Genomic DNA, 114,961 nt, shown 5'->3' with positions numbered 1-114,961 from the left:
GACGGCCACCTCGTGCGGACGACGCCTTCAAGCCCCGTCCGACCGCGTCATTTTGGGAAAGCGCATCTTCTCGCGAGACTGGCCTTGTTTCGGGTCCGACCATTTGCTACATGACCGCGCGCTGGCTTGACCGGCGCAGGATTTCGCGGTCGTGGCGGAACTGGTAGACGCGCAGCGTTGAGGTCGCTGTGGGGCAACCCGTGGAGGTTCGAGTCCTCTCGACCGCACCAATTTAAAAAGGTGGCTTCGGCCACCTTTTTTTATTGTCTGCAACACCGGCGTTTCTGGCGGGCTCCGCTGGACCCGGCCGAGCCGCAGCCCTAAAGACGTGCGATGCAGACAGATACGCTCCCCCGCGAAGACGAAGAGACGGCGCTTCCGCAAGTTCGCGACGAGGAAGGCTCGCTCAACGGCGCCTACCTGGCGGCGGTCTCGGAGGCGATCGAAACGAGCAACGCCGAGCGATTGCGTGTTCTGATCGGCGATCTCCACGAATCAGATCTCGGCGATGTTCTGCAGGCGCTTAGCCGCGAAGAACGCGAGGCGCTGATTGCCCTCATGGGCGGCGATTTCGACTGGACGGCCCTGACGGAGGTCGACGAAACCGTCCGCGACGAGATTCTCGAAACGATCCCAAACACGGCCATCGCCGAAGCTGTCCGCGAGCTCGATTCGGACGATGCGATCGGCATCCTTGAGGATCTCGCCGACGAGGATCGTGAGGAGATCCTTGCCGCGCTGCCGCTTGCCGAACGAATCAAGCTGGAGCGCTCTTTCGACTATCCGGAGGAATCGGCCGGGCGTCGCATGACGACCCGCTTCATCGCGGTTCCTCCCTTCTGGACCGTCGGGCAGACGATCGATTTTCTTCGCGAAGATGATCGGCTGCCTGATGATTTCACAGAAGTCTTCGTGGTCGACCCGCGGTTCTGTTTCCTCGGCACGGTGTCGCTCGATCGCCTGCTGCGTACGAAGCGGCCCGTGCGCATCGAAGAGATCATGGGCGAAGTCACCCATTCGGTCTCCGCGACCGACGACCAGGAAGAGGTCGCTCGTCTGTTCGAGCGCTACAACCTTCTCTCCGTCGGTGTCGTCGACGAAAGCGATCGGCTCGTCGGTGTGATCACCATTGACGATATCGTCGACGTCATCGAGGAAGAGGCCGACGAAGATATCAAGCGCCTCGCGGGTGTCGGCGACGAAGAACTGACGGACACCTTTGTCAGCGCCGTTCGCTCTCGCTTCATTTGGCTGCTGCTCAACCTCGGCACGGCGCTGCTGGCATCGGCGGTCATCGGCCTTTTCGATGGCACCATCTCTCAGATGGTGGCCCTTGCCGTGCTCATGCCGATTGTCGCCTCGATGGGCGGCAATGCCGGCACTCAGACCATGACGGTGGCCGTCCGGGCTCTGGCGACACGTGATATCGAAACCATCAATCCGATACGCTTCATCTCGAGGGAAGCCCTCGTCGGCCTCGCCAATGGCGTGCTCTTCGCGATCATCATAGGCGTCGTAGCGTCCTTATGGTTCTCCAGCACCCAGCTGGGCGGGATTATTGCCGTCGCCATGATCATCAACATGGTGGCCGCGGGGCTCGCCGGCATTCTCATTCCGCTCGCTTTGGAAAAGGCCGGCGCCGATCCGGCGATCGCATCGTCCGTCTTCGTCACCACCGTTACGGACGTGGTCGGTTTCTTCGCATTTTTGGGCCTTGCCGCTTGGTGGTTTGCCATCTCGTGACCGCGCCGATGCCACGCACAAAAAAGATTGCTCCGCGGCCGGGCTTCCAGGGTGCGTCATTAACGACCGATAAAGGCTAACCGTCCATGAAGGGCCGATCCTTGGGGACGGCTTACATGACGCGCGCATTTCCCGTTTCGTACCGCAGGCTGGCGCCTGCTTTTTTCGCAGCCCTCCTGCTGGCGGGCTGTGGCGGAGCTGCAATCAAATATCTGCCCGATTCAGATCCGCATCCGGGCGTGGCACGCGCCCATGCCATGCCTGTCCAAGGCATCGACATCTCCAAATATCAGGGAGATATCGACTGGAACCGGGTCCGCGCCGACGGCATTCGCTTCGCCTACATCAAGGTGTCGGAGGGCGGCGACCATGTCGACGAGAACTTCTACGACAATTGGGAAGCCGCAGCTCGTGCTGGCGTGCCGCGCGGCGCCTACCATTTCATGTATTGGTGCCGAACGGCCGCCGAACAGGCGTTGTGGTACCAGCTCGCCGTGCCGCAGGATAAAACCCAGCTTCCCCCCGTTCTCGACCTGGAATGGAATCATCAATCGCAGAGCTGTCCTCACAAAATCTCCAAGGAAGAGGCGCTCGCCAAGATCGATGTGATCCTGAAGGCGATGGAAGAGCACACCGGCAAGAAGCCGATCATTTACACCGACATCAACTTCCATAAGGACATCCTGGAAGGACGCTACAAGGATTACCCGTTCTGGCTGCGCAGCGTCGCGGCCGAACCGAAAGAGCGCTTCAAGAACCGCCCGTTCCTGTTCTGGCAGTTTACGGCGACCGGTCGCGTCGACGGAATCAAGGGCGCTGTTGACCGCAACGCCTTCAACGGCGACGAAAAGACCTGGAGACGCTGGTTGAAAAGTCAGACAGGGTTGTGATCCAATGTCGGTTGATATCCGCAGATTGAAAGGCTCCGACCGTTCCGCCTGGGAGCCTCTGTGGCAAGCCTATCTCGCCTTCTATGGTGTCGATCTCGCGCCGGAAGTGTGCGATGTGACGTGGCGTCGGCTGGTTCTGGAAAAGAGCGCGATGTTCGCGCTTGGCGCCTACGATGCCGACCGGCTTGTCGGTTTTGCCCATTGTCTCTTTCATCCGGCAACGTGGGCGATCGCCGATCGGCTCTATCTCGAAGACCTCTTCGTCGCATCGGACGCGCGCGGGCTCGGTGCCGGCCGGGCTTTGATGGACGCCGTTTTCGCCGAAGCGGAAGCACAGAATGCCGACAAGGTTTACTGGCAGACAGAGGCTTCGAACCGGCGCGCACGTGCGCTTTATGACCAAGTTGGAAAATTGACCGCCTATGTCAGATACGAACGTTGAGAAAGCCGCAGCCCCGAAGATCGAGGGTATCCTGGAAACAGCCGTCTATGTCGCGGACTTGGCGGCTGCCCATACCTTCTACGGCGAAACGCTCGGTTTGGAGCGTATGACCGGTACGTCGCGGATGATGACCTACGCGGTAGGTCCATCAGAAGTTCTCCTCGTCTTTCATCGTGGCGATACGCTGGAAGACACCAAGACGGCGGGCGGAATGATTCCCGGCCATCATTCTGAGGGCCCGGCACATTTCGCCTTCCGCATCGCCACCGACACCTACGGTAAGTGGAAGCGGCACCTGCAGGCGAACGACATCGCCATCCTCAGCGAAGTCAGCTGGCCGCGCGGCGGCCGCAGCCTCTATTTCCGAGATCCCGACGGCAACGTCGTCGAGCTTGCAACCCGCGGGCTCTGGCCGAACTTCTGAACCTGTCGGGCAGTCATGCCCGCTGCGTCGCTCAAAGCCAGCGGCCGACGCGCGCCTTGTAGGCGAGATATTCGGCACCGAATGCATCTTCGAGGTGCTTTTCCTCCGGCCGTGCGGCGAGGCGATCCATCAGCACCAACGCGACCGGCCCGAGCAACACGAGCCACCAATTGGCGAAGGCGAGACCGAGGCCGACAACAAGCATGACGTTGCCGACGTAAAATGGATTGCGCGAATATCGAAACGGCCCTGCGGTCACGAGAGCGGAGGCCGCCCGGTCGGGACGCAGGGTCGTCTGATGCGGCCTAAAGGTTCGGTAGCCCCAAAGGTCGATCCCGAGAGCGGCAAGAACGATCAAGCCTCCGAGGCCCCGCAGGGCGCCGTCTGCATCGGGCCAGGGCAGGGGCGCAATATAGGCGAGGAGCAACCCAACAAGCACTGAGCCGGCCACAATGATCGGCGGCCAGGGGATCGAGCTTGGCGCGGTTTGCTGGTTTGAGTCGTTTTCCACGGTGCCTCCCGTCGAAGCTGTTGTGGTCGCCACTTCCATCTGGTGCCTCAACACAGTCTCGCCGACAATTAGACTTGCGTTCCTGGCACTCCAGACACGCGAAAAATCGGCGCATTCTCTGGTGGGGCACAACACAGGGCGTCTCGAACCGCCCCACAGAAGAGGCCGAGCCTTTTCATTCCCCCCAGAGATTTCGAAGATCGCATCACGCCATGATTGACGGAGCGCTGCACGGCGACGCATCTTCCTGCATGCTTAAAATCTACGGCCGCCCCAATTCGATCAATGTCCAGAAAGTGGTTTTCTGCCTGGACGAGATCGGTCTCACCTACGATCTCGTTTTGGCGGGACGTCAGCATGGACATGTCGACACCCCTGAATTCCGCAAAATGAATCCCAACGGCCTCGTTCCCGTTCTGGTGGATGATGGTTTCGTCCTGTGGGAATCGAATGCGATCGTTCGCTATCTCTGTGCACAGCACAGCGCAGGCGCGTTATGGCCGGACGACCTCAGAGTTCGCGCCGATGCGGACCGTTGGATGGACTGGCAAACGACGACGTTCGGGCCGGCGATCGGTCCCGCATTCTACAATCTCATTCGTCAGCCGGACGACGCGCGTGACCATGCAGCCGTCTCGACCAGCCAAAAGAAGGGTGAAGCCTGCGCCGCGATTCTCAACGAATGGCTGAGCGACCGGCCTTTCGTCAGCGGGGAAACGTTCACCATGGGCGACATCGCCATAGGCGCGATCGTCTTGCGGTGGCTTAACCTGCCGCTCGAACGCGCGCCGGCACCGAACCTGGAGGCCTATTGCGCGCGGATCATGGAACGTCCCGCTGGACGGAAGGCGCTCGTTCTGCCCTTAAGCTGAACCAAGAGACGCGCTCGATGATGGAAAGTGTAGGCCGGCCTTGTTTCTAGATATTCGCGGCCTCCTCCGTCTGGAGCGATGGCGCTTCCGCCTGCAGAGTATCCTGACAAGCTTTTGGTTCATCCCGCTTGTCATCGGTGCTGCGGGATGTGTTGCGGCTTTGATTGCGCTCGAGCTCGACCAGTGGACCGCGCTGCAGGAATTGCTCGGGCACCACTTTTTCCGCGAGATCCAGCCGGATACGGCACGTTCGATTTTGAGCACGATCGCCGCAGCGACGATCTCGGCGACCTCGATCGTCTATTCGCTGTCTCTCCTGATCCGAAATCTGGCGGCGACGTCGCTAGGACCGCGCCTCGTTCAGGATTTGCGGCAGGATCGGCTGACGCGGCTGACGCTGGGGATGCAGCTCGCCGTTTTCACATACAGTCTGACGATCCTCTACTACGTTGGCACCTTCATCGAGACCCGCACCATCTCGATCGGCGTCGCCATCCTGCTCGTCATCGTGGCGCTTTCGTTTCTCGTCGTCTTCGTCAATCACATCACCGATCAGGTTAGCGTCGATCATATTGTGGCGCGCGTCGCCGGCAATCTGCAGGACGCTCTCCAGTCCCACCTGAAGGATGCGAAATCGACCGAAGCCCTCGCCCTGCCGGCGCCGAAGCCGGCCAATGGCGCCATCATTTTCGCAGACGCAGAGGGGTATGTTTCCTCCGTCAGCTACGAGGCCATCGTCGACGCCGCCGACGACAGCATCCGCGTGATCGAAATGCTGGTGCAGCCGGGCGATTTCGTCATCAAACGCAAGCCTCTGGCACGCATCGATTGCGAGGAGATGCCGGACGGGTTTGCGGGCCTTGTGCGTGACGCGGTCATTCTCGGTTCGTCGCGCACCTACTTCCAGGATCTGCCCGCCCGTTTCAGGCTTCTGGTCGAGATCGGGTTGCGGGCGCTGTCGCCCGGCGTCAACGACGTCTTTACCGCGGTCGCCTGCGCCAACCATCTCGCGGCCTCGCTTGCGTTGCTCGACGGGCGCGATCTGACCCCCGCAATCCAATGGAATGAAAAGCGCGACGTGATGCTGGTTCCGCAGCCCATGCATTTTGAGGTGGTCGTGGCCTCCGTCATCAACCCCCTCCGTCAGGCGGGGAAGGAAGTCTTCGTGATGAACGAAGCGCTTTTGCGCACCTTGGGCGATCTCGCGGCGGCTTCCATCAAACCCGAATTGCGCGAAATCTATGAACACCATGCGCACCTCGTCGCCGAGAGTGCCCTTATGACCGATCTGCAGGACGAAGAACGCTCCATCATTCATGGGCTGCTTCGGCGCGTCGAGGAGCGGGGCGCCGAAGGCAAGAAGATTGAACGTGAATTGAAGAACCGGCGTGCCGCGCGGCAGAGCTGACCACCGGCGCCCCTTGCTGGCTTGAAGCCCGACCTGGACGCGCCAGGTTGAGCTTCGAGAGACAAAGGAGCACGACATGACACTCACCGTCACGGCGAACGGCGCCGAGATTCCGGCGCTCGGTTTTGGAACCTGGCGACTGCGGGACGATGTCTGCCGCCACATGGTGGAGGTGGCGCTCGACGCCGGCTATCGTCACATCGACACTGCCGAAGCCTACGACAATGAGGAAGCTGTCGGCGACGTCCTCGCGAACCATGTCACCCCACGTGACGACATCTTCGTAACCACCAAAGTTTGGCACGAGAACCTACGCGACGGCGATTTCCAGAAATCTGTCGAGGGAAGCCTGAAGCGTCTTCAGATCGACCAGGCCGATCTCGTGCTGATCCATTGGCCGAGCCCGTCGATCCCGTTCGACGAACAGATCCAAAGCCTGTGCAAGGCCAAGAAGCAGGGCCTGACCAAACATATCGGCGTGTCGAATTTCCCGGCCGCCCTTATCGAAGCCGCGATGCGTCACGCAGATGAGCCCCTCGTCGCAAACCAGGTCGAATACCATCCCTACCTCAATCAGAGCATCGTCCATGCGGCCTGCCGCAAACACGGCCTCGCTCTGACGTCCTATGCGCCGATCGCTCGCGGGAGCGTCCTGGATGAAGAGGTCGTTCGGGAAATTGCCGAGGAAAAGGGGCGGACATCCGCCCAGGTCGTTCTGCGCTGGCATATCCAGCAGGAGGGGGTGGTCGCAATACCGCGCTCCTCGAAGGCAGAAAGAGTAAATGAAAACAACGATATCTATGACTTTGCTCTAACCCCTGATGAAATGGGACGAATCTCGGCGCTGGCTCGCCCGGATGGCCGCACCATCGATCCGGATTGGGCACCGGAATGGGACGAAGCGGCATGAGGCTCCGCATGACGGGACGCTCCGTCTACGCCTTCCCGTGATATGAGCCATCATCTTCGGCCAGCCCGGAGATGATTCCCCGAGCGGGCAGGACACGATGTTCTTTATCATCTCAAAGGTCGCGGGCTTCTTTCTCGCTCCCTCGAACGCGCTCGTCATTCTGACGATCTTCGGCGTCGTGCTTCAGATGCTGTGGTCGTTTCGCATCGGTGCCGTCATCGCGGCGGTCGGGCTCGTCGGCATTCTGGCCTGTGGACTTGGCCCCGTGGCCAACTGGTTGATCCTTCCTCTGGAGAACCGCTTCGAGCAGCCCGCATCGGACAACGCCGCGCCCGACGGCATCATTGTCTTGGGCGGTGCCCTCTCTGATCGGGTGAGTGGCGAGCGCGACGCCGGGCTTGAGCTGACCGAAGCGGGGGACCGCATTCTCGCACTCTTGCGCCTTGCGCGGGCTTATCCGCAGGCCCGCATCGTCTTCACAGGCGGCAGCAGCGCGCTGACCGGCGGGGCCAAGAAGACGGAGGGTGAACTGGTCGGAGAAGCGATCGAGCGTTTCGGGCTCTCGCCGGAGCGCGTGACGATCGAATCCAACTCGCGCAATACGGCGGAAAACGCCAGCTTCTCGAAGCAAATTGCCAAACCGCGAGCGGATGAAACCTGGTGGCTGGTGACGTCGGCTTTTCATATGCCGCGTGCTGTCGGCGTGTTTCGAGCCGCAGGCTTCCCGGTCACGGCCTATCCGGTGGATTTCCGGGCAGCGCCGGATGACTGGCTGCGCCCCTTTGCCACCGTGAGTGACGGACTTCGGCGGACCGATATTGCGTTCCGCGAATGGGTCGGACTGCTTGCCTATTACTGGACGGGACGCATCGACACGCTTTTTCCCGCACCATAACGGTGGACGTTCCACTCGTTCTAGCGGATCGTCTGTGAGCCCGGCTGCGTTAAGAATCTCGTTGAACGCTGAAGGTCTCGCCCTTGGACGAACTGCTGGACGGAAATGTCGCCGCTTTGCTCGGCGATGCGGAGACGGGCCTCCTGGCTTTCGTCGAAATGCTCATGCGTCCTTGGATGCTGATCCAGGTCGCCATCATCGTCGCCGCAATCCTTCTGAGTTTTGTCGTCGGGCGCTTTGCTGAAGCGCGCCTCGAACCACGGGTGAGGGCGATCCGAGGTCAGCCTCGGCTTCTGAGATTTCTCGCACTCCTCCTGCGACGCACCAGTTGGATCGTTCTTGCCCTCGTTTTGCTGGCGGTCCTGACCGTCATGCGAACGGTGACCTGGCCGAGCCGCACCTACCTCTTGCTGATCGCGACGTCGCTCGTGGCCGCCTGGGTTTTGATCTCGGTCATCTCGAAGCTCATCCGCAATCGAGCGGTGGCCCGCATTGTGGCCATCCTGGCCTGGGCTTTCGTAGCCCTGCGCATCACCGGCCTCCTTGATGAGGCGACCGAATTGCTCGATGCCGCTGCCCTTCAGATCGGATCCTTCCGACTATCGCTGCTCTTCCTGATCCAGGCTGTGCTGCTTCTGAGCGGGCTCTTATGGCTCGCCGTCACCTTCGGCAATTTCGTAGAGCAGCGGCTCGAACGCGCGAGCGATCTGACGCCCACGATCCGCGTGCTTCTTGGAAAAGTCGTCAAATTCGCACTCATCATCGCGGCGGCGGCAACAGCGCTCTCGGCCGTCGGTGTGGACCTGACCGCGCTCACGGTCTTCTCCGGCGCGGTCGGTGTCGGCATAGGCTTCGGCCTCCAGAAAGTCGTGTCGAACTTCATCAGCGGCATGATCATCCTTCTCGACAAGTCGATCAAACCGGGGGACACGATTTCGCTCGGCGAGACGTTTGGCTGGATCCGGGAGCTGCGCGCCCGTTTCGTTTCCGTCGTCACCCGTGACGGCAAGGAATTCCTGATTCCGAACGAGGATTTCATCACCCAGCAAGTGGTGAACTGGTCCTTCACCGACACGTTGATTCGCCTCGATGTGCATTTCGGGGTCGCATACACCTCCGATCCGCACCAGGTGAGCCGGCTTGCAATCGAAGCTGCGAAATCCGTCGAGCGTGTTCATCAGGCCCCTCCGCCGGTCTGCTGGCTGACGGGGTTCGGGGACTCCTCCATCGATTTCATTCTTCGCTTCTGGATTCGCGATCCCCAGAACGGTCTCACCAATGTGCGCGGCAAGGTGCTTCTCGCCTGCTGGGACGCGTTCAAGGAAGCGGGGGTCGCCATCCCGTTCCCGCATCGGCAAGTCATCTTGAGCGAGCCCGTCGAGGTGCGGGTTTCGCAGCCCCCGGGCGCAGAAGGCTCGCCGAAAGACAAAGCGCGCTCGACCCGGGCGAGGGGCGGCGCGCGGCCACATGCCGACCCCAAGATGCCACTCTAAACATGTTAAGTTTCAGGCGCTTATAGCAAGAAAGAAGCCCAGCGTCTTATGTATGGCTGCTATGTGGATGACGCAGTCGTTAACCTCTATTAAGACTTGCTTTCTCTCGCGCTCATCGCCACATTCCCGCCGCTGATCGGCCCAAGGCCATCAGCCTCTCGGTCACCCTCGAACGCCCCTGCAGCGTAGCCTGCGCAGGGGCGGACCGGTGGGGACGAAGGATGAAGTGGACCGCCCAACTTTTCTAGCCGCGAACGCTTTTTCATCAACGCAGGCCTCGCGTAAGCCGAGGATGCGCTGATATTCGGCGACGGCGGGCAAGGTGGATGCCGAGGGCGATTGAGGCGAAAAGGTGGCGAATTTGAGCCATCTTCAGCTTGAAGTCAGCTTTGGCAAATTGTAACGGTTTTCGGTGTCGGGAGGGTCCAAGGACTCCCTCCTCACCAGGGGACAAAGGGGAATTTGATGCCCGATTTGAACGAGCCGTCCTGCTGGCGGGCGGCGGCGATTACCTTCGTAGTCTGTGCAGGACTGCTTCTGGTGATCTCGCTGGTGGTCAGTGGCGGAGCGACTACGGTGGCGGTCAGCTGACCGCGTTCATCCTAGGAAATCGCGCAGTACGCGGGGCCGAAAGGTCCCGCGTTTTTTATTGCCCATAGCCGCGAGGTCGCTTCCACGTAGCGTTTGCATTCTGTCCTGAAGACTGCCTTGCTAAGCGGACTGAGAGACAGGAGAAACCCATGCCGCAGCAAATCGTCAAAGGCTACCGGCAGCTCGTCGACGAGGCCGAGGCGACAATAGAAACCATTGATGTCGATGAAGCTTTCCGGCGGCACAACGACGCCGATGCCGTCCTCGTGGATTTGCGCGATATCCGAGAGCTGCAGCGCGAGGGAAGGATCCCGGGCGCCATTCATTGCCCGCGAGGAATGCTCGAGTTTTGGATCGATCCGGCGAGCCCGTATCATAAGCCTGTCTTTGCCGAGGACCGGCCGTTCATCTTCTTCTGTGCCGCAGGGTGGCGCTCGGCGCTGGCGGCAGGCCGCGCCGTCGAGATGGGCTTGAAGCCCGTCGCGCATATCGAAGGCGGATTCGGGGGCTGGAAGAAAGCCGGATTGCCGGTTGATTCGCCAGCTGAAGACGCCCGCCCAAGCCCAAAGAAATGAACTGAAACGGCGTGAGGCCGCACCTCGCAACCTCCGCCGGCAAAGGATTCTGGCGTCTGCTGGAAACCGAGAGCCTCCTTCCGTGTTGGTAAGACATCAACCATCCCGGAGGAGAGAATTTGGTCGCCACTATCACTGGCATCGCCATCGCATTGCTGGGAGCTGTCCTCGCGGTCGGGGGCATCTGGCTCGCAGCCCTCGGTGGCTCCTGGTATTATATTATTGCCGCTCTCGGCTTTCTGGCCACCGGCATCCTTTTGTTCATGCATCGAGCGGCCGCGCTTTACGTTTACGCCGCCGTCGTCCTCGGCACCCTCGTTTGGGCGATCTGGGAAGCTGGCTTCGATTGGTGGCAACTGGCTCCGCGCGGCGACGTCGTCGTTCTCATCGGTATCTGGCTGCTTCTGCCTTTCGTAACGCGCTCATTGAAGCGCGATTTTTTTGATCCGCGGCCTGCGGCCTGGCGCGGGGCGGGTATCCCGCTTGGCGTCTCTCTCGTTGTTGCCGTCGGCGTGGCGATCTATGCCCTCGCAACCCCATCCGAGGATCTCCCGGGACAGCTTCCGGCCGCACGGATTGCCGATGCGGCGACCGGACCTTCGGGCGAAGCGGCAGAGGTGCCCGCGGCCGATTGGCCTGCCTACGGCCGCACCGAGTTCGGCCAGAAATACTCCCCACTCGACCAGATTCATGCCGGCAATGTCGACCATCTCAAGGTCGCCTGGCAGTATCATACCGGCGACACGAGGCGTCCGGGCGATCCGAAGGAAACCACCTACGAGGTCACGCCGCTCAAGATTGGCAACACGCTCTACCTGTGTACACCGCACAACCTCGCGATCGCTCTCGATGCTGCGACCGGCGAGGAAAAATGGCGCTTCGATCCCGAAGTCGGGACCCAGGCGAGCCGCCAGCATCAGACCTGCCGCGGGGTATCCTATTACCAATCGCTTGAAGGGTCCGACAGCGCCACCGCAACGGAATGCCCGACACGGATCTATCTGCCGACATCCGATGCGCGGCTGATCGCTCTCAATGCGGAAACGGGGGCTGTTTGTCGGAGTTTTGGCGAGAACGGCCATGTCAATCTCTGGGCGAACATGCCGAACCTCCAGGAGGGGTTCTATTACTCGACCTCCGCGCCTGTGATCGCGCGCAATCTCGTGGTCGTAGGAGGCTCGGTCAACGACAACGTGTCGACGACGGAACCTTCGGGCGTCATCCGCGCCTACGACATCGATACGGGCGACCTTCTTTGGAACTGGGATGCCGGCCGGCCGGACGAAACGACGCCGATCGCCGATGACGAGATCTACACGGCCAATTCGCCCAATTCCTGGACGACCATGAGTGCCGATCCGGAACTCGGTCTCCTTTACGTGCCACTCGGCAATGCCCCGCCCGACCAATGGGGCGGCAACCGCACACCCGAAACCGAGCGCTTCTCGTCCTCGATTGTCGCTCTCGACCTTGTCACTGGCGAGCTTCGCTGGGTCTTCCAGACCGTGCACCACGATCTGTGGGATATGGATGTGCCGTCGCAGCCAAGCCTGATCGACCTTGAGGTCGATGGGAACACGGTTCCGGCCGTCGTTCAGGCGACGAAGCAGGGGGACATCTATGTGCTGGACAGGCGGACGGGCGATCCGATTCTCCCGGTTACGGAAGAGCCCGCGCCTCAAGGTGCGGCCAAGGGTGATCACGCGGCCAAGACGCAACCCACATCGGCACTGTCGCTGAAGCCGCCTAGGCTCACCGAGCACGACATGTGGGGCGCGACCATGTTTGACCAGCTCGTCTGCCGTGTCGAATTCCACCAGTACCGCTGGGAAGGTCGCTTCACCCCGCCCTCAACGGAAGGCAGCCTCATCCATCCGGGCAATTTCGGTGTCTTCAATTGGGGCGGAGTTGCCGTCGATCCGGTCCGTCAGATCGTCTTCGGCACACCGTCCTACCTCGCGTTCGTCTCCAAGCTGATCCCTCGGGAGAATTCGGAGAAGAACTACGTTTCGAAGGGCAAACCCGGCCTCAACGAGAATTACGGGGCCCCGTTCGCGGTGAGCCTGAAGCCCTTCACCTCGCCGCTCGGGCTTCCCTGCCAGGCCCCGCCCTGGGGTTACGTCGCGGGCGCCGACCTCACCACGGGCAAGGTCGCCTACATGCACCGAAACGGGACGGTGCGCGATCGCTCGCCCATCCCGCTGCCGTTCAAGATGGGTGTGCCAGACCTCGGGGGCCCGATCCTGACGGCTGGCAATCTCGCCTTCATGAGCGGCTCGCTCGATTATTATGTTCGCGCCTTTGATGCGACGACAGGCAAGCAACTCTGGCGTGATCGGCTGCCCGCCGGCGGCCAGGCGACCCCGATGACCTATGCCGTTGACGGGAAACAATATCTCCTGGTCATTGCCGGCGGTCATGGATCCCTCGGCACGAAAACCGGCGACTCGATCATCGCCTACGCGTTGCCGTCGACCTGATCTCGTCCCCTGTTAGGGATCAGCTTGAGAAAAGGAGAGGGCGGTGCATGGCAGCTTCCGCCCCCTTCCTTCTTGATCGAAACGCTGCGGCCATTACCTTGCAGCCTCCGGAGCAATCCGGCAGGAACATGAAAAGAGGATCAGGCGAGGCGAGATGGCGGATAAATCTTACGACGTAGTCGTCATTGGTGCAGGACCCGGCGGCTACGTGACGGCTATCCGTTCCGCGCAGCTTGGCTTCAAGACCGCCATCATCGAAGCGCGCCACCTTGGAGGCATTTGCCTCAACTGGGGTTGCATCCCGACGAAGGCATTGCTGCGCTCCGCCGAGATCTTCCACTACATGCAGAAGGCCGGCGATTACGGCTTGTCGGCGGAAAAAATCAGCTTCGACATGGGCGCCGTCGTGAAGCGTTCACGCGGCGTCGCGAGCCAGCTCAATCAGGGCGTCGGCTTCCTCATGAAGAAGAACAAGATCGACGTGATCTGGGGCAGGGCGAAACTCGCAGGCAAGGGCAAGATCGACGTCTCGCCGAGCGACGAGCCCGCGCCAAAAGGAACGCTCGAGCCCGGCCAGTACTCGGCCAAGCACATCATCGTGGCGACAGGCGCCCGCCCGCGCGTTCTTCCCGGGCTCGAACCGGACCAGAAGCTCGTCTGGACCTATTTCGAGGCGATGGCACCCAAAAGCCTGCCGAAATCGCTTCTCGTCGTCGGCTCCGGCGCGATCGGCATCGAATTTGCCTCATTTTATCATACACTTGGCTGCGACGTGACCGTGGTAGAGGTGCTTCCTCAAATTCTGCCGGTGGAGGATGCGGAGATCTCCTCCCTTGCACGAAAGCGTCTCGAAAAGCAGGGCATCAAGATCCTGACCGAAGCGAAGGTCTCCAAGCTCGAAAAAGGCGCAGACGACGTCACGGCTACGATCGAGACCAAGGACGGCAAGAGCGAGAAGAAGACCTTCGCGCGCGTCATCTCGGCCGTCGGTGTGGTCGGCAATATCGACGGACTCGGCTTGGAAGAGCTCGGCGTGAAGACGGAGAGGGGGCTGATCGCTGCCGATCCCTATGGCCGGACGAATGTCGAGGGGGTTTATGCGATCGGTGACGTCGCCGGACCGCCGATGCTCGCGCACAAGGCCGAGCACGAAGGGGTCATCTGCATCGAGGCGATCAAGGGCATGCAGCCGCACCCGATGGACAAGCTCAAGATCCCGGGTTGCACCTATTGTCATCCGCAGATCGCCTCCGTCGGGCTGACTGAAGCCAAAGCCAAGGAGGCCGGACGCAAGATCCGCGTCGGGCGTTTCCCGTTCATCGGCAACGGCAAGGCGATCGCGCTCGGGGAGCCTGACGGGCTCGTCAAAACGATTTTTGACGCAGAGACAGGGGAGCTCTTGGGTGCTCATATGATCGGTGCCGAAGTGACGGAACTGATCCAGGGATTCGTTGTCGCGATGAACCTCGAAACGACGGAAGAAGAGTTGATGCACACGGTGTTCCCGCATCCGACCCTCTCGGAAATGATGCACGAGAGCGTTCTTGACGCGTATGACCGCGTTATCCACGTATGAACTCGTGCCCGACAGGGCTGAAAGCAATCTAGAGGAGACGGGGATGGAAGGTTTCGGTTGGATTATGACGATCATCATCGGCGGTCTCGCCGGTTGGATCGCCGAAAAAGTTATGAGCGCCGACCACGGCCTGATCACAAATATCGTCTTGGGCATTCTGGGTGCCATTATCCTGAATGCCATACTGGTGGGTTTGTTCGGTTCCACCCTCGGCGGCTTCATCGGTCAGCTCGTCGTGGCCGCGATTGGCGCCTGCCTTCTCATTTTTGGTTACCGCGCAGTTCGCGGCCGCAGATAGTCAAGAGTTTTGGTCACTCTCATCAACACAGTCGAACCTTCCGAAGATGGCGCGCCCGAGGCAACTGCCCGGCCGCGCCATCCCGAGAAGGCCCGTAGGCCGGATTCGCCGGTTCAGCGCAAACCCGCCTGGATTCGCGTCAAGGCGCCCGTTTCCAAAGGCTACCGCGATACGGCAGGCATCGTTCGGTCGAACAAGCTGGTCACGGTGTGCGAGGAGGCCGGCTGCCCCAATATCGGCGAGTGCTGGGAAAAGAAGCACGCCTCGTTCATGATCCTGGGCGAGACCTGCACTCGGGCCTGTGCGTTCTGCAATGTGCGCACGGGAATGCCCGGGCCGGTGGACCCGGCCGAGCCGGAAAATCTCGCTCACGCCGTCGCCCAGATGGGCCTGCAGCATGTGGTGGTGACCTCGGTCGACCGCGATGACCTCGAGGATGGCGGCGCGGCGCATTTCGCGGCAGTCATTCGTGCCATTCGCCAGGAGACGCCGGAGACGACCATCGAGGTGCTGACACCCGACTTCCTGCGCAAAAAGGGCGCTCTCGAGATCGTCGTCGAAGCACGTCCCGACGTCTTCAACCATAATCTGGAGACGGTGCCGTCGCTTTATCTCAAGGTTCGGCCGGGCGCCCGGTATTTCCATTCGATCCGGCTTTTGCAGCGCGTGAAGGAGCTCGATCCGGAGATGTTCACCAAGTCCGGAATCATGGTCGGGCTTGGGGAAACGCGCAATGAAGTGCTGCAGCTCATGGATGACCTCCGGACGGCAGAGGTCGACTTCCTGACGATGGGCCAGTACCTGCAGCCTTCGCGCAAGCATTATCCGGTGAAAGAGTTCGTCCCACCTGAGGGCTTCAAGAGTTACGAGGCCATCGCCTATGCCAAAGGCTTTCTCATGGTTTCGGCGAGCCCGCTGACGCGATCGTCCCACCACGCCGGAGATGATTTCGCCCGCCTCCGCAAGGCCCGCGCTGCACTCGCCAGCTGATCCCATGCATCATCACGAGACTTCCCGCACCGTCAGCCACTCCGCGGAGGAGATGTTCGATCTCGTCGCGGACGTGGAGAAATATCCCCAATTCGTGCCGTTCTGCGAAAGGCTGAACGTACGGGGAAGAAAGCAGATCGAGGGCCGCACGATCCTCGTCGCCGACATGACCGTCGGCTACAAGATGCTGCGCGAGACCTTTACCAGCAAGGTGACCTTGGATCGTGAGGCACTGTCCATCCGGGCCGATTACCTGGATGGTCCGTTCCGAACGATGGAGAACATCTGGACCTTCGAACGCCTGGGAGAAAACCAGGCGAAAATCCATTTCTGCATCGATTACGAATTCAAAAGCCGAACGCTCGCCACACTGATGGGCGCGATGTTCGACCGCGTGTTTCGAACCTTTGCTGCGTCCTTCGAACGCCGCGCAGATACGCTTTACGGAACTGAGGGCGCGCCCAGCCGCGCCTGAACGGACGCCCTTATTCCGCCTGCCGACCAGGCAGCGTTCGCGCCGTCTCGATCAGAAAGTTGAGCGCAACGATCGCACTTTCACGTCGGATGCCCTCGCGACCGAGGAGAGGATCGAACCGTCTCTCACGATGACCGGTCGCGCCATGGCGCTGCGCCACAGCAAAATGCACGAGGCCGACGGGCTTTGCCTCGGTTCCGCCGTCGGGACCGGCAACGCCTGTGACTGAGACCGCCAGATCGGCATGAGAATGGGCGAGGGCGCCTTCCGCCATCGCACGTGCCACGGCTTCACTGACTGCGCCCTCGACGTCGATAAGCGTCTTCGGCACGCTGAGAAGCTCTTCCTTGGCCTCGTTGGAATAGGTGACGAAGCCACGCTCGAACGCGGCGGATGAGCCGGGGATATCGGTGAGCGCGGCCGCGATGCCACCGCCGGTGCAGGATTCGGCGGTTGCCAGCCGAACGCCCTTGTCCTTGCAGAGAGCGAGAAGCTCGATCGCCTTGCTTTCGAGATCACGCATTGTCGTCTCCCGGCAGCGCAACGCTGACGGCGGCAAGAGCTGCGATCCCTTCGCGCCGACCGGTAAAGCCGAGCTTCTCGCTCGTCGTCGCCTTCACGTTGATACGGTGGCGGGCGATCCCGAGCATCTCAGACAGTCGTTCCGAGATGGCTTCGCGATGCGGCCCAACCTTGGGCGCTTCACAGATCAGAGTCACGTCGACATTGACGATCGCTCCGCCGCGAGCGGCCACGCGTTCGACCGCGTCCTTCAAAAAGATCTCTGAATCCGCACCCTTCCATTGCGGGTCGCTCGGCGGGAAGTGCTGTCCGATATCGCCTTCGCCGATCGCGCCATAGATGGCGTCGGTGAGAGCATGCAGCCCGACATCGGCATCCGAATGGCCCTCCAAGGCCATGTCGTGATCGATCTTCACGCCGCACAGGAAAACGTGGTCGCCTGGACAAAAGGCATGCACGTCGAAGCCCTGACCTGCGCGATATTCGCGTGCCGGAGCCAGATGGGCAGCAGCTCGCGCAAAATCTTCGGAAGTAGTCAGCTTGATGTTCCTTTCATCGCCTTCGACGGAGCGCACATGGAGGCCGGCGGCCTCTGCGACAGCCGCATCATCGGTTAGATCGTCGCGTTCCGCAGCAGCCCGATGCGCATCCAAGATGGCTTGGAATGGGAAAGTCTGCGGCGTCTGTACGGCCCGGCAGGTCGATCGGTCGATCGTTCCCACGACCGCGTCGTTCTCAACGTGTTTCAACGAGTCAGAGAGCGCCAGCGTCGGAACTGCCCCGTTCTCCTCATCCGTTGCCGCCGCCATCCGCGTGATCAGCTCGCGCGAGACGAAAGCGCGTGCCGCATCGTGGATCAGAACGATATCCGGGTGCTCGTCCGAAAGCGCTTCGAGCCCGAGACGCACGGAAATCTGTCGCGTGGCTCCGCCCGCGATCGGCTCTCCGATACCGGACAAACCCGCGACGGCCTCGTCGTAGAGGGCACGATCATCCGGGTGGATCACACAGCGGATGACGTCGATCTCATCTGCCTCCTGGAAAGCCAGCAAGGTGCGACGCAACACGGCCATGCCGCCGATTTGCGCATATTGCTTCGGCAGGCCGAGCCCGGATCTGTGACCCCGCCCGGCAGCTACGATCAGGGCTGCATATCTGGGTCGTGCGGACGAGCGTGGCGCAACATTGCCTTCTTCACCGTTCATGTGTACCGAAACCTCGCTCACGGACTTGCCGAAGCCGTAGACATGACTAGATTATCGGCAAACATAGTTTTTGCCGGATTTTTCATCATTGCCCGACGCAGATCTCCCCACCGATAGCTTGAAGGTTGCCGGGCTGTCGATTCCCAATCGCGCCCTGCTTGCGCCCATGTCCGGGGTGTCCGACCTCCCATTTCGGCGGCTCGCCGCGCGTTACGGCGCGGGGCTCGTCGTTTCCGAGATGGTCGCCTGCGACGCCGTGCAGCGGCAATCGGAAGAGGCGCGGCTGCGTGCGGAAGGCGAGGGCCTTTCCCTCCATGTCGTGCAGCTCGCTGCACGCGACGAAGAAGCCATGGCCGAGGGCGTGCGGATCGCCGAAGCGGCGGGAGCCGCAATCATCGACATCAATATGGGATGTCCGGCCAAGCGCGTGACAGGTGGCTTTGCCGGTTCCCATCTCATGCGCGATCTCGACATGGCTGAACGTCTGATCGCCTCAGCCGTGCGTGCCGCCAAAGTTCCGGTCACGCTGAAAACGCGCCTTGGCTGGGACCACGCGTCGCTCAATGCGGCAGAGCTGGCGCAGCGTGCGGAGAACCTGGGCGTGGCGATGGTGACCGTCCATGGACGCACACGCAGCCAATTCTACAAGGGCAAAGCCGATTGGAATGCCATCCGGCCCGTGGCTCGGGCGGTCCGAATTCCGGTCATCGCCAATGGCGACCTCTCGCGGCCCGAAGATGCGCCGGCGATGCTGCAGTGTTCGGGTGCGGCGGGGGTCATGATCGGCCGCGGCGCTTACGGGCGCCCGTGGGTCGTCGGCCAGGCGGGTGACGTCCTTAGAGGCAAAGCCCCCCGACCCGATCCGACAGGGAGAGAGCGTGCCGACCTCATTATGGAGCACTACGATATGATCCTGGCTCACTATGGGCCGCTTCCAGGCGTTCGCATCGCCCGAAAACACCTCGCCTGGTACCTCGATGATTTTGCGATGGATGCGCAGGCGCAGGCTGCCCGCGGCAGGCTTCTGCGCGAAACGGAGGCACGGCGCGTTCAGGCCGAGCTCGCGGCGCTTTTGCCCGATCTTCGGGCGGATGCCGCTTCCTTGCGCGAGGCCGCCTGATGAAGCCTCACGAAGAAGAGGGGGTGCCGGCGCTCGCGATCCTCAACGCCCTGCCGCATCCGATTTTCGTAGTCGATGCCGACAACACGATTTTGAACGCCAACCAGGCGGCCGAGAGTTTTTTCGGCGCAAGCTCCGCCGTCATGCATCGCGACGGGTTGGACCGCCTCGTGCCTTTCGGCAGCCCATTGTTTCCCTTGCTCGATCAGGTTCGTGCGCGAGGTGCTGCGATCGCAGAATACCGCGTCGACATGAGTTCGCCGCGCATCGGCTCCGACAAACTCGTCGATATCTACGCAACGCCGGTCTCCATGACGGATGCCTGCGTCTCGGTTCTCCTCCTTCCACGCTCCGTGACGGAGAAGATCGACCGGCAGCTGACATATCGCGGGGCCGCGCGGACAGTAACCGGCCTGGCGGCGATGCTAGCCCACGAGATCAAGAATCCGCTGTCCGGCATTCGCGGCGCTGCCCAGCTCCTGGAAGCGTCCGCAAGTCCCGAAGATCGCCCGCTGACCCGCCTGATCTGCGATGAGACGGACCGCATCGCCGGCCTGGTCGATCGTATGGAAACCTTCACTGACGCCCGCCCGATCGAGCGCGAGCCGGTCAACATTCACCGCGTTCTGGAGCGCGTTAAGACACTCGCCACCTCCGGCTTCGCGCGCGGCATCCGCATCACCGAAGAATACGATCCTTCGCTGCCACCGGTCCTGGCGAACCGCGATCAGCTCCTGCAGGTCTTCATCAATCTGGTGAAGAACGCGGCTGAAGCTCTTGCAGGACAAAAAGATTCAGAGATAACGTTTCGTACGGCCTACCGACCAGGGATTCGCTTGTCGGTTCCTGGGACGCAAAGCCGTGTCAGCCTCCCGCTGGAATTCACCGTCATGGACAACGGACCGGGCGTTCCCGACGACGTACTGCCTCATCTCTTTGACCCGTTCGTCACCTCGAAGGCGAATGGCACGGGTCTTGGATTGGCGCTCGTAGCCAAGATCATCGGAGATCACGGAGGCATCATCGAGTGCGAGTCCCAGCCACGCCGCACGCTTTTCCGCATTCTTATGCCGACGCTCGAACAGACGTCGGACGAGCTCGACCTGAAGGAGGATGGAACCTCGTGAGTCAGAGCACAATTCTCGTCGCCGACGACGACACGGCGATCCGAACAGTCTTGAACCAGGCGCTGTCGCGCGCCGGCTACAATGTCCGTCTGACATCCAACGCGGCGACGCTGTGGCGCTGGGTGGCCGAAGGCGAGGGCGATCTCGTCGTCACCGACATCGTCATGCCGGATGAAAACGCATTCGAGCTCTTGCCGCGCATCAAGCGCGTCAGGCCGGAGCTGCCGATCATCGTCATGAGCGCACAAAACACGTTCATGACGGCGATCAAGGCATCCGAACGCGGCGCTTACGACTATCTGCCGAAGCCCTTCGATCTGAAGGAGCTTATCGCGACGATCGGACGGGCGCTGTCGGAGCCCCGGTCGAAAGTGATGGCCGATCACGACCAGCAAGATGAAGCCATACCGCTCGTCGGTCGCTCGCCGGCGATGCAGGACATCTACCGCGTACTTGCCCGGTTGATGCAGACGGATCTGACCGTCACGATTTTCGGGGAATCCGGCACCGGCAAGGAGCTGGTGGCCCGTGCGCTCCACGATTACGGCAAGCGCCGGAAGGGGCCCTTCGTCGCGGTCAATATGGCCGCGATCCCGAGGGAACTCATCGAATCCGAGCTCTTCGGCCATGAACGCGGCGCTTTCACCGGCGCCCAACATCGCTCCGCCGGCCGCTTCGAGCAGGCGGAGGGCGGGACGCTCTTCCTCGATGAAATCGGCGACATGCCGATGGACGCGCAGACGCGTCTGCTGCGGGTTCTGCAGCAGGGCGAATACACGACCGTCGGTGGCCGCACGCCGATCCGCACCGACGTCAGAATCGTCGCGGCAACCAACAAGGATCTGAAGAACCTGATCCGCCAGGGCCTCTTCCGTGAGGATCTCTTCTTCCGCCTGAACGTCGTGCCGATCCGCCTGCCGCCGTTGCGGGAACGCACCGACGATATTCCCGATCTCGTTCGCCACTTCCTCGTCCAGGCCGAGCGCGAAGGCTTGCCGGTCAAGACGATGGAAAATGACGCGCTCGACGTGCTGAAGCGCCATCGCTGGCCGGGCAATGTGCGGGAACTCGAAAATCTGATCAGACGCCTGACCGCGCTCTATCCGCAGGAGACGATCACCGCGGACCTGATTCGTCACGAGCTCGATCCGATCGGAGATGTGGAGGAATCCGAGCGACCGGCAGAGGAGGAGAGCCTTTCGAATTCCGTCGCCCGGCACATGACCAATCTCTTCAACGAGTTCGGTGACGCTTTGCCGCCGCCGGGGCTCTACCACCGGGTGCTGCGCGAGATCGAGGTTCCGTTGATCGGCGCCGCTTTGGGCGCCACCAACGGCAATCAGATTCGCGCCGCCGAGCTCTTGGGGCTCAATCGCAACACGCTGCGCAAGAAAATCCGTGACCTTCAGATCCTGGTTGTGCGCGGTCCGAGATAAAACGGCCGCGCGCACTGTGCGGGCGCCGTTTTTGTGACATATTAGCCACGTTCTGTGCCCACGCATGAGCGATCAATCCGATCGACCGTAGGATCCATGTCCGTCGCCACTAGCCCTGATCTGCCACCCGAACGCATCCGTCCGGGCTTTGGCGAACGCAACCGCATCGCGCGCATGGTCGGCCTGCTCGCGGTCCTGCTGGCGCTTTCAAGCGCCATCGGCACGTTTCTGATCCTCACCGGACAGACCACCATCGAGCCGACGCCTGCGGTTGTGCGCACAGCCGGCCTCTTGAACGGCATCGTCGTTCTCTTTCTCATTGGGACGGTCGCGTTCGAGGCGACCGGGCTTTGGATCGCGCGCCGGCACGGACGCGCCGCAGCTCGGCTGCATGTGCGGATCGTGGCACTGTTCTCGATCATCGCGGCTCTGCCGGCGATCCTGACTGCCGGAATCGCGTCCATCACCCTCAACAAGGGTCTGGATCGCTGGTTCGCCGAGCGCACCGAAGCGATCATCGAGAACTCTCGGGAAGTCGCGCAGGCCTATGTGCAGGAGCACAGCCGCATTCTGGCGATCGATCTTCTGGCGATCGCAAGCGAATTCAACCGCGTCGCTCCGGATCTGGAGCTCAACAAAAAGGCGATTGCCGCTTACCTGTCCAATCAGGCGCAGCTGCGCGGCCTGTCTGCAATCGCGCTCATCCGGCGCGACAGATCCGTGATCGTCGAGGGCAAGACCTCGACCAACCTCAAAGTACCGCCACCCCCGCAGCAGGTGTTCGAAGATGCCGACGAAGGCCGCCCGGCCTTGATCGCGCCAGGCACAACCAATCTCGTCGGCGGGGTGCTGAAGATCACCAGCCTCGATGACGTCTATCTTTATCTGGCGCGCCCGCTCGACCCCAAGGTGACGCGACAAGTCCGCCTCACGGAGGAGAGCGCCGCCGAATACGGCCAATTGCAGGAGAACCGCTTCGGCGTGCAGATCGCCTTTGCCATCCTCTTTGTCGGCATGGCGCTGGTGGTGCTTTTGTCCGCCATCTGGATCGGTCTCGGATTCGCCAACGGCCTCGTCGCGCCGATCCGACACCTGATCGGCGCCGCCAGTAAGATCTCGGGCGGCAATCTCGACGTCAGCGTGCCCGTACAGGAGAAGGCCGGCGACCTCGGCATTCTGTCGGCAACCTTCAACCGAATGGCGGGGCAGCTGCGGTCACAGCGCAATGCGTTGCTTTCGGCCAACAGCCAGCTCGACGAGCGGCGCCGCTTTACCGAGGCCGTGCTGTCGGGCGTTTCGGCAGGTGTCATCGGCCTCAATGCTGACCGCATCGTCACACTCGCAAATCATCCGGCGCTCGAAGCCATCGGTGAAGAAGAGACCGGCATCGTCGGTCGTCACGTCAACGAGCTCCTGCCCGAATTGCAGAATGTTCTCGACGAGGTTGCCAACCGCGGTCGTGGTTCGGCACGCGATCAGATCATCATTGCGCGGGAAGGCGAGCCTCGTACGCTCAATGTGCAGGTGACGATCGAGCAGTCCGCCGACAGCTCACACGACGGGTTCGTCGTGACGCTCGACGACATCACCGATCTCGTCGCCGCGCAGCGTCGGTCTGCCTGGGCCGATGTGGCCCGCCGCATCGCCCACGAGATCAAAAACCCGCTCACGCCGATCCAGCTTTCGGCCGAACGCATCCGCCGCCGTTTCGGACCGCGCATCGAGGAAGAGAAAGACCGCGTCGTTTTCGACCAGTGCACGGAGACGATCATTCGCCAGGTCGGCGATATCCGCCGCATGGTGGACGAGTTTTCCGCCTTTGCGCGCATGCCAAAGCCTGTGATGGAGGCGCGAGATCTGCGCGAGCTCATCCGCGAAGCCGTCTTCCTGCAGGAGGTCGGCAATCCGAACATCAGCTTCGCACTCGACCTGCCGGAAACACCGGTCGAGGCGCCGGTCGATCATCGCCTGGTCACCCAGGCGCTCACCAATATCGTCAAGAATGCCACAGAGGCGATCGAGGCCGTTCCGGAAGATGAAAACGTGAGTGGCGAAATCCGTGTGCGTGTGCGCGACGATGTCGATCACGCGATCGTCGATGTGATCGATAACGGCAAGGGTCTTCCACAAGAGGGTCGCGAGAAGCTTCTCGAGCCCTACATGACAACCCGGCAGAAAGGCACCGGCCTCGGCCTTGCGATCGTGCGCAAGGTGATGGAGGAACACGGAGGCTCCATTGAACTTCTCGACGCACGAGCGGCCGGCGTAGATGCACGCGGCGCCTGCGTTCGAATGAACTTCCCCCATACCAACCATCCGGCCGCGACCGAGGCAGAGACGACGCCTGCGGAACGCGCCGAACAGGAGAGCAAGTGATGGCTACCGACATCCTTGTCGTCGACGATGAAGCCGATATCCGCGAACTCGTCGCCGGCATCCTTGAAGACGAAGGCCACGGAACACGCACCGCCGCCCATAGCGATGCAGCGCTGGAAGCAATCGCAGAACGCAGGCCCGGCCTCATCTTTCTCGACATCTGGCTGCAGGGAAGCCGGCTCGATGGACTGGCTCTTCTCGATGCCATTCACACCGAGCATCCGGCATTGCCGGTGGTGATCATTTCCGGTCACGGCAACATCGAGACTGCCGTCTCCGCCATCAAGCGCGGCGCCTACGACTATATCGAAAAGCCGTTCAAAGCCGACCGTCTCGTGCTCGTGGCACAGCGCGCCTTGGAAGCCTCACGGTTGAAAAAAGAGGTGGCGGAGCTCAAGCAGCGCTCGGGCGTCACCAACGATCTCGTCGGCTCCTCGTCCGTCATGCACCATCTGCGCCAGACGATCGAACGCGTCGCTCCCACGAACAGTCGCGTGATGATCTTTGGAGCCTCCGGCGCGGGCAAAGAACGCGTGGCGCGCGCCATTCACGCGGCCTCCCGCCGCGCCAACGGACCGTTCGTCGTGCTGAGCTCAGCGGCTATCACGCCGGAAAACATGGAGATCGCGCTCTTCGGCACGGAAGCCGTCGACGGCGAACATCGCCGCATCGGCGCACTGGAAGAGGCGCATGGCGGCATCCTCTATCTGGAGGAGGTCGCTGATATGCCGCGGGAGACGCAGAACAAGATCCTGCGGGTCCTCGTCGAGCAGACGTTCGAGCGGGTAGGGGGCAGCAAGAAGGTCAAGGTCGACGTTCGAATCCTCTCATCCACGGCCCGCGATCTCGAAGCGGAGATCAAGGAAGGGCGGTTTCGCGAAGACCTCTTTCATCGCCTGAGCGTCGTTCCGATCCGCGTTCCGTCATTGGCGGAACGGCGCGAAGACGTCCCGGAGCTCGTCGACTATTTCATGGCGCAGATCGCCCAGACAGCCGGCCTGCCGACGCGGCGCATTGCCGATGATGCGATGGCCGTGCTCCAGGCGCACGACTGGCCGGGAAACATCCGTCAGCTGCGCAACAATGTCGAACGATTGATGATCCTGACCCAGGGCGATGCGGAAGCGATGGTGACGGCCGCCATGCTGCCGCCGGAGATTGGCGAGATCCTGCCTGCGAGCCCCGCCGATGGGTCGGCCCACATCATGTCGCTGCCTTTGCGGGAAGCCCGTGAGGTGTTCGAGCGAGAATATCTGTCCGCGCAGATCAACCGTTTTGGCGGCAATATCTCGCGCACGGCCGAGTTTGTCGGCATGGAACGCTCGGCCCTGCATCGCAAGCTGAAGAGCCTCGGGGTATAGAGCCTCACGGCGGCGGGATTCTCGCAACAAAGGACATTTCATGCGCGTCATCATTTGCGGCGCTGGCCAGGTCGGATACGGCATCGCGGAGAAACTGGCGACGGAGAACAACGATGTCACGGTGATCGATCGTTCGCCGCATCTGGTGAATGCCATTCGTGACACGCTGGACGTACGCGGCTTCGTCGGCCACGGATCGCATCCGGACGTTCTGGCGCGCGCCGGCGCCGACGAAGCGGACATGCTGATCGCCGTCACCTTGTACGACGAGGTGAACATGGTCGCCTGTCAGGTGGCCCATTCGTTGTTCAATCTGCCGACCAAGATCGCCCGTATCCGCTCCCAGACCTATCTCGCCAAGCACTGGAGCAACCTGTTCTCACGCGATCATCTGCCGATCGACGTGATCATTTCACCTGAGGTCGAAGTAGGCGAGATGGTGCTCCGCCGCCTGGCGCAGCCGGGCGCCGTGGAAACGATCCCCTTCGCCGACGACAAGGTGACCGTCCTCGGCATCGTCTGCGACGAAAACTGCCCGGTCATCGACACGCCTCTTCGTCAGCTGACCGAGCTCTTTCCCGACCTCAATGCCATTGTCGTGGGGGTTTTCCGCAATGGGAACCTGTTCGTGCCGCGCTCGGCCGATCAGATGATGGCAGGTGACCTCGTCTACGTGATGACCGACACGGGACGGGTGAAGCGCACTCTCACGATTTTCGGCAAGCAGGAGACGCTCGGATCGCGCGTCGTGATCGGCGGCGGCGGCAATATCGGCCATTACGTTGCCCACCATCTGGAGAAGCGCAATCCGCGCGCCAAGATCAAAGTGATCGAAATGGACCGTGATCGTGCTGTCGAGATCGCCGAGGCGCTCGACCGCACCGTCGTGCTGCACGGTTCGGCGATGGACGACGTCATTTTGAAAGAGGCCGACATTGCGGAGGCCGACACGATGCTCGCCCTCACCAACGACGACAAGGTCAACATCCTCTCGTGCGTGATGGCAAAGAAGCTCGGCTGCCGGCGGGCGATGAGCCTTCTCAACGATTCCGCTTTTCCGCCCTTGGTACGCACGATCGGCATCGACGCTTTCGTCGACCCGCGCGCCGTCACGATCTCGCGCATTCTGCAACACGTCCGCCGCGGCCGTATCCGCAACGTCCACACCATCCAGAACGGCGCGGCCGAAGTGATCGAGGCGGAAGCTCTGGAGACATCGCCCCTTGTCGGCCGCCCTTTGCGCGAGCTCGATCTGCCGGGGGGAATTCGGATCGGTGCGATTTTGCATGGCGGCGAGGTCATCGTTCCGACGGGCGCAAGCCAGATCCGAAAGGGCGACCGCCTCGTCATCTTCGCCATTGCCAATCAGGTGCACCGCGTTGAGCAGATGGCGCGGGTGAGCCTCGAGTACTTCTGATTGCGCATAGCCGGCGCCTGCGCGTCGAAGGGCACATGCCTTGTCGTGCGGCCTTAATCTTGCTTAGTGCCGTTGCGTAAATCGCGCGCGCACGAATCCTGCGTTGTGGAGGAGTTTTCCGATGTCGAGAGTGGCCTATGTCAACGGCCGGTATGTTCCGCACGTCCATGCGATGGTCCATGTCGAGGACCGCGGATACCAGTTCGCGGACGGCGTCTATGAAGTCTGCGAGATCTGGCATGGCCGCCTCGTCGATATGAAAGGCCATCTCGATCGTCTGGAGCGCTCGTTGCGTGAGCTGTCGATCGCCATGCCCATGACACGCGCGGCCTTGACGGCGGTCATGCGCGAAACCGTGCGGCGCAACCGCGTGACCGAAGGCATGGTCTATCTCCAGATTACGCGCGGCGTGGCCCCGCGCGAACATATCTTCCCGCCGGCGAGCACGCGCCCGGCCGTCGTGATCACGGCCAAGGCGTTTGACCGTATCAAGGCCGACAAGCAGGCAGAGGAGGGGGTCGCCGTCATCACGACGCCGGATAATCGCTGGGAGCGCGTCGACATCAAGACCGTGGGACTCCTGCCGAATGCGATGGCAAAGCAGAAAGCCAAAGAGGCCGGCGCCAAAGAAGCCTGGTTCGTGGACGCGGACGGCTACGTCACCGAGGGCTCATCGACGACCGCCTGGATTGTCACGCAGGATGGTGCGCTCGTCACCCGTCCAAACGGCACGGGAATTTTGCCTGGCGTGACGCGGCAGACGGTGGAAGAAGTGGCCCGACGCGACGGGCTGAAGCTTGAAGAAAGAAAATTCACCCCAGAAGAAGCCAAGGGTGCCCGCGAAGCGTTCATGACGGCAGCGACGACCCTCGTCATGCCCATCGTGGCGATCGACGGGCAGAGCGTGGCCAATGGTCGCCCCGGCTCCATTGCGACGGCTCTCCGACAGCGTTTTCATGAGGTGGCGCAACTGGAAGCGCACTAGACGCTACCTATATCTGGGTAGGTCTTGTTGAGGGGTGACAGGCCAAAGCGAAACAGGCAATCTGTTTCGCGCGGCGCAACAACAATAAAGGTCGACGGAGACAATGGGCGACAAAAACCAAAACTTGCAAGATACATTTCTGAACCACGTCCGTAAGGCAAAAACTCCGCTCACAGTTTTTCTCATCAACGGCGTCAAGCTGCAGGGAATTGTCACGTGGTTCGACAATTTTTGCTTGCTTCTAAGGCGTGATGGGCATTCGCAGCTTGTCTATAAGCATGCGATTTCCACGGTCATGCCCAATCAACCCGTGCAGCTGTTCGAACCTGAAGACGACAACGGATAGGCTGATTGCAACCCAAAGACCGCCACACGCTCGACCTGGAAACCGGACCAGAAGATGCGCCCGACATGTCTCGGGCGCTCGTACTTTTGCCGGAGATGCGCGGGCGTGAAGACGAGGCGACCCAGCAAAGGCCACCGGAAGCGCGACGTGCGGAAGCGATCGGCCTTGCCGAAGCGATCAAGCTCGACGTTGCCGAGGCCCTTGCCGTCCCTCTGAGAAAGCCGACGCCGGCCACATTGTTCGGCCCAGGGAAGGTCGAGGAATTGTCCGTTCTCGTGCGGACGCTGGGGACGGGTCTCGTCATCATCGACCATCCGATCACGCCCATCCAGCAGCGCAATCTGGAGCGGGCGTGGAACGTCAAGATCCTCGACAGAACCGGCCTCATTCTCGAAATTTTCGGTGAGCGCGCCCACACCAAGGAAGGCACGCTGCAGGTGGAATTGGCCCACCTCAATTACCAGAAGAGCCGGCTCGTTCGCTCCTGGACGCATCTTGAGCGTCAGCGCGGCGGTTTCGGCTTCCTCGGGGGGCCTGGCGAGACGCAGATCGAGGCCGACCGGCGCCAGATCCAGGACCGGATTCGGCGTATCGAGAAACAGCTGGAGAGCGTCCGCAATACGCGCAGCGTTCATCGTGCCAAACGCCAGCGCGTGCCTTATCCGGTCGCAGCTCTGGTCGGCTACACCAACGCCGGCAAGTCGACGCTTTTCAATCATCTGACGGGAGCTGAGGTCCACGCCGAGGATCAGCTTTTCGCCACGCTCGATCCGACGATGCGGCGAGTCGGCCTGCCACATGGAGAGACGCTGATCATCTCCGACACGGTCGGCTTTATCTCGCATCTTCCGACCTCGCTCGTGGAGGCGTTTCGCGCAACGCTCGAAGAAGTTCTCGATGCCGACCTCATCGTTCATGTCAGGGACATCGCATCGCCGGACGCTCAGGCCGAAGCGGAAGACGTCAACGAGGTGCTGTCTGAGCTCGGGATCGAAGCGGGCTCCGACCCGCGTCTCGTGGAAGTGTGGAACAAGATCGATCTTCTCGGCGCAGATGTCGCCGATGCGCTCAGGCGCAAGGCGGCCGGAGCGACGGACAAGGTCGTTGTCTCAGCGCTGACGGGCGAGGGGTTGTCCGATCTCCTCCACATGCTGGAAGAGCGCCTGTTCAAGGAGCGCGCCGTCGTTGAGGTGGTGTTCCAGGCCGCCCGGTCGGGCGAAGCCGCCTGGCTCTATGACAACGGCGAAGTCCTCTCACGGTCCGACGATCCCAAGACGGGCGAAACGCGTCTCGTTGTCCGTCTGCCGAGCGGACGTCTTCGCAAGCTGCAGGAACGTGCGCGAGGCGACGGCGTGACGCTGAACGTGCCGAAGGAAGCGCAGACCGCTTAAGGCAGGCGGCTTAGTCCGATCCCGGCGATCTTTCGTGTGATTTCGCTGCCTGCCACAGCCCCTCCATGTCATCGAGCGAGGCATCTTTCATGGAACGGCCGTCCTTCGACAGGCCTTGCTCGACGGCTTCGAAACGGCTGCGGAATTTTTCGTTCGTGCGCCGCAAAGCGGCATCGGGATCGATCCCGCTCTTGCGAGCGACGTTAACCATAGCGAACAAGGCGTCGCCGATCTCGCCGGTCAGTCTCTCCCGATCGTCAGCCGCGATTTCCGCCTCGACCTCTGCGATCTCTTCCTTGAGCTTGTCGAGAGCCCCGGAGATGTCAGGCCAGTCAAAGCCCACTTTGGCGGCTTTCTCCTGCATCTTGAGCGCCTGGAGAAGACCCGGAAAACTGCGCGGTACGTCTGCCAAGAGCCCGGGATCGGCGGGAAGCCCCTGACGCAGCCGCTTTTCGCGGCGCCGGGCTTTTTCCTCAGCCTTGATCTCATCCCAGCGGACTTTCACCGCGGCCGGATCGGCGGCCGTGCCATCGCCGAAGATATGCGGGTGGCGTCGGACCATCTTGTCCACGATCGCATCGGCGACGTCGTCGAAGGCAAAAGCACCGGCTTCCTCGGCCATGCGGGCGTGGAAAACGACCTGCAGGAGGAGATCGCCGAGCTCCTCGCGCAAATCTTCAAGATCGGCACGCTCGATCGCATCAGCCACTTCATAGGCTTCTTCGATCGTGTAGGGCGCGATGGAGGAAAAATCCTGTTTCACATCCCAGGGACAGCCGCGTTCCGGATCACGCAGGTCGGCCATAACGGAAATGAGACGATCGATGGGGCGCTGTTCTGACATGAGAACGCCTTAGCGCTCGCCACGCCGTGCGCCAAGGGGAAGAGCGGAATGACCGCAGCTCAAAGCTATAACGCGATTCGCATAAGATGCATTATGGAACCTAATTGGCGGTGTGATTGCCTGGGTTTCTGCCTTTCGCGCGAAAGCAAGCTCTCCGAGCCACACCGCATCCCTGCAGGCGCTCCCAAATGGCTGGAGAAATATTCCTGGCTCTTGGCGTCAGCCAAGATAGATCCGGCTCGCCGGATAGCGGATGCGTGGCGGCACTTTCGTTGCGAGAAAGAAGCCCAGTGTCAGCGGGCCGACCCGGCCGATGAACATGACGAGGATGATCACGCACCGCCCGAGCGTATCGAGCTCGCCGGTGGCGCCACGTGACAACCCGACGGTTCCGAAGGCCGACGTCACTTCGAATGCGAGATCAAGGAAGTCGCCGTCATGCGACAGCGAAATCGTGAAGATCGCGCCCATCACCACCATGACGCTCACGATGCTGAGCGCCAGCACCTTCATGACCTCCTCGCGTCCGAGGCTACGGCCAAAGGCGTGCAGATTCGGGCGCTGCCGAAAAAACGCGACCGTGGCGAGCAGAAGCACGACGAAGGTCGTGACCTTGATACCGCCCGCTGTCGACGTGCTGCCGCCGCCGATGAACATCAAGGACATGAACATGAGCGCCGTCGCGTCGTGGATGCCGGACATGTCGATCGTGTTGAATCCCGCCGTGCGCGTCGTCAGCCCCTGGAACCAGCTTGCAGTCAGTTTCTCGGCGATCGAATGATACTGACCAAGCGTCGCAGGATTGTTCCATTCGAGCGCTGCAAAGCCCACAACTGACCACACGATCAGCGCGAGGGTCACCAAAAGCATCAGTTTCGTATGCAGTGTGTAGCGTCGCCATTGGCGCTTCTGCATGATGTCGGATGTGACGATGAAGCCGATCCCGCCGATGACGAAGAGCGCCGGTATGACGAGGTTGATGATCGGATCGAAAACGTAACCGCTCAGGTTGTCGGCAAAGAGTGAGAAACCGGCATTGTTGAACGCGGAGATGGCGTGAAAGACCGCCTGCCATAACCCTTCCCACGGTCCGAAATCCGGCACGAAGACGAAGGCCAGGAGAACGATGCCGGCGACCTCGCAGACGACCACGACGCGTAGGATTTGGCGCACGAGGCGCAAAAGATCGGCAAACGATGTTTGGTTGAGCTCTTCGCGCAGGAAGACGCGCTGTGAAACACCGACGGGCAGCCCGAGCATGGTCAGAACGAGGACGGCAAAGGTCATGAGACCAAGCCCCCCGAGCTGGATCAGGACGAGCACGACGAGCTGACCGAAAAACGTGAAATGGCTGCCGGTGTCGACGACCGAAAGACCCGTCACCGTCACTGCGGAGGTCGCAGTGAAGAGTGCCTCAGACCAGGTTGCAGGCACGCCCCTCGCCGCCCATGGCAGCTTCAGAGCGAGCGCGCCGAGGATAACGAGCCCCGCATAGAGAAGGGAAAGGACCGCTGGCGGCGGAAGATCGATCGTACGACGCCAGAAGCGTGGCGAAAGCGGAAAGGCCATCACGCTGATCGAAGGCTGTCGCCGAGTGACCTGAGGTTTTCTCGCCGTCCGAGGAGCAGCAGCTTGTCATCGGTCTCAAGGACCGTGTCGGCCCCGTGGCAGGAAATGTAATCGCTGTCGCGCATCAAACCAAGGCACCGGACCTCGAACTTTTCGTCGAGTTTCAGCTCGCCGATGGACGTCTGGTCGAGCTCCTCCGGCACACGCAGATCAATGATGTGGAAGCCGTTGCCGAGGCTCACATAATCGCGCACCAGCGGATTGTAGAGCATCTGTGCGATGTGCTGACCGACCTCGCGTTCGGCCTGAATGACCCGGTCGACGCCAAGTTTCGCCAGGATGCGATGGTGCGTCCGGCTCGTCGCCTTGACCCACACGGTCGGCACGCCGAGCAATTTTACATTCATCGTGCACAGGACGTTCGCCTCGAGGTCCTCTCCAATCGCCACGACAGCGACGTCACAGGCTCCCACGCCGGCCTCGCGCAGAGCGTCCTCGTCGCTGCCGTCGGCGATGATCGCTTCGGCAATATCGTCTGCAAGACGCGCGACGTTGCGCTCATCGATATCGATACCGAGAACGTGGTTGCCGAAGCGGGCGAGTTCTGATGCGACGGTGCTGCCGAATGTGCCGAGGCCGATGACGGCAAAACTCCTGTCTTTACGCCTGCTCATAACAGCCTTCTATGTGTGTTGTTTGCCGAAACTTATCCCAGCGGCGAGTTCAATCCAGCTTTTGCCGGTTGCCGCCAAGGTCCACCCGCCCGCACAAAAGCACGGCGCGAGTTTCAGCTCGCAGAGGGCGACGAGAGTTCGACCCAGGGCAATTCTACGACCAATCCGTCAAAGGCAGGCTCGACGCCTTCGGGCAGCCTTTCGCGCAAGGCGTTGTAGTCGAGGTCGACATGCATGTGTGTAAGCAGCGCGCGTCGTGGTCGTAGCGCCTCAATGCAATGAAGTGCCTCCTCGACGGAGAAATGCGACGGATGCGGCTTATAACGCAACGCATCCACGATCCACAGCTCGGCACCATCGATGGCGGCCATGGCTTCAGGCGTCAGCCGATTCACATCGGGTGAGTACGCGAAATTCCCGATGCGATAGCCGAGCGAGGGAATCGAACCGTGCTGCTGACGGAAAGGCAGCGCATGGATCGGTCCGCCCGCACCGTCGATCGTGACAGGCGTTCCGGGCTCGATCAGATGCGCATTGACGATCGGCGGATAGTCGCTGCCCTCAGGTGTCTTCAGGCAATAGCCGAAGCCTTCTTCCAGACGGTCCATCGTCGGCCGATCGGCGTAAATGTCGACGCGCGCCTTCGTCATCATCACGAAGCCGCGCAGATCGTCGATACCGTGGATGTGGTCGGCGTGCGGATGCGTGTAGAGCACGCCGTCAATCCGCTTGAGATCAGCCGAGAGCGCCTGCTCGCGGAGATCCGGCGACGTGTCGATTAAGACCTGCGTCTTCTCTCCCGACGCGGTGATGCGCTCGACCAGAACCGAACAGCGGCGCCTGCGGTTCTTGGGCTCGCTCGGATCGCACGCACCCCAATCGCCACCGATGCGCGGAACGCCGGGCGACGAGCCACAGCCCAGAATGGTGATGCGCAGAACGTCCGTCACTGTCAGGGCCGCGGCACTTTGCCGAAAAGACGGAAGAAGTTGTCGCTCGTGAGCTCACCGATTTCCTCAACCGAGACCCCACGACATTCCGCCAGCACCGAAGCCGTGTGGGCGACGAAGGACGGTTCGTTGCGTTTGCCACGATAAGGCATCGGCGCGAGATACGGGGAATCGGTTTCGACAAGCAGGCGGTCAGCCGGCAAATCGCGTGCGATTTCACGTATTTCCGTCGACTTCTTGAAAGTCAGGATACCCGAGAAAGAAACATAAAGGCCGAGCTCGATGCCGGTTTCGGCGAGAGCCCGTCCGGAGGAAAAGCAATGGAGGAGGGCCGGGAAAGCCCCCTTCTCCATCTCGTCCTTCAAAATCGCCGCCATATCGTCGTCGGCATCCCGCGAATGGATGATGAGCGGCAGACCGGTTTCACGTGCCGCACCGATGTGTCGGCGAAGGCCAGCGGCCTGACCCTCGCGCGAGGCGTTGTCATAGAAATAGTCGAGCCCGGCTTCGCCGATGCCGACGACTTTCGGGTGTTCCGCCAGGGCGACGAGATCCTCGGTCGTCACGTCCGGCTCTTCGTCGGCGTTGTGCGGATGCGTGCCGACCGAGCAATAGATGTCATCGTAGGTTTCGGCGATCCCGCGGATCTTGTCGAACTCAGAGACCCGCGTCGAGATCGTCACCATACGGACGATGCCGGCCGCCCGCGCCCGTTCCACGACCGCGTCGCGTTCGGGCTCGAAATCGGGAAAATCCAAATGGCAGTGACTGTCGACAAGCATCAGGCAGCCCCCGCCGGAGCCTCGCTCTCGACATAGCGCGGGAAAACCCCCGAGGGCGGAGGCAGCGCCGTTCCCGGGACGAGACGCCCCGATTTGCCGAGGAATTCAAATGTGCGGTTTTCTTCCGCCACGCCCAGAAGGTCGAGCAGCTTGCCGGCCGAACCCGGCATGACCGGCTGGATCAGAATTCCGACCTGACGGACCACTTCCGCGGTCACGTAGAGAACGGTTGCCATGCGCGCAGGATCGCTCTTGCGCAGCGCCCACGGCTCCTGGCCGGCAAAATAGCGGTTTGCATCGCCGACCACCTGCCAGATGGCGGTGAGCGCCTGATGGATCGCCTGCTCGTTCATGGCCTCGCGGCAGCGCTCCAGGAGCGCATCGGCCGCCTGCAGCATCTCATTGTCGGCCTCTGAGAACGCACCAGGCTCAGGCACGCTGGCGCCGCAATGCTTGCCGACCATCGAAAGCGAGCGCTGGGCGAGATTGCCGAGATCATTGGCGAGATCGGCGTTGATGCGGCCCGCGATCGCGTCATGGCTGTAGGAGCCGTCCTGACCGAAGGAGACTTCGCGCAGGAAGAAATAGCGGACGGCATCGAGGCCATAATGCTCCACGATGGCAAAGGGATCGACGACGTTGCCGACCGACTTCGACATCTTCTCTCCCTTATTGAACAGAAAGCCGTGCGCAAAGACGCGCTTGGGAAGCGGCACGCCGGCCGACATCAGGAAGGCCGGCCAATAGACGGCGTGAAAACGCACGATATCCTTGCCGATCAGATGGATGTTGGCCGGCCAGTAGCGCCAGCGCGGAGCCTCTTCGTCCGGGAAACCGGCGGCGGTGATGTAATTCGTCAGGGCGTCGACCCAGACATACATCACATGGCGCGGATCGCCCGGCACCTTCACGCCCCAATCGAAGGTCGTGCGGGAGATGGAAAGATCCTTCAAGCCCGACTTCACGAAGCTGACGACTTCGTTGCGCCGCTCCTGCGGGCCAATGAAGTCCGGATGCGCCTCGTAATGAGCGAGAAGCTTCTCCTGATAGGCAGAGAGACGGAAGAAGTAGCTTTCCTCTTCCACCCATTCGACGGGCGAGCCGAGCGGCTCGCGCCGAACCCCGTCCTCACCGACGGTGGTTTCCTTTTCGTCGAAGAAGGCTTCCTGACGGACGGAGTACCAGCCCGAATATTTGTCGAGATAGATGTCTCCCGCCGCCTTCATCCGCTCCCAGATCGCCTCGCAGGAGCGGTGATGCCGCTCCTCGGTGGTGCGGATGAAATCGTCGTGCGACGTGTTGAGAACTTCCATCATGTCCCGAAAACGCTGCGAATTGCGGTCGGCGAGTTCGGCGGGAGTAATTCCCTCCTTCGCGGCCGTCTGCTGCATCTTCAGCCCGTGCTCGTCGGTGCCGGTCAGGAAGAACACATCCTTGCCGTCGAGGCGCTGAAAGCGCGCCAGCGTGTCGGTCGCGAGCGCCGTATAGGCGTGGCCGATATGCGGCACACCGTTCGGGTAGAAGATAGGCGTGGTGATGTAAAAGGTCGGCTTACCGGTCATGGGTGGTGCCCGCGGTCACATGAAAATAGGGCGGTGGGGATGGCGCACGGCTTCGGCGACCGCCTCGAAGACGTTGAGCACGAACTGCCTGCGGTCGAGATTGAAGGTTTCCACCTCCGCCGAGCGTCGGTGGATCTTTTCCCATAGCTCCGCCCACCTGGCAAGCGGGAGCTCAGGCGGCGAAACGCCCTTTTCGGGCTCCGGCAAGTGCCGGATGCGGCGGTCGAGATAGCCACCGACGAGATCGAAGAATTCCGCCCATGCTGCGCCGCGGGCCGCAGCTGCCTGATTGGCAACAGCGGTCAGGACCGCATGATCGTCACTCGCGAACGCACGGTTGATGGCCCGGTAGAGGCTCAAACCGTCCCCGCGGGCAAGTTCGATTGCCCGGCGCGCACTTCCTGAAGCGAGCGACAAGATCGTGCGAAGGTCTTTTTCCGGCGGTTGCGGCACCTTCAGCGCCTCAAACACCTGGGCGATCGCCTCGGGACTGAGAAGACCGAAGTGGAAGCTGCGGCAACGGGAGCGAATCGTCGGCAAAAGCTGGCCCGGCCGCGCCGTCACCAGCACGAAAATCGTCCGCACAGGCGGCTCTTCAAGGGCCTTGAGGAGAGCATTCGCGGCGCTCCGGTTCATCTCTTCGGCGCCGTCCACGATGACGATGCGCCACAGCCCCTCGCCCGCTGTGGTCCCAACGAACGGCACGATCCGCCTGATCGTTTCGACCGAAATGACGGTGCGAAATGTCTTGCGCTTCTCGTCCCAGGGGCGCTGCAGATGGAGGACGTTGGGATGCGCCCCCTCCCCGACCCGCCTCTGGATCGGATGGTCTGGAGCAATCCCGAGCGAGACGGCCTTCTGGACGCTGTTCGCGGAAGGATCGGGCTCGGCCAAGAGAAACTTCGCAAGTCGGAACGCGAGCGTCGCCTTGCCGACGCCGACGGGCCCCGAAAGAAGCAGCCCGTGTGGCAGGCGATTGCCCCGATAGGCCGTTAGAATCTGTTGCTCAGCGTGCTCCTGTCCGAAGAGATGCGGATTCTCCTGCGGCAGTGGCACGCCTTCAAGTGCTCTGAGGCTCGGCACCTCCTCGGCCGGCTTGCGCGCCATTCAGCTGGCCCCGCCGGCACGAGGCAGACGCGCAACCACGGCAGCCTCGATCTGAGCTGAGATCTCATCCATGCTCAGGCCGGCATCGATGACGACACAACGATGAGGTTCGGCTTCTGCGATCTTGAGAAAGGCCTGTCGTCTCGCTTCGTGAAGCTCGAGTTCATCACCCTCGAACCGGTCGGCCGCACTTCGACCGGCGGCACGCGCCAGCCCCATCGAAGGGTCGATATCGAGAATAAGCGTCAGGTCGGGATGAGTGTCGCACAGAGCCGTCTCTTCCAGCCGCAGGATCGTTTCCGGTGCCACACCAGCGACGCCCTGATAGGCGCGGGTGGAGTCTGCAAACCGGTCGCAGATGACGACTTGCCCTTCCTGAAGCGCCGGCCGAATGAGATGCAGGACATGCTCGCGGCGTGCGACGGCGAAAAACAGCGCCTCCGCTTCGCTGCCGAAAGGCCGGATAAGGCCGGAAAGCAGCATCTCACGGATTGCCTCGCCATGCGTCGTCCCTCCCGGTTCCCGGGTCAGAACGACGTCCCGCCCCTTGCGCCGCAGGAAAGCGTTGAGGCGGCGTGCCTGGGTGGACTTGCCTGAGCCTTCACCGCCTTCCAGCGTGATGAAGAAGCCCGGCTGCGGATTTAGAGCCATCCGAGAAGAAGCTCGCCGAGAGCATCGAAGGCCCGCTGATGCAGCGTGCCGCGGCCGACCGCCTCCGCCGTATAAAGCGGTGTCTCCTGAATCAGCCGATCACCCTGCCAGACCTTCAGGCTGCCGACGCGCATATCCGCCTGAACAGGCGCTTCGAGCGGGCCTTGATAGACGACGCGAGCCTTCAGAGGCTCATCCGAAGCACGTGCGACCAGAATCCGCACAGGGCCTTTGGCCTTGAGCTCGACATGGCCCTTGTCTCCGCCGAAGACGCTCGCTTCGGCAACCGTCTCCCCGGCTTGAAACGCCGTCACCTGGCGGAACGAGCGGAAGCCCCATTCGAGGAGCTTGCGTGCCTCGTTCGCGCGCTCGCGCGAGGTCTTCAATCCGTTGACGACGACGATAAGACGCTGGGTATTGGCGACTGCGGAACCCACGAGGCCATAGCCCGATTCCTGCGTGTGCCCGGTCTTGAGACCGTCGGCCCCGATGCCTTCGCGCAGAAGCGGGTTGCGGTTGCGCTGGGTGATGTTGTTCCAGGTGAATTCCGGCTCGGCGAAGATTTTATAGAGTTCGGGGTATTCGGAGATGATCTGGCGGGCGAGAATCGCCAGATCGCGTGCCGTCACCCGCATGTCCGGGTCCGGCAGTCCGGTCGCATCACGGAACGTCGAGTTCTTCATGCCGATCTCGAGCGCCCGCTTGTTCAGAAGGTCCGAGAAAGCGATTTCAGAGCCGGCGATGCCTTCTGCAACCGCCATCGCCGCGTCATTGCCCGATTGGATGATGATGCCGCGCAGAAGATCTTCGAGCCGCACCCGCGAACCGAGCTTGGCGAACATCGTCGACCCGCCAGAGGATGCACCGCCTTTGCGCCAAGCATGCTCGGAGATGACGAATTCGTCGTCGAGCGAGAGACGCCCTTCCTTGATCTCGTGAAAGATGTACTCGACCGTCATCAGCTTCGCCATGGAAGCCGGCGCCATCGGCTCATCCGCGTTCTTATCGAGGAGAACCGTGCCGCTGTCGTAATCCATCAAGATGGCGAACGGGGCCTTCGTATCGAATGTCTGCGCCGCCCCGAGCTGCGGCGTCAGCACCAGCAGGCTGCCCAGGAATAAGGCGAGCAGACGGATGCGGCGAACCTGAAAGGTGATGCTCTTCATACTCGCTTACGTCGTTTTAGCCCCTCCACGCCATAAAGCGCGCTTAAAGCGGGGAATCAACGGGTCGCAAGTCCGGAAGCGTCGGCTGTCCTGGTAAAACGCGTTGTCTCGGCGTCTGAGAGAACCTGGTCGAAAGCCGAAAAGGCATCATCCACACGCTGATCAGCCGCTTCTGTCGGCCAGAACGAATTGCGCATCTCGGCCTCGGCCGGACGCGCCTGCGGCAGCACGAAACTCGCCTCCTGAGGCAAAGACGTATCGGCTTCCGCCATCTTGGTTGCCGCCGTGAGAGCCGAATAGGGATCGAACGGCGTGCCGGCGGCGACGTCCTTCATATCCACCGCGACGCCCACATCCGCGGCCTCGTCTTCGGCCGGGTTCGTCGTTGGCGCTTCGGCCGCATAAGCCACCATGATATTCGCGGCCGCGTCGGCCGGGTCGGGCCCTGACGGAACGTCCGGCCCCACATAAGAAGCCAGCAGGAACTTCGAATCGTCCTCTTTCAGAGGCGCCGCATCGACATATTCCACTTTCACGTTCGCGGTGCCGATATGCTTGAAGCCGAGCATTTCGGCGGCGTGTTTGGAGACGTCGATCACGCGGTCGGACGAGAACGGTCCGCGATCATTGACACGTACGAGCAGCGACCGATCGTTATCGAGATTGGTGACGCGCACATAGCTCGGCAGCGGCAAGGTCGGATGCGCCGCGGAGAGCCCGTTCATGTCGAAGACTTCACCATTGGCTGTCATCCGGCCATTGAAGGCATCACCGTACCAGGATGCCTTGCCGACGCGCTCGTACTCTTCGTCATGCTTCGGCTTATAGAGGCGCCCAGCGACTTCGTAGACTTTTCCGAGATGACGTCGGGCATTGGCCCGCAGCGAATTGTCGGTTGATTCGCCATCGGCCTCGCTGCCTTGAACCTGCGCCGTCTTGGTGGTGCCGTCGGCGAGACCTGCCCCGTCCGGGGTCGAGGACACACATCCTGCAAGGACGGCGCAGGATGCTGCAAAGGCAAAATGGATGACGAAATGCGGCCGGCGGGTTTTTGCCTGCACCCTGTTCTTCCCCGATATTCCGAAGCCCGGCGAAACTCACCGGCACGTTCGAACGCCTCGTTCCTCCGCCTGCGGCCTTATACGCGGCCGTCTCGGCGAAGCACTTAACCCCTTACCTCGGGGACGTCCTGGCGAGCAATTGTGACGAAGCTGGGGCAATTCTTCGGCCCCTGATTTGCGTCGCGCGACACCTTGCCGGATGTTCTTGCGAAAACTCCCCAAAATCTGCTGATCCGGTGCGTCTCACGGCAATTGTGCATTTCGGCCGATTTCCCGCGATTGTGGCTTCGGCGCCACACGGTTTCGCCATCTTTGCCGCAGCCTTTGACCCCCTTTCGGGGGCTGGTCTTTTTCGTAAGGTTCTGCCATGTCTCCCACGATGGATGGGTGGCCGAGCGGTTGAAGGCACCGGTCTTGAAAACCGGCGTGCGCGAGAGCGTACCGTGGGTTCGAATCCCACCCCATCCGCCAGAAACTCTCAGGCGAAGGCGATCCGATCTCTTTCTCTCGAAAGACTTGGCTCATGCCACGGCGCTTTCGTTGAAGTCCTTGATCACCTCGAACAGCCGGTCGGTGCGTTTGATGTCGAAGACCGCCTCCGGCCCGCTCGGCGCGACGTCGGTGAAAGGGCTCTCGTAAAGAAGCTCCGGCGCCATCACGCCCTGTCGCGTGAGGTGCTCGACCACCATATCGATGAATTCGATCTGCTCCGCGCTCGCGCTGCCGTCCGCGATGAAATCGGAGAAGGCGGCGTTCACCGCCTCACGGTCGAGCCCGACAAGCGAGCGCACGAAGAGACCAAACCCTTCGCTCGTCTCCTTCGCCCTTGCGATCGCCCCCGCATCCCCGATCCCGGCGTCGACAAGCATCGCCTCCAGCTCGGCGAGGTCGGTCGCCGTCAGCGGTTTGCCGTGGCGCAGTTTGTGGAGCGCGATATGGTCCTCATGTGCCTGCAGAAAGGCACGCGCCTTCCGCTTGAAGCGCGCGAAATCGACCTCGCCCACCTGCGGCAGGTCGATCTCGACATCGGCCCCGATCTCGTCGGCGAAGTTGGAATAGACGACCGACTTCTTGCGCCGCTCGATATGCTCCACGAGGTTGCGCAGCCTGAAACGCACGAATTCCAGGAGCGAAACGTTCACCCCCTCCCACCATGCATCGGTCTGGAGAGACTCGATCAGCTCCGCCTGTGCGGCGATGCCGGGGATCGCCGTCTGATCCTCCAGCGCCGAGGCAATTTCCAGAAGCTTCTTCTTCAGCTTGTCGAAGCGCTTTGAGCCCTTGAGGAGCGCCAGCTCCAGCTGGAACATGAGGAGGTCGAAGCGTTTCGCGCCCTCCGTGCCATGGTCCTTCGAAGACGGCAGCGGCGCCAGCTCGTCGACGAGTTCTGCTCGCGCACCTTCGTTGAGGTCGAGCCAGGCTTCCTTCTTCTGATATTTCTCCACGAGCCGCCGCTTCTGCCGCACGGTGAAGCTGTCGAGGTTCATCCCCGCCACCGTTTCCTGCAGATGGCCGAGCGCATCGGCGCGGATCTCCGCTTCGCTCGGCGGCGCATCGGCGGGCCCTTCGAAGGGCGCCTGCTCGCCCTCGCCCATGCCGTCCGCCGGCAGCTTTTCATCGAGCCCCCGCACGAGATCGAGCCGCGCCGCAAACAGCCGCTCCGACAGCGACTTGCCGAGGCTCGGCTCGGTGATCTCCGGATTGGCGCCAAAGAATTCCAGGTTGCCGCAATAATCGAAGACCCGGAAAAACTCCTTGTCCTCGCCCGGCCCGAAGAGGTCGGGGCAGAGCCGCGTCCCCCGCCCCATCATCTGCCAGAATTTCGTCTTCGAGCGCACCAGCTTGAAGAAGACGAGGTTGACCACCTCCGGCACGTCGATGCCGGTGTCGAGCATGTCGACGGAAATGGCGATATGCGGCTCATTCTCGTTGATGGAGAAGGCGTCGATCAGGCTCTGCGCATAATCGACCTTGTAGGTGATGACGCGCGCGAAATGCCCGGCGAGCTCCGGATAGGCGATGTTGAAGCGTTTCTCGATGAACTCAGCATGGTCCTGGTTCTTGGCGAAGATGATCGTCTTGCCGAGCCGGTCGCCACCCACCACCTTGACGCCCTTCTCCATGAAATGGGCGATCACCCGGTCGACCGTATCCTCGTTGAAGAGCCTTTTGTTGATTTCCGCCGCCTCCACGCTGTCGGGGACCTCCTCCTCACCCCATTCCAGCATGTCCCACTGGTCCTTCTCCTCATCCGAAAGCTCGTCGTAGCGAAGGCCCGAGCGGATGATCTTCAGCGGCACGGAGACGGCCTGCGGCGGCACGAGATGCCCGTCCGCCACCGCCTCGTCGAGCGAATAGGCGTCGGTCGGCACGCCGTCTTCCAGGTCGAAGAGCGAATAGGTGTTGCGGTCGATCTCGTCCTTCGGCGTCGCCGTGAGGCCGACCAGAAAACTGTCGAAATAGTCGAAGATCGCACGGTAGCGCTGATAGACGGAGCGGTGCGCCTCGTCGATGACGACGAGGTCGAAATGCCCGGGCCCGAAGGCGCGCGTGCCCTCCGCCTTGCCGTCGATGAGGTTCATCATCGTCGGATAGGTGGAGAGGAAGACGCGCCCCTCCGCCGTCCTCTCGGTGACGAGATTGACGGGGGCTGAATCCGGCAGATGCTTCTTGAAGGCGTTCGTCGCCTGCCGCACCAGGCTCACCCGGTCGGCAAGGAAGAGAACGCGCTTCACCCAGCCGGCGCGCATCATCAGATCGACGAGCGCGATCACCGTGCGCGTCTTGCCGGCGCCCGTCGCCATGACGAGGAGCGCCTTGCGCTCGTTCGCCTCCTCGAAGTTCTTCGTGATCGCCCGGATCGCGCGCTGCTGATAGGGCCGCTCCACGATTTTCCGGTCGATGCGCTCGCCCGAGAGCGTCTTGCGGCTGGTGCGCCGCTGGATCAGAAGCTCAAGCTCGCCCTTTTTGTAGAAGCCGCCGATCTCGCGCGGCGGATAGCGCGTATCGTCCCAGATCCAGTGCTCGTAGCCGTTGGAGAGGAAGATGACGGGCCGCTGCCCGAAGCGCTTTTCCAGGCAATCGGCATAGAGCTTCGCCTGCTGGCGCCCCTTTTCCGGACTGTGCCTCGTGCGCTTCGCCTCCACCAGGCCGAGCGGCCGGCCGTCGCCGCCCCACAGCACGTAATCGACATAGCCGAGGCCCTTCTCGTTCGGCATGCCCGTGACTTCGAACTCAATGTCCTCAGGCTTGTCGAGCCCCCAGCCCGCTTCCTTCAGAAGGAGATCGATGAAGCGGTCGCGCGTTTCCGCCTCGCCGTAATCGTGGCCGTCCGCCACTTTCTCGTTGGCGTCGCGTGTGGCGGCGACTTCCGCGCGGACCCGTTTCAGCTCTTCGTCGAGGTTCTCCTTGTCCTTGAAGAGCGCGGCGAGCTCCCCGTCCTTCGCCTCGAGCGCCTCCTGCTGCGCCTTGATATGCGCAAACGCCTTGGCCATCGCCGCCTCGCGGCGGGTGAGAAGCGTGGGATCGAAGGCGAGACCGTCCGGCGGACGGGCACCGCGAGCATAGGTGCGGGCGAACCAGAAGGCGACGTGGAAGAGCTCCTGGACCGCCCCGAAGGCCTCGGCCTCGGAGATCGGCTTTTCCTCATGGACGGCGCGGTTGCGCAGCCGGTTGATGTAGCGCGCCTTGGCGAAGACGGCCTCGCCCGCGAGCCGCTTGAAGCTCGGCTCATGGAGCAGCGCGGCGATGTTGTCCTGATAGGGGAGCCTCAACCCCGGATCGTTCAGGAACGCCCATTTGACCGCGACCTCGACCGCCTTGCCGGCGAAGAAGGCGGCCGCGGTGGGCGAGGATTTCGCCTGCCGCTCGGCCTCCGCTGCCGGCTCGTGGACGGTGGGGAATTCGGCAGCGAGGAAGGCGAAGTTGGACATGGCTTCCGCTGGTTCGCCTAGTTTCCTGCGTAGCATCGTTCAGCATCTAGGCCGTTGGCAACATACGGAGTGAAGGCCGCCAACATTAGAGACAGACTTACAAAATCTTTGATCGAAATCGGTCGGAGGGCACTATGGGGAGTTCCTGGGTGCGCTAATCCAGGATACCCGCAACGGAAACCATAGAGCTTTTTCCCAACTTCCCGTATCGTTTCGTGGGGCAAATCAAGCTGATTGCACATTGTCCCAAGTGTATTAGCGGTCACACCAGGGCATCTCGCTGCAAGCGCCTCAAGGAGATTGAACTGCCTAAGCAAACAATTTTTCATACGCGCCGGCGTGCGACTTTGTCGTAAATCAGCCAACGCCTCCTCAAACTCGTCAAACAGCTCACACAAATGCGGATCCTGCCCAACAATAACTCTTGTTTCGGACATTAGCTGCGAGAAAACACCACTCAGATTCACGCTCAACATAAATGGATCTCGAAGCTCATACCGAATATTGTATTTTGACAGGAATGAGCTAACCAGGGCACGATATCTTTGTTTTAATCGTTCATCTTCAAATATCTCCAAAGCCAGCCACGAGTCTTCGAGAATTTTTACAGCCATTCCTTCCTTGCCGGCCGATAAAAGAAAACCTCTAAAATAGCTTCGCGACGTTTCTCCAGACAAAGCCGTTTCGTAGCGATCTCGGGCCTTTTGGTATTCCTGAACAAGCTTCTCGTGAGACGCAATTGCGATTGCTACCGCCTCATCAACCAGCTCGCCGGACGCGTTAAACGCTTCCGCGGGTGGAGGCGGCAACGGTTCGGGCCTCTTGGGCTCTGGAACTAAGGCCCGCACCAGCTCCACAAAAAGATCTTCTGGGGCAGCCTCTGATTTCTTGAGCGGCGCCCACACTTCCCCCCAGACTCGGCTCCAAACAGCTATGAGGTTTCCGGCCATCAGAGGGCTCCAGAGAACGCGCGCGCTTGAAGAGAGCGGAACAAAGCAGCGAGAGATCGCTCCGACGACGCCGCGGAGGATCGATGCGCGTGAACCTTTGCAGCAAGGGCGGCAAACTGCTTCTGCAAGTCAACTGGAGGCAAGGGCACTGAAATTTCGCGTAGTTTTCTTTTTGAGATGTTGGGCATTGAGCCAGCCGCACCGCCTGCCAAGGCGGACATTTCAGCCCGCACGGAAGGAATGCTCAAAGCAGACTGAAGGTAGACGGCATTCACAACATCTTCCTTTGGGACGAGTCGAAAAATCAGATCAGAAATATAGAGACCCTGAGGTTTCTCCCACACAAAGGCACTTGCCCCGACGAGCTCCTTCGTATTCTTCCGGCAGAGCAGCACCTCCTCGCGGCCAACTTGATCCTGCGGCCTTGCAGATAGATCACCGGGAAGCGCCTTGTTTTCCTCTGGGCGGAAACTCCCGGATGTCACTGAGCTCAACTTTAGAATGCCGGCTTCGGGAGCCCGCGCTGGCCGACCCAAGCATTTCGGGCTCCAACCACTGTCAATCCTTTCGATTACTTCGCCAAGCGCCACCTGGCTGCCTGCCAACCGTTCTCCGAACATCTCCAGAAAAATCGACTGCGTCAGCCCGTCGAGCAGTTCGAGCGCTTGGCGGCGCTTGCGGCGCAGCGCGTCCGCCTTGTCCAGGATCGCCGCGATCCGCCGCTGCTCATCGAGCGGCGGGAGGGGGATTTCCGAAGCCTTGACTATGCGATCGGTGACCGCGGGATAGCTCGCGCCAGTCGCCTGTCGCACCATACAGTCGACGAAACGGGGTGAGCGAACCCAATGAAATAGATAGTTCGCGTCAATCTTCGTCCGCGCGGGCCGCAAGACGCAGAAACCCGTGGATGCCGTCGATCCATCATGCTTGTCCGGAACCAAAGCGACTGCGTTGAGGTTGGGCCGAACGGTCGAAACCAAGATGTCACCGGCCGCGATCAACTGACGAGCTCGGCTCGGGGCAGACGCTCCAAGGTGATTGACCGCTCCAGTGATCTCCTTCGCTTCCTGGTCCACCGACGACAGATCGATGTAGGCAAATCTGTCGTCCGGAACGCGCGAGGGGTTCCACTTTCGAACTAGCTCAACAACTTCACCGATAGGCACCTCGTCGACGAATCGCGCATTCAAAGCATCGCCTCCAGCTCATCGAGCCCCTCAGCAATCTCCTTCTCCAGCGCCTTCAACTCCGCGATGATCTCCTTCGGCGGCCGGTGTTCTGCCTCCTCGTGCACAACCTCCTTGTAGCGGTTGATGGAAAGGTCGTAATCGGCCGCCGCAATCTCGTCCTTGGGCACGCAAAAACTCTGCTCGGTGCGCGCGCGTTCGCGCTCTGCTCCGGCGCGCTCACACCAGCGTGCGGCGATATCCGGCAGGTTGTTCTTCTCGTGCTCGTCTTCGCTCAGATGCGCGTCGTGGCCGAGCTGGTCTTCCGGCAGAAGCGGGTTGCGCTTGTCGTCGAGCGACAGCCCGTCCTGACGGCAATCGTAGAACCAGACGTCTTCGGTGTCGCCGGAATTCGTCTTGGTGAAGAAGAGAACCGCGGTCGAAACGCCGGCATAGGGGCGGAAGACGCCCGAGGGCAGCTTGACGATGCCGTCGAGCCGGTGATCCTCCACCAGCATCTTTCGGATCGCCTTGTGCGCCTTGGAGGAGCCGAAGAGGACGCCGTCCGGCACGATGACGGCGGCGCGCCCGCCGGGCTTCAGGAGGCGCAGGAAGAGCGCCAGGAACAGAAGCTCCGTCTTCTTCGTCTTGACGATGCGCTGCAGGTCCTTGGCGGTCGATTCATAGTCGAGCGAACCGGCGAAGGGCGGATTGGCGAGAACCAGCGTATAGCCTTCCGCGTCGCTGCCATGCTCCTCGGCGAGCGAGTCCCGGTAGCGGATGTCGGGATCCTCGACGCCGTGCAGGATCATGTTCATGGAGCCGATCCGGAGCATCGTGCCGTCGAAATCGAAGCCGTGGAACATCGTCTCGTGGAAATGCCGGCGAAGCTTGTCGTCGTGAAAGAGCTCGCCGTGGTTGTCGCGCAGATATTCGCCGGCCGCGACGAGATAGCCGCAGGTGCCGGCCGCCGGATCGCAGATGATGTCCTTCGGCGTCGGCGCCACCATCTCCACCATCAGCGCGATGATGTGGCGCGGCGTGCGGAACTGGCCGTTCTGGCCGGCCGTCGCGATCTTCGACAGCATGTATTCGTAGAGGTCGCCCTTGGTGTCGCGATCCTCCAGAGGCAATGTGTCGACCATATCGACGACGCGGTGCAGGAGCGCCGGCGTCGGGATGGTGAAGCGCGCGCCCTTCATGTGTTCGGCGTGGGCGCCCTCCCCGTTGCCCATCTCGCGGATGAAGGGGAAGACGTGCTCGGAGACGATCTTGAACATCGTCGCCGGATCCCGGTTCTTGAGGCGCGACCAGCGCATCTCCTCATAGGCGAGCCCGCGCTCGTCCCCGCCCTCCGGGAAGATGACGCGCTCCGGCGGCTTTCCGGTCCGCAAGGCGCGGCGCTCCGAAAGCAGCTGCGCCTCGTCGAGACCGCGCATGAAGAGGAGATAGGTGATCTGCTCGATCACCTCGAGCGGGTTGGAGATGCCGCCCGACCAGAAGCTGTCCCAGATGCGATCGATCTTGTTCTTCAGTTCACCGGTAACCACGGCTCGTCCTTGGCGTTTTGAATCATCTTTGGGATGGAGTGGCACTCGGACGGGAGGCGCCGCAAGCGGCAATCGAAAGTGCGTCAGCCGGCATCATCCGCTCCCGGCTCCGGGACGGCAAAGCGCATACGTTCAGCGACCGACGGATCGAACGAAGCACGAATGCCGGCTTTGATCCGCTCGGCATGACGCTGCGCCTCCTGCATGCTCGCGACGATCACTTCGCGATTGCCCCAATAGGCATCCCACTCGTCTTCGCCGGCGAGCGCCCGCAAATCGAGAGGGCGGACATCGCCCCATTCTTCGAACCGGGCGAGACGGCGGATGCGCTCTTCAAGGCCCGGCACCCCTCTGGTCTTCGGCGAATTCTTCGCTCCGCTTTCGATCCAGGCGCGCCATTCCTGGCCGCTTTTCGACTGGTTGCAGGGACCGCAGGCGGGAACGAGATTTCGGATCTCCGTGATGTAGCCGGAGGGCTTCTTGCCGCATACGAGCGGCCTCAGATGATCCCAGTCGGTAGCCGGGTCTCCGCAATACGCGCAGCGGATATCGTCGCCATTGATCCCGAGAACGGCGAGTGCTTCGTCCATCTCCTCCGGCGTCGGCACGACGCTTGGAATCACCGCCTGGACGAAGCTGTTTGTGACCGTGGAGGTGCGGCTGGTAATGGTCAGCGGCCTTCGAAACTTCATCGCGGTTCACATCGGCCAGTAGATCCGCTTCAACGGCAGGAGCTGGCGCGTCTCGCTGTCGAGCGCGTCGTAATTCTCGATCACCGCCTCCACGAGGTCGTCGATGCCCATCAGATGGATCGGGATATTGGCACGGTCGGCCTCATAGCGGGCGTCCTTGGTAAAGCCGCCGGTGCTGACATAGAGCCCCTTGTCGCCGGGATGCCGACCTCCGAGGAAGGAGCGGATTTCCTGCGAGCCCATGGCCGCGGTGCGGTGCTTCACCTCCACAACGATGCGCGGCGCCTCGAAGCCGAAGCCGTCGGGCGAGGCGACGATGTCCTTGCCGCGGTCCGGACCATCTGGGGAGATGCGCGTCTTGTATCCCATCGCGCGCAGCAGGCCGGCAGCGAGCTGCTGCATGCCGCGCCAATCGAGCGCACTGATCTTGTCCTTGATGAACTCCGTCGCTCGGGCCTGCACATCTTCGATGAGAGCGGACACTTCGACTTCGCTTTCGTCCGAGGCGGTTGAAACCGCACCGGAGGCGGATGCCTCCTCGACAGCGGGCCTCTGTGTCGCGAGCGCCCGTTCCAGGTCCTTGGCAGCGTGGTCGGGAATGAGAAAAAGCGTCGAGATCGCACCGAGGCTGTTCTTGCTCGCGATGGTCAGGAGATCGCGGCTCACCTCGCCGTCCCAGGTCACAGGTCTGAGATTGGGATCCTCTTTGTCGATGAGCGGATCAAAGCGATAAGGCCCACTCGCCGTCCCGACCAGATAGACACGCCGGCTCGGATTGTAGGTGACGATGCGGTCGCCGTCAGCGATCTCGCTGCGGAAACGGTGCAGCTGGCTCGCTGCCATGCGGTGCGCCTGAAGCGGCTGGTCCGGCCATTCCTGCGCAACGAGCTCTATGATTGCCTCGCGCGAGGTCAGCTCGTCGAGCGGGCCGATCTCGCCCCAGCCGACCGCCACCGCCGATTTTTCCTTGAAGTCGTCATAGAGCCGGCGGCCCGTCTCGGCCCGCACCATCCACATCCGCTTCATCTCGTCCCCCTTAACGAGCGGAAGGTGCAATCCCGACGAAGACTTGTCCAGCGCGACCCATTCTCCGCCTCTGCATGACCAGGACGACAGCGTCGGCTCCGCTCCCACAGGTATTCCGAGGGTGATTGCGCGCGACCTGAAGAGCTTCACGATGTTGCTACAAAGTTGAGGCTTACAATCATTGTAGCAGGATGATTTATTGTTTATTGGCAATGAAGTATGAGGTCGACCAGATCCTCCCACCCCATCCGCCATCAACTCAAGAATATCTGGCAACAAGCCGTGCGGCCGCTCCCTTCGCGGCTGGCGTTCGTTTCGCACCGGGCTTCGCCCCGACCGCAGGCTGTCCTCAGCAGATCTATGCCGCCGGCAGGCTGTGCTCGCTCTCCGCGACAGGATCCTTGCCAACAGGTCTGGTCACCTGCGGCTTCTCTCCCGGCCGGGCCCATTTCGGGCGCAGATGCTTGGGGCGCCAGATACCGAGAATGACGTTCGCGACCGACAGCGCCATGACCACGATGAGGGCGCCCCATTCATGCCCGATCGCCTGTTGCAGCACATCGGCCGCGGGTTCGCCATTTGCGACCCGGCGCGAGACCGCAGCCACATAATCCGCCTTGCCCCCCACGACGGTCAGCACGCCTTTGAACATGAGGATGCCCATGGCGAGCTTGAGCAAGGCCCAGCCTTTATCCTGGTAAGGCCGATGGACCGCCATTGAGAGGAGGCCGGAAACGATGGCAACGCCCATCGAGGGGATGAGGACGTAATCGGCGATGGCTGCAATCGCCTGACGCATGTCGGCGTAATTGGCCGGCGTTTCCTGGGGCGCGAAGATGAGCAGGATCATGTAACAGGCGATCCCGCCGATCAGGCCGCAAGAGGCCAATGTGTGCAGGACTTTGAGGAATTTGCGCATGCGCGAATTCTATATGGCTCGCGCCGGCAATGGCAACCACAGGTCATCGCCCGGGGGCCAGGGGCATTAAGGGACAGGCAGTGACACGAATACCATCCAACGAAAAAGGCCGGCTGCAGAACCTGCAGCCGGCCTTCCGCTTGGAAAGTATCGGAGCGTCGCTGACGCTCAGCTTTGCCCGTTCTTGAAGTAGGCCCGGCTGATGGCGAAGACCGTGCCACTGAGCGCAATCAGCGCGATGAGGTTCGGGATTGCCATCAACGCATTCATGATATCGGCCACGGTCCAGATGAGACCGAGGTCGGCGACAGCCCCGACGATGAGCGCGGCCACCCAGAGAAGGCGGAACGGCAGGATGATCTTCGAACCGAAGATGAACTCTGCGGCCCTTTCGCCATAATAGCTCCAGCCGAGAATGGTCGTGAAAGCGAAGACCACGAGCCCAAAGGTGACGATCCAGCTGCCGCCGGGCATTCCCGTGTCGAACGCAAGCGCAGAAAGTTCAGCGCCCGTCTCTCCGCTCGTCCAAGCGCCGGTGGTGATGATGACGAGGGCCGTCATCGTGCAAACCACGATCGTGTCGATGAATGTGCCGAGCATCGCGATGCTGCCCTGACGCACGGGATCGCTCGTCTTCGCCGCGGCGTGCGCGATCGGCGCACTACCAAGACCCGCCTCGTTGGAGAAGACGCCACGCGCAACGCCGAAGCGGATCGCGGCCAGCACACCTGCCCCGGCAAAGCCCCCGGCAGCGGCCGTCCCGCTGAACGCATCGGAGAAGATCGTACCAAGCGCTGCCGGCACGTCGGCGATGTTGAGTGCCAGAATGACGAGTGCACCACCGACATAGAGGACCGCCATCAGCGGCACGAGATGCTCGGCCACACTGCCGATGCGCTTCACGCCGCCAATGATGACGAGGAACGTCAGAACGGCAAGGACGACGCCCGTCGCCACGTAGGGAACGCCGATCGTGCTCTCAAGCGCACGCGCCACGGAATTCGACTGCACCGTATTGCCGATACCGAAGGCGGCAATGGTCGCAAAAAGCGCGAAGAGCCAGCCAAGCCAGGCGAAGCGCGGACCAAGCCCGTTGCGGATGTAGTACATCGGTCCGCCGACATAGCGGCCGTTCTCGTCGCTCTCGCGATAGCGGACGGCCAGCACCGCCTCGGCATATTTGGTCGCCATGCCGACGAGGGCCGTCAGCCACATCCAGAAGACAGCACCCGGGCCGCCGAGGAAGATGGCGGTCGCAACACCTGCGATATTCCCTGTACCGATCGTTGCGGAAAGTGCCGTGGTCAGCGCCTGAAACGGCGTGATCTCGCCTTCGTCACCATGTTGAGCCTTGCGCCCGCCAAGCGCGAGCCGGAAGCCGTAACCGAGCTTTCTTTGCGGCAGAAAGCCGAGGCCAAGCGTGAGGTAGAGGCCCGTTCCCAAAAGCAGGACGAGCATGACTGGGCCCCAGACAAAAGAGCTCACACTCGCCAAAAAAGACGACAAATCTTCCATCGTGTATGTTTATCCCGCTGACTTGCAGATGTCTCCTCAACCACCCCAAGCGGCCCCAATCGTCAGACAGCTTCTCTCGGACTGTTGTTCTATTGAGCTCGCAAAGGATGATCTCCCAGGAGCGGTATAGGTCAGGGCGACATGGTGGGGGCAAGCCTTCCGGCGAAATTGTCGCAGGCAAGATTACGGCAGACGAGAACATCCTCTTTCTGTCGCCGTCCAGTCATGGAGGGCTCCACCCATGGAAGAAACGGCTTGGATGAGCCCTCGTCACATCATTTGCTCCCTTATCAAATTGTCGAACGCGGTGCGTGCCCGCGGCTTGACCTCAGAGAATGAACGCCGCTTATGGTGACCTTTAGGTATTTCGTCCTGTGGGAGGCGCAGAAGATGCGGGCAGACGGCGGCCCATCGGCGCAGCAGCCGACGCTTTCGGATATCACGATCACATCTGAACTATGGCGGCGCAGCGAGCCCGGGGCGAGCAACCTCGATGAGACCACAGCGATGCGCCGGATTGCCGATATCGTGGGCGCGGCTCCCGAAGAAGTGTTTCGAGTTTGTGCTGAGGTGGTGCGAGATCTCTGCGACGCTGGCAGCAGCGGCATCACTCTCTGCAAAGCCGACGACGAAGCACCGACATGCTCCTGGGTTGGGCTTGCTGGAAAACTCACCGAAGCCCCTCCCCCCGACCTGCCGCTTGCAGTCTCCCCGTGCAAGAGCTGCGTGGAAAATCGCCACCCTCTTCTGCTGCGCCAGCCTCACCGGGTCTTTCCGGACCTCGCAACCAAAGTGCCTTTCTGGGAAACGCTGATCGTACCCTTCGGATATGACCGAAAGGCGCTGGAGGGCGCAATCTGGGCGATCGCTCATGACGGGGAAACGCGCTTTACCGCAGAACATGCCAAAATCCTTGAGCGCGTCGCGATCTTTACCGCCACAACGCTGCATCTTCACAAGGGCACGCGGCAGGCGGACGCTCAGCGTCAGGAACTCGAACTGAACTACCGTGAGCTCGAGCATCGCACCAAGAACATCCTCGCGATCACGGTTGGTCTCCTGCGCCATCAGATGAGGGAAATGACCGAACCGGCAGCGCAAGAAGCCATCGAGACGGCGAGCGCACGCGTGGCCGCCCTGGGCAATCTGCACGGGCTGGAGAAGGACGGCGCTTCTGACAGGCTCGATACCGTCATTGCCTCTGTCTGCCGCACTCTCGTCGATCCGGACCCGCGGTTTCAGCTGGATCTCGATCTCGATCCCACCGTCATAAAGCCGCAGAGGGCCGCCACCGCTGCCCTCGTCGTCAGCGAGCTGGTGATCAATGCACTGAAGCACGGCCTCGCCCGGCGTAAGACAGGCACGATTGCGGTTCGACTGAAGGAGGCGGGCGACAACTGTCTGCAGCTTTCCGTTTCCGACGATGGCGCGCCGCTCAACCGAGACCCCGACCAGAAGGAAGGCGGCGCCGGTCTGAACTTACTGGTTCAGCTTGCCAATCAGATCGGAGGAAGCATGAGCGTCGACGAGGAGCCGAAGCGCTTTACGCTAACGTTTCCGGCGCAATAGCGTTGTTATCGGTGCGATCGGTTTCACCGCTTGCACGCGCAAGGCCTGCGAGCCCCTCAACGCTTGCAATACGGGGACGCCAGCCGAGTCGCTTCAGCCGACGGCAATCGACCACGAGGTCGCCGGAAAGCCGCTCTAGGATCTCTGCCCGTCCGGCGAGCCGCGCCCCGGCCGCGAAAAGGAATTCAGGAAACGGCCAAAGCCGCGGCGGCCGCCCGAGGCCTGAGCGCATCGCCCGGAGCATTTCGGGAAGCGTCAACGGCGTGTCGTCGGCAACGAGATAGGCCCCCGACAAAGGCTCAGGATAGGAGAGACTGCATCGCACGGCTTCCGCCAAATTCTCTACGGCAAGCAACGAGCGTCGCGCTTTGAGGCCCGCAAACGGCAGGGGATAAGGGCTCTTCGCGAGACGCAGCAGCGTTGCCATATTTCCCTTCACCCCGGGGCCATAGACCAAAACGGGACGGAGGCTGACGAAATCGATACCGAGCCCGGCAAGTCCCTCTTCGGCCGCACGTTTGGAGCGCCCGTAAGCATCCGTCGGTTCGGGCAGTCGGCTTTCGTCGAGAACGCCTTTGGTTGATGGGCCGCTCTGAGCCCGCACCGATGACAGAAACACGAAGCGTTTCGCCCCTGCCCGCGCCCCGGCTTCCGCCAGTCTCAAGGTCGCGTCCGTGTTGATGGTGCGATAATCGACCTCCGGCAATCCGGACGCCGCATGCGCGAGACCCGCGGAGTGAACGATCGCATCGACGCCTTCGAGTGCGCGTGACAGATTCGCGGGCTGCGCAAGATCACCGATCAAGGCGGAATCGGCCGTCAGCACCTGATCGATGGGACGACGCAAGAGCACGCGCACACGAAACCCATGCGCACGAAGATCCGCAAGAAGGTGACGGCCGATAAAGCCGGAGGCACCGGTCAAAGCTATGAGCGGAGCTTGCATCTCCGTCCTCCTCAACACCCATCTCATGAGATCCCGGTCGAGCCAACGGACGAAGGGCCCGACCGAAACGGCCATAGCACGAAGTCGACAGGCGGACGAAAGGCCATCGTGGATCAAATCCGTGCCGACCAGAATGGCTGCGGCGGGCTTCTCCGAGACAACGCGCGGTCTGGTGAAATCCGGTCCGGGGCTTATGATGCGGCATCGGCATTGGTACGTTGAGACAAGCGATGCCGACAGGCAGGGAGACCGTGCATGCACTTCCTCGCCCTTGCGACCGATTATGACGGTACGCTCGCCCATGACGGTTTCGTCGCTCCCGAGACGTGCGAGGCGCTGCGGCGGCTCAAGGAGAGCGGGCGCCGCATCATCCTGGTGACCGGGCGCGAGCTCCAACCGCTCAAAGCCGCGTTTGCCGAATTCGCACTCTTCGATCTGATCGTCGCCGAAAACGGCGCGGTTCTCTACGATCCCGGAGAAGGAACGGAGACAACGCTCGCAGCGCCGCCCCCGCACGCTCTCATCGAGAGGCTGCTCGAGCGGAAGGTTGGGCCGCTTTCGATCGGCCGCGCGGTCCTCGCCACCTGGGAGCCCCACGAACGAGAGGTTCTTGCGGCCATCCACGAGCTGGGCCTGGAACTCCAAATCACCTTCAACAAAGGTGCGGTGATGGTGTTGCCGCCCGGCGTGAACAAAGCTTCGGGGCTCAAAGCCGCCCTCCGACATCTCGATATCTCAGCGCCGAATGTGGTCGCGGTGGGCGATGCGGAAAACGATCACGCCTTTCTTGGCGCCTGCGGCTGTTCGGCCGCGGTGGCAAATGCCTTGCCAGCCCTTCGGAACGCGGCAGATATTCGCCTGATGCGCGACCACGGCGCAGGGGTGGTTGAGCTCATCGACGCACTCCTTCGCGAAGATGCACATATCCTGCCGCTCGCCCGCCGTGGCCTGAGAATTGGGAGCGACGAGGATGGCAATGACATATACCTCGAGCCCGACACGCGGGTCCTGATCGGCGGAGATTCAGGCATCGGCAAGTCACGCTTCGCGAAGCTCTTGACCGAACGGATGGTGGACAGAGGCCTGGAGTTCTGTGTCATCGATCCTGAGGGTGATTACGAGGACCTGGCCCACGCCGTCCAAATCGGCAGTCGCGCAGAACCGCCTTCGCCTGGAGAGGCGCTGCGCCTCTTGCATGCGGCCGACCTCAACGTCGTCGTGAACGCAGTCGCTCTGTCGTTGGCCGAACGCAGGCAGCTTTTTGCGGATTTGCTGCCGTCGATCACGCAGCTGCGCAATCGGACGGGACGTCCGCATTGGGTGATCATCGACGAGGCCCATCACATCCTGCCGGCGGGACATGAGAATGTGCACAAGCTACCGGAGAGTATTCCCGCGATTGTCATGATCACGGTCAGCCCGCGTTCGCTCGCGCGCCAGGCGGTGGCGACGGCGGAAACGATCCTCGCCTTCGGCAAGTCCGCTCCCGAAGTGATCGAGATCACGGCCTCGATCCAAGGCCACGACGTCTCCCCTCCCGGGGCCTGCGCCGAAAACGAAGCGCTCGGTTGGTTCGTCGGAGAGCCCACACCATGGCGGATAAAAACCGATCTACCGCAGCAACTCCATCACCGCCATTCCGGAAAATACGCGGTCGGCGATGTCGGTCCGGAACACAGTTTCTATTTTCGTGGACCGACGGGCAGCGTCTTCCTGTCCGCCCGCAATCTGTCGAACTTCCTGGAGCTCGCTTATCAGGTCGACGACGAAACCTGGGAACACCATTTGCGGGCGGGCGATTATTCGGCGTGGTTCCGAGACGTCATCAAGGACGAGGCCTTGGCGCGAGAATGCGAGGCCATTGCGTTCGATCGCGCGCTTTCTCCTCAGGAGAGCCGCCAGCGCGTTCGAGATGCTGTCAGGCAGCGATACGTCGCCACCATGTAAGGCGAGCCTGCAGAAAGGGCTGCCGCACCCGAAAGCGCGGCGGCCCATCATTCATCTACCGCCGCGCCTTAGAGGCCCAGCCATTTGTCCACGACGTCGGGATGGTCGGCGATCCACTCCTGAGCGAGTTCGTCCTCGTCCCGCCCCTTCACCGCGATCTGGTACGTCCAGTCGGCGACCATGTCGCTGGTGGGTTTGTAGTTCTCAAACAGCGTGATCAGCTCGGGAGCGCGCTCTTCGAGCGATTTCGAATAGGCGAGATGGATCTCGGCCGGCTTCCAGGCCGTCGAGACGCTCGATTTCTCGTACCATTGCGGATCTTCGTCCGGCTGGATCATGTTCCATTTCGCATCGTCATGCGCCGGCTCGTCGAGCATCACGAGGTCGTACTGCGCGAAAATGTGGTGTGGCGTGTAGCAGTAGAAGACGTAAGGCTCGCCCTTCTTGTCCTTCTCCCCGATACGCGCATAGGCGAGAGCTTCATCGATCGTCTCAGGCTCATAGAGATCGGCGAGCCCATAGCCCCGCATCTTGACCTTCTCTGTGTTCGCGGAGGCCCAGCCGGTCGCGCCCACCCAGAACTCGCCCTTGCCGTCCCCGTTTGAATCGAACTGCTTTGCAATCTCTGGATCAGCAAGATCGGTGATGGACGAAAGGCCGAGTTTTTCGGCCGTCGCCTTCGTCACGCAGTCGCCCTGCTCACCCTCGAACATGGTATCGCCCAGGACGACGTTATCCTTGTACTCGTCGACGATGCCCTGAATGTTCGGCAGCCAGACCTCCGGATGCACATCCATATCGCCCTTGCCGGACGCCATGGCCGCGAAGATGACGGGGTTCGTGCCGGGCGTCAGCGTGACATTGGCGCCGAACTCCCGCTCCGCGAGGTTCTTCAGGACTGCGGCGCCGGCCTTTGCCGACGGCCAGCTCGGCACGCCGATGGTGATATCGGCGGCCTGCGCACTGCTGCCGATCAGCAAGGCTGCTGCAGCTGCGGAATAGACAAGCGACTTCATACTGTGTCCTCTCATAGGTTGGTGTTTTGGGGCCGCGCCGATGCGCGGCAGGCCTTCAGGCCGACTTTGCGGGCGCGCGTCCGGCGACGATCCGATCAAGCGCCATCGCACAGAAAAGAATCGCGAGCCCCGCGAGCATGCCCTGCCCTTCGGCCGCATATTGCAGAGCTTCGAGAACGTCCTCGCCGAGACCCTTCGCGCCAATGAGCGAGGCGATGACCACCATCGACAGACACATCAGGATGGTCTGGTTGATGCCCGTCTTGATGGACGGCATGGCGAGCGGCAGCTCGACCTTCCAAAGCCGGAAAGTCCGTGTCGCGCCGAAAGCGGATGCCGCCTCGGTGACGTCGTAGGGCACGCCTTTCATGCCGAGCGCGGTTAGCCGGATGACAGGCGGCATGCCGAAGACGAGTGTCGCCAGAATGCCGGGAGGTTTGCCGGTTCCGAAGAATGCGATCACCGGGATCAGATAGACAAAGGCCGGCATCGTCTGCATGAAATCGAGCACCGGCCTCGCGGCCGCGTAGGCACGGTCCGACTTTGCAAACCAAATGCCGAGCGGCACGCCGATGACGACGCAGATCACTGCCGCAGCTCCGAGCAGCGCCACGGTCGCCATGGATTTTTCCCAGAAACCGAAGAGTGCGAGATAGGCGAGCGCCACAGCCGTGAAGATCGCCACCCGCGCGCCGGCGAGAAGCCAGGCGATGGCGCAAATCGCCACCATGACCACAGGCCAGGGCGTCGCCACCAGCATCAGTTCAAGGGTATCGAGGAGCGCACGCACGACCGCCGTCACGGAATCGAAGAAACCCTCCCCCGCGATCGCGAGCCAATCGAAAGCGTGATCGATCCAACGTGCTGCGCTCGCGCGGATCGCGTTGTCAGCGGGAAAAGTCGTCAGCCATGCCGGCGGTTCGGCAGCCGAAAACCGATAGATCGTGACGGGATAGATGAAGGCGACCAGCAGGGTCGCGATCGCCGCCCCCACCCAAGAGAGGCCTGAGCGGATCGAGCGGTCCGAACGCCAATGGGTGAAGCGCCATTCGAGCGCGCGATCTGCGGTCAGAGCTTCGATGAGTTTGACGACAACAAAGATGCCGAGACCGATCAACGCGACCTGTGTGGACTGCGCCGAGAGAGCATCCGCTTCTGTCTGAGCCGAGGCCGCAATATCACGCAGCCTGTCCGCGCTGGCAGCGAGGCGAGCGGCATTGTCCGCACCCGAAGCGGCCGCGTCTGCCGCACGCTCCGCCCGCGCATCGGCGCGCGCGAGAAGCGAGGCTGCACGGGCCGCCGCCTCACTGCCGAGATCGCCAAGAAAGCCGCGGCCGATTTGCACAAGGCCGATCAATTCCAAGATGACGAAGGCCCAAAAGACCGACCAGAGCGATCGTGCACCCGCCCAGATCGGACCAAAAACGACGGCGCCGAGATTGATGACGCCCCATCGCCCCTCCCCGATCCGGCGGAATGCGGGAATGTAATGGCCAGCCCCGCGACCGACGAACTCGGCGATGAGCGCGTTCTGTTCCTTGCGGGAGGTCGCCGCCCCCACCTCGAAGGCAGCGGCCGATTGGGTTTCGACCTCGACGGGTTGCTCCTTGCCGCCCTGGACGCCGCGCAGGAGGTCCGTCTGCGTGACAAGGCCGACCTCCGCGCCGCTTTCGTCGACGATAACGATGTCTTCTCTCTGTGAGAGCACGAGATCGACAAGGCTATCGAGATCGGCACCGACCGGAGCGCGCGGAGCAGAGGTTAAATCCATGCCCGTCTCGCCGGGCGTCGGCAACGGCCGCATGATCTTCGCCGCATGGACCAGCTTCAGCCGCGAGATGCCGGAGACGAAATCGGCCACATAATCGTCGGCCGGATCGGTCACGATCTCCTCGGGCGTCCCGGTCTGCACGATGCGGCCATCTTTCATGATGGCGATGCGATCGCCGATGCGGATCGCCTCGTCGAGATCGTGGGTGATGAAGACCGTCGTCTTGTGCAGCTCTTTCGACAGAGCCATGAACTCTGCCTGCAATTGGCGGCGGATCAAAGGGTCGAGCGCCGAAAACGGCTCGTCCATGAGAAGAATGTCGGGATCTGCCGCAAGAGCGCGCGCGAGACCGACACGCTGCTGCATGCCGCCTGAAAGTTCATGGGCGAAACTGTCGCCCCAGTCGCCAAGATCCACGAGGTCGAGGCAGCGTTCGGCCTGATCGAAACGATCGAGCTTGGGAACGCTCTGGACCTCGAGCGGCAGCCCGACATTGTCGCGGACAGTGCGGTGCGGCAGGAGGCCGAAATTCTGGAAGACCATGCCGATTGTCTGGGCTCGCAGACGGCGCAGCGCGTCGTCGCCCATGGCCATCACATCCTGGCCCTCGACCTCGATCCGACCCGACGTCGGTTCGAGAAGGCGGTTGATGTGGCGCACGAGAGTAGACTTACCTGAGCCGGATAAGCCCATCACGCAGAAGATCTCGCCGCGCGCGACCTCTATGCTCGCATCGGCGACGCCGACGATGCAGTTGAAGCGAGATTGGACCTCGGCTTTATCGAGCTGCTCTGTTTCAATCGCCGCAAGGGCCTCTTCTGAGCGTTCGCCAAAAATCTTCCAGACATTCGACAAAACGATCGCAGGGTCGGTCGTGCCCCCCGGCATTGACATGGGCGCTCCTTTGTTTGGTGTGGCGCCATCCTCATGATCGAAGCCAGGATGTCAACGTAAACGGGTGCCGGAACACGAAGGCAGCCACAAGATGGCGGCGCGCTCATTGGGAAAGCACGTCGCTCGCAATCCTGAACGGGCTCGCCACGGTGTTGCCGACGGCGTCGAAAACGAAGGCGCCAGCTTTGCCCAGCTGCCCGAAACCTTGCCGCCCGGTCGAACCCAGCCGCGCCGCAAGCGTCACGAACTGGTCGTGTCCGAGAAAATCCGTTTTCGGAAGCTGCGAGATATCGATGATCCGCAGATTGTATTGCACCGCAAGCTGTTGGATCTCGGGGTCATCGACGTCCACCCCGCCGAGCCTCGGCCGCCCGCCGCCCACACGCCTGGAAATCGCGAGAGCCCGGTCCTGCTTCGAGACGAGGATGGTCATAGGGGGATGATTGCGGCCGATGACCGCGATCTGGGTTCTGAAAACGTCGATATCGATATCCGGAGACGCAAGGATCACCTCCTCGATCCCGGAGATCACGTCGCCCTGACCAGAAAGGCGCAATTGCCGCAGCACTTCCATCACAAGCCAGCCACCCATGCTGTGGCCGAAGAGCGTGATATCTCCGACATCGCGATCTTTCGCGAGATGCGTCAAAACACCGGCCAGATAATCGCGTGAATAGGTCACAGCGTCCTTGTCTGCGACATATCCGGTGACGGCAGCTTCCGACGGCCAGGCAAACAAAACCGGCACGTCGTTAGGATCGGAATCGACCGTGATCTGGGCGAGGCGAAAAAGCGATTCGGCAAAGCTCGTGTTGTAGCCGTGGACGAAAATGCCGACATCGTCTCGCCCGGGCGACAGCTCGCCCCGTCCGTTCCGCGCTGTGATCTGACGATAGAACTCGGCTTCCGTCAGCCGCTCTTCCTTGACGGTTGCAAAGCTGCGCTTTGGATCAGCCTTGCCGTCCGGCCACTCGATTTCCGTCGGCTTATGCCCGGGTGGAACCGAGACCGTGTAACGGGCGAAATTGAGTTCAGCAGCCGGCTCGGAGGTATAGAGGACGCTCTGCGGCCCCTTCCGCTCCCGCGTCGTGGCCGCATAGATGGTCACGAGCTGGGCACCCGGCACGGTCGCCTGAACGGGTGTCAGAGCCGCTTCATCGGGCAGCCCGGCGCAGGCCCCCAACAAGGAGACCACGCAGAAGACCAGAAATGCCGATAACCCTCCGGGAATGAGCAGGACGCTACGCCCCTCCTCGTTCCTCCTGCCCCAATGCCGCATGCTCTCTTCCGGAATAAATGAAACGCGCCAGGTGCTTTTAGCGTCTAGGCCTAGCCTCCGCTATGACCTCAAGGCAACACTCTGGCGATGCGATCTTGCGCCAGCATTATAGAGAAAAGCGCGATTTTACACAGATCCGGACAACCCCCGGCTTCCTTTCAGGAAGAGCTGCACCGATCGGGACACATCCCTGCGCATCTCTTCCGTCACTTCAGCCGGCTGAAGGCCGAGCGTCGCGCGGCGGAAATACGGCTCCACCATCATCCCGAAGAAGCGTGTGGCCAGCCATTCGCAATCTTCGAACGGCTCATTGTAGCGAACACTCGCCTGCTGCAGAACATCGGCAACGAAAAGGCGAAACTGCGTCCAGGCCTGCTCGTTGACCGTCCGCGCCAGCTCCGGAAAGTTCTCCCCTTCGCAGGCCATCAGACGATGAAGACGGATGACCTCCGGCGTCATCGCCCCTTCCAGGAGCCGCTCGCCAGCGCTGATCAGCGTTTCTTCGAGCCCGTCATCGCGCCGGATCGTCAATTGCATTTCCGTCAGGCGCTCGCGCAGGAATTTCAGGATGACGGCCTCAAACAACGCGTCCTTGGAGGCGAAACGTGCATAAAGCGTGCGTTTGGAACTGCCCGCGCGCGCAGCGACAGCATCCATGTTGGTTTCGGCGAAGCCACGTTCCAGAAAGAGCTCGGTTGCGACGGCCACAATCCGCTCGGTCACGAGGCCGCTCGTACCCTTGCGCGGCCGACCCCGACGGGCAACAGCGCCAGCCTCCGCAAGTGCGCTCTCGCCACAGCCAACCACGACGCAGCAATTGCGCCCGCCTTCCTCGGAGTGATCTTGCTTCGGCGTCATGATCGGTTCTGCATGTTGTTTCAATTGGCCTTGGCGACAGTGGCTGCTGCCGGTTGCCGCGATGTCGCGGGTTTCCATCCAAGCCCCAAGCTCTTCTCTAACGCAATGAACGCATTGGTTAGTTCCGCCTCGGCCTGAGCGAGGCTCTGTTCCGTCTGCAAGCGCTGGCGCTCGATATCGAGCGTATCGATCAGGCTGAGCGCGCCCGCCTCGTTCATATCGCGGGTGAGAGCCGCCGCCCGCGCCGCCGATGCGCTCGCCCGCGCCAGATAGGCAACGTTCTCCTTCCGCTTGCGGAATTGTGTGAGCGAGGATTCCGCATCCTGGAGAGCTGCAAGCACACTTTGCCGGTATTCGGCGAGCGCCGCCTCTGTCGCAGCTTCGGATTGTTGGACCTTGGCGTCGATCCGTCCGAAACTCAGGAGATTCCACTGAAGCGTGGGCCCCCCAAGGAGACTGAGGGAGGCGGTATCAGCGAGATCACCAGGCTGAGTTCCCCCTGCGACGGCAAGTCCGATGAGTTTGATTCGCGGGAAATACTGCGCCACGGCCTCGCCGATCGCAGCATTGGCCGAGGCGAGCTGTCGCTCCGCCTGCCGAACATCGGGCCTTCTTCGGAGCATAGATTCCGGATTGCCGACGGGCACGGACTTTGGCGGGGACGGAATCGGTCTGGGCTTCGACAGCCTTGCATCGAGCGCACCCGGCTCCAGTCCGCACAGGACCGCAAGCTGCCCAAGCGCCTCCTCCACCTGCGCTTCAAGCAGGGGAATATCGGCCTGCGTGCTCGTGAGCTGCGTTTCGAGACGCGCCAGATCGAGCTTCGCAGACGTTCCCTGTTCCACCTGCTGCCGGGTCAGGTCGAACGTCTTTTGCTGCAACGACACCGAATGGCGAACGATACCAAGCTGTCTCTGTGCGGCGCGAAGACCGACATAGGCCCGCGCCACCTCGGCCGATAGCTGAACATAAGCGTCGGCAAGTGCAGCTTCCGCGGCTTGAGCTCTGGCCGTGGAGCGCTCCACGGCGCGTCTCCGGCCGCCGAAAATATCGACCTCCCAGGACGCATCGAAAGCTGCGTTGTAGAGCCCCGTGCTCACATGTTCGGGAACGGCCGGCGCTGCGGCAGCGGCCTCCGGGCCGAGCGTGGCCGCTGCTGCAGCGAGTTTGTTGTTGAGACCGTCAGTGTCGCCGAGCCCCAATCGAACCCCGCTTGCGGCTCCAAGGCCAGCGGCCGTGGGCATGAGATTGGCACGGGCACCGGTCACGCCCGCCCGTTCCTGCTTCAGCCGCGCGATTGCAAGGTCCACATTTGGGCTCTTCGACAGAGCGAGCACGATCAGCGCGTCGAGCTGTTTGTCCGACAAGCTCTCCCACCAGGCGGCCGCAGGATAATAGGCCGGTGTCGTTTGGTCCGCATGCCGGAAGGCGCCGGCCAGACGCGCAAGCGGGGCCGCATCCGGCGGCCCCTGATAATCCGGGCCGACCATGCATCCGGACAAGACCAGCGTGCAGGCCAAAGGTGTGAACAGGCGCCAATGCGACATGACGGCCCCTTAATGCATCGCCATGCCCTGCCCGCGCGGCAAAGGCCGCAGGAGCAGAACGAGCGGGATGGAAACGAGAAGGATGATACCGAAGACGAAAAAGAGGTCGTTGTAGATCATCACGACGGCCTGCTGGCGGATCGTCCCGAAGAGCATCTTCAAGGCCTGCAGTCGCTGGTAGGGGTCATTGCCGCCGAGTTCCTGCAGACGCTCTTGGACCTGAACCGAATTGGCATTGACGGTCTCGCTGATCCGCTCGACGTGGAACGTGACGCGTCGGTCCTGAAGCGTGGAGATGAGGGCAAGCCCGAAAGAGCCGCCCAGGTTTCGTGCCGCATTGAAGAGCCCGGACGCGTCGTCTGCCTTTTCGCGCACCACCGAACTCGTCGCCGCCTGATTGAGAAAGAGCAGCGCAAATCCCTGACCGACGCCGCGAAGCAGCTGCGAGAAGTAGAAATCGCCGCCGTCGGACTGGGCCGTCATCGCGGTGTCGGCGAAACAGCTCAGAGCGTAGATGAAAAGTCCGATCGCGATCGCCAGACGGAGGTCGATCGTACGCACAAGGAAAGGAAAGAAAGGCATGATCATCAGGGTCGGAATGCCGCTGATGAGCACGATGAGACCCGACTGATAGGCGTTATAGTCGGGGATCTGCGCCAAAAACTGCGGGATGAGATAGAGGATGCCATAAAGCGCGGCACCCGTGACGAGGCTCATCAGAAAAACGCTGCCGAAGCTCCGCTCAAATAGGATCGACAGGTCGATGACGGGCTCGGCCGCCCTCCTCTGCCCGACGATGAGCAGGACAAGCCCGAGAAATGACGCGAGGCTGAGACCCACGATCAGCTCGGACTGAAACCAGAGTTCGCGCTGTCCTTCCTCCAAAACCGTCGTCAGGCAGCCGAGAAAGAGCGCCAGTCCGAGGATCCCGAACCAATCGGCCTTGAAGAACGCCCGAAGATGCGCCTTCGCCGGCGGCATGCCCACGACAAGCAGAAGGACGAGCCCGATCCCGACCGGAAGGTTGAGGAAGAAGGCATAGTGCCAGCTGACATGCTCGGTCAGATAGCCGCCGATGAGCGGTCCGAGGATCGGCCCGAGCACAATCGTCAGACCAAAGAGTGCAATCCCGATCGGCTGCTTGTCCGATGGCAGCCGCGTCGAAACGATGGTGAGCGCCGTCGGTATCATCGCGCCGCCGGTAAACCCCTGCCCGACGCGGCCGATGATCATCATCGTCAGCGACGAAGAGAGACCACAGAGAACAGAGAACACGACGAAAAAGACCGTCATGAGCAGAAGGAATGTGCGTAGCGTCAGGACACGCACGAACCAGCCCGTCAGAGGGATCATGACGATCTCGGCGACGAGATAGGCGGTGGAGATCCAGGTGCCTTCGGTACCGCTTGCACCGATCTCGCCCTGAATCACCGGCAACGCCGCGTTGACGATGGAGATATCGAGCGTTGCCATCAACGCACCGATCGTGCCGGCAGCAACGGCCAGCCAGGCAGCGGCATCGGCTCGCGGCTCGCTTGAGGCGGGTGCGCCCGCGTCCGCTGTGGCCTCCGCCGAGCTCACTGTGCCGCCTCTTCCGAGCGCCGCCCCTCTTCCTGCAACTCTTCGTATTCGTCGCGAGCGCCGCGCGTATCGACTTCGACCGTGACCGAGAGGCCGGGAACGAGAACCTTACTCGCTGCAGGTCCTGGATCGACCGCGATGCGAACCGGCACACGCTGCACGATCTTGGTGAAATTCCCGGTGGCATTTTCCGGCGGGATCAGCGCAAATTGTGCGCCGGTCGCCGGCGAAAAACTCTCCACATGGCCGTGCAGCTTTTCGGCGGTCAGTGCGTCGACCTTCACCGTCGCGGGCTGGCCGACACGCATCAACTCGATCTGCGTCTCTTTGAAATTCGCTTCCAGATAAAGCTGATCCACCGGCACGATCGTCATCAGCCGCGTGCCAGGCTGGACGAGCTGCCCGACATTGACCGTCTTGTCGCCGACACGTCCGGAGATCGGGCTCTTGATCAGCGTATTCGCAAGCTGATTGTTGGCATCCGTCAGCTGAGCCTGAGCCTGGTGCACGGCGGCCCGCGCCTGGAGAATCTGAGCGTCGGCCGTATTGGTCGCTTCATGCGCAGAGGCAAGAGAGGCGGAAGCGACCTTCACCTGCGCTTCGGCCTGGTCGCGCTGGTTGATAAGCTGCGACAACCGTTCTTCCGGCTGCGCCCCGGTCTTCACGAGAGGTGCATAGCGCTCCACCTGGCTTTGCGCAAAAGCCTCGTTCACCTCCGCCTGGGCGAGCTGGGCTTCCGCCTGCTGGACGGCCACCCTGGATCGTCCCGCTTCGGCTTTCGCCTTCGCAAGATCTGCCCGAGCCGCCTGCAGGCCGGCAGCGGCGCGTGCTACGCCGGCACGGTAATCCTCGTCATTGATCTTCACGAGCACATCGCCAGCCTCGACACCGGCATTGGCCTTGACCATGACGTCTTCGACATAGCCGCCGACCTTCGGCGAGATCGTGACCTGATCGGCCTGCAAATAGGCGTCGTTGGTGCTCTCGATGAAGCGCCCGACCGTCCAGTAGTGCCAGAGCCACCAGCCGCCCCCCACAAGCAACGCGATCCCAGCAACCACCAGGAAAACCCGTGCCCAAGGCTTCTTCAGCGGCGATCCTCCGTCATCTTCATCCGAAGAATGCGATGTCTCTGACCGTTCCTTCTCTTCGCTGTCCTCAGGATCCGCTTCAGACCGTTCGCCATCGTCAGCGTTGGACGCTTGCTCGCTCATCAATACACCGAAAAAGAAAGGTACCTCCGGGTGCATTTATCTGTGCGTGTAAATGGAGACAAGCCCGCTCTCCGCAACTCACCCGAAAGACCCAGTCAATAGGATCGACGAGGCCCATGGAGAGACCCAACGGAGTTCATCAGAAGGCTTGAACGTCGGGATTCGCAACGCCAAATAAAGCGCGTGATAACGTGGCCGACACTGGTCACCCAGTTGTCCGGCGTCGGCCTTTTTTATCAGGAGGTGACGTCATGGATTTCAGATCGATGATTCCATTTGGTCGCCAGACCGCGCTGACCCGCGGGCCTGAGACCGATCCTTTCCTCGCGATGCGGCGCGAAATGGACCGCATCTTCGACGACTTCACGCGCGACTGGAGCGCTCCGGCCAATCCGGCTTCGGGCGGCTTCCTGTCGCCGAAAGTGGACGTCGCCGAAACCGAGGCTGGGCTTGAGCTGACCGCCGAACTTCCAGGCATCGACGAGAAGGATATCGAACTCGACCTCACCGAGGGCGTGCTGACGCTGAAGGCGGAAAACAAGGTCGAGCGAGAGGAAAAAGACGAGAAGAAACAATTTCATCTCGTTGAGCGCTCCTACGGCACGTTCATGCGCCGTTTCGCTCTTCCCTTCGAGCCGAAGGCCGACGAAGTGACGGCGAGCTTCGACAAAGGCGTTCTCAAAGTGATGGTTCCCCGCGCCAAGGAGCTGGAGGCCAAGGGGCGCAAGATCTCGGTCAACGGCCACTGAGAGAGGTTGCCCGGCAGCAGAAGAACGATTGCTGACGGCACACATCTGCGGAGGCGCTTCGGCGCCTCCTTTTTTGTGACCGGTTCGGACGGCCTGACTAGCCGGGGCTCATGCCACGCTGGCGTTCGGAACGGCGGCGCAGCAATTCCATCGACGAGAGAAGCAGGATCGAGATCGCGACCAGGATGGTCGCGAGCGCCAGGATCGTCGGCGAAATCTCTTCTCTGAGCCCGGAGAACATCCGCACGGTCATCGTCACCTGCTCAGGGCCGGCCAGGAACAGGACAACCACGACCTCATCGAGTGACGTGATGAAGGCGAAGAGCGCGCCGGCAACGACACCCGGAAGAAGCAGCGGCAGGATGACTTTGAAGAAGGTCGTGACCTGGTTGGCTCCAAGGCTCTGCGCCGCTCGGATGAGTTGCTGGTCGAAGCCTGAGAGTGACGCCGTCACGGTGATCACGACGAAAGGCGTGCCGAGAACCACATGCGCCATGATGATCGAGAAATACGAATTGGCGAGATCGAGCCGGGCATAGAAGGAAAACAGCGCCGCCGCCGTGATGATCAGCGGCACGATCATCGGCGAGATCAAAACGGCCGTGATGAAGCCCTTGGCGGGCATGTTCGGACGCGAAAGGCCGAGCGCAGCGAGCGTGCCGAGAGTTGTCGAGATGATCGTCGCCGATATCGCGATGAAGAAGGAATTGCCGATGGCGCGCATCCACTCACGGCTGGAGAGAAGCTCCTCGTACCAGCGCAGCGAATAGCCGTCCGGGTCGAAGGAGAGCATCTCCTTGGTGAAGGTGAAATAGGGCTGCGCGTTGAACGACAGCGGCACGATCACCACGATCGGCACGATCAGAAAGATGAAGATCGCCGCACAGATGACGCGGTAGCTGTAGTACCAGGTGCGCTCAAGCGGTCCGGCATAGGTAGGAAGGGCCATGGCTTACCTCACCCGAACTTCAGTCGGTCGACACCGACAAGCTTGTTGAAGAGCCAATAGAAGAAGAGAACCAGCACGAGGAGGATCGTCGCAAGCGCTGAGGCCAGCTTCAGTTGCGCGCTCGTTCCCTGCATATTGGAGGCGATCAAATTCGAGATGAAGATACCGCTTTCGCCGCCGACGAGCGCCGGGGTGATGTAGTAGCCGATCGCCAGGATGAAGACGAGGAGGACGCCCGCCGCAAGCCCGGGAATGGTGAGCGGCATGTAGACCTTCACGAAGGCGGTAAACTGATTGGCGCCAAGCGAGCGCGCCGCTCGCATGTAGGACGGCGGGATCGTCTTCATCACCGAATAGAGCGGCAGGATCATGAACGGCAGCAGGATATGCGTCATCGCAATGATCGTACCCAACTGGTTATAGATCATGCGGATGCGGCCGTTGTCGTTGATGATTCCGGCCCATACGAGCAGGTCGTTGACCACCCCCTCCTGCTGTAGGAGCACCATCCAGGCCGAAGTGCGCACGAGAAGCGATGTCCAGAACGGCAACAGCACCAGGATCATCAACAGGTTCGATGTCCTGAGCGGCAGCGTCGCCAAAAGATGTGCGACAGGATATCCTAGAAGCAGGCAAGCGCCGGTGATGACGATGCTCATCCAGGCGGTGCGGATGAAGAGCAGCCGATAAACCTGATAAATCTCCGGCCGCTCCACGATGTCGCCACGCGGCGTGTATTCGAAATCGAGCGCCAGAAGATAATAGGCCGGTGTGATGAGGCGCGTCTCACGCTTGAGGAGGCGCCAGAGTTCGAGATCGGACCAGTCCTCGTCTTCCTCCAGGAAGGCCTCGCGGTAGGGTGGCTGCATCTCGTCGACATGACGCGCCGTCCCCATCACCAGGCTGCGAGCACCCGGAATTTCGCGATTGATCCGCCCTGCGGCGCGTCCGATCGTACGGTTTTCGAGACCGACTTCCATATCGGCCGCCATGGCCGCGAAAACCTTTTCGGGCGGCAGCTCTTCCCCGTCCCAGTCACCGATTGCCGCGGAGGTTTCGGGCAGATAATTGGCCACTTCGGGGTTGTAGACTGAGCGCACGATCATACCGACGATCGGGATCGTGAAGGTGATGAAGAGGAAGGCAAGGAGCGGAACGACCAGATAGAAGGCCCGCCGCTTGGCCCGCCGTTGCGACTTTCTCAACGAGATTTTGAGCGGCGTCCCGTCGACGGTCGTCAACGCTCCGCTTTCGTCTCGCTCCGGCACGTAGCCGTCTGCCGCTATATCCGCCATGTCCTGCGCTCCACCTTCATGCCCGGCGCGGTGCAACCGCGCCGGACGTTTTACCGACCAGGTTCGCTTACTGAGCGAGCCAGGCGTTGAAGCGCTCTTCGAGCTGGTCGCCGTAATCGGCCCAGAACGAGGTGTCGAACTGCACCGCCGTCTCGAAGTTTTCGGGCGTCGTCGGCATATGCGGCTTCATGTCGATGTCGGTGCCCTCCATCTTCCCGACAAGAGGCACAGACGACTTACGCGCCGGCGCGTAAGCGATGTATTTCGCCTGATCCGCAAGCCGCTGCGTATCGGTGGCGAAATAGAGATAGTCCTTGATCAGCTTCAGATCGTCTTCGCTCTGATCGACGGGAACGACCCAACCGTCGACCTCGAACATCTGGTGGTCCCACATGATCTTGAAGGGCTGGTCTTCGTTCACCTGCGCATTGAAGATGCGGCCGTTATAGGCGGTGGCGATGACGGCTTCCTGGTCGGCAAGCATCTGCGGCGGCTGCGCGCCTTCCGACCACCAGATCACATTGTCTTTGATCTCGTCGAGCTTGGCGAAGGCACGGTCCTGCCCTTCGCGCGTTGCGAGAACCTCGTAAACCTCGTCTGCAGGCACGCCGTCGGCGATGAGAGCCCACTCAAGGTTTTTCTGAGGAATTTTCTGTAATGATCTGGTTCCAGGGAATTTTTCGAGATCCCAAACATCCGCCACAGTTTTGGGGCCGCCATCCGGGAACGCTTCCTCGTTGTACGCGAACATGGTCGCGTAAAGGATCTGCGGAATGAAGCAATCGCCGAGCGTTCCGTCGATGAAGTCCTCTGTCGGTTTGGCTCCATCCGGGCCTGGGGCGAGCCACTCGTCGTGCGGGATCTCCATGATGAGACCCTCGTCGCAGGCGCGTTGCGCATCCGCCTGCAGCATATCGACAACGTCCCAGGTGACGTTCCCGGCCTCGACCTGCGAGCGGATGCCCGCAAGCGCATTTGCCGATTTGTCCTCACGCAGGATCTGCGTGCCGGTCTTCTCGCTATAGGGTTCGTGATAGGCCTTTTCCTGCGACATCGTATAGGCGCCGCCCCAGGATACGATCGTCAGGCTGTCACCTTCTGCGGCCAAGGCCATGCTCGGCACAATCGCCACTGCGGCCATAAGGGATAGGGTTCGCTTCATTCGGACTGACCTCCGTTGTTGTTGGTCCCCGTTTGGGAGCTTTTGCCGGCATTTTTCGTGTCCTGCCGGTCGGGAAATGGGCGCCAGATATGGGCGCTTTGTCAGGCGTCGAGTGCCCGACAATCTTCAATCGTCCAGCCGAGACGCGCGGCCTGGCCACGCTGAAGGCTCGGATGCCCGGCCGCATTCGGGATCTTGACGATGAAATCATCATGGCCTGCCACGGCAAGCCGGGTGCGGATGTGATCACCGAGATAGATCACTTCCTGCACAGTGCCTTCCAGGACGTTGGGAGTTGCCCCCTCATCCGGATTGATAAGCACGCGCTCGGGCCGCAGCGACAAGGTCGTGCGGTCCCCGCCATTCAGATTGACCGGAAGCGCGCGAATGTCCTCGCCCGTATCGAGCTTCACCCGCACTTCCTGATCGTTCACGCGCTCCACGATGCGCCCCAGGAAGCGATTGTTCTCGCCGATGAACTGAGCGACGAAGGCGTTGTCGGGCGCCTCGTAGAGAACTTCAGGCGTCGACAATTGCTGGATGATGCCGTCGTTGAAGACGGCGACGCGGTCCGACATGGTCAGAGCTTCCGTCTGATCATGCGTCACATAGACGACCGTCACCCCGAGATTGTCGTGGATGTGTTTGATCTCGAACTGCATCTGCTCGCGCAGCTGCTTGTCGAGAGCGCCGAGCGGCTCGTCCATCAGGACGAGATCCGGCTCGAACACGAGCGCACGCGCCACGGCCACACGCTGCTGCTGTCCGCCCGAAAGCTGCGCTGGCCGTCTGTCGCCGAATTGCGGCAGCTCCACCATTTCCAGCGCCCGCTTCACACGTTCTTCCGTGTCGCTCTTCGACAAGCCGCGGACCTTCAACGGAAATGCCAGATTCTCCGACACGGTCATGTGCGGAAAGAGCGCGTAATTCTGGAACACCATCCCGATGCCGCGTTTGTGCGGCGGCACGTTGTCGATGCGCTGATCGTGCAGATAGATCGCGCCATGGGTGGTGGATTCAAAACCTGCCAGCATCATCAGGCAGGTGGTTTTCCCGGACCCGGAAGGCCCAAGCATGGTCAGGAATTCGCCGCGCTCAATCTCGAGGTTCAGATTTTTGATGACGAGCGTTTCGCCATCATAGCTCTTCTGAACGTCCTCGAAGCGCACATAGGCGCGATCTTCGGCGCCTTTCGCGACGCCGTTCTCGTCCTGCATGAATGCCTTTCTGCCACACTGTCGATGGCTCCCGAGCGAAGCCTCGACGCTGCTGCTGTTCAACCCATTGTCTTTTTTTGGACGGCTTAAGCCGTCTTTTGTCCCTCACCGAGCGTCGCCGCCGCCGAAGGACTTCGTCTCTATTTCGTCACTTTTCCAAGAAATGGCCGCAAAAGCAAGTCGCACCGCACAGAACGGCCGCGACTTTCGGATAATTGTCGCGCTCGCCGAGTGCCTTAAACGGCGCCAAACCCTTGTACTACTTGACGACTAGCTCGCGCGAAAAAGTGCAGAACTGCTCCACACCCGATTGGGTGATCCGGATGGGTTCGGAAATCTCGATACCCCAATCGTCGAGCCAGAGCCCCGGCATGAAGTGAATCGTCATATTGGGTTGAAGCACCGTTTGGTCCCCCGCCCGCAGCGACAAAGTCCGCTCGCCCCAGTCCGGTGGATAATTCAGACCGAACGAGTAGCCACATCGGGATTCCTTGAAGATACCGTGGCGCGCAATGACCCCGCTCCACGCGGCATAAACGTCGTGCGCGGTTGCCCCCGGTCGTGCTGCCGCAAGCCCCGCATCGATCCCCTCATCAACGATTTTGGCCGCATCGAGCATCTTCTGCGGCGGCGTTCCGAGATAGACGGTTCGGCTCATCGGAGCATGGTAGCGATGGCGAACGCCGGCGATTTCGACCGTCGTCCCGGTTTGGGCAAGAAACGGCTCGTCCCGCCAGGTGATATGAGGGCAGGATGTGCCAACCCCGCTCGGCATCAACGGCATGATGGCGGGATAATCGCCGCCATATCCCCCCTCGCCCGGTATGCCGCGAACGCCGGTCTCGAGAATGGCAGCCGCCACCTCGCTTTGCGGAACACCAACGTCGATCAGGTCGACGGCACGCTGCATGATGCGCTCGGTGATGCGGGCCGCCTGCCGGATCAGCGCAATTTCGGCGTCCGACTTCACGCAACGCAACCAGTTCACCAGAACACCAGCATCGGAGAAGACCGCATCGGGCAGCTCATCTGCGAGCACCGCCTGAGCCCGTGCCGTGAAATAGTAGGAATCGGCCTCGACACCGATCCTGCCCGAGCCGAGCCCCCTTTCGGCGATGGTGCTGGCCACGACTTGCATCGGATGCCTTGTCAGCGACTGCACATATTCGTCGGCATAGCCGATGACGTTTTCTTCCGAGAGAATCGTCGTCAGATGTGCCCCGTTCACGTCCTGGTTGCGGCCTACCCACAAAGGCTGATCGAGGTCCTGCGCGACGATCACAGCCTGGTGCACATAAAACGACCAGCCGTCATAGCCGGTCAGATAGTTCATGTTCGCCGGATCACAGACGATGAGAACGTCCAGGCCGGCCGCTTCCATCGCTCGCTTCGTGCTGACAAGCCTCTGGGCGAATTCGTCTTCGCGGAACGGAGTGTTGTTTTTGCCGAACTCCATGACGGCTGTGCCTCCCAGTTCCGAAATCTCCGACGACGGCGGTCTGCCGCCGCCGTGCAGTTTCCAGGCCAAGCCTCTGGCTTTATCCGCCCAGGCGGGGCGAATGCATCAACGCGGTCTCAAAGGCTTTCTGAGATGCGCTCGATGACCCGTTTCGTTGCGGATACAACCTGGTCGACCTCATCGCGGGTGATCACGAGCGGAGGCGAAAAGCCGAGGCATTCGCTGTGCGGCATCGCCCGGGCGATCACCCCCTCTTCCAAGAGAGCCGCCGACATCTTCATACCGACCTTCAAAGATGGGTCCGGCGCCGCCTTCGTATCCTTGTCTCCGACGAATTCGACCGCCGCCATCAGGCCGACCCCGCGAACCTCGCCGACGAGCCGGTGATCGCCGACCGCCTCCTGCAAGGATTTGAGAAGATACCCGCCTGTTTCCCGGGCGTTTGCCGTGAGATCCTCACGATCGATGATATCAAGGTTGGCGTTGGCCGCGGCCGCACAGGTGGGATGCGCGGAATAGGTCCAGCCGTGACCGATGACGCCAAGATCGTCGGTCCCCTTTTCGAGACCCTGCCAGACTTTTTCGCCGACGATGACACCCGACAAAGGCAGATAAGCAGACGTCACGCCCTTGGCGATGGTGATGAGATCCGGCTCGATGCCGTAGGTGTGCGAACCGAAATATTCGCCAGTGCGCCCGAATCCCGTGACGACCTCATCGGCAATCAGGAGAATGTCGTACTTGTTCAGGACCGCCTGAATTTCCTGCCAATAGCCCTCGGGAGGCGGAATGATCCCGCCCGTTCCCATGACGGGCTCACCGATGAAGGCCGCGACCGTCTCCGGTCCCTCGGCAAGGATCAGCTCCTCGAGCTCCGCGGCCATGCGTTTGGAGAAATCCGCCTCGCTTTCCCCTTCCCGGCCGTAGCGCCAGTAATGGGGGCACGACGTGTGCAGGATCGGCGAGCGCGGCAGATCGAATGCGTTGTGGAAGAGCGCAAGACCCGTCAGGCTGCCCGTCATGATGCCCGAGCCGTGATAGCCGCGCTGCCTGGAGATGATCTTCTTCTTCTCCGGACGCCCCATGACGTTGTTGTAGTACCAGACGAGCTTGATGTTGGTTTCGTTGGCGTCCGATCCGGAGAGCCCCCAATAGATGCGCTGCATTCCGAGGCCGACTTTGTCAACGATCCGGCTCGACAATCGGATCACCTGCTCGTTGGAATGGCCCGCATAGGCGTGGAAATAGGCAAGCTCCTTCGCCTGGGCGTAGATCGCGTCTGCGATCTCCTGCCGGCCGTAGCCGACGTTCACGCAATAAAGGCCTGCAAAGGCATCGAGACTTTTGCGCCCGTCACGATCGACGATGGTGCAGCCTTTGCCCCCGGTCACGATCCGCGACGGCGCCTCGCCACGCGCGAATTGCGCAAGATGCGTCGAGGGGTGGAAGACATGCGCCCGGTCGAGTGTTTCCAGGTCATTGGCGGTGACGTGTTCGTCCATGACGGGGTCCTTTTTGGTTGGCGGGAAGAGACGATGCAGGGGCTGACTGGCAAGGGCTGGCCGGTGGGATCGAAGCGGCGCCCGGCAGAGAGAATGTCTGCCGACTGTCGACCATCGTCATGTCTCAGACGCGCGCGGTCCATTCCTTTTCCGCAACGGGCGGTCCGGCAGGCGGCGCGACGCTAGCATGGACCGATTGAAGACGGACAAAGGAAGCCTAGGCGCTGAAACCATAAGGGGCAAGCGGTCGTCGACACGACACAGTCAGCGTGACGTTCCGGAAAGCAATTCTCCCAACAGCTACGTTGAAGCTTGCGAGGATTTCCAATCCTATGCTTTCGACGAGAAAGCATGGAAGCCCGAACGAGCCCGCGATGATTGACAGCCCCATCGTCCCGACCGTCGATTTTGAGCGCGAAGGCATCCAGCACGGTTACCTAAGACTTCCCTGGAGCCGTGACGACAGCGCCTGGGGCAATCTCATGATACCGATCACGGTCGTGAGCAACGGCCCTGGCCCGACGGCTCTCGTCACCGGTGGCAGCCATGGCGATGAATATGAGGGGCCCATCGCACTCGCCGATTTTGCCCGTAAGGTCGAAGTCGATGAGGTCACCGGGCGCATCATCCTGGTTCCCTTCATGAACTACCCGGCCTTTCGCGCGGGAACCCGCCTTTCGCCAATCGACACGTTCAATCTCAACCGCACCTTCCCAGGACGGCCTGACGGCAGTGTGACGGAGAAGATCGCCGACTACATTCAGCGCGCTCTGCTGCCCATGGCGGATCTGGTGCTCGACTTCCATTCCGGCGGAAAAACACTCGATTTCCTGCCGTTTGCCGCCTGTCACGTGCTGGAGAACAAGGCGCAGGAGGCACGCTGCCGGGAAGCCCGTGATGCGTTCTGCGCGCCCTATTCGATGACCATGTTGGAAATCGACGCCGTCGGCATGCTCGACACCGCCGCAGAGGCGCTCGGCAAAGTCTTCGTGACGACGGAAATCGGCGGGGGCGGAACCGCCACGGCGCGGACATTGGCGATTGCCCGGCGCGGCCTTGCGAACATTCTCAAACATGCCGGCATTCTGGCGGGCCCGATCGACCACCGGCCATCCGTATTTCTGGATATGCCTGGGCCGGAGTGTTTTTCCTTCAGCCAGTCTGAAGGCTTCATCGAGCCCGCGGTCGATCTTGGGGCGCAGGTCAGAAAGGGGGATCTCCTCCTCTCAGTGCACCCGATCGAGCGTTTGGGCGGAGAGCCTCAGGAATATCGAGCTGGCCTGGACGGGATCCTTGCCGCTCGCCATTATCCGGGGCTCGTCGGGCTTGGGGACTGTCTTGCCGTCGTCGCAAGCGTCGAGCCTGACATATCGGTCGATGAGCAGCGTTGAGCCGGGCCGGTGCCGCGTAAAATGCGGCGGATCGCCATAGGCGCCCGCCAACCTTCGCCTGCTAAGCTCGATGCCTTCTCACTCCAAATCCTTGCCGGGCTCCGCGCCCGGCTTCTTTGTTGTACGCGAGGGGTGTGTCCGCAACGATCCGGCTGAGGGCCAGGTCGTGTATCGGTCAGGCTCCGTTCTGGTCGTGTCACGGCCTCACGGAATGAGAACCGTCGCACCCGTCGTCGCGCGGCTTTCCAGGGCGCGATGGGCGTCTGCCACATCCTTCAGCGCGAATTCCTGGTTGACTTCGATCTTAACGAAACCGCTCGCCACGACGTGAAAGAGATCGTCCGACATCGCCTGCAGGCTCTCGCGCTTGGCGATGTAGCTGAAAAGGGTCGGGCGACAGGCGTAAAGCGACCCCTTCTGGGCCAGCAGTGCGAGATTGAAATCCTTGATCGGCCCAGAAGATTGACCGAACGACACCCACATGCCCCGCGGCTTCAGACAATCGAGCGAATCAGGATAGGTGCTCTGGCCGACTGAATCGTAGACGACGTCGCACAGCCGTCCTTCTGTTATGTCCTTCACGCGAGCGACGAAGTCCTCATCGCGGTAATTGATGGTGTGCGTGCAGCCATGCGCTTTGGCCAGTTCGGCCTTATCGGCCGAGCCGACAGTCCCGATGACGGTCGCGCCGAGATGCTTCGCCCATTGGCAGGCGATCAAACCGACACCGCCGGCAGCCGCATGAAAGAGGATCGTCTGCCCTCGCTCCACCCGAAAGGTCTGCCGCAGGAGATACTGGGCCGTCAGCCCCTTCAGCATCATCGCCGCGCCGGTCTTGAAGTCGATCTCGTCGGGAAGACGCACCAGACTATCGGCAGCGATCAACCTCTCGGCGGCGTAGGCTCCGAGCCCGCCGACATAGGCGACCCGGTCGCCCGGCCGAAAACGCGAAACCCCGGCACCGATCGAGACGACCGTGCCAGCTCCTTCGTTACCGGGCGTGAGCGGCAAGCCGTTCGGCGCGCTGTAGAGGCCCGTGCGGTAGTAGGTATCGAGGTAGTTGAGCCCGATCGCCTCGTGCCGGATCTTGACTTCGCCCTCCCCCGGCTCGCCGACCTCTTGGTCTTCGACCCGCAGCACCTCCGGCCCGCCATGCGCATGAATCCGAACGACACTCGTCACTGTTCGCCTCCTGCAACCTTCTGCCGGCGGCGCCGAGCAAGAACGTTGAACACCTCGACCACCGCCGCAAATGCCATGGAAAAGTAGATGTAGCCGCGCGGGATATGGAAACCCAAACCATCGGCGATGAGCGCCACGCCGATCAGAAGCAGGAATGCGAGCGCCAGCATTTTGGTGGTCGGATTGTGCTTGATGAACTCGGCGATCGGTCCCGACGCGGCATACATGACCGCGATCGCCACGATGACAGCGGCGATCATCACCTCGACATGTTCAGCCATCCCGATCGCGGTAATGATGGAATCGACGGAAAACACCATATCGATGATCAGCACTTGGGCGATGATTCCGCCGAAAGACGCGGTCTTGGCTTCGGCAAGCGTCGCCGTCTCATGCTCGATCTCGGCATGGATCTCATGCGTCGCCTTGTAGATCAGGAAAAGGCCGCCAGCGATCAAAATGAGATCGCGCCATGACACCTCCTGCCCAAACGCGGTGAAGACCGGCGCCGTGAGGCCAATCAGCCACGACAGGACGAGAAGTAGCAGGATGCGGAAGACGAGCGCCAGAAGAAGCCCGATCTGGCGCGCCTTTTTCGCCTGTTCCTCCGGCAGTCGGCTGACGACGACCGAAATGAAGACGATGTTGTCGATGCCAAGCACGATCTCCATGACGCAAAGCGTCAGGAAACTCGCCCACACCTGCGGATCCGACAATAGCTCCATGGCCTCAGCTGCCCGAGGCTAGAAACGTGCAAGGAGCTGCTGAACCCCAGCGACACCGAGAAGGTAGAAGCTCGTGACGAGCAGCAGCATCTCGACCGTTGAGTTCTGATCGAAACCGGTCGCGATCAAAATGCCGGCGCAGATCATCCAAAGCACCATCATCAAGAGCGTGAGCCAGCGCCATTTTGTAACGCGCACGGGATGCACGAAATTGACCGGAAGAAATGTGCCGACAGCGAGGAGTACCGTCACCATAAAGGTCACGAAAGGATGCGGCTGCAAAGCGAAGAGGACGAAGACGGCGAGGTTCCACGCGGCCGGGAAGCCTCTGAACGAATTGTCCGGCTCCTTCATCCGCGTGTCGGCGAAATAAAGCGCGCCGGTGATCGCCACGATCATCGCGGCCAGAATGCCGAAAAAGGTTCCGAGCCCGCAGCCGCTCGCCAGGATGATGGCCGGCACGAAGACGTAGGTCGTGTAATCGATGACGAAATCGAGGGCACTGCCGTCCCACCGCGGCAGGCGCGAGCCCACCTGGTAGCGGCGCGCGATCGGCCCGTCGAGCGCATCGACGATGAGCGCGATCCCAAGCCACACGAATGCGGCACGCCATTCGCCGCGCGCAGCCGCAAGTGTCGCAAGCAGCGCCAGCGCTGCTCCGCTCGCCGTCAATAGATGGATGGCGAAGAGCGACGCGGCGGCGCGTAAATGCTCCAGTTGCTGCCCGAGCTGCAAATCCCTAGACCCCGTCAACATAGTGGCTCCTCATGCCGCTTTTAGCGTCAAAACGCCAGCCCTCCGGCAAGGGCAAAAAGATCCACCGGCTGTCTGCCGGCGAGGCATTGGCCCGGTTGCGGCAAACGATGCAAGCTTTTTGCGTCACGCAGAGATTCTTTTCCTCGTTGTGGTCTTTGCTTGCGCTCCCGCAAGAGGCCATATGCCTGGAAACGCAACCCATAGGGCAATAAATGCTCGGCAGACAATCTGGTTCGGGCGAAGATATGGCAGGATTAAGAATGAAGCCACGCGACGATTTCGAAATCTGCATCGTCGGAGGCGGTGCCACCGGCTGGGCCGCAGCGCTCGCGGCGGCAGAAGCCGGACGCACCACTGCCATCATCGCTCCACCTGCGACCTTCCCCATCGGACGCACCGCCGCGCTTTTTGCTGGCTCGATCGAGCTTCTGGAACAGTTCGGTGCCATGCCTGATCTCGTCTCGGCCGCCGCACCTTTGCAGGCTATGCGGCTCATCGACGACACCGGACGGCTCATCCGTGCACCCGAAGTGACGTTCTATGCCGGCGAGATCGGCTTGAACGTTTTTGGCTACAACATCCCCAATCGCCGCCTCGTCGAAGCGCTGTCCGAACGCGCGCGCAACAGCCGCTACATCACCATTTTCGAGGATACCGCCAGCGAACTGAGCTTCCAGCCCGACTGCGTCCACATCACCACCGGGCGCGGCACCTTGTTGAAGAGTGACCTCGTGGTGGGTGCCGACGGCGCGCGCTCTCTCGTTCGAGACAAAACCGGCATAGCGGTGAGACGTTGGCGCTATGCCCAATCGGCGTTGGTGACGACCTTGTCCGTCACTCAACCGCACCATTCTGTGTCGACGGAGTTCCACACGGATCGTGGCCCGTTCACCCTCGTCCCGATGCAGGGCAACAATGTCAGCCTGGTCTGGGTCGAACGACCGCGCGAAGCCAGCCTTCTCTGCGAGATTCCTGAGGAAGAGTTCGCACGGCGTGCCGAACGCTCCGCGCATTCGCTGCTGGGGGCCATGCAGGTCACCTCGCCTCGCGTGAGCTATCCTCTGTCCGCCGGACTCGCCGACCGTTTCGCCTCCGGGCGCGCGCTTCTGATCGGCGAGGCCGCGCATATTTTCCCCCCAATCGGCGCTCAGGGTCTCAATCTCGGCCTGCGCGACGTCGAGGCTCTCAAAACGGTCCTGTCGCTCAATCGCAACCGGCTCGACGAAGGTACGGCCACAGAGTTTCACCGCCTGCGCCAGATCGATGTTCGCAGTCGTACGCTTGCCGTCGATCTTCTGAACCGATCGCTGTTGACCGGGCTTCTGCCGGTCCAGGCATTGCGCGCGATCGCGCTCTCGGCAGCCGGCGGCTTTGCACCTTTCCGACGCTTTCTAATGCAGCAGGGTCTTGCGAAAACGTTCCAGGGTCTCTGAGGCCTAGGATCCGAAAGGATCGAGCGGCAAAAGGCCCGTGGTAACGAGATAAAGAACGACGCTCAGAGTGACCACGGAGGCCGCGGTTCCGAGCAGGATGCCCGACGAGCCTTCCAGCACGTAGGTGCGATACTGCGCCGCGATCACATAGATCGTGGCGGCAGGCGGCAGTGCTGCCATCAAAACCCCGGTCTGGATCCAGACCGGGTCGAACCCACCGATCCAGGTGAGGAGAAGATAAGCGATCAACGGGTGCACGAGGAGCTTGATCGCGATCAGAAACGGCAGTTCTCCCGGCACACGCCGCAGGGGTCGCAGGCCAACCGTGACGCCGAGGGCGAAGAGCGCGCAGGGCGCGGCAGATCCGCCCAGGAGCGACAGGAACCGCTCGAGCGGCGCAGGAAGCCCAACGCCGATGAAAGCGGCGAGAACACCCGCGAGCGTCGCAAGGATAAAAGGATGCAGGAGCACTTTGCGGGGAATCGACTTCAAGATTGAGCCGATCGGCTGATGACTGGCCCCGCTCATCGCCATCATAAGGGGCGCCAGCGTGAAGACGAGGGTCACGTCGAAGCTGAAGATCAGCGCGGCCGGCGCGGCTGCCTGCGGCCCGAGGGCAACGATCGCCAAGGGCGCACCCATATAACCGACATTGCCGTAGCCACCGACAAGGCCCTGGACGGTCGCCTCCGGAATGCGTCCGTCGTTCTTGAGCACCGCAAACGCGAAGGCGAAAGCAAACGCGGTATAGGTCGCAAAGGTGGTCGCAAATATGAAGCTGCCATTCGTCAGTTCTTCGATCGGCGTCTTCGACAGCACCTCGAAGAAGAGCGCCGGGAGCGCGAAATAGATCACGTAGAGGTTCAGCCAGGCGAGCGCCTTCTCGTCCTCGTGCCAGATGCGGCCGGCGACGAAACCGAGAAGGATCAAACCGAAGAACGGCAGGGCAAGGCCCACGACATCACTCATCCTGAACCGGCGCTTTCCTTCTTCATGGGTGACAGACGACGGGTCGGCTCGTGTTGCATCCAAGTGCGAGCTTCGCTAAGCGGTCCGCCGACCCTGCGGGCTAGATGGTTGGACCCATCTCGTCAATTGACGCAGGCTTCCGCGGGCAAGCCATGACCTCCGGCCGATCATTGTCACCAACACGCCGCGCACGCTACTTCGCCGAGTACGCGCTCATGCGTCTCGTCGCTGTAGTCCTGCGATCGTTACCGATCGATCTTGCGTCGAGCATGATGGGCCGCGCCTGGAGTTTGATCGGGCCTTGGACCCATCGGCATCCGCGGGTGATGCACAATCTTGCCATCGCCTTTCCTGAGAAGAGCGAATCGGAACGCGAGGAGATCGCCCGCCAGCAATGGGACAATTTGGGGCGGACTTTCGCCGAAAGCTTTCTCATCGACCGCATCGTTGCGAGCGACCGCGTAACGATCGACATCGACCCGAAGCTGCGTCAGAGCTTCGTCGACCGCGGGGCGGGCCTGCTCGTCGTCGGCCTCCATTCGGCCAATTGGGAGATCGCGTCGATCGCCATTCCCAAAGAGCTCAATGGGATCGGGCTCTACCAAAGGCTCAAGAACCCCTACTCCGACGCTTACGTCACGAGCTTGCGGTCGAACGTGTTTCCGGGCGGTCTTATCGCGAAAGCCAAGTCCACACCGAAACGCGTGATGGCCCATGTGCGTGCCGGCGGCGCCGTCGCGCTCCTCGGTGATCAGCGTGAGGCGAAAGGCATCAACGTCACCGTCTTCGGCAAAGAGACAACGGCCAATCCTTTTCCGGCGATGGTGGCACGTCGTTTGCATAATCCTGTGGTGGCTGGCCGCGTCCTTCGAGGCGAAGGTGCACGCTTCATCGTTCAGGCGAAGCTGCTCGAATGCCCCCAGACTGGAAACCAGATGGAGGATGTGGCCGTATTTACTCAGACGATCCAGACACAGTTCGAAGCCTGGATCCGAGAGAGACCGGGAGAGTGGATGTGGGTTCACGACCGCTGGAAATCAGCCCGCACACGCAGTTGAGGTGCCTGACAGCGCGCCTTGACTTTCCCTCAGGATGCCCGATCTTCGAGCTGTTGGGTTGAACTTATGGACAACATGCGATCAGCCAAATTCAATATCGGTGACGTCGTCAAGCATCGCTTCCTGCCGTTCCGCGGGGTGATTTTCGACGTCGATCCCGTCTTCGACAACACAGACGAATGGTACGATGCCATCCCGGCCGAGATCCGGCCGTCGAAGGATCAGCCCTTCTATCATTTGCTGGCGGAGAACGCGGAGACCGAATACGTGGCCTATGTCTCCGAACAGAACCTCGTCCCGGACGATTCCGGCGAGCCCGTCCGTCATCCGCAGGTGACCGAGCTGTTCGCGTCGTTTGAAAACGGCCAATACCAAATGCGTGAGGCCATCAACTAGGCCCCGCGGTCTCGGCCTCCCGATTAAAGAGGTGGCAGACCGGGTATGTCGATGCCGAAAATGTCGAGCAAAAGCACCATATTGAGTGCCAGAACGATGATCGTTCCGGTGACGGCGATCACGCTGATCGAGCGTCGCGCAACGAACTGCCCCATGATGTCGCGGCTGGCGCTGAAATAGACGAGCGCAATCATCGGCACGGGCAGCGCGATCGACAGGATCACCTGGCTGATGACGAGTGCTTTCGTGGCGTTGATGCCGAGCGCGACGACGACAAAGGCCGGCAGCATGGTGACGAGGCGCCGGACCCAGATCGGAATACTGAAGCCGACGAATCCCTGCATGATCATCTGGCCCGCCATGGTTCCGACGACGGAGCTCGACACGCCCGACGCGATCAGAGAGATCAGGAACACTTCCGCCGCTGCCACGCCAAGAAGCGGGGTCAGTGTGTGATAGGCGGTCTCGATTTCCGCGACCTCGCTGTGACCGGCGTGAAAGGCGCTTGAGGCCATGACCACCATGGCCATGTTCACGAGCCCCGCCACTGCCAGGGCCAAAACCACTTCGCGATTGGAAAATCGAACGAGCTTGCGTCGATCTTGATCGTTGCTTGCCGGCGCGCGGTTCTGTGTCAGCCCCGAATGCAGATAGACGGCATGCGGCATGACGGTCGCGCCGATGATGCCGACGGAAATCAGCAGCGCCTCGCCGTCCGGCATCTCCGGTACAAAGACATGCAGACCAGCTGCCGCCCAATCGACGGGCGCGATGAACATCTCGATCAGGTAACAAAGCCCGATAAGGCCGACGAGCGAGCCGATGATGAGCTCCATCGGCCGAAAACCTCCTCGCTCGAAGAGTAAGATCGCCAGGGTAACGGCGGCCGTAATCCCCATTCCGACAAGGAGCGGCATGTCGAAGAGGAGCGCGAGCCCGATCGCTCCGCCGAGGAACTCGGCAAGGTCGGTCGCCATCGCGGCAATCTCGCTCACCACCCACATCACGAGAACGACCGGCAGCGGGAACCGGTCTCGGCAGAGTTCCGCAAGATTGCGCCCGGTGACGATGCCGAGCCGCGCAGACAAAGCCTGAAACAACATGGCGATCAGGTTCGCCATCAAGACGACCCATAGGAGCGTGTAGCCGAACTTCGCGCCTGCCTGGATGTTCGTGGCGAAATTGCCCGGGTCCATATAGGCGATCGAGGCGATCACCGCCGGGCCGGCAAAGACCATTCCAGAGAAAGGCCCACGACGCCTGCCCGCGAGGGTCTCGCGGATGGCAGTCGTCGTGCGGTCGGACAAAGAGGAAGAGCGAGGGGACGCGGTCACGCGGGGCTTCTTTTGCTGTATGGCGAGAAATGTAGCCCCGGCTAAATCGTTGTCAACTGCTGGTCGCCGACCGCTTTTCGATCCTTTGCGGCGAGCGACATTTCTCAAAAAGACAGAAGCCGATGCCGAACAAAAAAGGCCCCGGCGATGATGCCGGGGCCTTGAGACGTCTCATGAAGAGCCGGGCCTACTGACCGGAGCTCTGCTGCTGCTTCTCGATGAGCTGCTTGCGGGCCTGCTCGGCCTTGCGCTTCAACTCGTCCTGCAGCTTCTGCTGCTCGGCCTGCAGCTCTTTCGGGTCGATCGCTTCGCCCTCATAGGAGGCGGTGAAGCCCGACAGGCTCACGTCGAAATTGATCGGCTTGGCCTGCTGATTGAGCGTGGTGATGACGAGCTTGCTGCCGCGCTTCATGGAAGCGAGGAAATCGTCGTTCACTTCCGCTTCGGCGAAGCAGAGATTCGGGAAGCAGATCGAGTACTGAACCTTGGTGGGCTTGCCGCCGTCGATCTGAACCTGAAGCCCAGGCCGCAAGAGCATTCCCGGCGGCACGGCCGAAACCAGGAACTTTTTGCCTTCCGTCTCGCGCAACGAGACCGCTGCAAGCAGCTGCCCCGTGGCGGCACGACGTTCGCGTGTGACCACGCAGACCTGCTTTTTGTTCTGCGGGTTTTCGCTGCACAGCTTGACCCATTCCGGCTGCTGCTGCTGATCCTGGTTCGGCTGCTGGTCCTGCGCCCAGGCGGGCGAGACTGCAAGAACCAGGAGCAAGGGCGCCGCGACCTGCGCAATGGAACGCGACCGCCGCATCGCGGCCTGAAGAAATTGCATGGATGATCCTCGCACTGACTCGGCGCCCGTGGCGCCCTTTCATTCTGTCCGGGTTGGAAGACCTCAGAATGCGGCGACACCATGTCGGAGCCCCGCGGCCAACTCCATAGTCCGCAATTGCACGCTATGCCAGATTGGCGCAAGGTCCGATTCTCGCCCTTAAACGATAGACGATAACTGGAGAGCCATCCCAAATGGTGCCTTGCCCTCGCCTCTCGAGCGCGCTCGCGGCGCTGCTCTTGGGGTTTGTCGCGTCGATCCTCCCAGCCAGCGCTCAAGAACCCCAGCACGGGATCGCCATGCATGGCGATCCGGAGCTGCCGGCGGACTTCGATCACCTCCCCTATGCCAATCCAGAGGCCCCGCAGGGAGGGCGCATCGCCTACGCGATGGTGGGCAGTTTCGACAGCCTCAATCCCTTCATCCTCAAGGGAACGGCTCCGCGCGCTCTATGGGACGACGAATGGGGTAACAATCTCTGGGAAAGCCTGATGGTGCGAAACCGCGACGAGCCGTTTTCGCTCTATGGGCTGCTCGCCGAAAACGTCACCGTCCCCGATGATCGCTCGTGGATTTCGTTTTCCATACGTCCGGAAGCGAAATGGGCCGATGGCGCGCCGGTGACGACGGAGGACGTCGTCTATTCTTTCAACCTCCTGAAAGACCATGGGCGCCCAAAAACCTGGTATGCCATGGTGGCGGATGTCTCAGCCGAGAGCGAACGCACGGTGCGCTTCACCTTCAATGACGGCGCCAGCCGCGAATTGCCGCTTCTCGTCGCACTGCTGCCGATCTTCCCCAAACACGCCGTGTCGGAAGACGAGTTTTCGAGAAGCAGCCTCACGCCGCTTATGGGCTCCGGCCCCTACGAGGTCGCCGAAACCCGCCCTGGCACCTCTATCATCCTGAAAAAACGGGATGATTATTGGGGCGAGGATCTGCCGGTGAAGCGCGGCTTCGACAATTTCGACGAGATTCGGTTGGAGTATTTCCGCGACACCAACACCTATTTCGAAGCCTTCAAGAAGGGCCTCTTCGACTATCATCGGGAAAAGGATCCGAGCCGCTGGCAGACCGGCTATCGCTTCCCGGCGGTGGAACAGGGTCTGGTCAAGCTTGAGAAGTTCGACACCGGCATCCCGAAGGGGATGAACGGCTTCTTCATGAACACGCGGCGACCGGTTTTCGCCGACAAGCGCGTGCGCCAGGCGCTCGGCTATTTTCTCGACTTCAAATGGCTCAACGAAAACCTCTTCCTCGGCGCCTACGACCGCACCGCGAGTTATTTCGAGGGCTCTGAACTCTCGGCAATCGGTCGGCCCGCCTCCGAAGAGGAGAAAAAGCTCCTCGCCCCCTACCCCGAAGCGGTTCTCCCTTCCGTGATGGACGGCAGCTATCGTCCGCCCGAAGGCGACGGCAGCGGCCGCGACCGCGACAATTTCCGCAAGGGCCTCGCCTTGCTCGAACAGGCCGGCTGGGTGCGCCAGGGCGGCAAGATCGTCAACGAGAAGACGGGCGAACCCTTCGCATTCGAAATCCTGGTGATGACGCGCGAGGACGAGCGGTTGGCACTCGCCTATCAGAATGCGCTTGCACTCGTCGGCATCGTCGCCAACGTCCGCCAGGTGGATGCGAGCCAGTATTGGGAGCGGCTCAAATCGTTCGACTTCGACATGATCCGATACAATCTGGCATTCGCGTCTCTCTCGCCCGGTAGCGAACAATCCTTCCGCTGGTCGTCGGCGGCCGCAGAAAGCCCGGGAAGCTTCAATTTTTCCGGTGCCTCCGATCCCGCCATCGACGCGATGATCCAAAGCCTGTTGTCGGTGAGAGACCGAGAGACCTTCGTCGCCGCAGTCCGCGCGCTCGATCGCGTCCTCATTTCCGGCTTCTACGTCGTGCCGCTCTTTCATGCGCCCGCCGAGTGGGTCGCCTATTGGACGAGACTTTCCCATCCGCCGAAGGGGTCGCTCTACGGACCCGAGCCGACCACATGGTGGTCTTCCGAGGCCGAGCAGAATTGACGCTGGCCAGGCACGGGCCCCGCGCTAAGTTCCCCGTATGAGCGATGAACTCCCAGCGACCGACCGCCTTTCCGTAGATGTCATCTCAGACGTCATGTGCCCGTGGTGCTTCATCGGGAAAAGGCGCCTGGAAAAGGCCGCGAGCCAGAGCGAGATTCCGCTCGACATCCGCTGGCGTCCTTATCAGCTCGACCCGACCTTGCCGCCGGAAGGCAAGGATCGCAGCCTCTACCTTGCGGAGAAATTCGGCTCGGCTGAGAGAGCGCGCTCTCTCTATGTCGACGTGCGCGCAGCCGGGGCGCAGGAAGCGATTCCCTTCGATTTCGATGCGATCGAGGTGTCACCCAACACGCTCGACGCCCACCGCCTCATCCGCTGGTCGGCAAGCGCCGGTGTGCAGGACGCCATCGTAGAGGCGCTGTTCAACGCCTATTTCATCGAGGGTCGGCGTCTCAACGAGCCGGAGACGCTGACGGAGATCGCCGCCAAAGCTGGGATGGATCCCGACGTCATTGCCGAGCTCCTGGCAAGCGGCGCCGACCGCGATCTGGTCGAGGAGGAAATCGCCCTCGCCCGTCAGATGGGTGTGAGCGGCGTGCCGACCTTCATCGTCGGAAACCGCTATGTCGTCGTCGGCGCTCAGGCCCCTGACGTCCTCGTCGAGGCCTTCAATGCCGCGTTGGCGGCTTCGCACAACGCCAACGACAACGGGCCGGCTTAGGGAGCCGCCCAGGTCCGTTCCACACGGAATGGCGTCTAGGCGGGCTTTTGCTCGCGTGCGTCTTCTTGAAGCTCGAGAAGCGCGTGGCGGACGATCATCGTCGCAGCCTGGAGCGCGAGCGAAGCCATGATGGCTGCGACGATGAGATCCGGCCAGGCCGTCTGCGTTCCGAAGACACCGGCAGCCGCAACGAGCACGACGAGATTGCTGATCGCGTCATTGCGCGAACAAAGCCAGACGGAGCGCATATTGGCATCGCCCCCGCGATAGGCCCACAGAAGCGCGGCCACTCCGAGATTGGCGATAAGCGCGAGGAGCCCGACCCAGGACATCGTCAGGGGGTCCGGAGGAACCGCATTGAAGGCGTGCCATATGGTTGCAGTCACAATCCAGAGACCAAAAAGCCCCATGGTGGCGCCTTTCAAAAGCGCAGCCTTGGCGCGTACGGCCGGTGCCGACGCGACAACCATCAGACTGACGGCATAATTTCCCGCATCGCCGAGGAAATCGAGCGAATCGGCCTGCAGCGACAGAGACCCGGCGGCAAATCCCGCGCCTGCCTCCACGACGAACATCCCGGCATTGACGACAAGCGCGATCCAAAGAAGCCGGGCAAAACGTCCGTCATCACCGCGGATTGCGCTCCCACAGCATTCGTCCTGGCAGCAACCGCTCATTTCGGCCTCACATCCGATCCAACGAGCTGCTAGGCTGCACCCTCTAGCCACTATAGGGTCAAGAGCGTGACCGAGCCGTCGCTTCTCCGAATCGGCGATCTCGCTGCCGCAACGGGCACGAAGATCGTCACCATCCGCTATTACGAGAAAATCGGGCTTCTGCCCGCCCCGCCGCGCACGGGCGGAAATTATCGCGCCTATTCAACGACGCATCGGGAGCGGTTGAGCTTTATCAGGCGCTCTCGTGCTCTCGGCTTCACCCTCGACGAGATCCGGGAACTCCTCGAACTATCAGCGGATACCGAGCGCGACTGCGCCGCCGTCGACCGGCTGGTCACCTCGCACCTTGTCGAGGTGGAGGACAAGATCGCTGACCTTCAGCGTCTCGCGAGCGAGCTCCGACGGATGAAGGAGAGCTGCCGGGGCGGCACGATCGACGACTGCCGCATCATCGAGGCGCTCTCCTCGCAGCCAACGTTGCCCTAAGCGGCTTTCTGCGCCCCTTCCTCGGCAATCTTGGCAAGACGCGTCAGCAGGGACGCCGTGCCTTTCAGGCGGTCTTCAGGCCGCGGCCAATCGCGGGACAGAACGATACGCTGGTCGGGGCGGATTTTCGCCATCGAGCCCTGCTCGCCGATATAGCGCACGAGGCCACCGGGATTTGCGAACTCGTTGTTGCGGAAGGCAATCACCACGCCCTTCGGACCGGCATCGACCTTCTCCACATGGGCTCTGCGGCAGAGCGACTTCACGTAGACGACCTTCAAAAGATGATCGACCTCGTCCGGCAACGGCCCGAAGCGATCGATCATTTCTGCTCCAAAAGCATCGATATCGCCTGCATCTTCGAGGTCTGCCAGACGTCGATAAAGGCTCATGCGAAGCGTCAAATCTGGAACGTAAGTCTCTGGAATCATGACGGCCATGCCGATCGTAATCTGCGGAGACCATTTGCCCTCGCCGAGCTCCTCGTCGCCGGCCTTGAGGCTTGCCACGGCCTCTTCGAGCATTTGCTGGTAAAGCTCAAAACCGACCTCCTTGATATGGCCGGACTGCTCTTCGCCGAGAAGATTGCCGGCACCACGGATATCGAGATCGTGGCTGGCGAGCTGGAAGCCCGCGCCGAGCGAATCGAGCGATTGCAGCACCTTGAGGCGCCGCTCGGCCGTCGTCGTCATGGTCTTCTTCGCCGGTACGGTGAAATAGGCGTAGGCGCGGTTCTTGGACCGGCCGATGCGCCCGCGCAGCTGATAGAGCTGCGCCAGACCGAACATGTCGGCGCGATGGATGATGAGCGTGTTCGCGGTGGGAATATCGAGGCCCGATTCCACGATCGTCGTCGACAAGAGGACGTCGTACTGGCCGTCGTAGAAGGCGTTCATCACCTGATCGAGCTCGCTTGCCGCCATCTGGCCATGCGCGACCGCAACGCGCGCCTCCGGCAGGTTCTGCTCCAAGAACTCCTTCACTTCGGCGAGATCGGAAATCCGCGGCACGACATAGAAAGACTGCCCGCCGCGAAGTCTCTCCCGCAGGAGCGCCTCGCGAACGATCAGCGGATCGAAGGGCGAGATGAAGGTGCGCACCGCCAAACGGTCGACCGGTGGCGTCGCGATGATGGAGAGATCACGCACGCCGGTGAGCGCGAGCTGCAGGGTGCGCGGGATCGGTGTCGCCGTCAGCGTCAGGACGTGCACCGCCGAGCGCAGCTCCTTCAGACGTTCCTTATGCTTGACGCCAAAATGCTGCTCCTCGTCGACGATAACGAGGCCGAGATCGCGGAAATTGACCGATTTCGCGAGAAGCGCGTGCGTGCCGACGACGATATCGATGGTGCCGTCGGCGAGTCCCGCCTTGACCCGCGCTTTCTCTGCCGTGCCGACAAGCCTGGAAAGGCCGCCGATCTGCAGCGGCAATCCGCGAAAACGCTCGACGAAGGTTTTGTAGTGCTGCCGGGCGAGCAAGGTCGTCGGAACGACCACGGCCACCTGCTTGCCGCTGATCGCCGCGACGAACGCCGCCCTGAGCGCCACTTCGGTCTTGCCGAAACCGACATCGCCGCAGACCAGCCGGTCCATCGGCATACCCGAGCCGAGATCGCCGATCGCGGCCTCGATCGCGGCATCCTGGTCATCCGTTTCCTCGTAGGGAAAACGGGCCGCGAATTCTCCGTAGAGGCCCTCCGGTGCGACGAGCTTCTCGCCGTGACGGAGAAGCCGCGCGGCCGCCGTCTTGATGAGAGCATCGGCGATTTCACGGATGCGCTTCTTGAGACGCGCCTTGCGGTTCTGCCAGGCGACGCCGCCGAGCTTGTCGAGCGCGGTCTCAGAGCCTTCCGCACCATAGCGCGTCAGAAGATCGATATTTTCGACCGGGAGAAAGAGCTTGTCGCCACCCGCATAAACGAGCTGCAGGCAGTCGTGCGGCGCACCCGCCGCCTCGATCGTGACGAGACCGTCGAAACGCCCGATGCCGTGATCGACATGAACGACGAGATCGCCTTCCGAGAGGCTCGCGGCCTCGGTCAGAGCATCGGCTGCGCGTTTGCGCTTGCGTGCCGGGCGTACGAGACGGTCACCGAGCACGTCCTGATCGCCAATGAAAACGCTGTCGGGCGTCTCGAACCCGGTTTCGAGCGGCATCACGGCCATGCCGGTGATGCCTTTGGCGAGACCTTCCGTCTCAGACCAGGTTTCGACCGGCTGCAGCCGCTCCATGCCGTGGTCGCTCAGGACCTGGATGAGGCGGTCGCGCGCGCCGACGCTCCAGGTCGCAAGCACGATGCGTTTGCCGGCCCTTCGGCGATCGGCGACATGCGCGACGAGCGCGTCGAAGACATTGACGTCACCAGCCGCCCTTTCGGCGGCAAAGGTGCGGCCTGCCCGGCCCTCCACATCATAGACGGAGCCTGATTCGTCAGGTGATGCGAAAGGCGTCAGCTTCGCAGACGCATGATCGTCGACCTTCGCCTGCCATTCCTCGGGTGTCAGATAGAGGCTGTCGGGAGCCGCAGGCTTATAGGGCGCCGCGCCCGCAAGCTTCTGATCGGCGTTCTCTTTGCGCGCCTCGTAATGGTCGCCGATCTGCTCCCAACGATCCTTGAGCGTGTCTGCGGCCAGATGATCGACGGCGACCAATGTGTCGCCGGTATAATCGAGCACCGTCTCCAGCCTTTCATGGAAGAAGGCGAGCCAGTGCTCCATGCCGGCAAATCGCCGCCCGGCGCTGATTGCCTCGTAAAGCGGATCGTCGCTCGTCACCGCGCCGAAGGCTTCGCGATAGTTCTGGCGGAAACGCGCGACGACCTCGTCATCGAGGATGATTTCGCTCGCAGGCAGAAGGTCGAGCCGAGAAACCTGTCCGGTCGTGCGTTGATTCTCCGGATCGAAGGGGCGGATCGTCTCCAGCGTGTCGCCGAAGAAGTCGCAACGAATTGCGCCAGTATCCCCTGGGGCGAAAAGATCGACGATACCGCCGCGCACGGCGTACTCGCCAACCGCTCGCACCGTTGGCACGCGCTCAAAACCGTCGGCAGCCAGACGCGCGACCAGGCCCTCCATGGGCGTCACGTCACCGGCGCCAGCACTCCAGACGTGCCGCGCCACCCAATCATGCGGCGGGACACGCTGGATGACCGCATTGGCCGTCGTCAGGAGTATGAGCGGCGCCTTCGGACCGGCATCGACGAGCGCCTTCAGCGTCGCCATCCGGCGCGCCACGACGTCGGCGTTGGGCGAGACGCGATCGTACGGCAGGCAGTCCCAGGCCGGAAACGTCAGTCGTCGGATATCCGGCGCAAAGAAGCGCAGGCTTTCTTTCGCCATCTCCAGATGACGCGCGTCGCGTGCAACAAACGTGACCGGCAGGCGGCGCAGACGCACGAGATCGGCAAGGACGCGCCCCTCAAGCCCGTCCGGGACGCCGGACAGGGTAAGATGGCGGTTTTCCGCCAGAAGATCGCTCAGCCGCTCAGCGCTGGGGGATTTCGACATCCGAATTTCGTTCTCTTTTGTGGAAGGCAATCAATCCTGAAATCATCGCGCTCTGATGCTCGGCCGGCACCTCTTCGCGCCCGACGATCCAGCTGTAGAGAGCGAGATCCGGCAGTTCGAGAAGCCGCTCGAATTCCGCAAGTTGCTGCTCGTCAGCCGATCGCAAAACGCTGTCGCCATAGCGCCCGACGAGAAGGTCCAGCTCGCGCGTACCGCGGCGCCAGGCACGAAAATGGGCGCGTCGGCGCCGCTCTTCAAATTTTTCGTCTGCCATATCGGGTGTCACATTCCTTATGGGGCGGGAGCTCGCACCCTGCCAAGATTTATCCACTCAGACCAAGCGGGCAAGAGATGCATCTTGCCGCCACGCGCAGCGCAAGGCAGGAAGAGGTATGCGCCCCGCCCTTCTCGATCCGCTTTTTGCAGAGGCCGCCTCGCTGCCTGGGGTGGGACCGAAAGTGGAGAAGCTTCTCGCACGGGTGACCGGTGTGGCCGAGGGGCCACCTCTTGTGCGCGACCTGCTTTTCCATCTGCCGGTTTCAGCGATTGCGCGACAGCAGATCGCTAGCCTGGACGAGCTTCCACAGCAAGGCCATGTCGTCGTAACCGGCAAAGTGGAGCATCATGAAGCGCCGCGCCGGCATTCGCGCGCGCCTTATCGCGTCATTCTCGACGACGGCCGCGGCACCGTCGAGCTCATCTTTTTCAACATCCGCAGCCAGTGGATCGAAAAGATCCTGCCTCTCGGGGCGACCCGGACAGTTTCGGGGCGCATCGACTGGTTCGATTATCGCGCCCAGATCGTGCATCCGGAGGTGATGGAGCCGAACGCCGCCGACAAGATCCAGATGGTCGAGCCGATCTATCCGCTGACGGAAGGCCTGTCGTCCCGTGTCCTCGGCAAGATCGTACGGGCGGCGCTCGACAGGGCGCCGACATTGCCGGAATGGATCACCGCAGACCTGATCGCCCGCGAGAAATGGCCTTCTCTCACCGAAGCGCTCGCCGCGATGCACCGGCCGCAGGAGGCCGCGGCCCTCCTGCCCGAAGCACCTGCCTGGCGGCGCCTCGCCTTCGACGAATTGCTGGCAAGTCAGCTCGCTCTTGGGCTGGTGCGCCGAAACGCCCGCAAGACTGCCGGCAAAGCGCGTCAGTTCTCTGGCGAGCGCGCCGCAAAGTTGCACGAGCTCTTGCCCTTTGCTCTCACGCAGGCCCAGCAGGATGCCGTCACCCACATCCGCAAGGATCTTCGTTCGCCCGAGCGGATGCTGCGTCTCCTGCAAGGCGACGTCGGCTCCGGCAAGACGCTGGTCGCTCTCAACGCCATCCTCGATGTCAGCGAGGATGGCGGCCAATCCGCGTTGATGGCACCGACGGAGATCCTGGCTCGTCAGCATTTCGCGACGATCGCGCCCCTTGCCGAATCGATTGGCCTGACGACCGCGCTTTTCACCGGCAAGGATATCGCCGGCCGCGGCGAGAAGCTTGCAGCACTCGCAGCCGGCGACATCGATATCGCAATCGGCACGCATGCCCTCTTTCAGGAAAGCGTCGCCTTCAAGGATCTCGGTCTCGTCATCGTCGACGAGCAGCATCGCTTCGGCGTCCACCAGCGCATGCTTCTATCGGGCAAAGGGAGTGCGCCGGACCTCCTTGTCATGACGGCGACCCCGATCCCGCGCACGCTGGTCCTCACCTATTTCGGCGACATGGAAATTTCCGAGCTGCGCGAAAAGCCGGCTGGGCGGCGCCCGATCGATACCCGTGTCGCCTCCTCCGAACGGCTCTCGGAAGTCAAAGAGCGAATTCGTTCCGCCGTCGATAAAGGCGAAAAGGTCTACTGGGTCTGCCCGCTCGTCGAAGAATCGGAATCGCTCGACGTGGCGGCGGCCGAAGAGCGGTTTCGCGACCTCGAAAAGATGTTCGGATCACGGGCCCTGCTCCTCCACGGACGGATGAAGGCTGCCGAAAAGGCCGAGGCGATGCAGCGCTTCCGGGATGCGGGCGGCGCTGTCCTCGTGGCGACCACAGTGATCGAAGTCGGCGTCGACGTTCCGGATGCGTCCATCATCGTCATCGAGCATGCCGAACGTTTCGGCCTCGCCCAGCTTCATCAGCTGCGCGGCCGGGTCGGACGTGGCGACAAGCCCTCGAGCTGTCTCCTGCTCTACAAGCCGCCCTTGAGTGAAACGGCGCGCGAACGCCTCAAGGTCATGCGGGAAACGAATGACGGCTTCGTCATCGCCGAAGCGGACCTAAAACTTCGCGGCGAAGGCGATCTTCTCGGCACGCGCCAGTCCGGCATGCCGGGTTTCCGTCTCGCCCGGCCGGAATTCCACGGCGATCTCCTCTCCCTTGCCCGAGACGAGGCGAAGCTCATCCTCGCGCGCGAAGAAAAAGGCGGAGATGCGGGTCGCGAAGCGATCCGATGCCTTCTCTATCTCTTCGGCAGAGACGAGGCGATCCGGCTCATGCGCTCCGGCTGAGCACGTGATCGGAGGCAGTATGCCGGTGAGCTGCGGTGCCTATTCCGCCGCCTCTCTCTCATCATCCGCAGCTTCCTTCGCCTCGCGGGCGAGAGCCTTGGTCTTGCGCTGATATTCCGGAGCGACGAGGCCTGCGGAAATGACGAGCTTGGCGCCTTCCTCGACGGTCATATCGAGTAGGATGACATCCTGGCGCGGTACAATGAGCAGAAAACCAGAGGTCGGGTTTGGCGTCGTCGGCAGAAAGACGGCCATCGTATCGGTGTCGCTTTCTTTGAGACGGTCGGCGATTTCCCCCTTCGTGTCGGTGGCGATGAAGACCAACGCCCACAACCCGCGCCGAGGATACTCGATCAGCCCGACCTGCTGAAACGAGCGGCTCGATTGTGAAAGGGCCGTCTCAAAGATCTGCTTCAACGCCCGGTAGAGGTTGCGCACGAGGGGCATACGGTCGAGCAGAAGCTCGCCGTAGGCGACAATCGTGCGCCCGACCAGGTTGGCGGTCAGGAAGCCCAGCATCGTCAAAAGAAAAATGGCGACGATGAGCCCGAACCCCGGAACCGAGAACGGCAGATAATTGTCGGGATTGTAAGCGTGGGGGATGAGCGGCTTCACCCATCCGTCCACCCAGGCGACGAACGCCCAGGTGAGATAAAACGTGATGCCGATCGGCGCCGCAACGACGATACCGGTCAAGAAATAGTTGCGAAGCCTGAGCCCCGCTTTCGAGTGCCGCCGCTGCGGCTTTGCCCCCCGCTCTGCGTCCTCGGTTTCCATCCGCAATATCCCACTGGCGAAGGTGCCAGATCACCGATCATAACGCTCGTCGCGCCGGACTGCGCGCGAAAATTTTGGGCTCTATTCGACCGTCACAGACTTGGCGAGATTGCGCGGCTGGTCGACGTCGGTGCCCATAAAAACCGCGGTATGGTAGGCTAAAAGCTGCACTGGAACGGCATATACGATCGGTGCGATCGCTGCCGGCATACTCGGCAGGATGAGCGTCTTCATCGTATCGACAGACGCACTTCGGGCGCCCTCTTCGTCCGTCAGCAGAATGATTCGTCCGCCGCGTGCCGCAACCTCCTGCATGTTGGAGACGGTCTTGTCGAAGACCTTGTCGTAAGGCGCCACCACGATGACCGGCATCGTCTCATCGATGAGCGCGATCGGCCCGTGCTTCAGTTCGCCCGCCGCATAGCCTTCGGCATGAATATAGGAGATTTCCTTGAGCTTCAGAGCGCCTTCAAGTGCGAGCGGAAAGCTCTTGCCGCGGCCGAGATAGAGGACGTGCTTGACGCGCGACAGCTCCTTCGCCAGCCCTTCGATCTCGTCTTCGAGCTTGAGCGCCTGCGAAAGATGCCGCGGCATCTCGATTGCGGCCTGAACGAGCTGTTCCTCGTCTTCGCGTGAGAGATGTCCGCGCTGACGGCCGGCGCCGATCGCCAGCGCGAGGAGTGTCGTGAGCTGACAGGTGAACGCCTTCGTCGAGGCGACGCCGATCTCGGGTCCAGCCAATGTCGGCAGAATGTAATCCGCCTCGCGCGCGATCGTGGACGTCGGCACGTTGACGATCGCACCGATCTTCTGCCCGTGCTCGCGGCAGTAGCGGAGCGAAGCGAGCGTGTCGGCCGTCTCACCCGATTGCGAGATGAAGAGCGACAGCCCGTTGGCGCCGAGGGGAACCTCCCGGTAGCGAAACTCCGAAGCGATATCGAGATCGACAGGCAGGCGAGCCAACTGCTCAAACCAATATTGGCCGACAAGCGCCGCGTAAAACGCCGTTCCGCAGGCCGACATGGCGAGACGGTCGAGCCCCGCAAAATCAATCTCGGCTCCCTCCGGCAGCGCCACACGGCGTTCCGCGAAATCCACGTAATGGCCGAGAGTATGCGCCACGACTTCGGGCTGCTCATAGATCTCCTTGAGCATGAAATGACGATGATTGCCCTTGTCGACCATGAGATTCGAGGCGACGAAGTGCGAAACCGGCCGCCGTGCTTCGACACCGTTCTCGTCGTAGATGCTCACGCTCTTGCGGCGTACGACCGCCCAATCGCCGTCTTCGAGATAGGTGATCCGGTTAGTGAACGGCGCAAGCGCGATGGCATCGGAGCCGAGATACATCTCACCATCGCCGTAGCCGATGGCAAGCGGGCTGCCCCGGCGTGCCGCGATGAGAAGGTCGTCCTCATGTGCGAAGAGGATCGCGAGAGCGAAAGCGCCCTCGAGTTTCGCCAGCGTCTCCGCTGCGGCCGCCACGGGATCGAGCCCACGGGCGAGTGCCAGAGTGATGAGATGCGCGACGACTTCCGTGTCGGTATCGGTCTGCAGCGTCCGTCCCGCAGCCCGGATCTCCGCCCGCAATTCCTGAAAATTTTCGATGATGCCGTTGTGGACGACGGCGACGCTTTCCGTTGCATGGGGATGTGCGTTGACTTCCGTCGGCGCGCCGTGCGTCGCCCAGCGCGTATGGCCGATGCCGATCAAACCGGAAAGCGGATGCTCATGCAGGCGGTTCTCGAGATTGACGAGCTTTCCCTTGGCGCGCTCGCGCGTGAGCTTCTTGTTCTCCAGCGTCGCGACACCTGCCGAATCGTATCCGCGGTATTCGAGCCGCTTGAGCGCATCCAACAGCCGCGGCGCGACTGGGGTCGTTCCGACGATTCCGACAATGCCACACATATTCAGAGATACTCCCGTTCCATCGGCGCGATCATGCCGAAGCTGTCCGCACCGAGGAAATCAATTGCCATGACACAGTGTGACGCAAACGCCCTGCATGCGGGTAAGCGGCGTCACTTTTTTTCGTGGCGCGCCCGAAAGGATTTCGCCCAGCCCGGCTTCTCCACCTGTCGGCCGCGTGCAATTGCGAGCGCATCCGGCGCGACGTCATCGGTAACCACACTGCCGGACCCGACATAAGCACCGTCGCCGATGGCGAGCGGCGCGATAAGGGACGAGTTGGAACCAATGAACGCGCCCTTTCCGATCTCCGTGCGAAATTTGCCGAAGCCGTCGTAATTGCAGGTGATGGTCCCGGCCCCGATATTGGTGCCCGCACCGACGGAAGCATCGCCGAGATAGGTCAGATGGTTGACCTTTGCACCATCGCCCAGCGTGGTTGCCTTCACCTCGCAGAAATTCCCGACCTTCGCTTTCGCACCGACATCCGCTCCAGGCCGCAAGCGGGCAAACGGCCCGATCTCCGCTCCAGATTTTACGACACAGCCTTCAAGATGCGAAAAGCCATGGACCCTGACCCCGTCTTCAACGCGAACCCCAGGGCCGAAGAAGACGTTCGGCTCGACGGTCACGTCGCGACCGAGCATGGTATCGTAAGAAAAGAACACCGTCTCCGGCGCAACGAGGCTGACGCCCTCCATCATAGCCTGTCGGCGACGGGCGCTTTGGAAGCGCGCTTCTGCCTCGGCAAGCTGCACCCTGTCGTTGACGCCGAAGACCTCATCGAAGGCGATCTCGGCCGCTTTGACTGTAAGGCCTCTCTGATTGGCGATCGCAACCGCATCCGTCAGATAGAACTCGCCCTGCGCGTTGTCGCTATCGATCGCCTCGAGCAAGGAGAGCATGTCGGCCGCACGGAACGCCATCAGACCCGCATTGCAGAACCCGATCTTCTTCTCCTCCGGTGAGGCATCCTTGTCTTCGCGAATCGCGAGAAGGCGGCCCTCTTCGGTGATGAGCCTGCCGTACCCAGCAGGAGACGGCGGGCGCATGCCGGCAACGGCGAGCGCAGCGCCCTTATCGATAAGACCGGCGAGACAGGAAATCGTCTCAACCGTCACGAAAGGCGTGTCTCCGAAGAGGACGAGCACCACGCCGTCCGCGCGCTCCAGAAGCGGACGCGCCTGCATGACGGCGTGCCCCGTCCCGCGTCTCTCCCCCTGCACAAAGACTTCGGCTTGCGGCGTTTCTTTGGTGACCAGGGCCTGGACAGAATCGTGTCCCGGCCCGACGACCACACCGAGATGCGCCGCCCCGGCCGCCTGGGCCGCGCGCATCACAAAGGCCAGCATCGGAAGTCCGCCGATCGGGTGCAGGACTTTCGGATAGGCCGAGCGCATGCGGGTGCCCTCGCCCGCAGCCAGAATGATGGTCGTAAGCTGAGACATATGTCCCTTTCCTATGCAGCGTCGCTTGCGGAGCCGCAGCTTGCGCAAATTCTGTCAGCCCGTTAGCGCAGGTATGTCGAAGCCGAAAGCCCCTCCGAACCGATGCAAGCTTCCTCAGACCGCCTGCGCGACATCACGCTTTTGGCGCTGATGCCGCTCTTCTTCTCTTCCAATCTCGTGATCGGACGCGCGGCGGTGAGCACGGTGGAGCCGTTCACCCTCGCCTTTTTGCGCTGGACGGTAGCGTTTCTTCTACTTCTTCCGCTTGCCGCCTCCGGATTGCGGCAGCATCGCAAGACCCTTCTGGAAAACTGGCGCCTGCTTCTTGTGCTGGGCTTTCTCGGCATGGGTGTCTGCGGGGCGATCGTCTATCTCGCTCTCCGCCACACCAACGCCACCAACGCGACGCTGATCTACACCTCGTCCGGCGTGATGATCCTGGTGCTGGAGTGGCTGTTTCGCGGCAAGCGCATTGCCCTGCGCCAGGCACTCGGCGTGGCGCTCGCATTCATCGGCGTTGCCGTCATCGTGCTGCGCGGAGATCTCGGCCGGCTCATCGCTCTCGAACTCAATGCGGGTGATCTGTTGATCGCACTGTGCGCCTTCTCCTGGGCTGTCTATTCGGTCCTCTTGCGTCGCGGCTCACTTCATACCGTTCCGACCTTGCCGCTTTTTACAGCCATCGTGGCGGCCGGCGCGCTCGTTTTGCTGCCGTTTTTTGCGGTGGAAGCCGTCGTGCGCGAGGCCTTTCCCTCAACTCTTGCCGCATGGCTGTCGATCGCAGGTCTTGCTTTCATCTCCTCGGTTCTCGCCTTTCTCTCCTACCAGCACGGCGTCAAAGTGTTCGGACCAGGCGTCACCGGCATGTTCCTCTACCTGCTACCGCCCTATGGGGTCTTGCTCGCGATGATCTTCCTGGGAGAGGAATTTCACACCTATCATGCGCTCGGGCTGGCCCTTGTTCTGCCTGGCTTGATGCTCGCAACGCTGCCGTCCACATGGCCGCGGCCGTGGCTTAGCATTCGGCGGTGGGCAAAACCCCGGCATACGGGGCACTCCTGAACCAAAACGGCTTGACCCGCACCGGCCGCTTCCATAGGGTCCGCCCGCGCTGAGAGCCCTTAGCTCAGCCGGTAGAGCAACTGACTTTTAATCAGTAGGTCGTGGGTTCGAGTCCCACAGGGCTCACCATTGCTTATTTGTCCGACTAGGCGACATGGGTAGGAGATCGCACCTCAGACACAGGTGACGACCCTCGACCCACTCGTCTCCTGCGACCCGAGAGCCAGGAGAGCGCCGCCAGCGTCGGATCACATACTTGTGTAGATGCGTCAGGCCACGGCCTTCAAGGTCACCCTACGTCTATTTGGTAACCCCTACACCGGAATCGGTACTCGACTGTTTGCTTTTCTGACGGCAGGAATTATGTCATCGCCGGAAGTGAGCGCACCGAACTAGCGCCTGCATTCGAACTGGTAGCTCCTAGATGATCGATTTTCGCCTTCCCACCCCGGCAACGGGGCGTCGCACCTTTCCTATGCGCGCCGCACTCGCATTGGCACTGGCGCTCGCACCTGCCCCGCTATTGGCTCAGGGAGCACCGGGGGCCGGCGCTCCGCCGGCGGTCAATGTCGAGCAGGTTCGCCTGGGTGACGTGACCGAGCAGCAGGTCTTCACTGGCCGGATCGAAGCAGCAGAAAGCGTCGAAATCCGGGCGCGCGTGCAAGGATATCTCGGAGCCCGTCAATTCGAGGAAGGCGCCGAGGTGGAAAAAGGCCAGGTGCTCTTCACCATCGATGCGGCACCTTACGAAGCGGCGGTTTCCCAAGCCGAAGCGGCCGTCCAGAATGCGCGTGCTGCACTTGAGCTCGCAAATCTCAGCTACGAGCGCCAGCAGACGCTCCGGGAGCGCAACACCGGCTCGCAGGCGTCACTCGACGAAGCGCGCGCCAACCGAGATCAGGCTGAGGCCACGCTTCGCCAGAACGAGGCCTCTCTCAAACTGTCGCAGCTCGATCTGGGTTACACGAAAATCACGGCCCCGATCAGCGGGCGCATCGGCGTCGCGGCCTTCTCGGAAGGTGCTTTCATCGGGCCCGATAGCGGCGCCCTTGCGCGAATCGTGCAGCAAGACCCGATGCGCGTCGCCTTTCCCGTGCCGCAGCGCCGTTTGATCAATATCGGTCAGACAGAGCAGCAACGGAACGAGGTCGTCATCAAACTGCGTCTCGCCGATGGCAGCATCTACGACCAAGAGGGCGAGATCCTCTTCACCAACATCGAAGCGAACGAGGGCACGGATTCGGTGATGGTGCGGGCGAGCGTCGCCAATCCGGACCGAGTTTTGTACGACAAGCAGCTCGTCGATGTGATCGTCGCCGCACGCGAGCCCGAAGAGAAACTCCTGATGCCGCAATCGGCCATGCTCATCGATCAGCAGGGCACCTACACCCTCGTCGTCAACGACGAGAACAAGGTCGAGCAGCGTCGCATCGAAACGGGGGAGCAGCGTGGTCCGGCGGTGGTCGTCACCGATGGCCTGAAGGCCGGTGACAGGGTGATCGTCGCCGGTCAGCAGAAGGCGCAGCCGGGCATGGAGGTCGCCCCGCAGGACGTCACCCCGAAGGAGCAGGCGACGAACGCAGCTCCTTCGACGAACCAGTAAGCCGCATTGCGTGATACTTTGAAGGCCCACACGGCATGATCTTTGACGTCTTCATCCGCCGGCCGCGACTGGCCTTCGTCATCTCGATCCTGATCACGCTGGTCGGGCTCATCTCGATCGCGGTGATTCCGGTCGCCCAATATCCGGACATCGCGCCTCCGACCATCAGCGTCTCCACGCAATATATCGGCGCAAGTGCCGAGACCGTCGAACAGGCCATCGCACAGCCCCTCGAAAGCGCCATCAACGGCGTCGAGGACATGCGCTACATGAAATCGACGTCGAGCTCAGACGGTTCTTATGAGCTCAACGTCACTTTCGAGCTCGGCACCGATCCCGACGTTGCCGCCATCAACGTGCAAAACCGCGTCGCTCAGGTCGAAAGCCAGCTGCCGGCGGAAGTGCGTTCGGTCGGCATCAACGTGGCGCGCGCCTCGCAAGACCAGCTCCAGGTTTTCCTTTTCTATTCGCCGGATGATCGCTTCGACGAATTGTTCATTGCGAACTTCGTCGGCCTCAACGTCATCGACGAGCTGAAGCGCGTCAACGGCGTCGGCAACGTTCAGGTTTTTGGCGAGCGCGATTACGCGATGCGGATCTGGCTTGATCCGCAAAAGCTCAGCAATCTGGAACTGACACCGGCCGATATTGCTGCTGCGGTCGAATCGCAGAACGTGCAGGCGGCCGCCGGCAAGCTCGGCGCGGCTCCCCTCGTCGACGCACAGCGGCTCGAGCTGACGATCAATACCAAGGGTCGCCTGAGCGACGCGGAGGAGTTTCGCAACATCATCCTCCGCTCCAACCCGGACGGCTCCGTCGTACGTTTGGGCGATGTTGCACGCGTCGAGCTTGCGTCCGAAAACTACGGTGTCATTGCCCGTTTTAACGGCAAGCCGATGGCCGCCGTCGCCACCTATCTCTCCCCTGGCGCCAATGCGGTGACGGTCGCAACAAACGTCACGAAGCGGCTCGAAGAGCTGTCGGAACGCTTCCCCGAGGGGCTCGAGTACCAATACATCTACAATGCGTCCGACTTCGTCGGAGCGATGATCGAGAAGGTCGTCTCGACCCTGATCGAGGCCTTCGTTCTCGTTGCGATCGTCGTGTTTATCTTCATCGGACGTTTCCGAGCGACCCTCATTCCGATGATCGCCGTGCCGGTTGCCATCATCGGCGCACTGGCGATCATGTATGCCTTCGGCTACAGCGCCAACACGATCTCACTTCTCGCTCTCGTGCTCGCCATCGGTATCGTTGTCGACGACGCCATCATCGTCGTGGAGAACGTCGAACGCGTGATGGAGGAGGACCCGCATCTCTCGCCGAATGAGGCCACTCATAAGGCAATGAGCGAAATCGTCGGGCCGATCGTCGCCATCACTCTTGTGCTGTTGTCGGTGTTCGTTCCGGTCGCCTTCTTGCCGGGCTCCTCGGGCGCCCTCTTCCGCCAGTTTGCCGTCGCCATTTCAGCGGCCATGGTGATTTCGGCCATCAACGCGCTGACCTTGTCGCCGGCGCTGTGCGCACTCTTCCTCCGCACGGGCGAACCGATCCGGATCATGCGCGGCATCACCCATGCCGTCGACAAGGTCGGTCATGGCTATGCCTGGATCATCAGCAAGCTGATGCGGGTTTCCGTGGTGTCGCTCGTCATCCTCGCCGCTCTCGGCGCGGCGACGGGCTACATGTTCTTGCGTACGCCAGCCGGCTTTCTCCCGAATGAAGACAAGGGCTTCGTCATTGTCATCATGAACCTGCCGCCGGGAGCATCGCTGAACCGCACGGATATCGCAGCGAAGAAGGCTGAAGCCATCATCAGTCAGGATCCGGGTGTGGAGAGCATCGGCACCGTCCTTGGCTTCGATCTCCTGGGCGGCGGCGCGGCCTCGAATGCCGGCCTCATGTTCCTGCGCTTGAAGCCATACGACGAGCGCACGTCCCCCGACCTTGCAATCGGCTCCGTCATTGGCCGGCTCTATGGTGGTCTGTCGACGATTCCGGACGCTCAGTTCATCCCTCTGCAGCCGCCGGCAATTTCAGGCGTGGGCTCTTTCGGCGGTTTCGAGTTCGTGCTCGAAGCTCTTCAGGGACAGGAACCCTCAGAGCTTGCGGCCGTGATGCGTGGCCTCCTCGTCCAGGCCAACCAGGAGCCGCAACTGACCCGCGTCTACGCGAACTTTGAAGCCGAGACGCCCCAGATCCGCCTCGATATCGATCGCACGAAGGCGCAGACGCTCGGCGTGCCGATCAACGAGATCTTCGCCGCCCTGCAATCCACCTTCGGCGGGTACTATATCAACGATTTCAACCTCTTCGGCCGCACCTGGACGGTCCGCATGCAGGCGGAAAAAGAATTCCGCACGTCGATCGACGACATCTATGACATCGAAGTGCGCAACAAGTCAGGCGAGATGGTGCCGCTTTCCACCTTCGCACGCGCCGAACTGACCGTCGGCCCACGCAGCCTGACGCGCTACAACAACTATCGCTCCGTCTCCATCCAGGGCTCCCCCGCACCAGGCTTTGGCGACGGTGATGCGACCGATGCCATGGAGCAGGTGGCGAAATCCCTGCCGAGTGGCTACAGCTATGAATGGACGGGCCAGGCGCTCGAACAGAAGCAATCGGCAGGACAGACACCGATTGTCCTTGGCGCGGCAGTTGTCTTTGCCTTCTTGTTCCTGGTCGCGCTCTACGAAAGCTGGAACGTCCCGATCCCGGTGCTGCTGTCGACGATCAGCGCTATGTTCGGTGCCATATTCGCGATCTGGTGGGTTGGCGCCAACTTCAGCCTCTATGCGCAGATCGGCGTTGTCGTTCTGATCGCGCTATCAGCGAAGAACGCCATCCTGATCAACGCATTCGCGCTCGAACAACGCGAGTTCGGTATGGATCTGCACGACGCCGCCGTCGAAGGCGCACGGTTGCGTTTCCGCCCGGTGATGATGACGAGCTTCGCCTTTATCGCCGGTCTCGTCCCGCTGGTCCGGGCAACCGGGCCTGGGGCAGGATCCATGCACGCGGTGGGTATTCCGGTCTTCGCCGGCATGATCGGTGCCGCGACGATCGGCATCTTCCTGATCCCGCTCCTCTTCGGCGTCTTCCAATGGATGCGCGAAAAGACCGGCTGGAAGCCGCATCATCCGCCGGCGTCCGAACGGGGCGAGGAAAGCCAGGCGCCTGCCGAATAAAGCCGAATAAGATGATCGCGGGGCTTCTCAGCCCGCGATCTGATCTTTTAGACATCGCTTAGACAAGTAACGTCGGCGCTTAGCCGGTAGCCTCAGCGGCCTGCAGCCTGGCCGCCGACCGTACGTCTCTCACGTCTCTCTTGCGGATCTGGAAGGGCTGAAAGGGGCCATTGAGCACAAGGCCCTTCGCCTCGTCGCGATGTGCGAGCCCCTCCTCGACAAGCCCGTCCATCACCCAATTGGGGAGCGCGCTCCGAGGCGTTTGCGCGTAAAGCTCGAGCAGGATTGTCTGGTAGAGGGACGTTTCCGTCATTGCGCCAAGGCCTCTGCTATGTCGTGGGAACGCAGAACAACGCAACTGACTGCTTCCAGAATAGCTGAGTCGGCTTTGAGATCGTATCCTCTCGAAAACGCAGCCTGAGCCTCCCCCCGCGCAGCACGACCTCATGTTCTGCGGCGCCGCGAGATGGATTCACGCCGAAGTGAAGAGGCGCGTATCAGCAAGCTCGTGGCTGTGGAGACGCAGCCAAAGCCCAGCCGGCGGAGGCTTTCGGCAGAGCCGCGAGCATCCAACTTCTTAACGACAACCACATCTTCACGGAACTGAACGACGGGTTAACGAATTGTCCTGTCGAAGTTCTTGGAGAGGTGCAATCCCATGTTCAGTCTGAAAGCAGGCTGGGGGCGAAACCTGGCAGTTGCTGCAACAGGCGTTCTGGCGACGGTGCTGATCGGCACGGTCCAGGTGAACTCGTTGAACGCACCTCTTCCAAAAACGCTTCCTCAGGCAGCTCCGAAATCCGACCGCCTCGATCTCGCCGCTTACCACCCTGAATCTCGGGCTCTCACGAAGGGCCAGGAAGATGCCGTGCGCGGCGCCGTCGAGACTTTTGTCTGGGGCCTCTCGAATAAGCAGCCGCAGGCTGTCTGGCGCTTTGCGACGGAGTACGAGCAGGACCGTTTTGGAACCGAGGAAGCTGCCTACACGTTCTTTTCCAAGATCCATCCGCCTCTCGTCTATGCGAAGCGGCTGACGGTGGACAGCGTGACCCAAGATGGCGAGGCAACCATGGTGAAGACGTATGTGCGAGACCGCATTGGCTTGCAATGGTCCGCCGATTTTGCTCTCCTGCAGGATGACGCAGGCGACTGGAAAATTGTTGACTGCAAATTGAGGCCGGCTCCGGGAGAATTGATCTGATGCCGAAAGCACGTGCAAAAGCCATCGCCGTTCAGGCCGACAAGGAGGCCCGAAGCGCGCAGTTCTTCTGGTGGAGCTCTTTGGGTGCTGTAGCGGCAATCGCTCTCGCCGCCGCCATCAGCCGCTGATTTCTAGAACGTTCAAGCCCCGGTATCGCCGGGGCTTTTTCATATCGGCACAGCGACACTCTCTGCCGCGTATTCGCCGTGATGGGAAAAACCGCTACGGCTCTCCCCGCTCCCAATTTTCCCGCACCTCCGCCACGTAATCCGTATAGCGTCCTTCGCTGATCGCCTGCCGGGCTTCTTTCATCAGCGTCTGATAATAAGCGAGGTTCGACCACGTCAGCAGCATCGCCCCGAGCGTCTCCTGAGTGCGGAAGAGATGATGCAGATAGGCGCGGGAATAATCGCGGGCAGCCGGGCAATCGCTCGAAGGGTCGAGCGGCCGCAAATCCTCCGTATGCTTGGCATTGCGCATATTGAGGCGCCCATAGCGCGTAAACGCTTGGCCGTGGCGTCCGGCGCGGGTCGGCATCACGCAATCGAACATGTCAATGCCACGTGCGATCGACAGCAAGATATCTTCAGGCGTTCCGACGCCCATCAGGTAGCGAGGCGCCTCGTCGGGCAGTGCGGGAACCGTCTCCTGGAGAATTTCCAGCATGATCGCCTGCGGTTCGCCGACGGCAAGGCCCCCGACCGCATAGCCATGGAAACCGATCCGACGCAGCCCCTCCGCCGAGCGCAGCCTTAAGTCTGGTTGATCGCCACCTTGCACGATCCCAAAAAGCGCCCGTCCGGGTTCACCGCCAAACGCAGCCTTCGAGCGCTCGCCCCAGCGCAGCGACAATTCCATCGCCCGCTCGACCTCGGAATAGTCCGCCGGCAATTTCAGGCATTCGTCGAGCTGCATGGTGATATCGGCGCCGAGGAGCCCCTGAATCTCCACCGAGCGCTCGGGCGTCAGACGATGTGTCGATCCATCGACATGCGATTTGAACGTGACGCCGTCCTCGTCGAGCTTCGTCAGCTGGGCGAGCGACATGACCTGAAAGCCGCCGGAATCCGTCAGGATCGGATGCGGCCACCGCATGAAGGAATGCAGCCCACCCAATCGTGCTACGCGCTCCGCGCCCGGCCGCAGCATCAGGTGATAGGTGTTGCCGAGGACGATATCGGCGCCAAGCTCCCTCACCTGTTCGGGATACATCGCCTTCACGGTGGCCTGCGTCCCGACCGGCATGAAGGCGGGCGTGCGGATGAGCCCGCGCGGCATGGAGATCGTGCCGCGACGGGCATTCCCGTCGCGAGCCTGAAGAGTGAACGAGAATTCGGTCATTTGGGCCTGATGGAGGGCGTCGCCGGTTCGAGGAGCGAGGCATCGCCGTAGGAATAGAAGCGATATTGTTCCTCGATCGCATGAGCATAAGAAGCCTTCATACGGTCGAGACCCGAAAACGCAGACACGAGCATGAACAGCGTCGAGCGCGGCAAATGAAAATTCGTGAAAAGCCGGTCGATGATGCGGAAGCGATAGCCGGGCGTGATGAAAATCCCGGTCTTGCCGGAAAATGGGCGCAGGAGACCATTCTCGTCGCCGGCGCTTTCCAGGATACGTAGAGCCGTGGTCCCGATGGCGACAACGCGCCCGCCCCGCCGGCGCGTCTCGTTGACGGCCTCTGCCGTCTCCTCGCTCACCTCGCCCCACTCTTCGTGCATGACGTGGTCGTCCGTCTCTTCGCTTTTCACCGGCAGAAACGTGCCCGCCCCCACATGCAGCGTCACCAGGCGGCGCTCGACGCCCTTATCCGCAAGAGCAGCCAAGAGATCGTCTGTGAAATGTAGCCCCGCCGTCGGCGCAGCGACCGCGCCCTCCTTCGCCGCATAGATCGTCTGGTAATCTTCCAGATCGGCCGCATCGGCCTGTCGGCGCGAAGCGATATAAGGCGGAAGCGGCATAGACCCCTGGCCGTGGATGGCTTCGTCGAGGACCGGCCCGGAAAGGGAAAAGCCTAGCGTGATGGCACCGGCCTCGCCTTTCTCGACAACGCGCGCATCGAGCGTTCCGGCAAGACAGGTCTCGCCTTCGCCGCCAAAACGAAGGATATCCCCGGGCTTTAGCTTCCGTCCGGGCTTGGCAAGCGCCATCCAATGGGATTGATCGAGCCGCTCGATAAGGGTCGCTTCCACGCGGATTGCTTGGCCGTCTTGCGTGCGTGGCAGACGACGTCCGGCAAGCCGCGCCGGAATGACCGCGGTGTCGTTCAAGACGAGGAGATCGCCGGGCTCCAAAAGGGCAGGCAGATCAAAGACCCGGAGATCGCGGAAAGCCCCTTCAGAGGGCACGACGAGGAGCCGCGCGGAATCGCGCGGCCGCGCCGGACGAAGCGCGATCCGCTCTTCCGGCAACTCGAAATCGAAAGCATCGATACGCATGGGAAAGAGGCGGCGGCGAGAGGCCGCCGCCAAATCATCAGGCGTCCGCGGCGACCTTGATCGATTGGACGGTGTCAGGCTGCCGCGGCGGCTCGCCCTTGTTGATCTGATCGACGACATCCATGCCGTCCACCACCTCGCCCCAGACCGTGTACTGGCGGTCGAGCCACGGGGCCTCGGCAAAGCAGATGAAAAACTGGCTGTCGCCGGAATTGGGATCCATGGCGCGCGCCATAGAGACGGTGCCGCGCGTGTGCTTCTCCGACGAGAACTCCGCCTTGAGCTTCTTGCCGGATCCACCCGTGCCGTTGCCCTGGGGGCAGCCCGTCTGGGCCATGAAGCCGTCGATAACGCGGTGGAACTTGACCCCGTCATAGAACCCGTCGCGCACGAGCTCCTTGATGCGCGCCACATGGTTGGGCGCGAGGTCCGGGCGCATGGCGATCGTCACCTGCCCCTTGCTGGTTTCCATGATGAGTGTGTCTTCGGGCTGGGCGGCCATTCGAATCTCCCTGATTTGGAGGTCTCGGGTAAGGTACCTATTGGTCGGCGGCAACCTTCATGCTGATGATCTTGTCGGGGTTGTCCACCTTGCCATTGGCGCTGGAGCTTCCCTTTTTGATATTGTCGACGAGGTCCATGCCGTCGGTGACTTCGCCCACGACGGTGTACTTGCCATCAAGGCTCGGGGCCGGCGCGAACATGATGAAGAACTGCGAATTGGCGCTGTCAGGATTGCTGGAGCGCGCCATGCCCACGACGCCGCGCACGAAAGGCTCATCGGAAAACTCCGCCTTGAGGTCCGGCAGATCCGATCCCCCCATGCCGGTGCCGGTGGGATCGCCGGTCTGCGCCATGAAGCCGTCGATCACGCGGTGAAACGGCACGCCGTCGTAGAAGCCCTGGCGCGTGAGTGTCTTCAGGCGCTCGGCATGGTTCGGCGCAAGATCCGGGCGCAGGTGAATGCTGACGGTGCCGTCCTTCAGCTGCATCAAAAGCGTGTTTTCGGCGTCCGCAGATTGCGCCAGCACCGGCTGGGAAAGCGTGCAGGTGACGGCAAAGGCGACCGTGGCCAGCCATTTCAGCATGAAAATGTCCTTCCTTGAGATCTGAACCCGCGGGCGGCGCAATCGTTCAGCGACTGGCGAGCGCCACACGTACGGCGTCGGCTGCTGAAGCAGGCACGAAAGGCCCGATATCACCGCCCATGGCTGCGATCTGACGCACGAGCGTGGCCGTGATGTGACGGTGATGCGGGCTCGCCGGAACGAAAACCGTCTGCAGCCAGTGAGCCATGGTGCGGTTCATGCCGACCATCTGCATCTCGTAATCGAGATCCGTCCCATCGCGCAGACCGCGGATCAGGATGGTCGCGCCGACCTCCTGGGCGAGGTCGACGACGAGATTGTCGAAGCTCAGAACCTCGAGCGTGACTTCGCTGCTTTCAGCCAGGGGACCCGCGACTTCCTCAATCAGCGCGATACGCTTGTCGATATCGAGGAGGCCGGACTTCGTCGGATGGCGCCCGACGGCAACGATAACGCGATCGGCGAGCCCAAAGGCCGCCTGGAGGATATCGATATGCCCGTTCGTCAGCGGGTCGAATGAGCCCGGGTAGAGTGCAGTGCGAATCATTGGGTCCGCTTAGCGTCACCTGCGGCGAACCGCAATGAATAGGATACCGGTTCGAAACGCGTCACCGGCGGCTCAGCGCCATCCAAAGGCCACCCCCGACGAGACATGTCCCGCCGAAGATCTCGACAAGGCGCACGTTGCGCCTCGACAGAAGCAGTCCCGTTCGCCCAGCGGCAAGCGCGTACATGCTGTCGAGGAATGTCGCCACCACCATGAACGTGCCACCCAGCAGAAGCGTCTGCATCACTGCCGAGCCCGTCGGATCGATGAACTGCGGAATGAGAGCGCCGAAGAAGAACAAAGCCTTCGGATTTGACCAGATGACGATAAAGCCCTGCCAGAACCAGTTGCGGGTCGCCTTTGCGGCATCGCTATTTCCGAGAGTGCCGTCGGAGCGCCAGAGCTTGATCCCAAGCCAGATGAGGTAGGCCGCGCCCAAAAGCTTCAGCCAGAAGAATGCCTCACCCAGGAGCGCCACGATCGCCGAAAAGCCGAAAGCGAGGATTGCCACCATCACCGCGATACCGGCTTGGGTGCCAGCGACGTTCATCAAACCAGCCCGTGCACCGTGGCGCATGGAATTGGCGATGATGACCGTCACCGTCGGCCCTGGAACGATCACCACGGCGATGCACGCCGCAAGGTATGTCAGCCAGCTTGCAAGATCGATCATAGGCCCCCTCGAGCTTTACTCCGTTGGCGGTTCTCCCGCGTCTCCGCCGTTATCGCCGTCCTGCGGATCGGATTCGGGGGCAGTCTCTTCGCCACCCTCTCCGTTTCCGTTGAGCTCGTCCTGCGCGCTCGCCTCCGTGATCCGCTCGACGGAAACGACTTTTTCGTCTTTCGCGGTGGAAAAGACAATAACGCCCTGCGCCGCGCGCCCGGTGATGCGAATGCCGGCAACAGGCACACGAATGAGCTGACCGCGATCGGTGACGAGCATGATCTGGTCGCCTTCCTCCACCGGGAAGGACGCCACAAGCGGACCGTTCCTTTCGTTCACGACCATACCGATGATGCCTTTGCCGCCGCGTCCGGAGATCCGGTACTCGTGCGACGACGTCTGCTTGCCGTAGCCATGTTCGGAAACGGTGAGGATGAACTCTTCCGCAGCGCTCATCTCGGCATAGCGCTCCGACGACAATGCCCCGGCTTCTGCCTCGATCTCGTCGCCCTCCTCGATGACGTCTCCGGCATCGCCGTTGTCGGCCTCGCCGGCGACAGCGCGCCGCATCTTCAGATAGGCGCTGCGCTCCTCCGGCGTCGCCTCGAAATGGCGCAGGATCGACATGGAGATGACGCGGTCACCCTTGCCGAGACGGATCCCGCGCACGCCGACCGACGAACGTCCGGCAAAAACGCGCACATCCGTCACCGGGAAGCGGACCGATTGCCCGAAAGCGGTGGTCAGCATGACATCGTCGTCTTCGGAGCACGTCCAGACGCCGGCGATCGCATCGCCATCCTCGAGCTTCATCGCAATCTTGCCATTGCGATTGATGTTGACGAAGTCGGCGAGCGAATTTCGCCGCACCGTTCCGCCCGTCGTGGCGAACATCAGATCGAGACGCTCGAACTCTTTGTCGTCGTCGGGAAGCGGCAGGATCGTCGTGATCGTCTCGCCTTCCTCCAACGGCAGGATGTTGACGAGTGCCTTGCCGCGCGCCTGCGGTGCGGCCAGCGGCAGACGCCAGACCTTGAGCTTGTAGACGATGCCGCGTGAGGAGAAGAACAGCACCGCCGTATGGGTGTTGGCGACGAAGAGGCGGTTGACGAAATCCTCCTCGCGGAAGGACATGCCCGACCGTCCCTTGCCGCCGCGACGCTGAGCTCGATAGGTCGCAAGCGGCACACGCTTGATGTAGCCGGCATGAGACACGGTCACGACCATGTCTTCGCGCTGGATCAGGTCCTCGTCCTCGAGGTCGCCGCCGCCCTCTTCGATCACCGTCCGACGGGGCGTCGCGAATTCTTCCTTCACCGCCGTCAGCTCGTCTTTGACGATGCCGAGGATCCGCGCCCGCGAAGCCAGGATCTCCAGATATTCTTTGATTTCAATCGCGAGCTTGTTCAGCTCATCGGCGATCTCGTCGCGACCGAGAGCCGTCAGGCGCTGCAGACGCAGATCCAGGATGGCGCGCGCCTGCTCTTCCGAAAGGCGCACGGTACCGTCTTCCAGAACCATGTGCCGTGGATCGGCGATCAACCGCACGAGAGGCGCAACATCCTTGGCAGGCCAAGCCTTTGCCATCAATTGCTCACGCGCCGTCTGAGGATCGGGCGCGGCCCGGATCAGCGCAATCACCTCATCGATATTGGCGACCGCGATGGCCAGACCGACGAGAACATGCGCGCGGTCACGGGCCTTGCCGAGCAGGAATTTCGTACGACGACCGACCACTTCCTCGCGGAAGGAGATGAAGCTCGTCAGGATGTCTCGCAGGCCGAGCTGCTCAGGACGTCCGCCGTTGAGCGCCACGAAATTCGCGCCGAACGTCGTCTGAAGAGGCGTGAAGCGATAAAGCTGGTTGAGGACGACATCAGCGACGGCGTCGCGCTTCACTTCGATGACGACGCGCACACCCTGCCGATCGGATTCGTCACGAATATCCGAGATGCCCTCAAGCCGCTTCTCTCGCACGAGTTCGGCGATCTTCTCGATCATCGCCGCCTTATTCACCTGATAAGGCACCTCGGAGATGATGATCACCTCCCGATCGCGAGCACCCGTTTCGATCGCCACCTTGCCCCGCATGACGATCGAGCCGCGGCCGGTTTCGTAGGCAGAGCGAATACCCGCCCGCCCAAGGATGACACCGCCCGTCGGAAAGTCCGGACCGGGGATGAGATCCAGGAGATCGAGATCGGAAACCGTGGGATCGTCGATGAGAGCGACGCAGCCGTCGATCACTTCGCCGAGATTGTGCGGGGGAATGTTCGTCGCCATGCCGACGGCGATGCCGCCTGCGCCATTGACGAGGATGTTCGGGAAGCGCGCAGGCAGAACGACAGGCTCCTGCTTGCGCCCATCATAGTTCTCCTGGAAATCGACCGTGTTCTTGTCGATGTCCTGCAGCATCGATTCCGCAGGCTTCGCCAGACGACATTCCGTGTACCGCATCGCCGCGGCAGGGTCGCCATCGAGCGAACCGAAATTGCCCTGTCCGTCGACAAGCGGCAGGCGCATCGAAAAGTCCTGCGCCATGCGCACGAGCGCATCGTAAATCGCCTGGTCGCCATGCGGGTGATAGTTACCCATCACCTCACCGACGACGCCCGCGCATTTGCGGTACGCCCGGTTCGAGGCGATCCCCATTTCGTTCATCGAATGGAGAATGCGGCGGTGAACGGGCTTCAGGCCGTCGCGAACGTCAGGCAGCGCACGGCTGACGATCACGCTCATCGCGTAATCGAGATACGAGGTGCGCATCTCATCTGTGATGGAGATGGAACGGATGTCGCCGCCGCGGCGTCCGTCGGAAGGAGTCTTGGCGTCAGTCAAGGAAAGAATCGAGTGCTGTGATGTGTGGCCCTCTTTCTAGCCGGAATCGACCGATAAGCCAAGTCGAGGGCAAGCATAATACATTAATCAAATCAAAGGCTTATAAAGGTGTCTGACAGTTTCGTTGCGCCAAGTCTCCGCGAAGCCGCGATTCCGCCCGCAAAAGCCGCCTGAAACGGCAGCGACAGGCACGCAGCCGCGGCTTTTCGGGGGATCTCCGCCGCGGGCATTTCTCCCTTACCGCGGGAGTGATAGGAGCTCGCGCATGGAACAGCTTGTTACCGCTTTCGTCACGCTCTTCGTCACCATCGATCCCGCCGGATTGGCGCCACTCTTCCTGGCGCTGACGGCGGGCATGAACCGTGACCAGCGTCAGCAGGTGGCGCTGCGGGCAACGTTGATCGCACTTCCGATTCTGGTGATCTTTGCGCTCGCCGGATCGGCAATCCTTACGGTCTTCGGCATCACGCTGCCAGCCTTCCGCATCGCAGGCGGCATTCTTCTCTTCGTCATCGCCTTCGAGATGATCTTCGAAAAACGCCAGGAACGCCACGAGCGCAGCGCGACGCGCGTCCTCACCTCGGAAGATATCGGCCACATCGCCGTCTTCCCCCTGGCGATTCCGCTTATAGCCGGCCCCGGCGCCATCTCCGCGACGATCCTCGTCGCCAGCAAGAATCCGGGATTTGTGGGCATGGCCGAGCTCATCCTGGTGATCTTCGCCATTCTGGGGCTCACCTTCTTCGTCCTCGCGCTCGCAGAACGCATCGAGAAACTGATCGGCGAGACCGGGCGCATCGTGATCACGAGGCTTCTCGGCGTCATTCTGGCGGCGCTCGCCGTGCAATATGTGGCCGATGGTGTTCTCGCATTCCTGGATGCGCACCAGAGCGCTCTTTGAGCCCTAAAAGAAAAGGCCGGCGTGACGCCGGCCTCAGACTGCTGACAAAGCCCTGGCGTGAGCCGGGGCTTTTTGATTCAGTGGGCCATGTTGAAGAGCCCGGCCCCTGAGCAGACTGCGATCGAGATGGTGACACTCGATCAATTGGTTCCCAAGGATCACCTGCTTCGCAAGATCGACGCGGTGATCGACTTCTCGTTCATCCATGACCGGGTTGCGGGGCTCTACTGTCCGGATAATGGCCGCCCGGCGCTCGATCCGACCTTGATGTTCAAGGCGCTGTTCCTGGGCTATCTCTTCGGCATCCGCTCTGAGCGCCAGTTGGTGCGCGAGATCGAGGTGAATGTCGCCTATCGCTGGTTCCTGCGGCTGAAGCTGACCGATGCGGTATT

General features: G+C 61.7%; 97 protein-coding genes and 3 tRNA genes. 45 read left to right on the top strand and 55 right to left on the bottom strand.

What is annotated here, in order from left to right; genetic code table 11:
* Window positions 1-145: 145 nt before the first annotated feature.
* The 5 genes from BLP76_RS10300 to BLP76_RS10280 all read left to right on the top strand — a co-directional run bounded on the left by BLP76_RS10300 (window position 146) and on the right by BLP76_RS10280 (window position 3,499).
* Window positions 146-230: transfer RNA gene (locus BLP76_RS10300), tRNA-Leu, on the top strand.
* Window positions 231-333: 103 nt separating this feature from the next.
* Complete coding sequence (gene mgtE / locus BLP76_RS10295) at window positions 334-1,743, top strand: magnesium transporter (protein ID WP_092812316.1); 1,410 nt, start codon at window positions 334-336, stop codon at window positions 1,741-1,743.
* Between the two features lie 116 nt (window positions 1,744-1,859).
* Window positions 1,860-2,633, top strand: a complete 774-nt coding sequence (locus tag BLP76_RS10290) for a glycoside hydrolase family 25 protein (RefSeq protein ID WP_092812314.1) — start codon at window positions 1,860-1,862, stop codon at window positions 2,631-2,633.
* A 4-nt stretch (window positions 2,634-2,637) separates the two neighbouring features.
* On the top strand, window positions 2,638-3,075 hold the full coding sequence (locus tag BLP76_RS10285) for a GNAT family N-acetyltransferase (RefSeq protein WP_092812312.1): 438 nt from the start codon (window positions 2,638-2,640) through the stop codon (window positions 3,073-3,075).
* Window positions 3,056-3,499, top strand: coding sequence for a VOC family protein (locus tag BLP76_RS10280; RefSeq protein ID WP_092812310.1), 444 nt, complete (start codon window positions 3,056-3,058; stop codon window positions 3,497-3,499). Before BLP76_RS10285 ends, BLP76_RS10280 begins: the two co-directional genes overlap by 20 nt.
* A 31-nt stretch (window positions 3,500-3,530) precedes the next feature.
* Here BLP76_RS10280 and BLP76_RS10275 read toward each other — a convergent pair whose 3' ends face one another.
* Window positions 3,531-4,010, bottom strand: coding sequence for a methyltransferase family protein (locus BLP76_RS10275; RefSeq protein ID WP_244514539.1), 480 nt, complete (start codon window positions 4,008-4,010; stop codon window positions 3,531-3,533).
* A gap of 251 nt (window positions 4,011-4,261) precedes the next feature.
* On the opposite strand from BLP76_RS10275, the gene BLP76_RS10270 reads away from it, so the two are divergent.
* From BLP76_RS10270 to BLP76_RS10220, 11 genes are all read left to right on the top strand, one after another.
* Entirely contained in the window at window positions 4,262-4,882 is a 621-nt protein-coding gene (locus BLP76_RS10270; protein ID WP_092812779.1) for a glutathione S-transferase family protein, read from the top strand.
* A gap of 40 nt (window positions 4,883-4,922) precedes the next feature.
* Window positions 4,923-6,290 carry a DUF2254 domain-containing protein gene (locus tag BLP76_RS10265; protein WP_092812306.1) on the top strand — a complete coding sequence of 456 codons (1,368 nt, stop codon included), beginning with the start codon at window positions 4,923-4,925 and terminating at the stop codon, window positions 6,288-6,290.
* A 76-nt stretch (window positions 6,291-6,366) separates the two neighbouring features.
* The gene (locus BLP76_RS10260; RefSeq protein WP_092812304.1) at window positions 6,367-7,200 is read left to right on the top strand and encodes an aldo/keto reductase; all 834 of its coding nucleotides are present in this window, start codon (window positions 6,367-6,369) and stop codon (window positions 7,198-7,200) included.
* A 97-nt stretch (window positions 7,201-7,297) separates the two neighbouring features.
* Window positions 7,298-8,095: a YdcF family protein gene (locus BLP76_RS10255; RefSeq protein WP_092812302.1), complete on the top strand. Its 798-nt coding sequence runs from the start codon at window positions 7,298-7,300 to the stop codon at window positions 8,093-8,095.
* A 158-nt stretch (window positions 8,096-8,253) separates the two neighbouring features.
* Window positions 8,254-9,588, top strand: a complete 1,335-nt coding sequence (locus tag BLP76_RS10250) for a mechanosensitive ion channel family protein (protein ID WP_092812776.1) — start codon at window positions 8,254-8,256, stop codon at window positions 9,586-9,588.
* A 740-nt stretch (window positions 9,589-10,328) separates the two neighbouring features.
* Entirely contained in the window at window positions 10,329-10,754 is a 426-nt protein-coding gene (locus BLP76_RS10245) for a rhodanese-like domain-containing protein (protein WP_092812300.1), read from the top strand.
* Window positions 10,755-10,873: 119 nt separating this feature from the next.
* Window positions 10,874-13,234 carry a glucose/quinate/shikimate family membrane-bound PQQ-dependent dehydrogenase gene (locus BLP76_RS10240; RefSeq protein WP_092812298.1) on the top strand — a complete coding sequence of 787 codons (2,361 nt, stop codon included), beginning with the start codon at window positions 10,874-10,876 and terminating at the stop codon, window positions 13,232-13,234.
* 154 nt (window positions 13,235-13,388) lie between these two features.
* Complete coding sequence (lpdA, locus tag BLP76_RS10235; RefSeq protein ID WP_092812296.1) at window positions 13,389-14,810, top strand: dihydrolipoyl dehydrogenase; 1,422 nt, start codon at window positions 13,389-13,391, stop codon at window positions 14,808-14,810.
* A 43-nt stretch (window positions 14,811-14,853) separates the two neighbouring features.
* Window positions 14,854-15,108: a GlsB/YeaQ/YmgE family stress response membrane protein gene (locus BLP76_RS10230; protein WP_092812294.1), complete on the top strand. Its 255-nt coding sequence runs from the start codon at window positions 14,854-14,856 to the stop codon at window positions 15,106-15,108.
* 9 nt (window positions 15,109-15,117) lie between these two features.
* Complete coding sequence (lipA, locus tag BLP76_RS10225; RefSeq protein WP_092812292.1) at window positions 15,118-16,098, top strand: lipoyl synthase; 981 nt, start codon at window positions 15,118-15,120, stop codon at window positions 16,096-16,098.
* Between the two features lie 4 nt (window positions 16,099-16,102).
* Window positions 16,103-16,573 carry a type II toxin-antitoxin system RatA family toxin gene (locus BLP76_RS10220; protein WP_092812290.1) on the top strand — a complete coding sequence of 157 codons (471 nt, stop codon included), beginning with the start codon at window positions 16,103-16,105 and terminating at the stop codon, window positions 16,571-16,573.
* A gap of 10 nt (window positions 16,574-16,583) precedes the next feature.
* On the opposite strand, the gene BLP76_RS10215 is transcribed toward BLP76_RS10220, so the two are convergent.
* Both BLP76_RS10215 and BLP76_RS10210 read right to left on the bottom strand, forming a co-directional pair.
* Window positions 16,584-17,096, bottom strand: a complete 513-nt coding sequence (locus BLP76_RS10215; RefSeq protein WP_092812288.1) for a CinA family protein — start codon at window positions 17,094-17,096, stop codon at window positions 16,584-16,586.
* Window positions 17,089-18,300 carry a bifunctional 2-C-methyl-D-erythritol 4-phosphate cytidylyltransferase/2-C-methyl-D-erythritol 2,4-cyclodiphosphate synthase gene (locus BLP76_RS10210; protein ID WP_092812286.1) on the bottom strand — a complete coding sequence of 404 codons (1,212 nt, stop codon included), beginning with the start codon at window positions 18,298-18,300 and terminating at the stop codon, window positions 17,089-17,091. The genes BLP76_RS10215 and BLP76_RS10210 overlap by 8 nt, the downstream gene beginning before the upstream one ends.
* Window positions 18,301-18,388: 88 nt before the next feature.
* Between BLP76_RS10210 and dusB the strand changes: the two genes are divergently transcribed.
* The 9 genes from dusB (at window position 18,389) to hflX (ending at window position 29,859) form a co-directional block, all read left to right on the top strand.
* Complete coding sequence (gene dusB, locus BLP76_RS10205) at window positions 18,389-19,420, top strand: tRNA dihydrouridine synthase DusB (protein WP_244514537.1); 1,032 nt, start codon at window positions 18,389-18,391, stop codon at window positions 19,418-19,420.
* Window positions 19,420-20,547: a two-component system sensor histidine kinase NtrB gene (locus tag BLP76_RS10200; protein ID WP_092812284.1), complete on the top strand. Its 1,128-nt coding sequence runs from the start codon at window positions 19,420-19,422 to the stop codon at window positions 20,545-20,547. Before dusB ends, BLP76_RS10200 begins: the two co-directional genes overlap by 1 nt.
* Complete coding sequence (gene ntrC / locus BLP76_RS10195; RefSeq protein ID WP_092812282.1) at window positions 20,544-21,983, top strand: nitrogen regulation protein NR(I); 1,440 nt, start codon at window positions 20,544-20,546, stop codon at window positions 21,981-21,983. Before BLP76_RS10200 ends, ntrC begins: the two co-directional genes overlap by 4 nt.
* 96 nt (window positions 21,984-22,079) lie before the next feature.
* Entirely contained in the window at window positions 22,080-24,359 is a 2,280-nt protein-coding gene (locus tag BLP76_RS10190; RefSeq protein ID WP_092812280.1) for a sensor histidine kinase NtrY-like, read from the top strand.
* A complete protein-coding gene (gene ntrX / locus BLP76_RS10185) occupies window positions 24,359-25,720 on the top strand; it encodes a nitrogen assimilation response regulator NtrX (RefSeq protein WP_092812278.1) in 1,362 nt (453 codons plus the stop codon). Before BLP76_RS10190 ends, ntrX begins: the two co-directional genes overlap by 1 nt.
* 40 nt (window positions 25,721-25,760) lie before the next feature.
* Complete coding sequence (trkA, locus tag BLP76_RS10180) at window positions 25,761-27,137, top strand: Trk system potassium transporter TrkA (protein WP_092812276.1); 1,377 nt, start codon at window positions 25,761-25,763, stop codon at window positions 27,135-27,137.
* Between the two features lie 121 nt (window positions 27,138-27,258).
* Window positions 27,259-28,122 (top strand): D-amino-acid transaminase, encoded by an 864-nt coding sequence (locus BLP76_RS10175; protein ID WP_092812274.1) that lies wholly within the window; start codon window positions 27,259-27,261, stop codon window positions 28,120-28,122.
* Window positions 28,123-28,225: 103 nt separating this feature from the next.
* Window positions 28,226-28,468, top strand: a complete 243-nt coding sequence (gene hfq, locus BLP76_RS10170) for an RNA chaperone Hfq (RefSeq protein ID WP_092812272.1) — start codon at window positions 28,226-28,228, stop codon at window positions 28,466-28,468.
* A gap of 65 nt (window positions 28,469-28,533) precedes the next feature.
* The gene (hflX, locus tag BLP76_RS10165; protein ID WP_092812770.1) at window positions 28,534-29,859 is read left to right on the top strand and encodes a GTPase HflX; all 1,326 of its coding nucleotides are present in this window, start codon (window positions 28,534-28,536) and stop codon (window positions 29,857-29,859) included.
* Window positions 29,860-29,869: 10 nt separating this feature from the next.
* Here the strand turns inward: hflX and mazG are convergent, their stop codons facing one another.
* The 10 genes from mazG to BLP76_RS18935 all read right to left on the bottom strand — a co-directional run bounded on the left by mazG (window position 29,870) and on the right by BLP76_RS18935 (window position 40,225).
* Window positions 29,870-30,703, bottom strand: coding sequence for a nucleoside triphosphate pyrophosphohydrolase (gene mazG / locus BLP76_RS10160; protein ID WP_092812270.1), 834 nt, complete (start codon window positions 30,701-30,703; stop codon window positions 29,870-29,872).
* A 219-nt stretch (window positions 30,704-30,922) separates the two neighbouring features.
* Window positions 30,923-32,272, bottom strand: coding sequence for a TrkH family potassium uptake protein (locus tag BLP76_RS10155; RefSeq protein ID WP_092812268.1), 1,350 nt, complete (start codon window positions 32,270-32,272; stop codon window positions 30,923-30,925).
* Entirely contained in the window at window positions 32,272-32,946 is a 675-nt protein-coding gene (locus BLP76_RS10150; RefSeq protein ID WP_092812266.1) for a potassium channel family protein, read from the bottom strand. Before BLP76_RS10150 ends, BLP76_RS10155 begins: the two co-directional genes overlap by 1 nt.
* Before the next feature lie 113 nt (window positions 32,947-33,059).
* Entirely contained in the window at window positions 33,060-33,896 is an 837-nt protein-coding gene (locus tag BLP76_RS10145) for an MBL fold metallo-hydrolase (RefSeq protein WP_092812264.1), read from the bottom strand.
* 2 nt (window positions 33,897-33,898) lie between these two features.
* Complete coding sequence (locus BLP76_RS10140; protein WP_092812262.1) at window positions 33,899-34,678, bottom strand: TatD family hydrolase; 780 nt, start codon at window positions 34,676-34,678, stop codon at window positions 33,899-33,901.
* On the bottom strand, window positions 34,678-36,240 hold the full coding sequence (metG, locus tag BLP76_RS10135; protein WP_092812260.1) for a methionine--tRNA ligase: 1,563 nt from the start codon (window positions 36,238-36,240) through the stop codon (window positions 34,678-34,680). The genes BLP76_RS10140 and metG overlap by 1 nt, the downstream gene beginning before the upstream one ends.
* A 15-nt stretch (window positions 36,241-36,255) precedes the next feature.
* A complete protein-coding gene (locus BLP76_RS10130; RefSeq protein WP_092812258.1) occupies window positions 36,256-37,347 on the bottom strand; it encodes a DNA polymerase III subunit delta' in 1,092 nt (363 codons plus the stop codon).
* Window positions 37,348-37,998 carry a dTMP kinase gene (gene tmk, locus BLP76_RS10125; RefSeq protein ID WP_092812256.1) on the bottom strand — a complete coding sequence of 217 codons (651 nt, stop codon included), beginning with the start codon at window positions 37,996-37,998 and terminating at the stop codon, window positions 37,348-37,350.
* Complete coding sequence (locus BLP76_RS10120; protein WP_092812254.1) at window positions 37,989-39,164, bottom strand: D-alanyl-D-alanine carboxypeptidase family protein; 1,176 nt, start codon at window positions 39,162-39,164, stop codon at window positions 37,989-37,991. Before BLP76_RS10120 ends, tmk begins: the two co-directional genes overlap by 10 nt.
* Before the next feature lie 56 nt (window positions 39,165-39,220).
* Window positions 39,221-40,225, bottom strand: coding sequence for a septal ring lytic transglycosylase RlpA family protein (locus BLP76_RS18935; protein WP_244514536.1), 1,005 nt, complete (start codon window positions 40,223-40,225; stop codon window positions 39,221-39,223).
* Window positions 40,226-40,606: 381 nt separating this feature from the next.
* On the opposite strand from BLP76_RS18935, the gene BLP76_RS10110 reads away from it, so the two are divergent.
* A tRNA-Ser gene (locus BLP76_RS10110) sits at window positions 40,607-40,696 on the top strand.
* A 50-nt stretch (window positions 40,697-40,746) separates the two neighbouring features.
* Here the strand turns inward: BLP76_RS10110 and BLP76_RS10105 are convergent.
* From BLP76_RS10105 to BLP76_RS10075, 8 genes are all read right to left on the bottom strand, one after another.
* The gene (locus BLP76_RS10105) at window positions 40,747-44,157 is read right to left on the bottom strand and encodes a DEAD/DEAH box helicase family protein (protein WP_092812250.1); all 3,411 of its coding nucleotides are present in this window, start codon (window positions 44,155-44,157) and stop codon (window positions 40,747-40,749) included.
* A gap of 17 nt (window positions 44,158-44,174) precedes the next feature.
* Window positions 44,175-45,107, bottom strand: coding sequence for a hypothetical protein (locus tag BLP76_RS18585; RefSeq protein WP_139163730.1), 933 nt, complete (start codon window positions 45,105-45,107; stop codon window positions 44,175-44,177).
* On the bottom strand, window positions 45,107-46,297 hold the full coding sequence (locus BLP76_RS10100) for a restriction endonuclease subunit S (RefSeq protein WP_092812248.1): 1,191 nt from the start codon (window positions 46,295-46,297) through the stop codon (window positions 45,107-45,109). Before BLP76_RS10100 ends, BLP76_RS18585 begins: the two co-directional genes overlap by 1 nt.
* Entirely contained in the window at window positions 46,294-47,823 is a 1,530-nt protein-coding gene (locus tag BLP76_RS10095) for a type I restriction-modification system subunit M (protein ID WP_092812246.1), read from the bottom strand. The genes BLP76_RS10100 and BLP76_RS10095 overlap by 4 nt, the downstream gene beginning before the upstream one ends.
* 83 nt (window positions 47,824-47,906) lie before the next feature.
* Window positions 47,907-48,515 carry an HNH endonuclease gene (locus tag BLP76_RS10090; RefSeq protein WP_092812244.1) on the bottom strand — a complete coding sequence of 203 codons (609 nt, stop codon included), beginning with the start codon at window positions 48,513-48,515 and terminating at the stop codon, window positions 47,907-47,909.
* 6 nt (window positions 48,516-48,521) lie between these two features.
* Window positions 48,522-49,541, bottom strand: a complete 1,020-nt coding sequence (locus BLP76_RS10085; RefSeq protein WP_244514535.1) for a restriction endonuclease — start codon at window positions 49,539-49,541, stop codon at window positions 48,522-48,524.
* A 358-nt stretch (window positions 49,542-49,899) separates the two neighbouring features.
* The gene (locus BLP76_RS10080) at window positions 49,900-50,460 is read right to left on the bottom strand and encodes a DUF2269 family protein (protein ID WP_092812240.1); all 561 of its coding nucleotides are present in this window, start codon (window positions 50,458-50,460) and stop codon (window positions 49,900-49,902) included.
* Between the two features lie 168 nt (window positions 50,461-50,628).
* On the bottom strand, window positions 50,629-51,918 hold the full coding sequence (locus BLP76_RS10075) for an alanine/glycine:cation symporter family protein (RefSeq protein WP_244514534.1): 1,290 nt from the start codon (window positions 51,916-51,918) through the stop codon (window positions 50,629-50,631).
* Between the two features lie 447 nt (window positions 51,919-52,365).
* On the opposite strand from BLP76_RS10075, the gene BLP76_RS10070 reads away from it, so the two are divergent.
* Window positions 52,366-53,544, top strand: a complete 1,179-nt coding sequence (locus tag BLP76_RS10070; RefSeq protein ID WP_170130542.1) for a sensor histidine kinase — start codon at window positions 52,366-52,368, stop codon at window positions 53,542-53,544.
* Here BLP76_RS10070 and BLP76_RS10065 read toward each other — a convergent pair.
* Window positions 53,519-54,490 (bottom strand): NAD-dependent epimerase/dehydratase family protein, encoded by a 972-nt coding sequence (locus BLP76_RS10065; protein WP_092812234.1) that lies wholly within the window; start codon window positions 54,488-54,490, stop codon window positions 53,519-53,521. The genes BLP76_RS10070 and BLP76_RS10065 overlap by 26 nt on opposite strands.
* A gap of 255 nt (window positions 54,491-54,745) precedes the next feature.
* Here BLP76_RS10065 and BLP76_RS10060 point away from each other — a divergent pair, with 255 nt between their 5' ends.
* Window positions 54,746-56,437, top strand: coding sequence for an HAD-IIB family hydrolase (locus BLP76_RS10060; protein ID WP_092812232.1), 1,692 nt, complete (start codon window positions 54,746-54,748; stop codon window positions 56,435-56,437).
* Between the two features lie 68 nt (window positions 56,438-56,505).
* Here BLP76_RS10060 and BLP76_RS10055 read toward each other — a convergent pair whose 3' ends face one another.
* The 7 genes from BLP76_RS10055 to BLP76_RS10020 all read right to left on the bottom strand — a co-directional run bounded on the left by BLP76_RS10055 (window position 56,506) and on the right by BLP76_RS10020 (window position 66,597).
* A complete protein-coding gene (locus BLP76_RS10055; protein WP_170130543.1) occupies window positions 56,506-57,453 on the bottom strand; it encodes an ABC transporter substrate-binding protein in 948 nt (315 codons plus the stop codon).
* Between the two features lie 55 nt (window positions 57,454-57,508).
* Complete coding sequence (locus BLP76_RS19210; RefSeq protein WP_200170511.1) at window positions 57,509-60,118, bottom strand: betaine/proline/choline family ABC transporter ATP-binding protein; 2,610 nt, start codon at window positions 60,116-60,118, stop codon at window positions 57,509-57,511.
* Between the two features lie 103 nt (window positions 60,119-60,221).
* Window positions 60,222-61,397 carry an alpha/beta hydrolase gene (locus BLP76_RS10040; RefSeq protein ID WP_092812230.1) on the bottom strand — a complete coding sequence of 392 codons (1,176 nt, stop codon included), beginning with the start codon at window positions 61,395-61,397 and terminating at the stop codon, window positions 60,222-60,224.
* 126 nt (window positions 61,398-61,523) lie between these two features.
* Entirely contained in the window at window positions 61,524-62,255 is a 732-nt protein-coding gene (locus tag BLP76_RS10035) for a TetR/AcrR family transcriptional regulator (protein WP_170130544.1), read from the bottom strand.
* Window positions 62,256-62,275: 20 nt separating this feature from the next.
* Window positions 62,276-63,802 carry an efflux transporter outer membrane subunit gene (locus BLP76_RS10030; protein ID WP_092812226.1) on the bottom strand — a complete coding sequence of 509 codons (1,527 nt, stop codon included), beginning with the start codon at window positions 63,800-63,802 and terminating at the stop codon, window positions 62,276-62,278.
* Window positions 63,803-63,811: 9 nt separating this feature from the next.
* Window positions 63,812-65,383 carry a DHA2 family efflux MFS transporter permease subunit gene (locus BLP76_RS10025; protein WP_244514533.1) on the bottom strand — a complete coding sequence of 524 codons (1,572 nt, stop codon included), beginning with the start codon at window positions 65,381-65,383 and terminating at the stop codon, window positions 63,812-63,814.
* Window positions 65,380-66,597, bottom strand: a complete 1,218-nt coding sequence (locus BLP76_RS10020; protein ID WP_092812761.1) for an HlyD family secretion protein — start codon at window positions 66,595-66,597, stop codon at window positions 65,380-65,382. Before BLP76_RS10020 ends, BLP76_RS10025 begins: the two co-directional genes overlap by 4 nt.
* A gap of 251 nt (window positions 66,598-66,848) precedes the next feature.
* Here BLP76_RS10020 and BLP76_RS10015 point away from each other — a divergent pair, with 251 nt between their 5' ends.
* A complete protein-coding gene (locus tag BLP76_RS10015) occupies window positions 66,849-67,346 on the top strand; it encodes an Hsp20/alpha crystallin family protein (protein WP_092812222.1) in 498 nt (165 codons plus the stop codon).
* 97 nt (window positions 67,347-67,443) lie between these two features.
* On the opposite strand, the gene BLP76_RS10010 is transcribed toward BLP76_RS10015, so the two are convergent.
* The 6 genes from BLP76_RS10010 to BLP76_RS09985 form a co-directional block, all read right to left on the bottom strand.
* Window positions 67,444-68,295: an ABC transporter permease gene (locus BLP76_RS10010; RefSeq protein ID WP_092812220.1), complete on the bottom strand. Its 852-nt coding sequence runs from the start codon at window positions 68,293-68,295 to the stop codon at window positions 67,444-67,446.
* Window positions 68,296-68,303: 8 nt separating this feature from the next.
* Window positions 68,304-69,590: an ABC transporter permease gene (locus BLP76_RS10005; RefSeq protein WP_092812218.1), complete on the bottom strand. Its 1,287-nt coding sequence runs from the start codon at window positions 69,588-69,590 to the stop codon at window positions 68,304-68,306.
* A gap of 67 nt (window positions 69,591-69,657) precedes the next feature.
* Window positions 69,658-70,752 carry an extracellular solute-binding protein gene (locus BLP76_RS10000; RefSeq protein ID WP_092812216.1) on the bottom strand — a complete coding sequence of 365 codons (1,095 nt, stop codon included), beginning with the start codon at window positions 70,750-70,752 and terminating at the stop codon, window positions 69,658-69,660.
* A 101-nt stretch (window positions 70,753-70,853) separates the two neighbouring features.
* Window positions 70,854-71,969: an ABC transporter ATP-binding protein gene (locus BLP76_RS09995; protein WP_092812214.1), complete on the bottom strand. Its 1,116-nt coding sequence runs from the start codon at window positions 71,967-71,969 to the stop codon at window positions 70,854-70,856.
* A gap of 259 nt (window positions 71,970-72,228) precedes the next feature.
* On the bottom strand, window positions 72,229-73,425 hold the full coding sequence (locus BLP76_RS09990) for a M24 family metallopeptidase (RefSeq protein WP_092812212.1): 1,197 nt from the start codon (window positions 73,423-73,425) through the stop codon (window positions 72,229-72,231).
* A gap of 119 nt (window positions 73,426-73,544) precedes the next feature.
* Window positions 73,545-74,930 (bottom strand): aminotransferase, encoded by a 1,386-nt coding sequence (locus BLP76_RS09985; RefSeq protein ID WP_092812210.1) that lies wholly within the window; start codon window positions 74,928-74,930, stop codon window positions 73,545-73,547.
* A 374-nt stretch (window positions 74,931-75,304) separates the two neighbouring features.
* Here BLP76_RS09985 and doeB point away from each other — a divergent pair, with 374 nt between their 5' ends.
* Window positions 75,305-76,321 (top strand): N(2)-acetyl-L-2,4-diaminobutanoate deacetylase DoeB, encoded by a 1,017-nt coding sequence (doeB, locus tag BLP76_RS09980; protein ID WP_092812758.1) that lies wholly within the window; start codon window positions 75,305-75,307, stop codon window positions 76,319-76,321.
* Between the two features lie 204 nt (window positions 76,322-76,525).
* On the opposite strand, the gene BLP76_RS09975 is transcribed toward doeB, so the two are convergent.
* From BLP76_RS09975 to BLP76_RS09965, 3 genes are read right to left on the bottom strand one after another with little or no spacing between them, the layout of a single operon-like run.
* The gene (locus BLP76_RS09975; protein ID WP_092812208.1) at window positions 76,526-77,503 is read right to left on the bottom strand and encodes a quinone oxidoreductase family protein; all 978 of its coding nucleotides are present in this window, start codon (window positions 77,501-77,503) and stop codon (window positions 76,526-76,528) included.
* The gene (locus BLP76_RS09970) at window positions 77,500-78,228 is read right to left on the bottom strand and encodes a TerC family protein (RefSeq protein WP_092812206.1); all 729 of its coding nucleotides are present in this window, start codon (window positions 78,226-78,228) and stop codon (window positions 77,500-77,502) included. The genes BLP76_RS09975 and BLP76_RS09970 overlap by 4 nt, the downstream gene beginning before the upstream one ends.
* A gap of 18 nt (window positions 78,229-78,246) precedes the next feature.
* The gene (locus tag BLP76_RS09965) at window positions 78,247-78,984 is read right to left on the bottom strand and encodes a CDP-alcohol phosphatidyltransferase family protein (protein ID WP_111328846.1); all 738 of its coding nucleotides are present in this window, start codon (window positions 78,982-78,984) and stop codon (window positions 78,247-78,249) included.
* A gap of 260 nt (window positions 78,985-79,244) precedes the next feature.
* Between BLP76_RS09965 and BLP76_RS09955 the strand changes: the two genes are divergently transcribed.
* Entirely contained in the window at window positions 79,245-80,417 is a 1,173-nt protein-coding gene (locus BLP76_RS09955) for an FAD-dependent monooxygenase (protein ID WP_170130545.1), read from the top strand.
* 3 nt (window positions 80,418-80,420) lie between these two features.
* Here the strand turns inward: BLP76_RS09955 and BLP76_RS09950 are convergent, their stop codons facing one another.
* Window positions 80,421-81,386: an AEC family transporter gene (locus tag BLP76_RS09950; RefSeq protein WP_092812200.1), complete on the bottom strand. Its 966-nt coding sequence runs from the start codon at window positions 81,384-81,386 to the stop codon at window positions 80,421-80,423.
* A 104-nt stretch (window positions 81,387-81,490) separates the two neighbouring features.
* Here BLP76_RS09950 and BLP76_RS09945 point away from each other — a divergent pair, with 104 nt between their 5' ends.
* Together BLP76_RS09945 and hspQ are read left to right on the top strand one after the other, a co-directional pair.
* Entirely contained in the window at window positions 81,491-82,444 is a 954-nt protein-coding gene (locus tag BLP76_RS09945) for an LpxL/LpxP family acyltransferase (RefSeq protein WP_092812198.1), read from the top strand.
* Window positions 82,445-82,519: 75 nt separating this feature from the next.
* Window positions 82,520-82,840, top strand: a complete 321-nt coding sequence (hspQ, locus tag BLP76_RS09940) for a heat shock protein HspQ (RefSeq protein ID WP_092812752.1) — start codon at window positions 82,520-82,522, stop codon at window positions 82,838-82,840.
* Between the two features lie 23 nt (window positions 82,841-82,863).
* On the opposite strand, the gene BLP76_RS09935 is transcribed toward hspQ, so the two are convergent.
* The gene (locus BLP76_RS09935; RefSeq protein ID WP_092812196.1) at window positions 82,864-84,174 is read right to left on the bottom strand and encodes an Nramp family divalent metal transporter; all 1,311 of its coding nucleotides are present in this window, start codon (window positions 84,172-84,174) and stop codon (window positions 82,864-82,866) included.
* Window positions 84,175-84,361: 187 nt separating this feature from the next.
* Window positions 84,362-85,003 (bottom strand): invasion associated locus B family protein, encoded by a 642-nt coding sequence (locus BLP76_RS09930; RefSeq protein WP_092812194.1) that lies wholly within the window; start codon window positions 85,001-85,003, stop codon window positions 84,362-84,364.
* A 194-nt stretch (window positions 85,004-85,197) separates the two neighbouring features.
* On the opposite strand from BLP76_RS09930, the gene BLP76_RS09925 reads away from it, so the two are divergent.
* On the top strand, window positions 85,198-87,027 hold the full coding sequence (locus BLP76_RS09925; RefSeq protein WP_092812192.1) for an extracellular solute-binding protein: 1,830 nt from the start codon (window positions 85,198-85,200) through the stop codon (window positions 87,025-87,027).
* 37 nt (window positions 87,028-87,064) lie between these two features.
* Window positions 87,065-87,748, top strand: a complete 684-nt coding sequence (locus BLP76_RS09920; protein ID WP_092812190.1) for a DsbA family oxidoreductase — start codon at window positions 87,065-87,067, stop codon at window positions 87,746-87,748.
* A gap of 35 nt (window positions 87,749-87,783) precedes the next feature.
* Here BLP76_RS09920 and BLP76_RS09915 read toward each other — a convergent pair whose 3' ends face one another.
* Complete coding sequence (locus BLP76_RS09915) at window positions 87,784-88,425, bottom strand: cation efflux transmembrane domain-containing protein (RefSeq protein ID WP_092812188.1); 642 nt, start codon at window positions 88,423-88,425, stop codon at window positions 87,784-87,786.
* Window positions 88,426-88,491: 66 nt separating this feature from the next.
* Between BLP76_RS09915 and BLP76_RS09910 the strand changes: the two genes are divergently transcribed.
* Window positions 88,492-88,911, top strand: a complete 420-nt coding sequence (locus tag BLP76_RS09910) for a MerR family transcriptional regulator (RefSeq protein ID WP_092812186.1) — start codon at window positions 88,492-88,494, stop codon at window positions 88,909-88,911.
* Here BLP76_RS09910 and mfd read toward each other — a convergent pair.
* A complete protein-coding gene (gene mfd, locus BLP76_RS09905) occupies window positions 88,908-92,417 on the bottom strand; it encodes a transcription-repair coupling factor (RefSeq protein ID WP_092812184.1) in 3,510 nt (1,169 codons plus the stop codon). The genes BLP76_RS09910 and mfd overlap by 4 nt on opposite strands.
* Window positions 92,395-92,691 (bottom strand): FAD assembly factor SdhE, encoded by a 297-nt coding sequence (locus tag BLP76_RS09900; protein WP_092812182.1) that lies wholly within the window; start codon window positions 92,689-92,691, stop codon window positions 92,395-92,397. The genes mfd and BLP76_RS09900 overlap by 23 nt, the downstream gene beginning before the upstream one ends.
* Before the next feature lie 19 nt (window positions 92,692-92,710).
* Between BLP76_RS09900 and recG the strand changes: the two genes are divergently transcribed.
* Window positions 92,711-94,903 carry an ATP-dependent DNA helicase RecG gene (recG, locus tag BLP76_RS09895; RefSeq protein ID WP_420867613.1) on the top strand — a complete coding sequence of 731 codons (2,193 nt, stop codon included), beginning with the start codon at window positions 92,711-92,713 and terminating at the stop codon, window positions 94,901-94,903.
* 39 nt (window positions 94,904-94,942) lie between these two features.
* On the opposite strand, the gene BLP76_RS09890 is transcribed toward recG, so the two are convergent.
* The 3 genes from BLP76_RS09890 to glmU form a co-directional block, all read right to left on the bottom strand.
* A complete protein-coding gene (locus BLP76_RS09890; RefSeq protein ID WP_092812178.1) occupies window positions 94,943-95,680 on the bottom strand; it encodes a DUF502 domain-containing protein in 738 nt (245 codons plus the stop codon).
* Window positions 95,681-95,761: 81 nt separating this feature from the next.
* Window positions 95,762-97,588, bottom strand: coding sequence for a glutamine--fructose-6-phosphate transaminase (isomerizing) (gene glmS, locus BLP76_RS09885; RefSeq protein ID WP_092812176.1), 1,827 nt, complete (start codon window positions 97,586-97,588; stop codon window positions 95,762-95,764).
* Window positions 97,589-97,701: 113 nt separating this feature from the next.
* On the bottom strand, window positions 97,702-99,036 hold the full coding sequence (glmU, locus tag BLP76_RS09880) for a bifunctional UDP-N-acetylglucosamine diphosphorylase/glucosamine-1-phosphate N-acetyltransferase GlmU (protein WP_092812174.1): 1,335 nt from the start codon (window positions 99,034-99,036) through the stop codon (window positions 97,702-97,704).
* 102 nt (window positions 99,037-99,138) lie between these two features.
* Here glmU and BLP76_RS09875 point away from each other — a divergent pair, with 102 nt between their 5' ends.
* From BLP76_RS09875 to BLP76_RS09860, 4 genes are all read left to right on the top strand, one after another.
* Window positions 99,139-100,098 carry a DMT family transporter gene (locus BLP76_RS09875; protein WP_092812172.1) on the top strand — a complete coding sequence of 320 codons (960 nt, stop codon included), beginning with the start codon at window positions 99,139-99,141 and terminating at the stop codon, window positions 100,096-100,098.
* A 53-nt stretch (window positions 100,099-100,151) separates the two neighbouring features.
* Window positions 100,152-100,227 (top strand) — tRNA-Lys (locus tag BLP76_RS09870).
* Window positions 100,228-100,522: 295 nt separating this feature from the next.
* Window positions 100,523-101,701, top strand: coding sequence for an efflux RND transporter periplasmic adaptor subunit (locus BLP76_RS09865; protein ID WP_092812170.1), 1,179 nt, complete (start codon window positions 100,523-100,525; stop codon window positions 101,699-101,701).
* 35 nt (window positions 101,702-101,736) lie between these two features.
* Complete coding sequence (locus BLP76_RS09860; RefSeq protein WP_092812168.1) at window positions 101,737-104,892, top strand: efflux RND transporter permease subunit; 3,156 nt, start codon at window positions 101,737-101,739, stop codon at window positions 104,890-104,892.
* Between the two features lie 79 nt (window positions 104,893-104,971).
* Here the strand turns inward: BLP76_RS09860 and BLP76_RS09855 are convergent, their stop codons facing one another.
* Window positions 104,972-105,205, bottom strand: a complete 234-nt coding sequence (locus BLP76_RS09855) for a hypothetical protein (RefSeq protein ID WP_092812166.1) — start codon at window positions 105,203-105,205, stop codon at window positions 104,972-104,974.
* A gap of 345 nt (window positions 105,206-105,550) precedes the next feature.
* Between BLP76_RS09855 and BLP76_RS09850 the strand changes: the two genes are divergently transcribed.
* Window positions 105,551-106,093 carry a DUF4864 domain-containing protein gene (locus tag BLP76_RS09850; protein WP_092812164.1) on the top strand — a complete coding sequence of 181 codons (543 nt, stop codon included), beginning with the start codon at window positions 105,551-105,553 and terminating at the stop codon, window positions 106,091-106,093.
* The gene (locus tag BLP76_RS19175) at window positions 106,093-106,221 is read left to right on the top strand and encodes a hypothetical protein (protein WP_274605691.1); all 129 of its coding nucleotides are present in this window, start codon (window positions 106,093-106,095) and stop codon (window positions 106,219-106,221) included. Before BLP76_RS09850 ends, BLP76_RS19175 begins: the two co-directional genes overlap by 1 nt.
* Window positions 106,222-106,315: 94 nt before the next feature.
* Here BLP76_RS19175 and tgt read toward each other — a convergent pair whose 3' ends face one another.
* The 7 genes from tgt to gyrA form a co-directional block, all read right to left on the bottom strand.
* Complete coding sequence (tgt, locus tag BLP76_RS09845; protein ID WP_092812162.1) at window positions 106,316-107,434, bottom strand: tRNA guanosine(34) transglycosylase Tgt; 1,119 nt, start codon at window positions 107,432-107,434, stop codon at window positions 106,316-106,318.
* Window positions 107,431-108,531 carry a tRNA preQ1(34) S-adenosylmethionine ribosyltransferase-isomerase QueA gene (gene queA / locus BLP76_RS09840; RefSeq protein WP_092812749.1) on the bottom strand — a complete coding sequence of 367 codons (1,101 nt, stop codon included), beginning with the start codon at window positions 108,529-108,531 and terminating at the stop codon, window positions 107,431-107,433. Before queA ends, tgt begins: the two co-directional genes overlap by 4 nt.
* A 37-nt stretch (window positions 108,532-108,568) precedes the next feature.
* Window positions 108,569-109,033 carry a peptidylprolyl isomerase gene (locus tag BLP76_RS09835; RefSeq protein ID WP_092812160.1) on the bottom strand — a complete coding sequence of 155 codons (465 nt, stop codon included), beginning with the start codon at window positions 109,031-109,033 and terminating at the stop codon, window positions 108,569-108,571.
* 37 nt (window positions 109,034-109,070) lie between these two features.
* Window positions 109,071-109,619: a peptidylprolyl isomerase gene (locus BLP76_RS09830; protein ID WP_092812158.1), complete on the bottom strand. Its 549-nt coding sequence runs from the start codon at window positions 109,617-109,619 to the stop codon at window positions 109,071-109,073.
* A 46-nt stretch (window positions 109,620-109,665) separates the two neighbouring features.
* The gene (gene coaD / locus BLP76_RS09825; protein ID WP_092812156.1) at window positions 109,666-110,166 is read right to left on the bottom strand and encodes a pantetheine-phosphate adenylyltransferase; all 501 of its coding nucleotides are present in this window, start codon (window positions 110,164-110,166) and stop codon (window positions 109,666-109,668) included.
* Window positions 110,167-110,227: 61 nt separating this feature from the next.
* Window positions 110,228-110,839: a LysE family translocator gene (locus tag BLP76_RS09820; protein ID WP_092812154.1), complete on the bottom strand. Its 612-nt coding sequence runs from the start codon at window positions 110,837-110,839 to the stop codon at window positions 110,228-110,230.
* A 15-nt stretch (window positions 110,840-110,854) separates the two neighbouring features.
* Window positions 110,855-113,668 (bottom strand): DNA gyrase subunit A, encoded by a 2,814-nt coding sequence (gene gyrA, locus BLP76_RS09815; RefSeq protein ID WP_274605690.1) that lies wholly within the window; start codon window positions 113,666-113,668, stop codon window positions 110,855-110,857.
* Between the two features lie 265 nt (window positions 113,669-113,933).
* Between gyrA and BLP76_RS09810 the strand changes: the two genes are divergently transcribed.
* Window positions 113,934-114,569 (top strand): MarC family protein, encoded by a 636-nt coding sequence (locus tag BLP76_RS09810; protein ID WP_092812152.1) that lies wholly within the window; start codon window positions 113,934-113,936, stop codon window positions 114,567-114,569.
* Window positions 114,570-114,656: 87 nt separating this feature from the next.
* A partial coding sequence (locus tag BLP76_RS09805) for a transposase (protein WP_139163729.1) occupies window positions 114,657-114,961 on the top strand: 305 nt, incomplete at its 3' end.

It is taken from the genome of Afifella marina DSM 2698 (assembly GCF_900102695.1).
GTDB lineage: Bacteria > Pseudomonadota > Alphaproteobacteria > Rhizobiales > Afifellaceae > Afifella > Afifella marina.
The sequence above is the reverse complement of the archived record's forward strand: the minus strand, read 5'-3'. Positions and strand labels throughout refer to the sequence as shown.

What these genes read in the sequence shown, in the direction of transcription:
- BLP76_RS09920 (WP_092812190.1), top strand. Translation starts at nt 87,065, where the DNA reads ATGAGCGATGAACTCCCAGCGACCGACCGCCTTTCCGTAGATGTCATC.
- BLP76_RS10040 (WP_092812230.1), bottom strand. Translation starts at nt 61,397, where the DNA reads ATGCGGCATTGGGGCAGGAGGAACGAGGAGGGGCGTAGCGTCCTGCTC.
- hspQ (WP_092812752.1), top strand. Translation starts at nt 82,520, where the DNA reads ATGCGATCAGCCAAATTCAATATCGGTGACGTCGTCAAGCATCGCTTC.
- recG (WP_420867613.1), top strand. Translation starts at nt 92,711, where the DNA reads ATGGGGCGGGAGCTCGCACCCTGCCAAGATTTATCCACTCAGACCAAG.
- BLP76_RS09965 (WP_111328846.1), bottom strand. Translation starts at nt 78,984, where the DNA reads ATGTTGACGGGGTCTAGGGATTTGCAGCTCGGGCAGCAACTGGAGCAT.
- BLP76_RS09820 (WP_092812154.1), bottom strand. Translation starts at nt 110,839, where the DNA reads ATGATCGATCTTGCAAGCTGGCTGACATACCTTGCGGCGTGCATCGCC.
- BLP76_RS10220 (WP_092812290.1), top strand. Translation starts at nt 16,103, where the DNA reads ATGCATCATCACGAGACTTCCCGCACCGTCAGCCACTCCGCGGAGGAG.
- BLP76_RS09925 (WP_092812192.1), top strand. Translation starts at nt 85,198, where the DNA reads ATGGTGCCTTGCCCTCGCCTCTCGAGCGCGCTCGCGGCGCTGCTCTTG.
- BLP76_RS10060 (WP_092812232.1), top strand. Translation starts at nt 54,746, where the DNA reads ATGCACTTCCTCGCCCTTGCGACCGATTATGACGGTACGCTCGCCCAT.
- BLP76_RS09810 (WP_092812152.1), top strand. Translation starts at nt 113,934, where the DNA reads ATGGAACAGCTTGTTACCGCTTTCGTCACGCTCTTCGTCACCATCGAT.
- BLP76_RS10105 (WP_092812250.1), bottom strand. Translation starts at nt 44,157, where the DNA reads ATGTCCAACTTCGCCTTCCTCGCTGCCGAATTCCCCACCGTCCACGAG.
- BLP76_RS10280 (WP_092812310.1), top strand. Translation starts at nt 3,056, where the DNA reads ATGTCAGATACGAACGTTGAGAAAGCCGCAGCCCCGAAGATCGAGGGT.
- BLP76_RS09860 (WP_092812168.1), top strand. Translation starts at nt 101,737, where the DNA reads ATGATCTTTGACGTCTTCATCCGCCGGCCGCGACTGGCCTTCGTCATC.
- BLP76_RS09950 (WP_092812200.1), bottom strand. Translation starts at nt 81,386, where the DNA reads ATGAGTGATGTCGTGGGCCTTGCCCTGCCGTTCTTCGGTTTGATCCTT.
- tgt (WP_092812162.1), bottom strand. Translation starts at nt 107,434, where the DNA reads ATGACCGAATTCTCGTTCACTCTTCAGGCTCGCGACGGGAATGCCCGT.
- BLP76_RS10270 (WP_092812779.1), top strand. Translation starts at nt 4,262, where the DNA reads ATGCTTAAAATCTACGGCCGCCCCAATTCGATCAATGTCCAGAAAGTG.
- BLP76_RS10080 (WP_092812240.1), bottom strand. Translation starts at nt 50,460, where the DNA reads ATGCGCAAATTCCTCAAAGTCCTGCACACATTGGCCTCTTGCGGCCTG.
- BLP76_RS09850 (WP_092812164.1), top strand. Translation starts at nt 105,551, where the DNA reads ATGTTCAGTCTGAAAGCAGGCTGGGGGCGAAACCTGGCAGTTGCTGCA.
- queA (WP_092812749.1), bottom strand. Translation starts at nt 108,531, where the DNA reads ATGCGTATCGATGCTTTCGATTTCGAGTTGCCGGAAGAGCGGATCGCG.
- BLP76_RS09930 (WP_092812194.1), bottom strand. Translation starts at nt 85,003, where the DNA reads ATGCAATTTCTTCAGGCCGCGATGCGGCGGTCGCGTTCCATTGCGCAG.
- BLP76_RS09890 (WP_092812178.1), bottom strand. Translation starts at nt 95,680, where the DNA reads ATGGAAACCGAGGACGCAGAGCGGGGGGCAAAGCCGCAGCGGCGGCAC.
- BLP76_RS18585 (WP_139163730.1), bottom strand. Translation starts at nt 45,107, where the DNA reads ATGGCCGGAAACCTCATAGCTGTTTGGAGCCGAGTCTGGGGGGAAGTG.
- BLP76_RS10070 (WP_170130542.1), top strand. Translation starts at nt 52,366, where the DNA reads ATGCGGGCAGACGGCGGCCCATCGGCGCAGCAGCCGACGCTTTCGGAT.
- BLP76_RS10260 (WP_092812304.1), top strand. Translation starts at nt 6,367, where the DNA reads ATGACACTCACCGTCACGGCGAACGGCGCCGAGATTCCGGCGCTCGGT.
- BLP76_RS09990 (WP_092812212.1), bottom strand. Translation starts at nt 73,425, where the DNA reads ATGGAGTTCGGCAAAAACAACACTCCGTTCCGCGAAGACGAATTCGCC.
- doeB (WP_092812758.1), top strand. Translation starts at nt 75,305, where the DNA reads ATGATTGACAGCCCCATCGTCCCGACCGTCGATTTTGAGCGCGAAGGC.
- BLP76_RS09955 (WP_170130545.1), top strand. Translation starts at nt 79,245, where the DNA reads ATGAAGCCACGCGACGATTTCGAAATCTGCATCGTCGGAGGCGGTGCC.
- BLP76_RS10130 (WP_092812258.1), bottom strand. Translation starts at nt 37,347, where the DNA reads ATGGCGCGCAAGCCGGCCGAGGAGGTGCCGAGCCTCAGAGCACTTGAA.
- BLP76_RS10140 (WP_092812262.1), bottom strand. Translation starts at nt 34,678, where the DNA reads ATGCTTGTCGACAGTCACTGCCATTTGGATTTTCCCGATTTCGAGCCC.
- BLP76_RS09875 (WP_092812172.1), top strand. Translation starts at nt 99,139, where the DNA reads ATGCAAGCTTCCTCAGACCGCCTGCGCGACATCACGCTTTTGGCGCTG.
- BLP76_RS09945 (WP_092812198.1), top strand. Translation starts at nt 81,491, where the DNA reads ATGGTTGGACCCATCTCGTCAATTGACGCAGGCTTCCGCGGGCAAGCC.
- BLP76_RS09985 (WP_092812210.1), bottom strand. Translation starts at nt 74,930, where the DNA reads ATGGACGAACACGTCACCGCCAATGACCTGGAAACACTCGACCGGGCG.
- glmU (WP_092812174.1), bottom strand. Translation starts at nt 99,036, where the DNA reads ATGTCTCAGCTTACGACCATCATTCTGGCTGCGGGCGAGGGCACCCGC.
- BLP76_RS10000 (WP_092812216.1), bottom strand. Translation starts at nt 70,752, where the DNA reads ATGAAGCGAACCCTATCCCTTATGGCCGCAGTGGCGATTGTGCCGAGC.
- BLP76_RS09995 (WP_092812214.1), bottom strand. Translation starts at nt 71,969, where the DNA reads ATGCAGGACGAGAACGGCGTCGCGAAAGGCGCCGAAGATCGCGCCTAT.
- BLP76_RS10175 (WP_092812274.1), top strand. Translation starts at nt 27,259, where the DNA reads ATGTCGAGAGTGGCCTATGTCAACGGCCGGTATGTTCCGCACGTCCAT.
- ntrX (WP_092812278.1), top strand. Translation starts at nt 24,359, where the DNA reads ATGGCTACCGACATCCTTGTCGTCGACGATGAAGCCGATATCCGCGAA.
- BLP76_RS09865 (WP_092812170.1), top strand. Translation starts at nt 100,523, where the DNA reads ATGATCGATTTTCGCCTTCCCACCCCGGCAACGGGGCGTCGCACCTTT.
- metG (WP_092812260.1), bottom strand. Translation starts at nt 36,240, where the DNA reads ATGACCGGTAAGCCGACCTTTTACATCACCACGCCTATCTTCTACCCG.
- coaD (WP_092812156.1), bottom strand. Translation starts at nt 110,166, where the DNA reads ATGATTCGCACTGCACTCTACCCGGGCTCATTCGACCCGCTGACGAAC.
- BLP76_RS10230 (WP_092812294.1), top strand. Translation starts at nt 14,854, where the DNA reads ATGGAAGGTTTCGGTTGGATTATGACGATCATCATCGGCGGTCTCGCC.
- BLP76_RS10005 (WP_092812218.1), bottom strand. Translation starts at nt 69,590, where the DNA reads ATGGCGGATATAGCGGCAGACGGCTACGTGCCGGAGCGAGACGAAAGC.
- mgtE (WP_092812316.1), top strand. Translation starts at nt 334, where the DNA reads ATGCAGACAGATACGCTCCCCCGCGAAGACGAAGAGACGGCGCTTCCG.
- hfq (WP_092812272.1), top strand. Translation starts at nt 28,226, where the DNA reads ATGGGCGACAAAAACCAAAACTTGCAAGATACATTTCTGAACCACGTC.
- BLP76_RS19175 (WP_274605691.1), top strand. Translation starts at nt 106,093, where the DNA reads ATGCCGAAAGCACGTGCAAAAGCCATCGCCGTTCAGGCCGACAAGGAG.
- BLP76_RS10035 (WP_170130544.1), bottom strand. Translation starts at nt 62,255, where the DNA reads ATGACGCCGAAGCAAGATCACTCCGAGGAAGGCGGGCGCAATTGCTGC.
- BLP76_RS10015 (WP_092812222.1), top strand. Translation starts at nt 66,849, where the DNA reads ATGGATTTCAGATCGATGATTCCATTTGGTCGCCAGACCGCGCTGACC.
- BLP76_RS10085 (WP_244514535.1), bottom strand. Translation starts at nt 49,541, where the DNA reads ATGAAGCGGATGTGGATGGTGCGGGCCGAGACGGGCCGCCGGCTCTAT.
- BLP76_RS10155 (WP_092812268.1), bottom strand. Translation starts at nt 32,272, where the DNA reads ATGGCCTTTCCGCTTTCGCCACGCTTCTGGCGTCGTACGATCGATCTT.
- trkA (WP_092812276.1), top strand. Translation starts at nt 25,761, where the DNA reads ATGCGCGTCATCATTTGCGGCGCTGGCCAGGTCGGATACGGCATCGCG.
- mfd (WP_092812184.1), bottom strand. Translation starts at nt 92,417, where the DNA reads ATGTCGAAATCCCCCAGCGCTGAGCGGCTGAGCGATCTTCTGGCGGAA.
- BLP76_RS10245 (WP_092812300.1), top strand. Translation starts at nt 10,329, where the DNA reads ATGCCGCAGCAAATCGTCAAAGGCTACCGGCAGCTCGTCGACGAGGCC.
- BLP76_RS09915 (WP_092812188.1), bottom strand. Translation starts at nt 88,425, where the DNA reads ATGAGCGGTTGCTGCCAGGACGAATGCTGTGGGAGCGCAATCCGCGGT.
- tmk (WP_092812256.1), bottom strand. Translation starts at nt 37,998, where the DNA reads ATGGCTCTAAATCCGCAGCCGGGCTTCTTCATCACGCTGGAAGGCGGT.
- BLP76_RS10030 (WP_092812226.1), bottom strand. Translation starts at nt 63,802, where the DNA reads ATGTCGCATTGGCGCCTGTTCACACCTTTGGCCTGCACGCTGGTCTTG.
- BLP76_RS10090 (WP_092812244.1), bottom strand. Translation starts at nt 48,515, where the DNA reads ATGAAGTTTCGAAGGCCGCTGACCATTACCAGCCGCACCTCCACGGTC.
- BLP76_RS09835 (WP_092812160.1), bottom strand. Translation starts at nt 109,033, where the DNA reads ATGGCCGCCCAGCCCGAAGACACACTCATCATGGAAACCAGCAAGGGG.
- BLP76_RS10075 (WP_244514534.1), bottom strand. Translation starts at nt 51,918, where the DNA reads ATGCTCGTCCTGCTTTTGGGAACGGGCCTCTACCTCACGCTTGGCCTC.
- BLP76_RS10120 (WP_092812254.1), bottom strand. Translation starts at nt 39,164, where the DNA reads ATGAAGAGCATCACCTTTCAGGTTCGCCGCATCCGTCTGCTCGCCTTA.
- BLP76_RS10210 (WP_092812286.1), bottom strand. Translation starts at nt 18,300, where the DNA reads ATGAACGGTGAAGAAGGCAATGTTGCGCCACGCTCGTCCGCACGACCC.
- BLP76_RS10215 (WP_092812288.1), bottom strand. Translation starts at nt 17,096, where the DNA reads ATGCGTGATCTCGAAAGCAAGGCGATCGAGCTTCTCGCTCTCTGCAAG.
- BLP76_RS19210 (WP_200170511.1), bottom strand. Translation starts at nt 60,118, where the DNA reads ATGTCAATGCCGGGGGGCACGACCGACCCTGCGATCGTTTTGTCGAAT.
- BLP76_RS10055 (WP_170130543.1), bottom strand. Translation starts at nt 57,453, where the DNA reads ATGAAGTCGCTTGTCTATTCCGCAGCTGCAGCAGCCTTGCTGATCGGC.
- BLP76_RS10150 (WP_092812266.1), bottom strand. Translation starts at nt 32,946, where the DNA reads ATGAGCAGGCGTAAAGACAGGAGTTTTGCCGTCATCGGCCTCGGCACA.
- lpdA (WP_092812296.1), top strand. Translation starts at nt 13,389, where the DNA reads ATGGCGGATAAATCTTACGACGTAGTCGTCATTGGTGCAGGACCCGGC.
- BLP76_RS09855 (WP_092812166.1), bottom strand. Translation starts at nt 105,205, where the DNA reads ATGACGGAAACGTCCCTCTACCAGACAATCCTGCTCGAGCTTTACGCG.
- BLP76_RS10010 (WP_092812220.1), bottom strand. Translation starts at nt 68,295, where the DNA reads ATGGCCCTTCCTACCTATGCCGGACCGCTTGAGCGCACCTGGTACTAC.
- hflX (WP_092812770.1), top strand. Translation starts at nt 28,534, where the DNA reads ATGTCTCGGGCGCTCGTACTTTTGCCGGAGATGCGCGGGCGTGAAGAC.
- BLP76_RS10285 (WP_092812312.1), top strand. Translation starts at nt 2,638, where the DNA reads ATGTCGGTTGATATCCGCAGATTGAAAGGCTCCGACCGTTCCGCCTGG.
- BLP76_RS10190 (WP_092812280.1), top strand. Translation starts at nt 22,080, where the DNA reads ATGTCCGTCGCCACTAGCCCTGATCTGCCACCCGAACGCATCCGTCCG.
- BLP76_RS10250 (WP_092812776.1), top strand. Translation starts at nt 8,254, where the DNA reads ATGCTCATGCGTCCTTGGATGCTGATCCAGGTCGCCATCATCGTCGCC.
- BLP76_RS09900 (WP_092812182.1), bottom strand. Translation starts at nt 92,691, where the DNA reads ATGGCAGACGAAAAATTTGAAGAGCGGCGCCGACGCGCCCATTTTCGT.
- BLP76_RS09970 (WP_092812206.1), bottom strand. Translation starts at nt 78,228, where the DNA reads ATGGAGCTATTGTCGGATCCGCAGGTGTGGGCGAGTTTCCTGACGCTT.
- glmS (WP_092812176.1), bottom strand. Translation starts at nt 97,588, where the DNA reads ATGTGTGGCATTGTCGGAATCGTCGGAACGACCCCAGTCGCGCCGCGG.
- BLP76_RS10290 (WP_092812314.1), top strand. Translation starts at nt 1,860, where the DNA reads ATGACGCGCGCATTTCCCGTTTCGTACCGCAGGCTGGCGCCTGCTTTT.
- BLP76_RS10255 (WP_092812302.1), top strand. Translation starts at nt 7,298, where the DNA reads ATGTTCTTTATCATCTCAAAGGTCGCGGGCTTCTTTCTCGCTCCCTCG.
- BLP76_RS10200 (WP_092812284.1), top strand. Translation starts at nt 19,420, where the DNA reads ATGAAGCCTCACGAAGAAGAGGGGGTGCCGGCGCTCGCGATCCTCAAC.
- mazG (WP_092812270.1), bottom strand. Translation starts at nt 30,703, where the DNA reads ATGTCAGAACAGCGCCCCATCGATCGTCTCATTTCCGTTATGGCCGAC.
- BLP76_RS10065 (WP_092812234.1), bottom strand. Translation starts at nt 54,490, where the DNA reads ATGCAAGCTCCGCTCATAGCTTTGACCGGTGCCTCCGGCTTTATCGGC.
- BLP76_RS09830 (WP_092812158.1), bottom strand. Translation starts at nt 109,619, where the DNA reads ATGCTGAAATGGCTGGCCACGGTCGCCTTTGCCGTCACCTGCACGCTT.
- BLP76_RS10020 (WP_092812761.1), bottom strand. Translation starts at nt 66,597, where the DNA reads ATGAGCGAGCAAGCGTCCAACGCTGACGATGGCGAACGGTCTGAAGCG.